At 50.5% G+C, this 115,343-nt stretch carries 70 protein-coding genes and 2 pseudogenes (2 of these 72 cut by a window edge); 46 read left to right on the top strand and 26 right to left on the bottom strand.

Annotated features, from left to right (window positions below; translation table 11 throughout):
- The 7 genes from ACSV5M_RS03365 to ACSV5M_RS03335 form a co-directional block, all read left to right on the top strand.
- Positions 1-232 carry the 3' end of an efflux RND transporter periplasmic adaptor subunit gene (locus tag ACSV5M_RS03365; protein WP_439174169.1) on the top strand. It extends 1,523 nt beyond the left edge of the window, so only the last 232 of its 1,755 coding nucleotides appear in the window; the start codon falls outside the window, past its left edge; the stop codon is at positions 230-232.
- 4 nt (positions 233-236) lie between these two features.
- Entirely contained in the window at positions 237-2,387 is a 2,151-nt protein-coding gene (locus ACSV5M_RS03360; RefSeq protein WP_439174168.1) for an efflux RND transporter periplasmic adaptor subunit, read from the top strand.
- Between the two features lie 73 nt (positions 2,388-2,460).
- Complete coding sequence (locus tag ACSV5M_RS03355; protein ID WP_439174167.1) at positions 2,461-3,336, top strand: efflux RND transporter periplasmic adaptor subunit; 876 nt, start codon at positions 2,461-2,463, stop codon at positions 3,334-3,336.
- A gap of 198 nt (positions 3,337-3,534) precedes the next feature.
- Positions 3,535-9,687 (top strand): putative Ig domain-containing protein, encoded by a 6,153-nt coding sequence (locus tag ACSV5M_RS03350; RefSeq protein ID WP_439174166.1) that lies wholly within the window; start codon positions 3,535-3,537, stop codon positions 9,685-9,687.
- Positions 9,688-9,696: 9 nt separating this feature from the next.
- Positions 9,697-11,223: a diguanylate cyclase gene (locus tag ACSV5M_RS03345; protein ID WP_439174165.1), complete on the top strand. Its 1,527-nt coding sequence runs from the start codon at positions 9,697-9,699 to the stop codon at positions 11,221-11,223.
- Between the two features lie 107 nt (positions 11,224-11,330).
- Positions 11,331-14,060 carry a DUF2339 domain-containing protein gene (locus ACSV5M_RS03340; RefSeq protein ID WP_439174164.1) on the top strand — a complete coding sequence of 910 codons (2,730 nt, stop codon included), beginning with the start codon at positions 11,331-11,333 and terminating at the stop codon, positions 14,058-14,060.
- Positions 14,061-14,066: 6 nt separating this feature from the next.
- Positions 14,067-14,681 carry a DUF6445 family protein gene (locus ACSV5M_RS03335; RefSeq protein WP_439174438.1) on the top strand — a complete coding sequence of 205 codons (615 nt, stop codon included), beginning with the start codon at positions 14,067-14,069 and terminating at the stop codon, positions 14,679-14,681.
- Positions 14,682-14,714: 33 nt separating this feature from the next.
- Here the strand turns inward: ACSV5M_RS03335 and ACSV5M_RS03330 are convergent, their stop codons facing one another.
- From ACSV5M_RS03330 to ACSV5M_RS03320, 3 genes are all read right to left on the bottom strand, one after another.
- Positions 14,715-16,070 carry a multicopper oxidase family protein gene (locus ACSV5M_RS03330; RefSeq protein WP_439174163.1) on the bottom strand — a complete coding sequence of 452 codons (1,356 nt, stop codon included), beginning with the start codon at positions 16,068-16,070 and terminating at the stop codon, positions 14,715-14,717.
- Complete coding sequence (locus ACSV5M_RS03325) at positions 16,033-17,448, bottom strand: TolC family protein (RefSeq protein WP_439174161.1); 1,416 nt, start codon at positions 17,446-17,448, stop codon at positions 16,033-16,035. The genes ACSV5M_RS03330 and ACSV5M_RS03325 overlap by 38 nt, the downstream gene beginning before the upstream one ends.
- A gap of 93 nt (positions 17,449-17,541) precedes the next feature.
- Positions 17,542-17,919 (bottom strand): hypothetical protein, encoded by a 378-nt coding sequence (locus ACSV5M_RS03320; RefSeq protein ID WP_439174160.1) that lies wholly within the window; start codon positions 17,917-17,919, stop codon positions 17,542-17,544.
- Positions 17,920-18,064: 145 nt separating this feature from the next.
- On the opposite strand from ACSV5M_RS03320, the gene ACSV5M_RS03315 reads away from it, so the two are divergent.
- From ACSV5M_RS03315 to ACSV5M_RS03305, 3 genes are all read left to right on the top strand, one after another.
- The gene (locus ACSV5M_RS03315) at positions 18,065-19,042 is read left to right on the top strand and encodes an HPP family protein (RefSeq protein WP_439174159.1); all 978 of its coding nucleotides are present in this window, start codon (positions 18,065-18,067) and stop codon (positions 19,040-19,042) included.
- A 143-nt stretch (positions 19,043-19,185) separates the two neighbouring features.
- A complete protein-coding gene (locus tag ACSV5M_RS03310; protein ID WP_439174157.1) occupies positions 19,186-20,007 on the top strand; it encodes a peptidylprolyl isomerase in 822 nt (273 codons plus the stop codon).
- 36 nt (positions 20,008-20,043) lie between these two features.
- Positions 20,044-20,448, top strand: coding sequence for a hypothetical protein (locus ACSV5M_RS03305; RefSeq protein ID WP_439174156.1), 405 nt, complete (start codon positions 20,044-20,046; stop codon positions 20,446-20,448).
- 74 nt (positions 20,449-20,522) lie between these two features.
- Here the strand turns inward: ACSV5M_RS03305 and ACSV5M_RS03300 are convergent, their stop codons facing one another.
- Positions 20,523-20,942: a Dabb family protein gene (locus tag ACSV5M_RS03300; RefSeq protein ID WP_439174154.1), complete on the bottom strand. Its 420-nt coding sequence runs from the start codon at positions 20,940-20,942 to the stop codon at positions 20,523-20,525.
- A gap of 279 nt (positions 20,943-21,221) precedes the next feature.
- Here ACSV5M_RS03300 and ACSV5M_RS03295 point away from each other — a divergent pair, with 279 nt between their 5' ends.
- The gene (locus tag ACSV5M_RS03295) at positions 21,222-22,229 is read left to right on the top strand and encodes a right-handed parallel beta-helix repeat-containing protein (protein WP_439174153.1); all 1,008 of its coding nucleotides are present in this window, start codon (positions 21,222-21,224) and stop codon (positions 22,227-22,229) included.
- Between the two features lie 9 nt (positions 22,230-22,238).
- Here the strand turns inward: ACSV5M_RS03295 and ACSV5M_RS03290 are convergent, their stop codons facing one another.
- The 16 genes from ACSV5M_RS03290 to tssA form a co-directional block, all read right to left on the bottom strand.
- Positions 22,239-22,925: a response regulator gene (locus ACSV5M_RS03290; RefSeq protein WP_439174151.1), complete on the bottom strand. Its 687-nt coding sequence runs from the start codon at positions 22,923-22,925 to the stop codon at positions 22,239-22,241.
- Entirely contained in the window at positions 22,922-24,442 is a 1,521-nt protein-coding gene (locus ACSV5M_RS03285) for a sensor histidine kinase (protein WP_439174149.1), read from the bottom strand. The genes ACSV5M_RS03290 and ACSV5M_RS03285 overlap by 4 nt, the downstream gene beginning before the upstream one ends.
- A 4-nt stretch (positions 24,443-24,446) precedes the next feature.
- Positions 24,447-25,895: a TrkH family potassium uptake protein gene (locus tag ACSV5M_RS03280; protein WP_439174148.1), complete on the bottom strand. Its 1,449-nt coding sequence runs from the start codon at positions 25,893-25,895 to the stop codon at positions 24,447-24,449.
- Positions 25,896-26,022: 127 nt separating this feature from the next.
- A complete protein-coding gene (locus tag ACSV5M_RS03275) occupies positions 26,023-29,112 on the bottom strand; it encodes a glycoside hydrolase family 15 protein (protein ID WP_439174147.1) in 3,090 nt (1,029 codons plus the stop codon).
- A 321-nt stretch (positions 29,113-29,433) separates the two neighbouring features.
- The gene (locus ACSV5M_RS03270; RefSeq protein WP_439174145.1) at positions 29,434-29,697 is read right to left on the bottom strand and encodes a hypothetical protein; all 264 of its coding nucleotides are present in this window, start codon (positions 29,695-29,697) and stop codon (positions 29,434-29,436) included.
- Positions 29,694-30,299, bottom strand: a complete 606-nt coding sequence (locus tag ACSV5M_RS03265) for a tetratricopeptide repeat protein (protein ID WP_439174143.1) — start codon at positions 30,297-30,299, stop codon at positions 29,694-29,696. Before ACSV5M_RS03265 ends, ACSV5M_RS03270 begins: the two co-directional genes overlap by 4 nt.
- Positions 30,289-33,075: a tetratricopeptide repeat protein gene (locus tag ACSV5M_RS03260; protein WP_439174142.1), complete on the bottom strand. Its 2,787-nt coding sequence runs from the start codon at positions 33,073-33,075 to the stop codon at positions 30,289-30,291. Before ACSV5M_RS03260 ends, ACSV5M_RS03265 begins: the two co-directional genes overlap by 11 nt.
- Entirely contained in the window at positions 33,072-34,406 is a 1,335-nt protein-coding gene (locus tag ACSV5M_RS03255; RefSeq protein WP_439174141.1) for a hypothetical protein, read from the bottom strand. The genes ACSV5M_RS03260 and ACSV5M_RS03255 overlap by 4 nt, the downstream gene beginning before the upstream one ends.
- Before the next feature lie 223 nt (positions 34,407-34,629).
- Entirely contained in the window at positions 34,630-37,317 is a 2,688-nt protein-coding gene (gene tssH / locus ACSV5M_RS03250) for a type VI secretion system ATPase TssH (RefSeq protein WP_439174140.1), read from the bottom strand.
- A gap of 45 nt (positions 37,318-37,362) precedes the next feature.
- Complete coding sequence (tssG, locus tag ACSV5M_RS03245) at positions 37,363-38,499, bottom strand: type VI secretion system baseplate subunit TssG (protein ID WP_439174139.1); 1,137 nt, start codon at positions 38,497-38,499, stop codon at positions 37,363-37,365.
- Complete coding sequence (tssF, locus tag ACSV5M_RS03240) at positions 38,463-40,298, bottom strand: type VI secretion system baseplate subunit TssF (protein ID WP_439174138.1); 1,836 nt, start codon at positions 40,296-40,298, stop codon at positions 38,463-38,465. The genes tssG and tssF overlap by 37 nt, the downstream gene beginning before the upstream one ends.
- Positions 40,291-40,785: a type VI secretion system baseplate subunit TssE gene (gene tssE, locus ACSV5M_RS03235; RefSeq protein WP_439174137.1), complete on the bottom strand. Its 495-nt coding sequence runs from the start codon at positions 40,783-40,785 to the stop codon at positions 40,291-40,293. The genes tssF and tssE overlap by 8 nt, the downstream gene beginning before the upstream one ends.
- Before the next feature lie 13 nt (positions 40,786-40,798).
- Complete coding sequence (tssC, locus tag ACSV5M_RS03230) at positions 40,799-42,322, bottom strand: type VI secretion system contractile sheath large subunit (RefSeq protein ID WP_439174136.1); 1,524 nt, start codon at positions 42,320-42,322, stop codon at positions 40,799-40,801.
- 65 nt (positions 42,323-42,387) lie between these two features.
- Positions 42,388-43,881, bottom strand: a complete 1,494-nt coding sequence (gene tssC, locus ACSV5M_RS03225; protein WP_439174135.1) for a type VI secretion system contractile sheath large subunit — start codon at positions 43,879-43,881, stop codon at positions 42,388-42,390.
- Positions 43,871-44,401, bottom strand: a complete 531-nt coding sequence (gene tssB, locus ACSV5M_RS03220; protein WP_439174133.1) for a type VI secretion system contractile sheath small subunit — start codon at positions 44,399-44,401, stop codon at positions 43,871-43,873. The genes tssC (ACSV5M_RS03225) and tssB overlap by 11 nt, the downstream gene beginning before the upstream one ends.
- A 32-nt stretch (positions 44,402-44,433) precedes the next feature.
- Positions 44,434-45,546, bottom strand: coding sequence for a type VI secretion system protein TssA (gene tssA / locus ACSV5M_RS03215; protein ID WP_439174132.1), 1,113 nt, complete (start codon positions 45,544-45,546; stop codon positions 44,434-44,436).
- Between the two features lie 406 nt (positions 45,547-45,952).
- Between tssA and tagH the strand changes: the two genes are divergently transcribed.
- The 27 genes and pseudogenes from tagH to ACSV5M_RS03080 all read left to right on the top strand — a co-directional run.
- The gene (gene tagH, locus ACSV5M_RS03210; RefSeq protein WP_439174131.1) at positions 45,953-47,530 is read left to right on the top strand and encodes a type VI secretion system-associated FHA domain protein TagH; all 1,578 of its coding nucleotides are present in this window, start codon (positions 45,953-45,955) and stop codon (positions 47,528-47,530) included.
- Positions 47,531-47,563: 33 nt separating this feature from the next.
- Complete coding sequence (tssJ, locus tag ACSV5M_RS03205) at positions 47,564-48,064, top strand: type VI secretion system lipoprotein TssJ (protein ID WP_439174130.1); 501 nt, start codon at positions 47,564-47,566, stop codon at positions 48,062-48,064.
- Positions 48,065-48,103: 39 nt separating this feature from the next.
- Complete coding sequence (tssK, locus tag ACSV5M_RS03200) at positions 48,104-49,438, top strand: type VI secretion system baseplate subunit TssK (protein ID WP_439174129.1); 1,335 nt, start codon at positions 48,104-48,106, stop codon at positions 49,436-49,438.
- 113 nt (positions 49,439-49,551) lie between these two features.
- Positions 49,552-50,454, top strand: a complete 903-nt coding sequence (icmH, locus tag ACSV5M_RS03195) for a type IVB secretion system protein IcmH/DotU (protein ID WP_439174127.1) — start codon at positions 49,552-49,554, stop codon at positions 50,452-50,454.
- Positions 50,455-50,523: 69 nt separating this feature from the next.
- Positions 50,524-54,066: a type VI secretion system membrane subunit TssM gene (gene tssM / locus ACSV5M_RS03190; protein WP_439174126.1), complete on the top strand. Its 3,543-nt coding sequence runs from the start codon at positions 50,524-50,526 to the stop codon at positions 54,064-54,066.
- The gene (gene tagF, locus ACSV5M_RS03185) at positions 54,067-54,795 is read left to right on the top strand and encodes a type VI secretion system-associated protein TagF (protein ID WP_439174125.1); all 729 of its coding nucleotides are present in this window, start codon (positions 54,067-54,069) and stop codon (positions 54,793-54,795) included.
- Positions 54,796-54,827: 32 nt separating this feature from the next.
- Entirely contained in the window at positions 54,828-55,604 is a 777-nt protein-coding gene (locus ACSV5M_RS03180) for a PP2C family protein-serine/threonine phosphatase (RefSeq protein ID WP_439174124.1), read from the top strand.
- A gap of 26 nt (positions 55,605-55,630) precedes the next feature.
- Positions 55,631-58,309: a protein kinase domain-containing protein gene (locus ACSV5M_RS03175; protein ID WP_439174123.1), complete on the top strand. Its 2,679-nt coding sequence runs from the start codon at positions 55,631-55,633 to the stop codon at positions 58,307-58,309.
- A gap of 33 nt (positions 58,310-58,342) precedes the next feature.
- Positions 58,343-58,525 (top strand): hypothetical protein, encoded by a 183-nt coding sequence (locus tag ACSV5M_RS03170; protein WP_439174121.1) that lies wholly within the window; start codon positions 58,343-58,345, stop codon positions 58,523-58,525.
- Positions 58,526-58,599: 74 nt separating this feature from the next.
- Entirely contained in the window at positions 58,600-59,217 is a 618-nt protein-coding gene (locus tag ACSV5M_RS03165) for a MotA/TolQ/ExbB proton channel family protein (protein ID WP_439174120.1), read from the top strand.
- 3 nt (positions 59,218-59,220) lie between these two features.
- Entirely contained in the window at positions 59,221-59,760 is a 540-nt protein-coding gene (locus ACSV5M_RS03160) for an ExbD/TolR family protein (RefSeq protein WP_439174119.1), read from the top strand.
- Entirely contained in the window at positions 59,757-60,248 is a 492-nt protein-coding gene (locus ACSV5M_RS03155) for an ExbD/TolR family protein (RefSeq protein ID WP_439174117.1), read from the top strand. The genes ACSV5M_RS03160 and ACSV5M_RS03155 overlap by 4 nt, the downstream gene beginning before the upstream one ends.
- 41 nt (positions 60,249-60,289) lie before the next feature.
- Positions 60,290-61,258: a TonB family protein gene (locus ACSV5M_RS03150; RefSeq protein WP_439174115.1), complete on the top strand. Its 969-nt coding sequence runs from the start codon at positions 60,290-60,292 to the stop codon at positions 61,256-61,258.
- Between the two features lie 320 nt (positions 61,259-61,578).
- On the top strand, positions 61,579-63,780 hold the full coding sequence (locus ACSV5M_RS03145) for a hypothetical protein (protein ID WP_439174114.1): 2,202 nt from the start codon (positions 61,579-61,581) through the stop codon (positions 63,778-63,780).
- 262 nt (positions 63,781-64,042) lie between these two features.
- Positions 64,043-78,250 (top strand): filamentous hemagglutinin N-terminal domain-containing protein, encoded by a 14,208-nt coding sequence (locus tag ACSV5M_RS03140; RefSeq protein ID WP_439174113.1) that lies wholly within the window; start codon positions 64,043-64,045, stop codon positions 78,248-78,250.
- Between the two features lie 173 nt (positions 78,251-78,423).
- On the top strand, positions 78,424-80,277 hold the full coding sequence (locus ACSV5M_RS03135; protein ID WP_439174112.1) for a ShlB/FhaC/HecB family hemolysin secretion/activation protein: 1,854 nt from the start codon (positions 78,424-78,426) through the stop codon (positions 80,275-80,277).
- A 355-nt stretch (positions 80,278-80,632) separates the two neighbouring features.
- Positions 80,633-81,115: an Hcp family type VI secretion system effector gene (locus ACSV5M_RS03130; protein ID WP_439174111.1), complete on the top strand. Its 483-nt coding sequence runs from the start codon at positions 80,633-80,635 to the stop codon at positions 81,113-81,115.
- A gap of 138 nt (positions 81,116-81,253) precedes the next feature.
- Positions 81,254-83,260, top strand: coding sequence for a type VI secretion system Vgr family protein (locus ACSV5M_RS03125; RefSeq protein ID WP_439174110.1), 2,007 nt, complete (start codon positions 81,254-81,256; stop codon positions 83,258-83,260).
- Positions 83,261-83,269: 9 nt separating this feature from the next.
- Positions 83,270-83,842, top strand: a complete 573-nt coding sequence (locus ACSV5M_RS03120) for a DUF6484 domain-containing protein (protein WP_439174108.1) — start codon at positions 83,270-83,272, stop codon at positions 83,840-83,842.
- Positions 83,843-83,886: 44 nt separating this feature from the next.
- Positions 83,887-84,879 carry a DUF2169 family type VI secretion system accessory protein gene (locus ACSV5M_RS03115; protein ID WP_439174106.1) on the top strand — a complete coding sequence of 331 codons (993 nt, stop codon included), beginning with the start codon at positions 83,887-83,889 and terminating at the stop codon, positions 84,877-84,879.
- An 18-nt stretch (positions 84,880-84,897) separates the two neighbouring features.
- Entirely contained in the window at positions 84,898-85,278 is a 381-nt protein-coding gene (locus ACSV5M_RS03110) for a DUF4150 domain-containing protein (protein ID WP_087465531.1), read from the top strand.
- Positions 85,279-85,300: 22 nt separating this feature from the next.
- Positions 85,301-86,560 carry a TIGR02270 family protein gene (locus tag ACSV5M_RS03105; RefSeq protein ID WP_439174105.1) on the top strand — a complete coding sequence of 420 codons (1,260 nt, stop codon included), beginning with the start codon at positions 85,301-85,303 and terminating at the stop codon, positions 86,558-86,560.
- Positions 86,561-86,568: 8 nt separating this feature from the next.
- Entirely contained in the window at positions 86,569-87,624 is a 1,056-nt protein-coding gene (locus tag ACSV5M_RS03100; protein ID WP_439174103.1) for a hypothetical protein, read from the top strand.
- 12 nt (positions 87,625-87,636) lie between these two features.
- Positions 87,637-88,566 (top strand): hypothetical protein, encoded by a 930-nt coding sequence (locus ACSV5M_RS03095; protein WP_439174102.1) that lies wholly within the window; start codon positions 87,637-87,639, stop codon positions 88,564-88,566.
- Positions 88,566-89,123 (top strand): hypothetical protein, encoded by a 558-nt coding sequence (locus ACSV5M_RS03090; protein ID WP_439174101.1) that lies wholly within the window; start codon positions 88,566-88,568, stop codon positions 89,121-89,123. The genes ACSV5M_RS03095 and ACSV5M_RS03090 overlap by 1 nt, the downstream gene beginning before the upstream one ends.
- Positions 89,124-90,059: 936 nt before the next feature.
- A pseudogene (locus tag ACSV5M_RS03085) lies at positions 90,060-90,443 on the top strand (cellulose binding domain-containing protein); the annotation flags it as partial.
- Positions 90,444-90,470: 27 nt separating this feature from the next.
- Positions 90,471-91,811 (top strand): annotated as a pseudogene (locus tag ACSV5M_RS03080) (endo-1,4-beta-xylanase); the annotation flags it as partial.
- A gap of 106 nt (positions 91,812-91,917) precedes the next feature.
- On the opposite strand, the gene ACSV5M_RS03075 reads toward ACSV5M_RS03080, so the two are convergent.
- Positions 91,918-92,826 (bottom strand): methyltransferase, encoded by a 909-nt coding sequence (locus tag ACSV5M_RS03075; protein WP_439174100.1) that lies wholly within the window; start codon positions 92,824-92,826, stop codon positions 91,918-91,920.
- Between the two features lie 74 nt (positions 92,827-92,900).
- The gene (locus ACSV5M_RS03070) at positions 92,901-93,818 is read right to left on the bottom strand and encodes an iron-containing redox enzyme family protein (protein ID WP_439174099.1); all 918 of its coding nucleotides are present in this window, start codon (positions 93,816-93,818) and stop codon (positions 92,901-92,903) included.
- 520 nt (positions 93,819-94,338) lie between these two features.
- Between ACSV5M_RS03070 and ACSV5M_RS03065 the strand changes: the two genes are divergently transcribed.
- From ACSV5M_RS03065 to ACSV5M_RS03055, 3 genes are all read left to right on the top strand, one after another.
- Entirely contained in the window at positions 94,339-96,111 is a 1,773-nt protein-coding gene (locus ACSV5M_RS03065) for a cellulase family glycosylhydrolase (RefSeq protein ID WP_439174097.1), read from the top strand.
- Between the two features lie 234 nt (positions 96,112-96,345).
- Positions 96,346-97,584: a cellulose binding domain-containing protein gene (locus tag ACSV5M_RS03060; protein ID WP_439174095.1), complete on the top strand. Its 1,239-nt coding sequence runs from the start codon at positions 96,346-96,348 to the stop codon at positions 97,582-97,584.
- Positions 97,585-97,836: 252 nt separating this feature from the next.
- The gene (locus tag ACSV5M_RS03055) at positions 97,837-98,745 is read left to right on the top strand and encodes a carbohydrate-binding protein (protein ID WP_439174094.1); all 909 of its coding nucleotides are present in this window, start codon (positions 97,837-97,839) and stop codon (positions 98,743-98,745) included.
- A 337-nt stretch (positions 98,746-99,082) separates the two neighbouring features.
- Here the strand turns inward: ACSV5M_RS03055 and ACSV5M_RS03050 are convergent, their stop codons facing one another.
- On the bottom strand, positions 99,083-99,358 hold the full coding sequence (locus tag ACSV5M_RS03050; protein ID WP_439174445.1) for a hypothetical protein: 276 nt from the start codon (positions 99,356-99,358) through the stop codon (positions 99,083-99,085).
- On the opposite strand from ACSV5M_RS03050, the gene ACSV5M_RS03045 reads away from it, so the two are divergent.
- From ACSV5M_RS03045 to ACSV5M_RS03025, 5 genes are all read left to right on the top strand, one after another.
- A complete protein-coding gene (locus tag ACSV5M_RS03045; RefSeq protein ID WP_439174437.1) occupies positions 99,261-100,526 on the top strand; it encodes a glycosyl hydrolase in 1,266 nt (421 codons plus the stop codon). The two genes, ACSV5M_RS03050 and ACSV5M_RS03045, sit on opposite strands and share 98 nt — an antisense overlap.
- Positions 100,527-100,586: 60 nt before the next feature.
- Positions 100,587-101,333: an AraC family transcriptional regulator gene (locus ACSV5M_RS03040; RefSeq protein ID WP_439174092.1), complete on the top strand. Its 747-nt coding sequence runs from the start codon at positions 100,587-100,589 to the stop codon at positions 101,331-101,333.
- Positions 101,334-101,532: 199 nt separating this feature from the next.
- Positions 101,533-104,001: a TonB-dependent receptor gene (locus tag ACSV5M_RS03035; RefSeq protein WP_439174090.1), complete on the top strand. Its 2,469-nt coding sequence runs from the start codon at positions 101,533-101,535 to the stop codon at positions 103,999-104,001.
- A gap of 689 nt (positions 104,002-104,690) precedes the next feature.
- Entirely contained in the window at positions 104,691-110,240 is a 5,550-nt protein-coding gene (locus tag ACSV5M_RS03030) for a discoidin domain-containing protein (RefSeq protein WP_439174089.1), read from the top strand.
- Positions 110,241-110,433: 193 nt separating this feature from the next.
- Positions 110,434-112,335: a TonB-dependent receptor plug domain-containing protein gene (locus tag ACSV5M_RS03025; protein ID WP_439174088.1), complete on the top strand. Its 1,902-nt coding sequence runs from the start codon at positions 110,434-110,436 to the stop codon at positions 112,333-112,335.
- Positions 112,336-112,353: 18 nt separating this feature from the next.
- Here the strand turns inward: ACSV5M_RS03025 and ACSV5M_RS03020 are convergent, their stop codons facing one another.
- The 3 genes from ACSV5M_RS03020 to ACSV5M_RS03010 all read right to left on the bottom strand — a co-directional run.
- Positions 112,354-112,944, bottom strand: a complete 591-nt coding sequence (locus tag ACSV5M_RS03020; protein ID WP_439174087.1) for a DUF1566 domain-containing protein — start codon at positions 112,942-112,944, stop codon at positions 112,354-112,356.
- Positions 112,945-113,029: 85 nt separating this feature from the next.
- Positions 113,030-113,998, bottom strand: coding sequence for a tetratricopeptide repeat protein (locus ACSV5M_RS03015; RefSeq protein WP_439174086.1), 969 nt, complete (start codon positions 113,996-113,998; stop codon positions 113,030-113,032).
- Positions 113,999-115,343: the end of an eCIS core domain-containing protein gene (locus tag ACSV5M_RS03010; RefSeq protein ID WP_439174085.1), read on the bottom strand. The gene runs 2,213 nt beyond the window's last position; the window shows 1,345 of its 3,558 coding nt (coding positions 2,214-3,558); its start codon lies off the right edge, out of view; the stop codon is at positions 113,999-114,001.

The raw sequence follows: 115,343 nt of genomic DNA, 5'->3' as shown, positions 1-115,343 counted from the left end.
CACCAGCCTGCCGGGCGATGCCCTGGCTTTCACCCTGACCCATGTCACGCCGGTGAGCGAAGTGCGCGACGGGCGTAACTACTTCCGGGTGGAGGCTTCCCTGAGTGGCGAAGACCTGGCGGTGCGGCCTGGCATGACCGGTTCCGGCCGGATTCTGGTGGGGCGCCGCGCACTGGGCTGGATTTGGTTTCACGATATCTGGCACTGGCTCAGATTGACCCTGTGGTTCTGACGCCATGAGCGAATCCCTTTTATGGCAACGACTTGAACACCTGCGACCGTCCTTGCCGCGGCATATCAATATCCAGCGTCGCCACTATGGCGATGAGCTCTGGTACGTATTGCACGATAAAAGCAACGGCCGATTCCATCGTCTCAGCCCGTCCGCCTATCGCCTGATGGCGCTGATGGATGGTCGCCGCAGCTTGCGGCAGATTTTATCGGCGGCCGAGCAACCGACGCAGGATGAAACCGCCGAGGCGCCACCCACGCGCGGCGAATTGATAGAACTGTTGCAGTACCTGCACGTCGCCGATCTGCTGATATGCGATATCCCGCCCAATACGCGTGAACTCTTTGTCCGCCAGCAACAGAAGTCCCGCCAGGCCTGGATGCGTCTGCTGCTCAACCCGCTGACCTGGCGTGTTCCGCTGGGTAACCCGGACAGATTCCTCACCCGCCTTGTGCCGCTGGGCCGGCTGCTGGCGAGCCCGACCATGGGGATTGTGTGGCTGATCGTGGTGGGTTACGCGCTTTTGCAGGCGGGCAACCACTGGTCGGAGCTGACCCGGGGCCAACTGGACCGCTTGCTGTCGCCCGCCAATTTGCTTTTGCTGTGGCTGACCTATCCGCTGTTAAAGGTTATGCACGAGATAGGCCACGGGTTATTCACCAAGGTATGGGGCGGCGACGTGCACGAATATGGTGTGGTGTTTGTCCTGGCCACACCGCTGCCTTACGTGGATGCAACCGCGGCTACCGCCTTTCCGGAGAAATCCCGGCGACTGATGGTGGGGGCAGCGGGTATGGCGGTAGAGCTATTCCTGGCAGCTGTCGCCTTACTGGTCTGGTTAGCGATAGAACCGGGATTGGTGCGCGATCTGCTATACAACATCATCCTCATTGGCAGTATCTCGACGGTGTTCTTCAACGGTAATCCGCTGATGCGATTCGACGGTTACCACATCCTGTGCGATGCGCTGGATACGCCCAATCTGGCGACGCGGGCTAACCAGCAGATGTCCTACCTACTGCAAACCTGGGGCTATGGCGTACAAGGCCTGCACTCGCCGGCGGCGACACGGCGGGAGGGCGTCGGGCTGGTGCTCTACAGCAGCGCCGCGTTTCTTTACCGTTTGCTGGTGCTGGTGTTTATTATCCTGCTGGTGGCTGAGCACTTTCCCCGGGCTGGCCTGCTGCTGGGCGCTTGGCTGGTGTTTTTCCAACTGTTGTTGCCCCTTGGCAAGCATGTGCGCTTTTTATTCAAGGATCAGGCGCTGGCGCCCATGCGTCGACGTTCAATTGGAGTGACCGTGGGTGCCGTGGTGTTGCTGCTCGCTGGCTTCTTTTATCTGCCGCTTCCCCTGTCTACGCGGGCCGAAGGCGTGCTCTGGCTGCCCGAGAATGCGCAGGTGCGTGCACAGAGCGCCGGCCAGGTGGCGCAGGTGCTGGCCAATGCCGGGGATCCTGTGGCCCCAGGGGAGGTGCTTGTCGAGCTGCACAACCCGCCGCTGCTGGCCGAGCTGGCATTCAAACAGGCTCACCTTGAGGAATATCGCGCGCGCTATCAGCAAGCCTGGAATGAGGATCGCGTGCAGGCGCAACTCTACGCGGAAGACATTCAGGCGATTGAGGCCGAGCTTGAGCATCTGCAACACCGGGTGAACAACCTGGTGATTCGCAGCGCTGTCGAGGGCCGTTTTGCCCTGACGCAACGCCATTCACTGGTGGGCCATTATCTTGAACAAGGCGATGTGATCGGTTTGATTATCCAGGACGAACCAGCGCGCATTCGCGCTGCCTTGACCCAACAGGAGGTCGGTCTGGTGCGTGAATCTACCCGCGCCGTAGAGGTACGCATGACGGCTGAGCCAGGGTTGTTGTTACAAGGTGAGGCGGGCGCAGAGGTACCTGCCGCCACTGTTAACCTGCCCAGCCCGGTATTGGGTGCGGCGGGTGGCGGGCGCCTGCCGGTGGACACCGCCGACAAAGCGGGTACCAAAGCCATGCACATGGTTTTTCTGGTGGACGTACATGTGCCGGGGCTCGCCCGGGGCAACCGTTACGGCGAGCGGGCCCACCTGTTATTCCGTCACCCGGCGGAGCCTTTGGCGGCACGGCTTCAACGTCATCTGCGCCAGCTATTCATTACCCGCATTGACTTGTGATGGCCGGAGAAATTCTGTCGATCCCGCGCGCGTGATCTATAGTAGAACTAAATAAAATGAACCAGAGACGCTTATGCACCTTATCCTCGCCACGCTTTTTCTGACGATTTTCGCCAGCCTTGCGACAGCCCAAACTCCCAGCGGAACTGAATCTACCAGCACAGAACGCAACGGCACAGAATTGAATTGCCGCATTGAACCACACGTGACGGTTAATGTGAGCAGCGCGGCGGAAGGTTTGATCAGTGAGGTGCTGGTTGATAAAAACCATCGCGTTCAACAAGGCGATGTATTGGCGCGCCTGGAGGCCGGGCTTGAGGCTGCCACAGCGGAATTGCGCAAGGTGCAGGCCGAACTGGAAAGTGATGTGGATGCGCAGCAACTCGCCTTTGATTTCAGCCAGCGGGCGCTGACCCGCGTCACTAACCTCTATGAAAAAAAGGCAGCCTCCTTCGCCGAGTTGGATAAAGCCAAGACAGAACACGCCCTGGCTGCGCAGCAATTGCAACAGGCCAATGACCGTAAACGGCAAGCGGCCCTTGAGCATAACCGCGCACTGGCGGATTTGCAGCGGCGCACCATCCGCAGCCCCATCGACGGCATTGTGGTGGACCGCTACAAACAACCTGGTGAACACATCGACTACGAGCCGGTGCTGCAACTGGCACAACTCGATCCGCTGCGCGTTGAAGTATTTGCACCGGCCAGCCTGTATGGCCTGATCAAAGAGGGTATGAAAGCAACGGTGACACCGGAGCTGGCCATTGCCAAAAAATCTTACCTTGCCGAGGTGGTGCTGGTGGATCAGGTCATTGATGCACCGAGCAATACCTTTGGTATTCGCTTGTCTTTCCCCAATCCCGATTACCAATTGCCCAGTGGTTTGAAATGCAGGGTGCGATTTTCCGGGATAAAAAGCCCCGATCATTTGCTTAGCGGTGGATTCTGAACAACAGACTCATAACCATAAAACCCGTTTTCCATTTTGTTAGATAAAAATGGTTTAAGCAGGGAGCAGGGTGACTGTTGATGCCTGGCGCAATAAGCATCCTGTGCGGCTACACTAACAAAGCAGGGAGTGTTGCCGAGGTGTTCACCAGACCCTAAACCTGTATCGAGCATTCGATCACAACAATTACAGCACCCGATGCCCAACCGAAAATCGCCGCGTAACCGCCGTCCTATCATTGAACCCCTGGAGCCGAGATTACTTTTTTCGGCAACGGCGGATATTGCCGTTCTGGACGATGCCAACTCGGACACCGCTTTCCTGATTCACGCTGCCGCCAATACCGACCTGGACGCGATCTATCACACGGCATTGGCCGATACCTCTGCTGACCTTCTCCAGCTTGATGCGCCGCGCGATGCGCCCCAAGCTGTGGTATTTATCGACACACGTGTGGAGGACTATCAAACTCTGCTCGACGACATCTTGCAAAACACATCCACGGAAGAGGTTTCCGTTGTGTTGCTGGATGCCGACAGTGATGGCGTAGGGCAGATTACTGAAGCATTAAAAAATTACGCTGGCATCAGCGCTGTTCATGTGATTTCCCACGGCACCGCCGGCGCGGTGCAATTGGGCAACACACTGCTCAACCAACACAGCCTTAGCCAATACGAGGGTGAGATCGCAGCTTGGGGCAACGCGCTGGGTGAATCAGCGGACCTTTTGTTTTATGGCTGCAACCTTGCCGGCAGTGCTGAAGGTATACAACTGGTCGAACAACTGGCGGCACTGACCCGTGCTGATGTCGCCGCGAGCAATGATTTGACAGGCCACCTGCAACAGGGCGGCGACTGGGAGCTGGAAGTTGTCACCGGCACGATAGAAACAGCACCGCTGTTTAGCGTGAATTTGCAACAACAGTGGCAGGGTGTATTAGCGGATGTGAATCACATCCATGTGGATGATGCCGTCAACGCGCTCTCATTTTCCTCTTCCCACAACGTGGGGCAAAGTTTTGTTTACGACAGCAGCAATCCCACGTATATCGTCAATCAACTCAGCATTCAGTTGATGAAAGATGCGGGCGCAGCGGAACAAACCATTACCGTGCAATTGCTGGATGCCTGGAACGGAACCGTGCTGGGTGTGGATACCAAATCCTCCAATTCCCTGAGCAGCACCGAATTTGAATGGAAGACCTTTGACTTTGGCGATCTGGAACTGGCTGACAATCAAACCTATTTCATCCGCATTTCTTCTGACGTAAACGACGGCCTGGTGATGGTTTCCTACCATCAGGAAGATCGTTACAACAACGCGACCCTGATTGAAAACGGCACGGACAATCCGGACAGCTGGGATCTCGCCTTTAAAGTCACGGACGATGATGGCACAAATACAGCTCCCACCCTGGCCAATCCGATAACCAATCAATCAGCCACCGAGCAGGTTGCGTTTAATTACACCGTTCCTGCGGACACCTTCAGCGACAGCGATGAAGGCGATACCCTGGTGTATACCGCCCAGCTTGCCGGTGGGGGTAACCTGCCGCCCTGGTTAAATTTCGATGCGGCCAACCGCACTTTTTGGGGAATGCCCGATAACGGTGACGTTGGCACAATTACGATTGAAGTCACAGTCACTGATGATCACGGGGCGAGCACGTCAGATAATTTTGATCTGACGATTATCAATACCAATGACGATCCCTTTGTGGCGAATCCTATCGCGGATCAGGCGGCGACCGAAGATGTCACATTCAATTTTACCTTTCCCGCCAACGCCTTTGGCGAAGTCGATCCGGGCGATCAGTTAACCTACACCGCACAATTATCCGGCGGCGGTGCATTGCCCGCGTGGTTGAGTTTTGATTCCGCAACACGCACCTTTAGCGGTACACCTGCGGCCAGTGATGTCGGCACCATCGCTATTGAGGTGACGGCTGACGACGGCAATGGCGGCACGCCGGCAACGGATACCTTTGATCTGGTGATCTACGATGCAAGTGTTGCGGCGGCCACGATTTATGAAACATCCGGTGCGTCCCTCGATACCAATATTCTTTCGCCCGGTCAGAATCTTTATCAAAGTTTTTTCCACAACAGTGGCAATGGCACGTATCTGGTGGATTACATTGCCTTGCAGTTACGCAAGGACCCTGCGGCACAATTGCAGGATATCCATGTGTCTTTGCTCCAGAATATCGGCGATGTCACAGCCATCGCCGAGTACACATTGTCCTCAGCGGATGTAGGGACCACATTAGCCTGGGAAGCTTTTTACGTTAATAACCTGGCACTGACGGATGGCGAAGAATATTTTATTAAAGTGTCCTCCAGCGGCAGCGACGGTTTGATTTCAATCGGGATTCACAATGTCGATATGTATCCCAATGGAATGTTTTATTACGACAGCGGCACACCGGATGCCAGCCGCGATCTGGCCTTTCAGGTAGCCAGTACCGTCAACAATGCACCGATTGTCGCAAGCCCGATTCCAAACCAGAACGCACCGGAAGATGCGCCCTTCAATTTTGTCGTTGATGCGAACACCTTTAGTGATGTTGATGGCGATGGCCTGACTTATTCGGCCACATTAGCCGGCGGTGGTGCATTGCCCGCTTGGCTCAGTTTTGATGCGGCGACGCGAACTTTTTCCGGCACACCAACCAACAGCGATGTGGGCACGGTATCCATCACAATGAATGCGAATGATGGCCAGGGCGGTGTAGCCAGCGACACATTTGACATCGTTATTGCCAACACCAACGATGCGCCGGTCGTTAATAATCCGATCAACGATCAGGTAGCAACGGAAGACAGTGCATTTAATTTCACCTTTCCCGCTAATGCCTTCAGCGATCCGGACATGGGCGACAGTTTGACCTATTCCGCCGAACTGACTGGCGGTGGTGCATTGCCCGCATGGCTTAACTTCGACGCAGCCACCCGCACATTTTCCGGCACACCGGTTAACAATGACGTAGGTACATTCTCCGTTAGCGTCACCGCAGATGATGGTAACGGCGGTACCGCTACCGACATATTTGATATAACTGTTATAACAACGGGCGATACGCATTACGTCGATACCGGCAGCGGCAACAGGGAGATATCGATCTCATCAGTCAATCAGGTAGGGCAAAGTTTTTTATACGATAGCCCCGGTGCAACTTACAACGTTAACGAAATCAGTATTGAATTAGCGAAATATGCGGTTGCCGTTCCGCAAACGATTATTGTAGAAGTGCGCGATGCCTGGAATGGTACCCTGCTGGCATCTGACTCAATTTCGTCCGACGCCATCAGCGCTATTGGTTTTGAATGGCATTCGTTCAGTTTTACCAACCTCGCCCTGAATGACAACCAGAGTTATGTGATCCGGATTCGCACGGATGCAAACGACGATGCGATATTGATTCGTCACCACGATGCCGATTTATTTCCTGGCGGCGCCATGATTCAGAATGGTGTCCCGGACGGTGCCGGTTGGGACCTGGCTTTTAAAGTCAGCCAGGAAGACGGCAGTAATACCGCACCGGTTGTCGATAATCCGCTGCCGGATCACACGGTTAATGAAGACGATAACTTCTCTTATACCGTTCCTGCGAATACCTTCTCCGATGCTGATGTTAACGATACATTAACTTATCGCGCGCAATTGGCTGGCGGCGGCAGCCTGGATTGGCTGGTCTTTAACGAAATTACCCGAACATTCAGCGGCATTCCCCGCAACGACGATATCGGCACGTTGAATGTGGAAGTTATCGCAACCGATAATCACGGCGCATCTGTCGCGGATGTGTTTACCATCACCATTGTTAACACCAACGATGATCCCTTCGTGCGTTTTCCGCTCGCGGACCAGGCGGTTACCGAAAATAACGCGTTCAGTTATACCGTGCCCGCCGATGCGTTCGGTGATGACGACGCCGGTGCTGTATTGACCTATACCACACAACTGGCTGGCGGTGGCGCCTTGCCGTCGTGGTTAACCTTTGATGCAGCCACCCGCACCTTTACCGGCACGCCAGTAGCCGGGGATGTGGGCACACTGGATATTGAAGTCAGTGCCGATGACGGGCAGGGCGGCACACCGGCCAGTGACAGTTTTTCACTGGTCGTTTATGCCGCACCCGCCGATGCGGATATTGTTTACGAATCGTCACCGCCCGCATTGAACGGCACCGGGCTGGCTGACGCGCAGGATGCATACCAAAGTTTTGTGGAGGCCAACGGCAATGGCACCTACGTGGTGGATAATATTTCGGTGCAATTGCGCCGCAATCCCGATGCCGACCAAACACCGCAAACCATCACCGTGTCGGTGCTCGATAGTTTTAATGGCACTGTGCTCGCGAGTAATACGCTATCGTCGACCGAACTCGGCACCGCATTAGCCTGGCATTCATTTGATGTCGACAACCTGGCTTTAACCTACGGTCAAACCTATTTCATCAAAGTCAGCGCTACCGGCAGTAATACTGATCCGCTGGTGTACGTCGGCATCCATGACACAGATGTGTACGGCGGGGGCGAATATCACAATCACAACGGTATTCCCGATCCGGGGCGCGACCTTGCATTTGAAATTTCCGGGATCAACAACGCGCCTGTGGTAAGCAATCCGTTAGTGGATCAAATTGCTACCGAAGATGTGCCGTTTACGTTTGTTATACCGGCGAACAGTTTTACCGATCCGGATGGCGATACGCTGACCTACACTGCACAGTTGGCGGGTGGCGGGGCCTTGCCGCCCTGGTTGAGTTTTGATTCAGCGACGCGCAGCTTCAGTGGAACCGCAACGCATCTCGACACGGGGATGTTATCGATTGAGGTGATTGCCACCGATGCCAATGGCACGTTTACCAGCGACACCTTTGATCTGACCGTTGAGCGAGTCAACAGTGCACCGACCACAACGGGCGTGGCTGACATTACGCGCGATGCCAACAGTGGCAGCGATACGATTGACCTGTTCGGCGCATTTGCCGATGAAGAAGATAGCGACGCGCAATTAACCTTCAGTGTGGTTGGCAATTCCAACAGCGCTTTATTTTCTGCGATAACCTTTGACCCGGTCAGCGGTAACTTACAACTGGATTATCCCGCAGACCAAAGCGGCAGCAGTATGATTACCTTGCGCGCAACAGACCGCGACGGCGACAGTGTTGAAACCAGTTTTACGGTAACCATTGTGCCGCTCAACAGCACACCGACGACCACTGGGCTGGATAACGTATCGGCAACCACTACAACACCGACCGCACAGATTAACCTGAGGGATTTTTTTAACGATGCCGAAGACGGCACCAACTTACTGTATGCCGTGGCGAACAATTCCAATCCGGCCCTGGCGAGTATTGTTGCATTGGACAGCAGTACCGGGACACTGACCTTACAGTTTTCCAACGGCACACCGGGAGAAACAACCCTGACCCTGCGTGCCACAGATACGCAGGGCGCTGCCATTGAAACGTCTTTTATCGTGACGCTTGTCGCACCGGTTGCTGAAAATCCGGTTGAAGAACCTGTTGAAGAGCCTGTGGAGGAACCGGTCAATCCACCGGTTGAAAATCCTGTTGAGCGTCCTGTCGAAAATCCCGTAACACCGGATCAAGAACCGGCTAACCCAACGGTGCCGGTAAACCCGACACCGATACCGCAGGATTCTTCAACGGATGAGCCGGTCACGGGCGCTCCGTCGTCACCACCGCCTGATCAAAGCGGCGCGCCGACTACACCGGATACGCCGATAGTTCCATCAGACGGTGATCGCGACCTTGTTGACGAACCGATCACCAACGACGGTGATACTGTCCTCAGTAATAATTTAGGCGAGCCAGCGGTATTTATTGCACCGGCCGATATTCCGCAAGGTTACGATGAAGATGATCGCAACCGTCCGGCATGGACGGACGCGCGCCGCGAATATGAGGAGCAACAACGCCAGGCAGCCAATCCCTATGCAAGTCTGACCAACTTAATTGCACTGGAAAGCGGTTACCTGAATACCCAGGAATTGATTGAGTTTCATCAGGAAATTGATCGTGCCCGCGCTGATATGACGCGCGTACTTGAGGAAGAACAGCAACAACATGCCATGATTGCGGGCGTGACGCTTTCCATCACCACGGGCATTTTAATCTGGTCCCTGCGCGCCAGCAGTTTGCTGTTAACGCTCTTTTCCATGTTGCCGTTATGGAAAGGCATCGATCCCTTGCCGATTCTGGATGAAGTGAACAAGCGCAAAAAAGAACTGGAGCAACAACGCAAGGACAAAGCCAGGGAAGACCGGCGCGCCGGTGAAGTCGGCTACTTGTTCGATCACAACAACAAAGACAACTAGAGGTTAGCGGTGGGAAAATTTCGTATAACACCCGCAGTAAGATTAAGCATCGGCCTGGTGATTCTTACCTTGTCGATCCTGATTCTCGCGCAAGCCCTCGGGTTGGCGCCGGGCACCGAGCGGCAACAATTAAACGTGCGGCAATCGCTGGCAGAAACCCTGGCCGTGCAAACCATCATGGCGATTAAACGGGGCGACATGCTGTTATTGCAGGCGATGCTGGAGAATGTCATTGAGCGCAACCTGGACGTCAGGTCCATCGGTATTCGCCGCAATGACGAGGGCGTGGTGGCGCAAACGGCGCAACATGAAACCTTGTGGCGCGATGCGTCCGGCGAACATTCAACCCCGACGCACATTCGTTTACCACTGTTGATCAACGGCGAGAAGCGGGGCAATTTTGAAATTACCTTTCATCCACTCACCCATGAAGACAGTCCATTCTTTGGGCTGCCGAGTTTTGTGTTACTGATTATTTTTGTATCGGTGACCGGGTTTATCGGCTTCTGGTTGTACATCAAACGCGCGCTGCATCACCTTGACCCGAGCGCGGTGGTGCCGGCACGGGTGAGGAACGCTTTGAATATTCTGGCGGAAGGCGTACTGATCCTTGATAAGCGCGAGCAGATTGTGCTGGTGAATCACTCACTCGCTGAAAAATTGCAGCGCGATGAAAAAAGTCTCATTGGCCGCAAAGCCAGTTCCCTCGGTTGGCAACAGGACGAGCCGGATAGCACGGCTAGCTTACCCTGGTTGCAGGCGCTGTCGACCGGCCAGAAACAAGTAGGTGTCCGCCTTGAACTGAAAACCCGTGAGCAGGAAAAACAAATCTTCCGCGTGAACGCCGTTCCGATCCTGGATGACAAAGGCAACAGCCAGGGCACTATCGCCAGCTTCGATGATATATCCGAGTTGGAAGCCAAGAATCATCAGCTGGAAGAGATGGTGAAGGCATTGGCTGCGACGCAATTATCGATTGAAAATAAAAACCGCGAGCTTAAATACCTTGCATCGCGCGATCCGCTGACAGATTGCTACAACCGGCGTTCGCTGTTTGATTACTTGGCCGCATCCTTTGATAAAGCGCGCTCAAGCCACGCTGAATATGCTTGCATCATGACGGACATTGATCACTTCAAGCGGGTCAACGATACCCACGGTCATGGTGTGGGCGATGAAGTGATCAAGATGGTTGCCAACACCATCCGCGACGTGATTCGCGAAGGCGATATCCTCGCACGTTTTGGTGGGGAAGAATTTTGCATTATCCTGCCGGGTGCGCCCATCTCCCAGGCCAACCTGATTGCCAATCGTTGTCGTGAAAAAATTGCTGCACAGTTGTGCCAGGGCATCAGGATCACATCCAGCTTTGGTATTTCATCGGTTCGTCTGGGGGCAGAAACGCCCAACGAGTTGATTCACCAGGCTGACGAAGCGCTGTACCACGCCAAGGCGCAAGGGCGCAATCGCGTGAGCAACTGGCAACCGGCGATGCGTATCGTGAATAAAACCGCGGACAATCAGCCGGCACATTGACGCGCCGCACAAACGCCTTGCTGTTCATGGACAAGGGTCCGGTTGCCGATTATTCTGCGCTCTGCATAATGCGATACGCGTTGAATAACGATAACGGAAGCTATTTCATGAACATCACCTTGGTGCTGACGCTGGTTGGAATTATCCTGGGGGCGATCAGCCTGGGTTACGGTGGTTGGTTGGCCGGTGGTGTGATCGGTTATCTGGCCGGCCAACTGAAAACCCTGTCAGACCGGCACAAGCGACTCGAATGTGAGGTCGCGCAGCTCAAACAATCTGCATCATCAGTGCCGGCTGTTATACCGGCCCAAACAACCTCCGCCGTACCAACGGCAACCCAAGAAAAACCGTCGATATCACCATCACCACCGGCAGAAGCCGCTACCCCTGCGGTAGCGGTTATCACAGACAAACCGACCATCCCGGCTCCCCAGACTATTCGCGCACTTGCCCAAACGCGACCACCTACGATGCCGGCAAAACCGGATCCTTTCGATAAGCTGGGGCAGGCGATTCGCCGTTTCTTTACCGAAGGCAATGTCATCGTACGCATCGGTATGGTGGTGATGTTTTTTGGTTTGAGTTTTCTGGTCAAGTACGCCTCCAACCAGGGGCTGCTGCCCCTTGAGCTGCGGCTCACGGCGGTTGCCGCTGTTGCCATCGCCCTGATTGTGCTGGGCTGGAAAACCCGCGCGCGGGTTGGTGGTTATGGGCTGGTGTTACAAGGCGGTGGCGTGGCTGCGCTTTACCTGACGATCTTTGCCGCTGCCAAAATTTATACCTTGATGCCCTCGGCTTTTGCCTTCGCCCTGATGTTTTTGGTGGTGATCTTTGGGGTGTTTTTATCACTGCTACAGAATGCCCAGGTTCTCGCGCTTATGGCCACGGCGGGAGGATTTCTCGCCCCCATTCTTACCTCCGACGGTTCTGGCAACCATATTGCCTTGTTTACGTTTTATTTGATTTTAAATCTCGGCATCCTGGCGGTGGCCTGGTTTAAAACCTGGCGCATGCTGAATTGGATCGGTTTTATCTTTACCTTTGTCATTTCTGTGGTGTGGGGCGTACTGCGTTACGAACCGCAATGGTATTGGTCCACGCAACCTTTCCTGGTGCTGTTCTTTTTGTTGTACCTGGCGCTGTCTATTTTATTTTCACTCAAGCAACCACCCAGGCTGACCGGCCTGGTCGACGGCACACTTATTTTTGGCTTGCCGCTGGCAGCCTTTGGTTTACAAGCTGAACTGCTGCATCACACGGAATATGGATTGGCAGTCAGCGCGCTGGTATTGGCGATAATCTACGGCGTGGTTGCCCGGATGTTATGGATATACCATCGCACAACGCAGCAATTATTGATTGAGTCTTTCACGGCGCTGGCGGTCGGTTTCGCCACCCTTGCGATTCCCCTGGCCATGGGCGCGGCCTGGACATCGGCATCCTGGGCGTTGGAAGCTATCGGCCTGCTCTGGATCGGCTTGCGGCAAGGCCGGTTGTTGCCGCGCCTTGCCGGTTACCTTTTGCATATCCTGGCCGCCCTTGCCTTATTGACGCGGGGAGAATTGACCACCGGTGCAGTGCCGCTTTTGAATGGCGATTTCGTGAATCTCTTCGTCCTGGCCGCATCGGCACTGATGATTGCCTGGCTCCTGGATCGTCATAAACAGACGCTGCGGAAAGATGAACGATACCTGGAACGTATTGCTATGGTGATCGGCTGGTGCTGGTGGCTGATTGCCGGTCTTAACGACCTGACGGCACATATTGATAGCCAACATCTGTTTGCCGCCAGCGTTTTATTTTTTGCGTTATCCACCTTGATGACTTTATTCATTAGTCGCCTGGCGCAGTGGCAATCGTTAACCCATACCGGCTTTTGGTTGCTGCCGTTGACGGCATTGGCTGCCAGTATTTGTCATGCCTGGTCAGTGCTGGAGTCAAGGGTATTCCATCCCACCCAAGGTTTTGGCTGGATGGCGTTGGTGATATTTGCCGTGGTGCAATACCGTTTCCTCTGGCGGAGCAGGGCGGATTCGCGCTCGACCTTGCTCAGCATTTACCATGTAGCCACTGCCTGGGCCTTGTTGTGTTTATTATTCTGGGAAGCCAGTTGGTGGCAGGCGCATTACGGCTGGCAGGACACGGCCGCCGCCGTGTTATGGTTTGCCTGTTTTGCGGCGCCGCTTGCGCTGCTGATCACGATGAATGGAAAACCCGTCTGGCCCTTTAATGACGCCAGCAATGATTACCGCCAGATTATTCCAGCGCCGCTGTTATTTTTATTGCTGCTGTGGTTTATCCGTGTCAGCAGTTTCTCCGGCGCGGTTCCTTTTGCTTATGTACCGTTGTTGAATCCGGTCGACCTGACGCAGTTGGCGGCCATCCTGCTGCTTGGCTGGTCATTCAGAGCCAATCTGGTTAACCTCGGCCAGACCACCGCCGACCTTCGTTACGCGTTGCTCGCCGGTGCCGGTTTTGTGTGGATCAATCTGGTATTGTTGCGCGCCCTGCATCATTACGGTGACGTTGCTTACGAACTTCCGGCGCTGTGGCATTCGGCAATGGTGCAGATGGCGCTGTCAATTTTATGGGTGGTGTGCGCGCTGGTGGTGATGAACCTGTCGCGTCGCCGGCAGGAGCGTCACTGGTGGATTGCCGGGGCCGGATTGTTGGGCCTGGTAGTGATGAAATTATTCACCAAGGATCTCACCGATAGCGGAACACTCGCACGCGTCGTGTCGTTTATGGTGGTGGGCGCGGTGATGTTACTGATCGGTTATCTGTCGCCCATACCGGCGAGAGCGCGTATCAATTCCCCCGATCACCTGTCGCATTAGCGCAATATTGAGGATTTTTTTAATTCGGTGTGCGCGCATACAGATTTTGATGCAGAAAAACAAACCTATTATCCTGGTTTGAGAGCGAGAATCGGTGAAGACTATTGTCGGCTGGTGATCAATACCTTGGGGAAACATTTATTCAAGGTGTTTTCTGTTCCTGTACACCATCGTTTGATTCTGGACGGCGCTTACTATTCACTGGTCGCAACGCCGCCGGAGCAATTATTACCGGCCCAATGTCGGCCCCATTGCGATACCACTCTGCCGAATTACCTGGCGATCATGCAATACCTGTCACCCGGTGAGCACGGCGGCACCGGTTTTTTTAAACATAAACAAACCGGTTTCGAACGCGTTACGGCGGAGCGAAAAGAGCAGTATTCACAATCTGTGATGGCGTTTGACCAGGAGCACGGCAACCCGCCGCAAAGCTACATCACCGCAAGTAATGATCAATTTGAATTGGTGGGCAGTGTGGATTACCGCCCCAACCGCATGATTATTTATCCCGGCAATCTCTTGCATTCCGGCTTGATTAATCCCGCCACCGATATCGATAAAAATCCGCGTACCGGCAGATTGACCGCGAATATTTTTGTTAATTTTTTGCCGCGTTAGCAGGTCGGGGCACGTCCCGTTGCCGCGTATTTGTTACACCGGAATATCCTTCGGTACGGTGTCAACTTTGCGCGCGAGCGTACCCTCCGGCGGCGAGTACCAACCCGGATCGCCATCCAGTTGGTCGCGTACCTTAACCAGCGTAAACATCCCACCCATCTCCAGTTTGCCGTAGCGGCCTTCGCCCATCATCATCGGCAGGGTGTTTTCCGGGCCGGGCATATGGCCCATGTCTGTATGTACCTGATGTTCGGCCATGCCGTGTTCGCCCATGGGCATGTAATCGGGTAGTACTTCTTTAAGCAGCGCGTCCGGTTGTTTTACGCCGAGCATATTCGGTACGCCGTGGCCCATCGCGTTCATGGTGTGGTGGCTCATATGGCAGTGAAAAGCCCAGTCACCGGGAACAGCGGTAAATTCCAGGTCGCGGGTTTGGCCGACGCCGATGATCTCGGTAACTTCCTTGCGCCATTGGTTCTCTGGCCAGCGCCCGCCATCGGAACCGGTCACATCGAACTGCACACCGTGCAGGTGAATCGGGTGATTCCACATTGATAAATTGCCTACCCGAATACGCACACGCTCTCCGGTTTGCGCCACCATGGCGTCAATAAACGGGAATACTTTGCTGTTCATGGTCCACAAATCAAATTCGACCATCACACTGGGGTCGGGACGATACGTGCCCGGGTGTACGGCCCAGTTGTGCAGCAGGATGGCGTAGTCGCGATCCACGGCAGGTTGGGTTGGCGTTTTGGGGTGGATGATAAACATACCCATCATGCCCAGAGCCATCTGTACCATTTCATCGGCGTGGGGATGGTACATATGGGTGCCGTGCTGTTGCAGGGTAAATTCGTACATAAAAGTTTCGCCGGGTTTGATCGGCGGTTGCGTCAAGCCACTGATGCCGTCCATCCCCCAGGGCAGGAGGATGCCGTGCCAGTGCACGCTGGTGTGTTCCGGCAATTTGTTGGTGACATAAATCCGCACCCGGTCACCCTCCACCGCTTCCAGCGTGGGGCCGGGGGTGCTGCCGTTGTAGCCCCAGGCTTTAATGGTCATGCCCGGCGCGAATTCGTGTTCCACTTCTTCAGCAACCAAATGAAATTCCTTGACGCCGTTGTTCAAGCGATAGGGCAAGGTGCGGGCGTTGGGGGTAATCACCGGGCGGTAGCCTTGGGCGGTCATGCCGGGTTTGGCGGTTGCCACGCTGGCCAGCTGCTGTGGTTTTTCAGCAGCCTGATGATGCTGATGATGGCTGTGGTCTTCCGCCGCTGAGGCCGAGCTTGCGCGGGTCAGGCTGCCCATCAGGAGTCCCGCGGCGCTGCCGACCAGTAAGTCGCGTCGATTAATCATGGTGGTGATCTCCGTGGTGATGGTGTTCATCTGGTGTGGCTGGCGTTGGTGTCATTTGATCCGGGGTATCAGCGATTGCCAGGCTCCGTCCAACCGCCAGACTGAGGGCTGTACGCGCTTGCCAGTAGTGTTTGGTCGCCTCGATGCGGTCAGCGGCCAAGTGGATTTCCTGTTGCTTGAGCGCCAATAAATCAAACGGACTGGCGAGCATGAAGTTCACTTCCCGCTGGCTCTCGTCAAGCTGAGATCGAGCGGTTTGTTGCAGGGCAATCACCTCCTCATGAGCCGCGCGGGCGTCGTCGAGTTGACGCAGGGCGAGGGCAATATCGTGTTCAATCTTGCGCAGCAGATGTTCCTCTTGCGCGCGGGCGGCATCCTTTTTTGCGTCCAGGGCCGCGAGCTTTGCCTGGCCCCGGTCGAACAGCGGCAGACCAAACTCCACTTCCGGGCCGGCGTTGACGGCGCCGTCGAATTCCCGTTCTGCATTGATGCCGAGGCTGATATCAGCCCACCGGCTGCGGTTGATGAGCGGGCCTTGGCGAGCAAGCAACGCTTGTTGTTGGCGAACGAGTGCCAGATCCGCCCGGTGTTGCTGCGCCTGGGCCAGCAGGTCGGCAGCAGCAAAGTATTCCGTCGGCATGCCCGGCAGTTGCTCCGGTAGTATCAGTGTTGCTTGCGGCCGCAATCCCAGCAGGTAGGCCAGACGCAAACGAGTGGTGTCCGCCGCCAGGTGGGCTTGCCGGATCTCGCCACTCATCTGCTGCGCCGTGACTTGATGGCGCAGGAATTCAGAGGGCGATAAGTTGCCAGCGGTGCGCATGCGCTGCGCCAGGGTGTAGGCGGCCTCAATGGCTTGCTGGCGCCGTTGCTGAACACGCCACTGTGCCTCGGCCGCGAGGGCGGCAAAGTAGGCCGACTGGAGTTCGTGGATCGCCTCATCCAGACGCCGTTGCAGTTCCAGTTGCCGTTGCGTCAGGGCCACATCGGCCAGGTCCATCCGCAGGGAGCGCGTCAGGAGGTCGAGTAAGGATTGGCTTAAGCCCATATCCAGTTGCCAGCGCCCGCCCCCCTCCGGGCGCAGGGCACCGATGGCGGCGTGCGGGTTGGCGATCAGCCCGGCCTGGGCACGGCGCGCGTTGGCAATACCCAATTCAGCCAACAGCATTTCAATGCGCGGAGCATTCAGCAACATCAATTGCGTGGCTGCGTTGGGCGTGAGCGGTTGGTCCAGTAGTTGGGCAACACGGGTATCGCGTTGCTCGCCGGTCAGTTGTAAATCCGGATGGCGGCTGGCGAGATCCTGGTAGAAACCGGCGGTACCGTCCGGCGGCGGGTTCCAGCTTGTGCAGGCGCCCAAGGTCATAGCGGCTGCCAGCAAGGCAGCACGGGGAATTAAATGCGTGTTCATCATCATTGCCTGTCAGTTCGCCGTCTGCATGCAGTCCGGCTGGAAGATCATGTGAACCTGACGCCTGGCGCCAGTCATCAACAAGGGCGTTGATCAGGCAAATCTGGGTGGGCGACGGGGATTGTCAAGTAAGACGGAATACCAGGGTGGAGTAGGGAAATGCGTGTAGCGGGTGGGCAGGGCGGTTAATGCAGGCAAGCTGTCCGGTAAAAGGACGGCGCTGCCGAAATGGCAGGAGACCTGGCAGTGGTAGCAGGTATCAGTGCTATCGGAACCGGAAGGGTGGTTGTCCTCAGTTTGCTCAGTACCGCCACAACCTTGATGAATATCAGTAGCCTGCTGTTGGGCCGATACTTCGCTGGCGCGATCCAGCCAATGACAGGGCAACCACAAACCTGCCGCCGCTTGCAGCGGTAGCCACAGGCACAAAAGTGCCACGAGCAGGGTGTGAGGTCGCTTGAGGGTTTTCATCGTTATCCCGGATTGAAAAAACCTGCCCATCTTAAACCTTGCCCTCGGGGAAAGGTCAAGCCCCGGGATCTGAAGGATTGCAGATAGTGCTGCCAGCCCTTAGGATGCTGCCCCTTGTTGGTGCGAACTGAGGCGAAAGACCTGGATGATATTGAAATCACTGCTCCACGAATGCCGATTGCTGTTAGGTATTGAGCGCAACACCACCAGTCACGGTGAAAAACTGATCTCGGCATTGGGAGCCGTGCTGGGTATCCTGGCCGTTTACTGGATTACCCGCTGGACCTTTCCTCACGGCTACATGAGTTCGGCCGGCAATTTTTTGATGGTGACCTCAATGGGCGCCAGTGCCGTGCTGCTGTTTGCGGTGCCCCATGGGGCCTTATCGCAGCCTTGGGCCGTATTCGGTGGCCATCTGATCTCCGCGCTGATCGGCGTTACCTGCCACCAGCTGTTTCCCCACCAGACCTGGACCGGCGCTTTGGCGGTCGGTTTGGCCGTTGGTGCTATGCATTATCTGCGCTGTATCCATCCACCTGGTGGCGCCACAGCCCTGGCGGCGGTTATTGGCGGTTCAGAAGTCTATGCGCTTGGTTATCACTATCTGGTGATGCCCATCCTGATCAATGTGCTGGCTATCCTGGCCATGGCGTTGGTATTCAATGGTTTATTCGCCTGGCGCCGCTATCCGGCGCATCTCTCTCGCAAACATAAAGCAGCGGTATCCACCAAACCGGCAGAGCGACAATTCGAGCTGACGCACGAAGATTTTGCAGCGGCTATGCAGGAATTGGATTCTTATGTGGATGTCACGGCGGAAGGCTTGACCGAATTACTGGAGCTGGCCAAACAGCACGCCGAAAAAAATATTACTCACCCGGATGAAGTTATTGCTGGTCACTTTTACAGCAACGGCAAGCTGGGCAACCTGTGGAGTGTGCGGCAGGTGATTGATGCCTCTGCCGAGCAAAAAAGTGCGGCTAAGGATCAGGTGATTTATAAAGTCCTGGCCGGTGCCGGCGCTTACGATACCGGCATTTGCCGGCGCGACGAATTCCGGCAATGGGCCCGCTTTGAAGTCGTACAACAGCAAGGTCGTTGGGTAAAAATTGATGAAGATTAAGGCGTGTTTGTGATGGACAAAGCTGCATAACGCGTTACAAATTACTACAAATTTATTCTGGGGAGACAAAATTTTCCACGCTACCATGCCCGTGTTTTTACCCGCTGATACAGCCCTGCATAACACGAGGTCCAGAACAAATAATGAACAGCAAAATGTTAAACGCGCGCATCAAGCACATATCATTAGCTGGTGTGCTGGCTATCGGCCTGATGAGCGCCACACTGGCCAATGCCACCACCGTGCAATTCCAGACTGTCATGGGTGATTTTGAAGTTAATCTGTTTGACAAAACCACACCCAAAACGGTTGAAAACTTTCTCAAGTATGTTGAGGAAGGTGCATTTGAAAATACCATCATGCATCGCTCGGTACCTGGTTTCATTGTGCAGGGCGGCGGTTTTGAGTATCCCGGCAACTTGCCCCTCAAAGCGGTGACTTCACATCCTGCTGTTGTTAACGAACCCGTCTATTCCAATCGTCGTGGCACCATCGCCATGGCCAAAGTCGGCAATAATCCCAACAGCGCTACCAATCAATGGTTTTTTAACCTTGCGGATAACAGCGGCAACCTGGATCGCCAGAACGGCGGCTTCACTGTCTTCGGCCAGGTCAGTGGTAACGGCATGGCAATTATCGATGCAATGGCAGCCCTGAGTCGCTTCAACAAGGGTGGCGCCTTTAACGAGTTACCCTTGCGTAATTACACCACCAAGGACCACGAAGATGAGGTCAAAGTAACAGACGAGCATTTTGTGATGATCCAGAATGTTGTGGTGCTCGATGAGAGCCCGGACACGGCCGATGGTCTGAATCCTGTGAAAAATACCTCGCGAGATGATGACGACGACAATGACTCCGGTGGTGGCGGTGGTGGTGGTAGCCTCGGCTTTTTGACTATACTACTGCTTGGCTTCCTGGCCGTAGCGCGCAAGATGGTTGTGCGGGGGCGCCAGGTTTCATAACGCAGCTTCGCTAGCGACAAAGGAACAGGAGCAGTAATGATTACGTATTTCTACTGGGCAGTGGTGATCGCCCTGGCAATGGGTATGTTGTGGTTGCTGGGGCGGTTGAATAAATGGAAGGCGGGATTTATTGCCGCGTTGATTATCCTGTTAGTTGGCTGGGCGGCTTATTTTTTCCACTTTGAACAGGTTTTTGTCAAACGCTACGGTGGCGTTATGTCCATCACCGTACCGGATGGCCAGATGCATATCACCGCCACCTGGAAAGATGACAACCTGTGGATCGAGAATTACGATCCCGAAACCAATACGTGCCATTTCAATGAATATTCCAAAGGGAATTTGTTGCAGGGCAAGGTGGTGATCAAAAATTGTAATCCCTTACGTCATCACTCGGGACCTGGCCAACCGGGTGCCGCTGTACCGGTAATCAGTGAATAGAGCGATGGAAAAAAATAAAGCGAGAGGGCTACCCGTCTCGCTTTATTTTTTGGCTTTTTGTTACGCCGAAGAATTTATACCGCGATTGAATCGTATACCACTACCTTGCGCCACAGGTGCGCATGCTCATCAATAAATTTTTGATGCAGCGGGTGCGCCTGGTAAATATTTTGACCTTCCACATCATCAAAACACAGCATCTCTGAAACCTGGTAACTGTTGTCTACCACATCGCGTTTTTCGGTGGACGCCGGTATGCCGACGTGGATCGCCCGTACAGTTTCGATTGCGCCCAAGGCTTTGATACCGGCAATCAGTTTTGCCTGGTCTTCTTTGGAATCCGGATTCTTTAACCAGAAAAATACTTTGTGAATCAGTTTGGGTAATTGCGGTTGTGCGTTGGGTTTTTCTGCCTGGATGTTAAGCGAAGCGGTAGCCGCTACGCCCAGCAGCGCGGTGCCCGCCAGAAATTGTCGACGATTGCTATGTTCCATAGCCTTGACTCCCCTTGATTGTGCAATGGTGATTGATTAGTAATGGATAACGCACCGTAAAATTACAGTGATAGGCCTAACAAGCAATCATTTTTACGGAACATTACGGTTTTGAAACAGGCATCCTGGGGATCTGTTCGCAAATAACCCAAAACGCGGGTTTGACCATTCGCTGGAACATTTTTTTCTATCATCGGCATTTATTCGTCCTGCCGTTTTTTTCCCACTATGCTTAATGCTTACACGAGCAGTGAGAATAAATAAGAGGAGAGTAGCAGCGTGACTAACAACAACCCCAACCGTATGATTCGCTATTCCTGGTTGGTCTTCATCAGTTTTATCAGCGTTATAGGTGCCGCACAAGCGGCAGTCGTTAAAGGCAAACATTGTGCCGCGATTCAGAAAACCATTAATCAATTGCCCTCTGTCGGTGGTGAAGTTCGCATACCGGAGGGGGTTTACCTGTGTCATAAACCCATCGTCATTGACCGCGATAATGTCAGTTTACGGGGGGAAGGGGCCGGTACCTTATTGCGCCTGGCGGATGGAGCCAATGCGCCGGTGGTGGTGATGGGGCAGGCTATCCCCATTCCTGATACCAAGCGCCGCCATATTGTTGTGAGCGATTTGATGATCGACGGTAATCGCCATAACCAGAGCTCAGAGTGTATGGGCGGTCCTTGCAGCGAAGCGTTTCCCTTGCGCAACAACGGCATCTCAATTCGCCATTGTTTTGATTGCCGTGTGGAGCGTGTGACGGTGCACAGTGCCAGCTCCGGTGGTCTCGTTACTGAACTCACCAGCCGCCGGTTGACTATTCGGGATTACACATCTTACAACAACGAATTTGATGGCCTTGCCGGCTATGAAACGGAAGAGAGTTTATTCAGCGGTATTCACCTTTACGATAACCAGGCTGCGGGTTTTTCGTTTGATATCCGTTTCAACAACAATGTCTTCAATGATGTGCTCATTGCCAACAGCGGCAGCGTGGGCATTTTTATGCGCGATTCCTTCGACAACCTGTTCAGCAACGTGCAAATACTCAACAGTAAACAGCACGGCATCTTCCTGGCACAAGTTGATGATGATACGAGTAAACCGGCAGCGGGAAATAGCTTTACCGGGTTGGTGGTTGCGCGGGCGGGCGGTTATGGCGTGGTAGCGAATGATGCCTCCTGCAACAATACCTTACTCACGGGGGCGCAATTGATTGATAACAGCGCCGGGTGTATCTATGAAGCAACCCCGGCATTGGTAGCCAACCTCGGGACGATCTGTCGTTGAGGTTGCAGGTTACTCGGTAATCGGCAGGAATCGATATCCCACGCCCGGCTCGGTTTCAATGTAACGCGGGGCAGTGGGATCATCACCCAGCTTGGTGCGCAAACGGCCGATGAAAATTCGCAGGTAATGGGTATCTTCCACATGGGATTTACCCCAGATTTCTTTCAATAATTGCTGCTGGGTCACGATGTGTCCGGCGTGATTCATCAAAGTTTTGAGCACATCAAACTCCTTGCGCGACAATTTAACCGGCTCGTTATCAACAACGAGTTTTCGCTCCTGCAAATTAATGTACACCCGTTCATCCTGATAGATTGCTGCGGGCATCACTTGCTTGCCATACAGTTTGAGCAGCGAGCGCATACGAGCCAGTAATTCCTGGATACCAAATGGCTTTACCACATAATCATTAGCCCCATTATCCAGCGCGTGAACTTTTTCAGATTCACGGCTGCGCACCGACAATACAATAACTGGCTGCTGGTAAAAATCGCGCAATTGCAGAAGTACATCCTGTCCATCCATGTCAGGTAAACCGAGATCGAGAATCACCAGGTGCGGTGCTTCCAACGCTGCCAGCGCCAGACCTTGCTGCCCGGAGTCAGCCTCAATGACTTCATAGCCCTGGGCGGTCAATCCGATATGAAGAAACCGACGTATTTGCGGTTCATCATCAATAATTAAAATCTTGTTCATGGCGTTTCCTTTGATGTTTCCAAAGGTAATTCTATTCTCACACAGCAACCCCGTCGGGCCTCGTTTTTCATCTCGGGGTTATCATGGATAGTGACCTTGCCGCCATGGGCGGCGATCATTCCCCGGCAGATTGTCAAGCCAAGGCCGCTCCCGGATTTGCGGCGGTCACCTTGTCCGGCGGTGTGGAAACGTCCAAACACTTTCTCTTTTTCGCTGTCATCTATGCCCGGGCCGGCATCGCACACGGTGATGACAAGGTTGTGCGCCTCAGCGACACAATCCAGACGAATTTTTGAATCTTCCGGTGAAAATTTCACGGCGTTATCGAGCAGGTTAAATAACGCTTGTTCAATCAGCGCGGCATGTACATACAGGAGCGGCAAATGCGGGGCAAGTTTGATCGACAGTGTATGTTCCTGCAATAGCGGTGCGATTCGTTTTTTAACCACACTGACAATTTCGGCAACGCTGACCCAATGTCGCTCCAGGCGGAGTTCGCCAAAACCCAGGCGGGTCATGTCCAGTAAATTTTGCGTATAACGATTGAGCCGTTGCGCTTCTTCCAATACCGTGGCCAACAACTCCCGTGTCTGGAATTCGTTTAAATCTTTTCCCATCTCAAGCAGTGTGGATGCAGCACCAATCATGGCCGTCAGTGGTGTACGGAAATCATGGGATACCGAGGACAGTAACGCTGAACGCAGTAGTTCATTCTCTTTCGCTACGCGCTCCTGTGCCAGATCGCCAACCAGCCGGATGCGTTCGAGGGATTGATTAACCTGGCGCTGTAACAGCGTAAAAAAATCACGCTCAAGCAATGTCTCTTGCCATTCAGGGAGCCGGATAAACGCCAGAATCCGTTTACTGTTGTGAAGAAAATATCCCCCTAGCTCCCGCTCCAGACTCACTAACTGATGCAGCGTATCCCGCGACATCCCGGTCTTGAATAACCGGGCGAGTTTTTCTGTCTGCGAATGATCAAGGTGGCTGAACGCTGGTGAGGGTGGTTGTAACGGATCATAGAAGGCGACGTGATAGCGGGCATTCCACGCACCGACGGCATGTTCAAATGCCGCCATCACCTGTTCAACATCGATGGCCCTGGATAAATGTTCAAGCATATCCAGTTCAATGCGGCTCATGGTTTCGCGACGTTGTACCTCCTCGGCATTCAGCTTGAGTTTCGCCGCAAGGTGGCCCACCACTAGCGCAGTCACCAGGAAAAAGAAAACGCTCAGCAAATCTTCGCGATGGGTAATGAGCAGGGAGCCGTAAGGTTCGGTAAAAAAATAATTGAAGGCGAGGAATCCCGACACGGCGCTGATCAAGGTCAGTCGTAACGTAAATTGGGTAGCGATAAAGATAACCACCAATAAATACAGCAGGGTCAGATTCGCTTTTGGCATGACGCTGGTGATAGCAAAGGCCAGGGGAGTGATCAGCCAGGGAAGGAATAACGCTAGGGGCCAACCTGCTTTTCGCAGGCGTGGGCGCATTATTTCGGCGATTATCTTCATGGGATTAATTTTTCCAGAAGGCTTTGGAAAATATGACCAGCAAGGTTAAAAATTCCAGACGACCCAGTAGCATGCCGACAGACAAAGCCCATTTCGCGACATCGCTAAGGGGCTCAAAATTTCCGGCAGGGCCGATGATATTGCCCAGCCCGGGGCCGACGTTGGTCAGGGCCGTAGCGGCGCCGGTAATACTGGTGAGCAGGTCAAGCCCGGTAGCAGCAAGTATGGCAGAGATCACCATCCAGGACAGCGCCATCATTAAAATAAACGCCACAGAAGACGAGATGATTTCCGGACTCACCAGACGATTATTGTAACGGTGGCGGATCACGGCGCGCGGATGAATAGCCGTCATAAATTGAACCCTTACGATGCCCGCCAGCAGCTGCAGGCGAAAGATTTTTAACCCGCCGCTGGTGGAGCCGGAACAGCCACCGATAAAGGTACAAAAGAAAAATACCAGCACCGCCAGCGGTCCCCACAATTGATAATCGGTTGATGCGTAGCCGCAGGTCGTAATGACAGAAACCAGATTAAAAGTCGATGCGGTAATGGCACGAAGGGCTGAGTTTCCTTCATGCCATATCGGTATGGCGAGCACAATGGCCGTTGCAGCGACAATCAACAGCAAGCCGCGCACTTGTGAGTCGTGCAATAAAAGAAACTTGCCATGCATAAACCAGCGCACAAACAAGACAAACGGCATGGCACCAAGCAACATAAAAAGAATGGCAACCCAGTGGCTGGTGAGGTTGGAGAATTGTCCAAAGGAACTATCGGATGTGGAGTAGCCACCCGTAGACACGGTGGTCATTGCGTGGTTAATGGCATTGAACCAGTCCATGCCCGTCAAACGGTAACTCACCATGCACAGCAAGGACAAAACCAGATAACAATAGACCATGGCTTTAATCAGACTATGAGCGCGCGGTGTTGCTTTTTCAGACCAATCTGAGGACTCGGTTTTAAATAGCCGCATACCGCCGACACGCAGGAACGGCAGTACGGCCACCGCCATACCGATCACTCCGATGCCGCCCATCCATTGCAGTAATGATCGCCACAACAACAGGTCGGGTGCCATGTTATCTAACCCCACCAGGACGGTGGAACCGGTGGTGGTAACGCCGGAAACCGATTCAAAAAATGCGTTGGTTAATGTGAGTGGTTGTTGGATCAACAGAAACGGTAAGCAGCCGAAGGCCGAGACGCCCAGCCAGGCCGCCGAGGTGGTCAGGAACACCTGACGTGGCGCAATATTATGAGCTTTGGCATGGCGGCCGAGGAGCAGGGCGCAGATACCGGCACCGCAGGTAATGGCCGCTGAAAAGAAAAATGGTAACTGATCACCAGTATCGTGGATGCTCGCGAGAGCAAGTGGCCACAACATAAAAAATGCCTGGATATTCAGGATGACGCCGAGAATAAGCCACATTGGACCAAAGAGTTTCATATCTGCACGCGTCGGCAAAAAGGAAACTCATGGTACGAAGGCGGTGCATAAAAATGCTGTGTCAGTTATTGGCCGGTGCGTAAATTTTACGTAAACACCATGCATCCTCAGTGGCATAACCCAACCGCTAGTAGGGCTGGGTTATGTCGGCATACACCAGCGTCACATACAAGTTGAAGATGTGTGGTGACTGGCGCATCAGAGCGTCCAGGTCGCGCCCAAACAAAGGATGTTTGTCCTTGTGCTCCGCTGCAAAACGTTTTGCTGCTTTTTCAAGAACTTCGCTGAATACCAGTGGTTGGTTGAAGCGCACTTGCGGATTGTTGATACAAAATTGCGTGTAGGCATACAGGGCTTCCACCACCGCACTTTTATAATACGCCGGGTGAAGTTGGTGGGTCAGGTGATCAATAAGGTGCGCAAAGCTGGCTTCTCCCGGCGTCATGGAACTGCGAATAACTTCGCAATCCAGCACAAAGTCAGCACAGTTGGCATCACCAAAGATAAGTTTGGGGGTAAACATCAGACTATGCCAGATATCGCGCAGGAAGCTATCGTCAAAGTGGGTAATTAGCCCCCGTGCAATACGCCACTCCAGCCAGTCCGTATCTACGGCGTTGGCCATCTTGTCTTGCAGGATATCCTGCTCATGGAAAATCTTGTAAGGCGCAACGTGATTAACGCCTTGGGCAAAAACCCGTTTGCGTGAAATCAGGATGCTTTCCAGCTTGCGCAATAATTTGCAGGGCGATTGCAGACCGAGCCATTCATGCATGGATACATCATCGGCATCGCCTTTATCCATCGAATACAACATGATGAAGTTGCGCAATTGAATGGAGCGCAAGCCATCAAACAGTTTGGGTTCGATACGAATCAGGTAACCAATCGCGGATAACAGCTCCAGTACCAGTGTGCGCTCCAGGGGATCGGGGAAGATGTGTTGTACATTGTCAAAGAAACTTTTATTGGAGAACGATTGATCCACCTTGATCTCGGTGAAATTTTTATCGCCGACAATGATCGACAGGTTGCGTGCAGCGATCAGGGTGAGGCTGTCGGTGAGTTCAATTAATGAATAGTTCAAATGGCCAAAGCACAGGCGTGCAACCAACCAATAATTGCGTTGCTCGGCGCGGCGATAAATTTCCTTGAGAAAATCTTTCACCAGGACGACATGACCATCTTTGGCAATGTTGTCGGTTAATGACAGGTCTTTGGTAAATTGCACCAGGCGGCGATAGGTAATAATTTCACTTTGTTCGTTAAATTCATCGAATATTTTTTTTGCGGGAGCGCGCAAAAACTCGCTGCTGATGTGCACTTCATGTTCATGGGATTTTTGCAGCGATTGAGTACTGACTGAATGAACCTGCAGATGCGGAACACTTAAATGATTAACCCGCGAAGCCCGATAGGCCAGGTTGGCCGACGCATAACCGATGTAATCATGCTTGCTGCGCAACTGCAGTTCTTGCAGGGTCGTAAAGAGTTCTTCCGCGTTGGGAATATGAGCAAGGTGTTGATCAATCAATAAGGTGAAGACCGCCACTTCGGGACTCAGCCAATGCTTGTAGATGTGCGCGATCTCTTCCGTAATCACCTGGCTCATCAGGTGCGCATCGTACATCCGGTAATCTTCCCGCTCACTTTGGATGGAAGACAGGCAGAGGTACACCTTGTTATTTATCTCGTAGGTCTGGGAAGTCGCCAGGCTTTGCAGGCGACGGCGAGGACGACCGGTGAGGCCGAGGGATTTGTTTTCCCCGACATGAGCGTACACTTCGGTTAACGCCGGCGCGGAGGCAACTGCCATCGGCTTGATATCTTGCAAACTTTCGGCGATAACACCGTGACGGGCAAGGTGTTGTTTCACCTCATCATTTTCTGCGAGTACCACCAGCGCAATCTGCGATTTTATAAATTTGGTCGAACGGCGGCGCATCTTTAACGGATCAAGGTCGTCGCTGCGCAACAGACCTTCATCCATCATCAAACCGGTGAGGTATAGGCTTTGGGCCCACACCAGGGGCACATTGTCGTTGGGCAGTCGTTTTTGTGAGCGGGGATTTTTCTTTTCGGCGGCAATATTTTCCGGCGGCACGTAATAAAGTTCGGGTAACAAACCAAAACCGTCGCGAAATACCAGCAAGGATTCCAGTTTCTGGCGGTAATATTTTGCCGTTGTCAGCGTGCCGTCAAACAGTGCGTTGAGGTACAAGTAGGTATAAAACAATGGCCATTCGGATTCGATGTGCTCAAAATTCGCCAGCTCCGAGTGCTCATAATAAATACGCGAACTCTCCTCCAATACCGTTTGGTGACCATCCCATAAGAAACGTTTACAACCATAATTGCCGCCCAGCTTGGTCAGTATGGCGTCGCGGGTTTGGGTGGCGAGCGTTTCTTTCCCGACAGCGAATGCCGGGAATCCGATGATACTCAGCAGTGCGCTATCCGATTCTTTTGACAGGGATTCGCGTGGTAACAGGGAGGCGAGGGTGCTGCGCGCCAAAGCCACGGCGTCGGCAATCACATGGATAGTTGCGCGCTTGTTGGCGTGTTCACCAAATAAATTAAAACCATCCAATGCTTGCAGCGCCGCTTTTGCCATGCCCACGGAGCTGGCATTGATTTCAGTCCGGCCGTTGTTGATCTTGTTGCCGCGTTCCCATATGCCGTAATCTGGAGTGCGATAGGCGCTGGAGATGTAGTACACCAGGTTCTGCACAAAATCCACTTCGTCCGGCGTGCAGACAATTCGCAAGCCGGAACCGGTCATCTGGGCCAGCATCAGCAAGTAAAGTGAAGTCGCATCAATTTGCAGATGGCCCCAGGCATCGTCGGCCACGACCGGTAAACCGCTGGCGGTGTCGTATTTGGCGTGAAGGGCATCGTTGTTGCTCAGGCTGTACTTAAAGGCCTCTACCTTGTTCGCCTGGCGCATCATGGATTGCAACAATCCGCGCATCAATTTGATGGTGGATTGTTCCAGCAAATCACTCTTACTGCTTTCTCCCTGGCGCCGGAACGCAACACTCAATCCCCAGACGCAGATGACCGAATAAACATTGTCACGCACCCAGGCATCTGTGTAGTTGCCGTGGTTGTTGACTGCTGTACTGGCGGGAAGTAACCCGGTGACCGGGTGTTGCCGACTGAGGATGACGGTATCGATTTCGCGATATAACTGTTCTAGTAAATGGGCGTGCTTCATGACAACTCGTAAACCCTGTGTTATCGGATGGCCGGGCCAGTTCCGGGCAACAAAAAATGGCGGCGGTCCTGCTTATACTAGCCCAGCTTAGTCGATACGTTGATGAATCTCTGTGGTTTTAGCAGCAAAATTCACGCCTGAAGATGTGAGTGACAGGCGAGTCCGGACTTTGTTCATTTGCTGAGCGGAAAGAGCCTGTAAGGATGCCATGATGTGGGTTTTTAAATCTGTTACAGCTAGAGACATTGAGCATTAGCGCAGCGGCACAACAATCAGCCAATATTCAGGACAACTGTGCACTGAACCGGTGCGCTGGCTCGTTTATTCGTTGATCTCTGCACCCGGTTGGTCGCGTTGGAGATCTGCGGGTACTACGGGCGTGTATAGCTCACCAAAAAAATTATGGAGAACCAGCTTTTGTTCGGCATCCCGGGTACTTTCCATGTCCTTCCAGGGTACGACGTACAAGATCTGGGGTAACTCCTGATTGCCCTTGATGCGGGTTGTTTCCAGTTCAATGCGGTCCTCGGCTGACCAGGCGGGCAGGGCAAAGATCAAGAGTGCGGCAATCAGGCTGTATTTCATCCTTCACCTCGACGTTTCAGTGTCAATTTCAATTCTTCCACCCAGGCACTGGTGGCTTTGTCTTCGTCCCGGGTCAACGCCAGGTAGCGCTGATAATGTTCCACCGCCTGGCCGATATCCTGATAAAAAATATCGTAGAGCAACGCCAGGTTGTAATGGGCTTCGGAAAAATGCTGGTTGAGTTTTAAGGCGGTACGATAGCTTTTTTCGGCGGCACTGTAGTCCCCTTGGTCGACCGAGATCAACCCTGCGAGATTGTGCGCTTCGGCAATATCGTCATTCAGGTTTTGTACATAGGCAAGGGTTGCTTTGGCATCGTCTGGACGCTGGTCCTGATATTGGGCAATCGCCAGGTTGAGCCAGAGGCCAGGCTGCCCCGGGTGAGCCTGGGTCAGTTTTTTCAGGCTGCTGATGGCTTTTCCTGCGTCGCCTTGCTCGATTCGCGCGAGTGCATCGCGATAATTTTTGGCCTCACCGGGCGTTAGAGCAGTGGGGACTGTGCTTGCAGTGTCCGGGCTTTTCTCCGTCGGAGATTGGGTCGCACAACCCGCCAATGCCAACAGGAACAGGCCTAACACCCAATGTCGCAGGTTAAATTTCATGGCGATAAACTCCCAATTTACCCTTGCGGTCATAGCGTACCGGGAAAAGTGTTACCAGCGCCTTACGACTTTCACTGATCCACTCGCTGCGGGTGCCGTCTTTGGTGCGGGCCAGATTGATCTCATAAAACTCAATGGCTTTTTCTTCGAATGGAAATGCCTGGTCTTCGATCAGGATATTGTATTGCTCCAGCTCTTCACCCTTCAGGTGTTTGGGTCGCTCCGAGTCGAGCAGGGCGCTGGCAAAATGCTGATAAATTTTACCGATGGCATAAGTCGATTCGGTAGTGATATCCGGATGGCTATACACAGATGCCTGACCGTACAAAGCGATAGCATCTTGCATCAATTTTTTCTTAATCCGCAGATTTTCTGTCAGGGGTTCCACCAATCGGCGCCGCTCAAACAATTGGTGTTTTTGTTTGGCCAGATCAAGCGTAATGCGCGACGCAATAAAGTTGGTGCGCTCCGTCTTATTGTTCTTGCTAGCTTGTTTGTCGGCCAGGGCAATTTTTTCCTGCCAGAACACCACTTTATCCTGCTCGCGCGTTTTTTGATAAAGCTGGGTCAATTTGTACATGGCTTCCATGTATTGCGGATAGGGTCGTGTGTAGGTGTTGGCATAAGTGCGGTAGGAGCGAATTGCGGCCTCGTGATTATTTTTGGATTCATACAATTCTGCTGCTTGCCAGAGCGCTGCCATCTTCACGTCCTGATTTTCTTCCTGGGCGGAAATCTGCTCAAAAGCTTGCGCCGCTTTTACGCCATCACCGGCTTTAAGATAAGCCGTTGATAACTGTCGGGTGGCATCTTTATTCAGGGCATGTTTCGGATAAAGTTGCTGGAACTGTTGAATATACGCGATAGCCCCCTGCCATTGTTCATGCTTCATCGATAGTGCAATCGCTTCATACAGGGATGTTGCTGCTATCTCTGATGACGGCACGCGCTGGGCTACACGCGCGTAATCCTGAATACCTTCAGCCAGACGATTTTCTTTTACATTCAGCTCCGCCTGTTGATAGATCGACAAGGCCAGATTATCGCTAACGCGGCGTTGCTGATCCCGCCCCAGCGGTTGGCTGAGCAAATCGGCGAAGATATTCTCGGCTTCCTGGTGATTGGCCATTTTTAGATAAGCCAACCCTTTGAGCAGGTTGGCATCATTAAGCGTGGCGTCAGCGCTACTGTCCGGCAAGGTGTTGGTCAATGCAATAGCGTCCGCGTAACGTTGATGGTTGAAAGCCAGTTCCGCCGCATGCAGCGCAACCTGTTGGTAGCGCGGTTCGGTCTGGTAAAGCTGGGCTGAGGTCAAGGCATATTGGATATGCTTGTCCAGCCAGGCCGGATTACTTTTATCGGCTTCGTATAATTTATCTGATAGCACAATCGTGGCGTAGGCAGCTTCCTTGTTCAGCACGATATCGCCGTCGTAAGCGGCCAACGCAAAATAATGGATGGCATCCTGGTGGCGATGCTCGGCGGTGAGCAATTCAGCATAAAGGGTATAGACTTTATCCTGTTGCGCGTAGGCGGTGTAGTGTTGCAGGTAACGTTGATACCAGGTATTCGCCTGGGCAAAGGCCGCCGGCTTTTTGGATTGCTGATAATCCTCCTGATGCCAGGCGGCGACCTGCAGGATATGATTGCGCAGGGCATCTGCAATTAATTTTTGCTCAGCCGCATTGTTTGCCGTTTGCCAGTAGGCACTGTCGGGTTGGAAACGGTTGTAAACAATTTCCATGGTTTCCTGAAAGCGCACCTTGAATTTGCCCAGCTTCCAGATGTCGATCTGTTGCAAATAGGCTAGCGGCACTTTGGGCGAATTGGGGTTGGCTGCAATAAATTCCTGCAAGGTTTCTGCCGCGTCCGAGTAGCGCTCCTGTTTCAGGTAGATATCACTGATCACCTTATAGGTGTGGTAGAGATACTGGAAATCAGCTTCATCCGAAAAATACTCTTGCAAAATGTCGGTGTTGTCGAGATTGGCAAAGGTTAAGCCAATCGCACGGAAGTATTCATCGAATTGATCTTTTTCGCTGCTGGATAGTGTATCGACATTGCCGAACTGATGATGTTTTAACGCTGCAAGGTAATCATCAGCCGCTTCCAGGTAGAGCGCTTGCTTATAACGCGCCCAACCGCGTTTGAACAGCGAACGTTCGTAAAACACATCGCCTATTGAGGTAAAGATAGCTTCTGTGTAAGCGTCTTCAGCGGTGATGTAATCCCCCTGGATAAAAGCACTCTCACCGATACGGAATTGTGCTTCCGCGTAGTAAGGCGAGGCAGGGTAGGTTGCACATAAACGCTCAAGGGCTGCGAGGGATTCTTCATGGTTGCCAAGCTGGTCATGTGTGCGGGCCAGCTGATACAGCGTTTTGTCGTTGCCTTTGGCATCGGGATATTCACGCAACGAGGTTTGCAGCAGGCTCAGTGTTTTCTCCAACGATTCCCGATAGATACGGTCTTCAGTATCTTCCTGATCCTGCGTGTTTTTTACCAACTCGTTGATACGTTTCATCTCCAGCTCGGCCAGGCGATTAATTGCCGAGAGCCGGGATTTATCATCAGCCGGTGCTGATTGTATGTAGTTGTAATAAGCCTCTTTGATTTCCTCTTCGCTTTTCGGTTTAACGAAGACTTCGTTCTGCGCGACATTTTCGCCCTGGACATCCAGAAGGCGCAGGGTTTCTTCCGGTTGTGGTGTGCTGCAGCCTTGTGAGAGCAGCAGTCCGGATAGCAGGAGTGAGAAATAAGGTGTGTTACGCATCATTCGGAATCAAAAAGTCGGGCCAGGCCAAAACGTGATTGGCTGAGGTAGCTGTCAATAATCGTGTGTTTTTTATCGAGTAACACGCGCACTTGTTCAAGGTATGCCTGATTCACGCGGAGCGCCAGGGCATCAACGGCCTTGGCGGTGTTAGCCGACAAGGGTTGGGATTGCAAAAAATTGAGCAGTTGTTGTCTGCCAGCCAAGGTCTGGATCTCAGGGTGATCACGCAGTTCGATCGTCAGAGACTTTCGCTGCTCGGGAGAGAGTTGGTCCGGCGTGGCAAGGCTTCTGGATAACGTACTGTACAACGCCAGGAGCCGCTCATAATACGTGATAGCTTCGGTATAACTGGCCGATGCGGTTTTATTTTGTTTAAGTTGTACCAGTGAGAACGCGCTCAATAAATAAGATTCCGCTACGGAGATATCGTGTTCATCTTTCTTTTTTAAGTGATTAAACGCGTTGAGCGCACCGATAAAATCCTCCTGGTGCAGTGCCGCGGCGCCGAGCCCCAAAAGTGCACGGTTGGCATAACCACTCTTTAGATGCACATGGCGAAAGCTTTCACGTGCGTCGCGGTAAAAACCATGTTGTAACTGGGAAAAGCCCAACAGTGTATATAAACGGTTGGCCAGCTCATCTTTCGATGGACTGACCTTGAGCGCGTTTTTGATGGCAATGTGGGCATCGGTCCACCAATCCTGACGAATATAGGCTACCGCCGTGTTCAGTTGCGCAATACGGTATTGTTCAGAATCCGGTTTGAGCCGTGCAAAATATTCCACTGCCACGCGATGCTTTTTCTGCTGTTGCAGGGCCGCGCCCAACATAATCTGGGCTTCGTCTGCGTCTGCCTGGGATAAGGCATTGTTGATATCAATGGCTTTTAGTTTCGAATAAACGTCTTGCCATTGTTGTTGGGATGCCAGATAGCGCGCGTATTCAAATGTGAGTCGTGCTTCTGCGTAACCATCCCCACTGCGCGATGCCAAGGCCAGCAGGTCTTTTGCCAATCCGGTGGCCTGGTGCTTAAACAACAACCGCGCCAGTCCGGCGATTTCCTTTTCACCGATATTGTGTTGTAGCACCGGCATATTGGCGGCGATCAGCAGGATTGCCTGGGGACTGTTACCGGACGCATCCGCGCGGGACACCTGGCGGATTAAGCCGTTGATATTTTTTTTATCCATTACCAGTGTAGGATTCTTTGTTGCCAACTCCTGAAGCGCGCGCGTGCTGATGCGCGGATAATCTTCATCCAACGATTCAGGTTGTTGTGCAGAGGACGCCTGAGCCAAGAGCAACCAGCAGACACCCAACAGCAGGGGCATCGCAGAAAACCATGAGAATATATTGCGCTTAAACACCGAAGCTCGATGAGTGCGTGGCGAGAGGGTATCTTGGCGGTGGGTGTTCACGCCGCGTCCGTGGGTGTGAGTGGTTAGCATAAGGGTACAAATAAACAATAGCTGCAAAAAATAGTCATTAACGGTTGCTTGCTTCAAGGTGGCGGACGGCCACCAACAGGAAACCTGCTGGTGGCGTTCAGCCATTTTATTCAATGGTGTAGGTAAAACCGCCTTCTTCCGTTGCGCCGATATGGATCTTGCCGATATCGTCGTTGTTGGCCATACGCGCCAGACACTCCGCCGCGATGGCCGGCAACATGGTACGCGTCAGGATGTTTTCAATATTACGTGCGCCAGTGTCGACCTCCTGGCTGCGCGCGACGATATTCAACAATACATCTTCATCGTAGCTGAATTCCGCATTGTAGTGTTCTTTGACACGCTTCTTGATGCGATTCATGTTGATGACACAAATCTTCATCAGATCTTCATCGCCCAAGGGATAGTAGGGGATGATAGTGGTGCGGCCTAAAAATGCGGGTTTGAAGTAACGCAGCAGTTGCGGACGGAAGTTATCTAACAGGACGTCCGGATCGGGTTTTTCCTCCTGCGCGGCGCACATGGCACGAATGTGTTCTTCGCCAGCGTTGGAGGTCATGATGATAACCGTATTGCGGAAATCGATATCGCGGCCTTCACCATCCTTGATGGTACCCTTGTCGAACAGGTTGTAGAAAATATCCTGCACGCCGGGGTGTGCTTTTTCCATCTCGTCCAGCAACACTACACTGTAAGGTTTGCGTCGAACCGCTTCGGTCAACACACCGCCTTCGCCGTAGCCTACATAACCGGGCGGTGAACCCAGCAACATGGAGACTTTATGTTCTTCTTTAAATTCTGACATGTTGATGACGGTAATATTCTGCTCGCCACCATAGAGAATATCGGCCAAGGCCAATGCCGTTTCGGTTTTGCCCACACCGCTGGAGCCGACCATAAAGAAGACACCGATAGGTTTTCGCGGATCGGTCAAGCCGGCACGTGAGGTGCGAATGCTCTGGGCGATAGCTTCCAGCGCGTGGGGTTGCCCGATAACGCGGTCGCCCATAACGTTCTGCAATTCCAACACCGCTTTGATTTCATTCGAAACCATCTTGCCCACAGGAATACCGGTCCAGTTGGCGACCACCTCGGCAATAGCCTGGCTGTTTACATTGACCTGAATCATCGGCGTTTCGCCTTGCAACTCAGCCAGCTCTTCGCGCAGTGTATTCAGTGAAGCCTTTACCTTTGCCAGTTCGTCATCGCTTAAAGCCTGTGGTGCCTTGGGATCTTTGGCTTTCTCTGCACTCAGGTTGCGCGCGTGAAAATCGTCTTCTATTTGTTTTTGCAGCGCATGTATTTCTTTAACTTTGTCCGCCTCTTTGTGCCACTGCACTTCCTGTTCCTGCAGTTGCGTTTGCAGGCTTTCTTTTTCTGCTATTAATTGTGCAATACGCTCTTCGCAATTACCCAGAGAAGCATTCTCGCGGCCGAGCGACTGGATGGTCGCCTCGCATTGGGTAATGCGACGGCGGGTATCTTCAATGGCAGCGGGTGTGGCACTTTGACTGAGTGCGACACGCGCACACGCGGTGTCCAGTAAGCTAACTGATTTATCGGGCAATTGACGTGCGGTAATGTAACGGCTGGACAGCCGGACTGAATCGACAATCGCTTCATCAATGATGCGCACACGGTGGTGGTTTTGCAGCATCTCGGAGATAGCGCGCATCATATTGATGGCTTTTTCTTCGCTGGGTTCTTCGATTTTTACGACCTGGAAGCGACGGGTCAATGCGGGGTCGCGTTCAAAGTATTTTTTGTATTCTGCCCAGGTAGTTGCAGCGATAGTGCGCAGTTCACCGCGTGCCAGCGCCGGCTTTAACAGGTTTGCCGCATCGCCCTGGCCCTCTTTACCACCGGCTCCGATCAAGGTATGCGCCTCATCAATAAACATAATGATGGGTTCAGGAGAGGCTTTGACTTCAGCAATAACCGACTTCAAACGATTTTCAAATTCACCTTTCACACTGGCGCCGGCTTGCAACAAGCCCAGGTCAAGACTGCGAATGGTGACGTTTTTGAGTTGATCCGGTACATCGCCCGAGGCTATACGCAATGCAAAGCCTTCTACAACAGCGGTTTTACCCACACCGGCTTCACCCGTGAGGATCGGGTTGTTTTGGCGACGGCGAATCAGAATATCAATAATTTGACGCACTTCTTCATCGCGGCCCAACACGGCATCGATCTTGCCGCTCTTGGCTGCCTCTGTCAGGTTAACGGTAAATTTATCCAGTGCGGGTGATTTACTGGGAGCTCCCATGGTCGGTCTATCACCGGAAGAGGTATCACCGACATTAGCGCTTTTGGATTCAGTCGTGGTGCCAACCAGTGCGCGAACCACATCGCGCAGGGATTCCGGTGGAATTTTTTTCAGCTCGCCGGAGGTGGCTTCCGTGGCGCGACGTAAGCCTTCATCAAGCATCAATGCGGCAAGGATATGTGCAGAGGTGGCGTTGCTGTGGCCGTATTCCACAGAAGCCAACATCCAGGCATTTTTTGCGAGGTCAACGATCGTCGGGGACAGGGCTGGGGCGCGGGAATTGCCGGCCTTGATAATGTCCAGCTCACGATTCAGTTGCCGGACCAGGTTGCCTGGATTGACTTCAAATTTTTCCAGGATGGCGAGCAGATCGCTGTCGGGAATTTCGAGTAATTTTAACAACCAGTGTTCGATTTCAACGTTGTAATGCGTGCGCGACAAACACAACCCTGCAGCTCCCTCAAGTGCATTGCGACACGGCTCGTTGAGCTTACCTACCAGAGATTTGAGATCTATGCTGATCATCGTTCTATCCTTACCAATGTTATATGAAGTCGGGTGTGTGCCGGTTTATTTCAAACGGTTGGCCGACACGGTAATTTTTAACGTTTCATTGTTATCCTGGGTGGGTTTGTCGCTGGTGGACAGCCAGGTATTCCAACCGATAATCGGGCTGGGATTTTTGCTCAAGGTAATCTTTTTGGGAATGTCCTTGCGCTTTACCTCAATAATAAAATCGTAATCCCGTTCGATACCCACATACATCCGCACCATATCATTCAGTGCGAGCAGGGCTTTGGTGCCGGGGGCAAAACGGTAAAACTGTTCACGATTCAGCGGCCCGAGGGAAATGCGGATCTTACCCTGTGCGAACCAACCCTTGTGGCCCACCATCGCCGATTGACCCAGGCGCGCGTTTTGGCCCTTGGGCATCAGGCGAGAGGCGAGGCGGGTGCGGATATCCGGAATCAATTCCTGCCACTGCCCGACAAACTCCTGGATCTTAACCGGGATATCAAAATAATCCTGTAACACTTGCCGCAAACCGCTGGCCGTCCGCACCTGCTGGGTCAGCAAGCCGCTGTAAAATAATAACGACTCATCCTTTATTTGCAATCGCCCGGTTAAACCGGGGGTACCCAATCCGATCAAGGACAAAAGTGCCAGGGTGTGGGTATCCCGTGTCTTTTTGGTACCGGGAGCAATTTTCTTTCGTTCGTACTCTATCGGCAGATGGTATTTGGTTCCCGCCTGGTAAAACAAGGAAATCATGCGGTGGTTAAACAGGTCCAGGAAGTGAATCAAAGATTCATCTTTCTGCTTGAGCCGTTGCAGTATTAATTCCGTGTAATGGTAGGGCATGACACCGACACTGCCCGTCAGTCCCATAAAATTGGTGTGCATACGCCATGAAGGTGCGGGCCCGCCGCTCCCGTTACTGGTGTTACGCACAATGGCGTTGATTTCGGCCTCAGGAAATTTAAAGCTGGAGTGGGTTTGCAGGCGAAGCGTTTCTGTGGTCGGCGGTACAAAATTGGCAATAGGGTTTCGCGCACCGAGCATGCGGTTGCCCGGTGTTAGTGCGCGCGATTCCAGCAATGCAGCCCGCTCTAATAAACGCACAGCCTGATAAAAAGAGTAGGCGTGTGGTGAGCGGAGCAATTGCTCAATTACAGCAGGATTTTTTCGCCGGCTCGGGGTGGACATTTCTTGAGATAGCCTTCTTTATTGTTACGCTTTACTAACACACGGGTAAATGAATTGATGGAGCAGTAAAGCCCGAAAAAGTGCTCCAGTACTGACGCAAACAAATAACTACTGCTCCCCGATGACAATGCATCATCAATCACGATTTCAATTTCAATACCGCGACAGAGGGTGGCATGTCCATCAATGTTCAGTGGTGCGCTGACCGGTCGTGCATTGAGTGATTTAATCGATTCGATCAACGCGCGCGTGGCTGACGACTCCTTGAAGTCGTAGAGGCGCAGGATTTCCTTCATCGCTTCTGTCGCGTTCGGGCCACCGGTAATGGATAAATGATTCAGGTTCAGGTGGGAAAGCAATCGCCAACGCGCACCGTCACGCAGCGGTGGCCTGATGGTAGCGGTGGGTTGCGTCAAGCATCGGATACGTTCGCACGGTGGTGCACCATTAACACATTGCAGTTTTGGCTGCTCCAGGTTAAACGGTAACTTTGACGGCAGATCACGATTGCTGCAGGTGGTGTCAATAATCAGGGTCCGATCATCAGGCACATTGGGATTGAACTGCAGGTCCACCAGGTTTAAAAAAACATCGGTACCTTCGTCACGCTCCAGATAATTTAATTTGGCGTGACGCCGTGCCGCAAACCAAAACGCGTGATTATCACTATCCTGGTGTTCATGCTTAAGTCCGTAAAAAGGCAGGTATTCTTTTTTCTCGCCGGAAGAGGTGGAAGCCACGACTTTATCGACTGAGTGTACTTCATAACCCAATGGACGACGGGTATCAGCTACGACCTGATATTCCAGTCGTGTGTGATCGATCTTGATCGGATCGGCGCGGTGATTAAACAGATTGACCACCGGCGTACATCCCATGACAAAGGTGTCGGCAGAAATATTGTGTTCCAGCTCTACATCGGAACTGTTCAGGTAAATGTAAAGATTCAGTTCGTTTGTTGCATCGGCAGGGAGTGTTTCGGCTAAACCCTGGATATCGATGAACATATATTTTTCCGGAAATACGAAAAATTCGGTCAGCAAACGATAGCCAAGGAATGAAGACGGCGGATAGGGAAAAATACCTTCCTCACTACCGAACCCGACAGCCTTGATGACATCTTTGCCGAGATAAACGGGAGTCGTATCTGTTTCAGATGTGGTCAATACCACGTTCTGGCATTCATTCAACAACATCTCATATAAAGGATGAATATGTTGCGATTGGCCCTTGAGATAAAAGCGCAAGCGGTCCGGGCGGAGTTCATGCAGGTTGATATCATTATTAAAGGTTTTCAGTCTTAAGCGCAAAACCCCACCGGCACCGCGTACCGACGATGAGCCCGGCGTGCTGAAAGGGCGGCCAATTAAGTTGGCATCGACCACCGTCAGGGGCAACAGTTCGGTGTTATACACGGTGGAGAAGCGGCAGTTTTCACCCTGGAACTGTTCCGTTTCCAACAAGGTGTTTTTAGGTAACTGATAACTTGCATCCAGTTGTTCGTCATCCGCCACAAATTGCACGATAGCCATGGAAGGAATCGGGCGCTGGTAATGGGGAAATAAAATCGTCAGCAAGGCATCACTGAGTTCAGGAAAATCGTCATCCAGTTTGTGCTGGATACGCGCATTGAGGTAGGCGAAACTTTCAATCAGGCGCGAGACATGCGGATCTTCAATCGTTTCAGAACTGATGCCAAGCCGTCCGGCGATCTTTGGGTGCTCCTTCGCAAATTCGGCACCCATCTGCCGAATAAATGCCAACTCTTTTTCGTAATAGGGGAGTAATTCGTCAGCCATGTTTTGACTCTTCTACGTTAACAGTACGTGAGACCGGGTCCAGCACTGAATCGAACACGACAATCTCAGGTGCCGGATCGGCATAGAGCGTTGCGTCAATCCGGAATCTCAAGGTTCTGTCCGTGTTGTCTTTGTTATCGATATGATTCACTTTTACCGTCTTAAACCGCGGTTCATAATCGCGCAGGATTTTTTCCAGATGACGGGTGAAGTTTCGTTTCTTTTCAGTATCCGCAATATTGACGGTAGCCAGGTCAGGCAAACCATAATTTAATAAGGACAACTCCAGTTGCGTGAATTCCTCCGGTGGTTCAACCATCCGGTATCGGGTATTCAACAGGTTTTCCAAGTCCCGCTTAACACTATTGCGCAGCTCGCGCAAATGCTGGTGACGGTTCTTATCGGCTTCCACTTGAATATGGGGCTCGTCATCCAGCAAGCGATCCAGGATTGACGGGCGTAATTCTTTCTTTTTATCAACGCGCATACATCCTCAGCTCTTAACTGGTTTGAACCAACTCGGTAACCAACTCCAATTCGGATACCATCTGATCCAATTGATAGTGAGGCACCAGGTGAATGACACACACATATTGTCCGGGTTTATCCGGGTGTTCGCTCACCCTGACCGAAGCCTGGCGCAAGGGGTAGCGAGCTTGCTCTTCCCAGTCCAGGTCTTCACGACCGGTGGTGTATTTAAATAACCATTTTGTCAAAAAATGTTCGCATTCATCGGCGGTAATAAAGGAACCGATTTTGTCCCGAATCATCACCTTGATGTAATGTGCGACACGTGAGGCACACAACACGTGCTGCAACATAGCAGAAAGTTTTGCGTTGATTTCTTCGTTGCGGTTGCTGCGCCGGCGCGGTCGCTGCAGTGACTGATTACTGTAAAAGGCGCTGTAAGGCGTATCGTAGCATTGGCACAGCGGGATTAAGCCGAGATCACTCAATTCCCGTTCAAGTGTATCGGTAATTAATATATCGGTGACTGGCTTATAGATAAGATCAGGCGTATCGGTTTCAAAACTGGCAATGGGGAAATTGGTGAGCAAGCCTCCACCAATCTGATCGCGTGGCACGCCGCGAATATGACCAAACCAGCCGACATTCGCAAACTCCCTGATGAGGATGCCGGCGAATGCGTAAGCCGCATTGCCCCAAAGGTAACCGGTTTTTTTACCGTTCTCCGGCTTTTCGTAAAAGAACAGGCCTTTGTAACTGCCGGGTTGCGTACGATAAGGTGTTCTCATCAATACCCGCGGCATGGTCAGGCCGATAAAACGGCTGTCGGGTTTGTCGCGCAGGGCGCGCCATTTAATGTATTCATCCTGGCCAAAGATCGTTTGCAAATCCAGAGGCATTCCGAGCGTAGAAAAGTTATCCAATCCGAATAATTCACTGGATGCTGCTGCGATGAAGGGTGCAAAAGAAGCTGCCGCAATTTCAGCGAGTCCATTTAATGTCGCAATATCATCATGAGGATGCCGGGCAGAGCGCTTGTGGCTTATTTCATAATCGCCGATCAGCACGCCATAGGGTTCACCACCGGGGCTACCGTATTCTTCGCTGTAAATTTTTTGAAACAACTGGCTCTGATCAAAGTCCAGGGCGCGATCAATGTCTTTAACGACCTCGGGCCAGCTGATATCCAGGTAGCGAATCTTGATGTTGCGGCTGCCTTCTGCCTGCACAACCAAATACCAAAGGCCACGCCAGGATGCTTCAAGCTTCTGGAAATCGGGGTGGTGAATCGTTGCATTCAACTGATCATTGATCAGATGATCAATAACAGAAATAGAGCGGTGCAGGGCCAGATGGATGTCATCGGCGGAGTGTATCTGTTGCCGGTCTTCAAATTCGTCTAGCCAGTAACGCAAGGCTTTAAGCGTATCCGGTTCAGCGAGAAATCCATCAAGCGTGGTGATGTAGGCTTCTTGAGAATAGAGTGTGTCGAGGAAACTAACCTGTGTCATAGGGGACGAGGCTGCTGATGCACGTTGGTCGTTGGGTGCTGACACAAAATAATCCGTTTTATTAACAGAAAGAGGGGGAAATCCCCCTCTTTAAGCAGAGTTGACTCCAATTAGCCCGCTTTGGGGATATTGGCAACCAGACGCAGCGATGCAGTCAGTTCTTCCATTTGCAACCAGGGACGCATCCAGGCTACAGCGTTGTAAACGCCAGGCTGACCGGGAACCTCTTTTACTTCAACGCGTGCTTCCGCGAGTGGGTAGCGTGCTTTCATTTCAGCACTGGCGCCTGGGCTGCCGTTGACGTAATTGTTGATCCAACGATTCAACCATTCTTCTGCTTCAGATGCTTCCATGAAGGAACCGATCTTGTCGCGCGCCATAACTTTCAGGAAGTGAGCGATGCGTGAGGTGGCCATGATGTAGGGCAGGCGAGCAGAAATTGCCGCATTAGCCGTCGCATCCGGATCGTCGAATTTTTTCGGACGCTGAGTCGTCTGAGCACCAAAGAATACGGCGTAATCGGTATTCTTGTAGTGACACAGTGGCAGGAATCCGAGTTTGCTCAGCTCAGCTTCGCGACGGTCAGTAATACCGATTTCAGTCGGGCATTTCTGGTCAACGTCACCGTCATCGCTGACGAACACATGGCTGGGCAGACCTTCGACCTTGCCGCCGCCTTCTGCACCGCGAATGCTGGTACACCAACCGTATTCGGCATAGGCCTTGGTCAAGGTGGTGCCTAAAGCGTAGGCGGCGTTCATCCAGCAGTAATCTTCATGATCAGTGGCTGTGTGCTTGCCATCTTCGTTCAGCGCGACTTCTTCGAAGTTAAACGCTTCTACCGGCTTGGTTGCCGAACCGTAAGGCAGGCGCGCCAGAACGCGCGGCATCGCAAGGGTAACGAAGCGAGAATCTTCGCTGTCGCGGAAGCTGCGCCATTGAATATATTCAGCGGAGTCAAAGATTTTTTCCAGGTCGCGTGGCTTGGACAATTCTGTGTAACTGTCGAAGCCAAACATTTGCGGTGCAGCAGCAGAAACAAACGGGCAGAAGCCCGCTGCAGCGACGTTGGACATCTTGGACAGCAGGGAAATGTCATCCGGATGAGAGGAGAATTCGAAATCACCCACCAGAGCCGCATAAGGCTGACCACCTGCGGTGCCGAATTCACTTTCATAAATCTTTTTAAAGATTTGGCTTTGATCAAACTCTACGGCTTTCTCCAGATCCCGGCTCAGTTCTTTCTTGCTGATGTTCAGCATACGAATCTTGAGTTGCGAACTGGTTTCAGAGTTCATGACCAAGTGATTCAGGCCGCGCCATGAGCCTTCGAGTTTCTGGAATTTCTCATTGTGCATCACGGCAGATAATTGCTTGGACATCGCCTTGTCAATCGCGGCGATGGCAGCATTGATGGTGACCGACAGGTTTTTGTCCCACTTGACGGTCCCTTTCATCGCTTCCTTCGTCAGCGTGCGCAAAAGCTCTTCGGTTTCGTCACGTGAGGTCTGCTTGGTAGCGGTAATTGCCTGTTCAAGAAAACTGAGCTCTTTGGCTTCCGCTTCTGCCGCCTGAGAGTCCAATTGTTGTTCATTATTCGCCATCTTTATCACCCTTGTTTTCACTTCCTTCAATACCGAGCTCACTGGACAGTGAGGACAACGCTGCGGTGTTGCTCAATACGTCTTCGAGAATAGATTCCAGGTCTTCGGAACGGTCTGCTTTAGTGAGCAGGTCGCGAAGTTTATTGCGGGTTTCCATGAGTTTCTTGAGCGGCTCAATTTGCTCTACGATTTTGTGCGGCTCAAAATCCTCCATGTTTTTGAAATCAAGGTTGACGGACATTTCGCTACCATCACCTTCCAGCATATTCTCAACTTTCATGCGCAATTGAGGATTAACTTTCGACATGATGTCGTTGAAGTTGTCGCGATCGATTTGTGAAAACTTGCGTTCTTTCAGGGTTTTCTTGCCATCGGCATTATCGCCGGAGTAATCGCCCATAACGCCCATCACAAACGGAATTTCCTTTTCAACGACAGCGCCGTTTGTTTCAAGGTCATAGGTGATATGAACCCTGGGTTTTCTTACGCGTTTTAGTTTGTCGTGTATGCTATCGGACATGATCCCTAATCCTCTTGGCTAGGTATGTTGAGTTAATCTTCATTACTTTTTACGCCAGTAAGCTCACTGTAGCGCTCTCGCGATGAAGAGTCTGGAATGAGCTCAACGATGAGTTCATTGAGCGGCATGTTCCCCCATTTTACAGCCTTTTCAAGGACATAGGAAACGGGGGAGTGAGGTTCTGTCTTGCGGAAGAATTGCGCAATATCCAATAGTTGCTTAAACGCTGCTTCGCGCGAATTGATCGCGCCAACTTTTACCGCTGCGCTTGCCGGTGAACCATTTTGGGGCTGCTCAGTCCCCTCGGGGCTCTCCTCGATGGGAGCTTCTTCAGCTACTGGTAACTTATGTTTGCCGATATGGCTGATGGCGCCGCGGCATTCTTCCAGGATATTGATTATGTTGCGGGTGGGTGGTGCTTCATCGCTGCCGCAATGTGTTTCAAGTAATTGATTGATATTGCGATAGGTGTTGATTGCTTCAGTAACATCATCAAGCAGGTCAACATAAAAGGTCTCGCTGGACCCGCTGACGGCTTTTTCAATGTCATCCAGTGTAAAACCGAGTTTATCGGCCTTGCTGTTGCGCGCGTCCTCACTGGCAGAGCGCTGTATATCAAGGGCTTGTTGATATTGCCAAAAACTGAAAGGGCCGGGGTCCTGTCCTTCAGTAATAGGTACTTTTCTTATGGGAGCGATCAAGACGCCTTCGGCGCCTTCGCCATTAAGTCCGGACAACGGAGCGGTGCGGGTTTCCATTCCATCTTCATCCGGCATGGGATAAAGGTTGTCCCAAAAATTTTCGATCAAGCCGTGGATTAAATGAAAGGCGTCGCGCAGCCCCTGGAAACCGTGTCGACGAATCAATGCTTCTGTGAACCAGCTCGCAATTTCTAAATCTTTACTTTGTTTGGCGAGAATTTCTGGCGCTAATGAAATGATTTTACGCCAGTGCTCGTCGGCTTCAGAGGTATCACCGTCGTGCACACTATTGCGTTCTGCTGCGCGTGCCGCAGATCTTGCCGTTTTGATGCTGTGATAATTCGATGTGGGTGATGAGTCCTGGCGGATATCACTACCCGCAGGCGACTCGCCCTCTATAGGGGCCAGGAGTCTGGCCAAGTCAATGATTTCGGGTGAAGCCATTACATTCCGATCCCTTTAGAAATGCTTATTTTTCAGCACAGAGTGACCTGTTATGGACTGTGCATCAACGCTGTAAAAACACGGGTGTGTTTACTGTCTTCGGGCTATAGTCGCCCGGTTTCTAACCCTGTGAAAACCCTGAGTTATTTTAGTTGGCCAGGATGCCGAACAGGTAAGCTAGCACAATCAGCGCCATAAATTAACAAGTAACATTGTAAATTCATAGTCATTCATATGTTTGGCTTGTAGACGGGGCGGTGGTATGTGGTTTTGACGACGTGATAATATTTGGAATTGCTTTGCGAGGGGTACTATACTGCACCGCTCAGCTTCGGATGTGTCGTTGCAAGCTATTGAAAACCCATATGTTTTAAAAATAGACGGACCGTTTCAGGATGATAGTCGAATGGCTTTACAGATTACATTGGTAAAAACACCGGGGAAGGTTTCTGTATCCAGGACAAATCAAACATTCAATGAGCAGGGAGGTACTCTCGGGCGCTCCGACAGTAACAGCTGGGTGTTGCCCGATCCGGATAAATTCTTATCCTCCTGCCATTGTGAAATCCTGTGTGATGCTGGCCGTTATTACATTCTTGATTTGAGTACTAACGGGACTTTCCTTAACAGTTCTCCCGAACCCTTGGGTAAAGGCGTCAAGGCGCCTTTAAATGACGGCGATTTTTTTGAAATTGGTGACTACCGCTTTTCCGTTAGCCTGGTAGCGGCCCAACCCTTTGCCCCTGAGCCACCGTTTGCAGTAGCGCAAGGCCCGTCCTCTATTGATGATATCTTTGGCTCGCCCCTGCCGACCGGTCAGTCTTTCACTGATCCTTTTGCCAGCTCAGGAGCAATCCCCGACGATTTCTCTCTTGAACCGGACGTTAATTCCGATCCTCTTGCCGCGCTGGATAAAGCCCATGGCAGTTCTGTGCGGCCCGATCCCTTGGGGAGTGATCAATCATTATTTGGAAACAGTACTGGCCACGACCCGCTTTTTTCGGACAGTCATCATTATGCCGGTAGTAGCCAGGTCGATTACTCCCCGGGGCTTGATCAATCAATCCGTTGGCCGGAATCCAATCAGGAAAATCTGATCCCCGAAGATTGGGAGGACGATTTATTAGGCGGTGGTCCCTTATCAACGTCTCCGTTTTCACCGCCTCCACCGACACCGCCAGTGCGGGAAGTGAATCTGGAGCCCGTCGCACCCCGTCCCCAGCCACCGAGACCAACACCAGTCGTTCGGGAAGAGCCTGTGGTTCGGGAAGAAATTGTTGCGCCCCAACCACCGGAGCAAACGCCGATACCTGAACCCGTCGCACCGGCCCCGAAGGTGGCAGTAAAGCAGACGGCTGCGCCTAAGCCTCAGGTGCCGACAGCGCCCTCCTCGGTAGATCATCGTCTGGTGACGGCGATGGGTCTGGATGTCAGCCGCCTCAGCGATGAGCAAATCAACGAGATCAGTGACATGGCCGGCGAGCTGATGCGAGAAATTGTTGACGGCATGATGCAAGTGCTGCGCTCGCGTACCAGTATCAAGAATGAATTTCGCATGAATGTCACCACCATCCAGCCGGTGGAAAATAATCCCCTGAAGTTCTCTGTGGGTGTCGATGATGCACTGGAGAACATGTTTATCAAAAAAACCAATGCTTATAAAAAGCCGGTTGAGGCTTTCCGTGAGGGCTTCCAGGAAATTGCCGAACACCAGATAGCCATGATTGCCGGTATTCGGCATGGGTTTGAGCGCATGATGGAGCGCTTCAATCCCGAAAATCTGGAAAAGAATTTTAACAAGCAAGGCAAGGGTGGGGTAATTCCAGGTATGCAGAAGGCTAAGTATTGGTCCAGCTACGCGGAATATTACGCTGGCTTTGTCGATAACATGGAATCCTCCTTCCAACATTTATTTGGCAGTGATTTTGTCAATGCCTACGAAGACCAGTTACGTAAACTTGCTGCTGCGCGCAAGAAAAAATAAATATTCTGTTCATTTAATTACGGAGAGATTGTTATGTCGTATTTGCGTATGTTGCGGGGCTTCCTGATTGTGGCGCTGGGCTTGCTTGTTTTGTCCGCGTGCAGTTCCTCCAAGAGCCGTGTCGGTGGTGTACTGAACCTTGATACCGATTTGAAGCTGACATTTGAAGTCGATAGCAACATCAACCCTGACGAAAACAAACGTCCTTCACCCGTGTTTGTGCGTTTTTATCAACTCAAGTCGGCTACCTCATTTAATAAGGCGGATTTCATCGATCTTTATGAGCGTGACGAAGAATTGTTGGGGGGCGACATCATCAGCAAGCAGGTGCTTAAACCCATTGCGCCGGGCGAAACACGTACCGAACGATTCGTCCTCGAAAGCGGCGTGAGCCAGATAGCACTTTATGCTGAGTTTTCCCAGTACCGCGGTTCGAACTATAAGGTCATTTTTCCCGTTACTGAAAACAATATCATCAGAAATGCGGTCACCGTGAAGATTTCCGGGACTGATATTTCTATTGTAAAAAAATAATTCAATCCATAAGCCGGGTTTTATCGTAGCGAGATTACTATGTCACTAGACAGCAGAGTGGTTTGGTCTGAAGGAATGTTCCTGAATCCTCAGCATTTTCAGCAGCAGGATCGCTATATAGAGCGCTACATTGACAGCAAGTGCTCTGCTTATGGCGCCTATGGTTGGGGTGTACATGAGTTTGAAGTGGATCAGCAATTGCTGAAACTCGGAAAAATTTCATTATTACATGCCAGTGGCGTTTTTCCTGACGGAACACCCTTTAATTTTCCCGATACAGATGATGCGCCTCCGGTATTGGAGGTGCCTGCCGGTATCCACAATTGCGTGGTGTATCTGGCTGTGCCGGTGCGTCGACCGGGCGCGGTTGATGTGTTGCCCAAAGACAACACCCAGGGGCTTGCCCGTTATTATTCAAACGAAGTGCAAGTGCGTGATGTGACGGTGGAAGGGGGCGATAGCCAGGCCCTGGATATTGCCAAGTTGCGGTTGCGCCTGTTGTTGGAAACGGATGATTTAAGTGGCTATGCCTGCATCGGGTTAATTCGCGTTGCAGAAGCGCGTGACGACAAGGATATCTTGTTGGATGAGCAATATTTCGCTACCTGTCTGGATTGTAAAGCGGTGCCAAGGCTGTCCGGTTTTATTCCGGAGCTGGCAGGCCTATTACACCATCGCGGCGAATCCATTGCAGGTCGGCTGGCTGACGCGCGACGTGGTGGTACTGCAGAAATCGCCGACTACATGTTATTGCAGCTCGTCAATCGTCTTGAGCCCTTTGTTAATCATCTGGCCAATATCAAAGGTTTGCATCCTTTGTCTCTCTATTCTGAATTTATGCAGATGGCCGGCGAATTATCCACCTTCGTAACCAAGACCAAACGGCCATCCACCTTTCCGGTTTACCTCCATGATAATTTGCAGCAGACCTTTACGCCGGTGATGAGCGCATTGCGCGAATGTCTGTCGATGGTTTATGAACAAACGGCCATTGCGCTCAATCTGGTTGAGAAAAAATACGGTATTCGGGTATCGGAAATCGCAGATCGGTCGCTGTTGTCTTCAGCCATGTTTGTCTTGGCTGTGCGCGCCGATGTTAAGGATGATGTGATTCGTTCGCGCCTGCCGGCACAAATCAAGATTGGCCCGGTAGAACGCATTAGACAACTGGTGAATGCGGCCATGCCCGGTATTGTGATTAAACCTTTGCCGGTTGCGCCGAGACAAATTCCGTTTCGTTCTGGCTACACCTATTTTGAGCTGGATCGCCACAGTGAATTCTGGAAAGAGTTACAACAATCCGGTGGTTTTGCATTGCATCTCGGTGGAGATTTCCCCGGGATAGAGATGGAGTTCTGGGCAATACGACAATAGTTTTGTGGCGAGTTTAATCATCTACGGCGCCGAACTTACTCGCCTGTAGAAGCAAGCTTACAAAGCAGAAGCGAACTTAATAGCAGAAGCGAACTTAAAAAAGGGAGCGTGCAATGTCTCCGGACGATTCTGATAAAACCGTTTTTAAACAACCGACCCCGGGGGGGGATCGTACGGTCATGCGACCTACGCCCGGAGGCCGCGGAGCTGGATCGCAAACCAGTGTGCCGCCAGCGCCGAACATTCCACAGCCAGGGCGAGCATCCACAGGTCCTGCACGCATGCCTTCGATGGATGCGGGTGCGGCTTACTTTCGCACGGATCAAGGGTTAAATCCTTTGGTCAATGCCGCTTCTACATTGATCGCCGTTTTTGAAAAAACCCGACAATCTCTGAGTCACCCGGATGTGGGCGGTTTGCATCAGCGGCTGGTAAATGAAATCAAAGCGTTTGAAGCGCGTATTCGTGATCAAGGCGTACGCCAGGAAGTCATTCTGTCGGCTCGTTATCTGATGTGCTCCGTGCTTGATGAAGCGGTCCTTAATACACCCTGGGGGAGCGAGAGCGCCTGGGGACAGCGAACCCTGTTGAGTGTATTTCACGGAGAAACATCCGGCGGGGAAAAGTCATTTCTAATCCTGGATCGCATGCGCCAGACACCCGCCGATAACCTCGATATTCTCGAACTGTTTTATATCTGCCTGAGTTTAGGGTTTGAGGGTAAATATCGCTTGATGAGTCGTGGACGCGATGCGCTGGATCAAATTCGCGAAGAGCTGTTTGCTATTATCCGGCGCCATCGCGGCGAATATGAGCGGGCACTGTCGCCCCACTGGATGGGGCTGGGCAACACCCGCAATCCCTTGACTGAGTACATACCCATGTGGGTTGTTGTTGCTTTGGTGTTGGTTATTTTGTTTTTTGGCTATTCCGGTTTCCGTTATTGGTTGTACGTGTCGGCAACGCCGGTGACGGAAGAGCTAATCAATATTTCGACAGAAAACCAAACACCATAAATTGTACGCCGCGTCGAGGCGCGGTAGCTGGCTGGGGCCGCCACGGAGTATAAAAGAGATCAGGTTTCTATGAAAAAAATTGGACGTTTTTTTACCAATCCCATTGTTATATCGCTCTTCGGCTTGTTGCTGATATCGCTGCTGATATGGTTTGCCGGTCCGCATATTAAATTTGGTGAAACCAACACCGCGCCGCTTGGCAGCGTTGTTGCACGTCTGGTCACGATTATGGTGATCATTGTGTTGTGGGGGTTAAATAATCTGCGCATCCAGCTGCAGAATAACAAAAGCAATCAGTCGCTGGTGGAAGACCTGCAACAAAATAATACGGATTCCCAGGCAAATATTGTGTCCGAACAAGCGTCGGAAGAAATTCACCAGATCAACCAGCGTTTTACCCAGGCGCTTGCCACCCTTAAAAAATTGAAATTTAAAGGCAAAGGCAAAAACAAAGCCTTGTATGAACTGCCCTGGTACATCATTGTGGGCCCGCCAGGTTCCGGTAAAACCACTGCGCTGGTGAATTCAGGGTTGGATTTTCCTTTAGCAGAACAATTCGGCAAAGGTTCTTTGCAAGGCGTGGGCGGAACGCGTAACTGTGATTGGTGGTTTACCAATGAAGCCGTGCTTATCGATACGGCCGGGCGCTACACCACTCAGGACAGTCACCGGGTTGTTGATAGCTCAGCCTGGGAAGGGTTTCTGAATCTCCTCAAACGCAATCGCCGTCGTCGTCCTATTAATGGCGCTATTGTGGCGATCAGCTTACATGACCTGCTGATTCAGACTGAAGAAGAGCGCATCATGCACGCCAAGACAATTCGTATGCGTCTTGATGAACTAATGGAAAAGCTGGAGATACGTTTCCCGATTTATCTGCTCTTTACCAAGTCGGATCTGGTATCGGGCTTCAGTGAGTTCTTTGAAGATCTGGGTAAAGAAGAGCGTGACCAGGTATGGGGTGTTTCACTGCCCAATGCGCCGAAACCGGGCCAGAGCCCGGATTTTAATTTCCTCCACGACGAACTGCGCAAACTGTCCAGCCGTTTATATGATCGCGTGCTGTGGCGGATGCATCAGGAACGCGATGTAAAACGTTGTGCAGCCATCGAAGGTTTTCCCCAACAGATGGAGAACCTGAATACCATCGTCGAATCATTTGTTACACAGACGTTTGTACAAAACCGTTATCAGTTCCAACCCTATTTGCGCGGCGTATATTTCTCCAGCGGCACCCAGGACGGCACACCGATTGATCGTCTGATGACGTCGGTTGCAGCCAACTTTGGTTTTGCGCGCGATGTGGCTCAGTTGCCGACACAACGCGGTAAAAGCTTTTTCATCTCCCGTCTGTTTCGCGAGGTCATCTTTCCCGAGGCGGAACTGGTGGGTGTCAATACACGCTATGAACGTATTATCCGTTGGTCTCAACGGGCAGCCTATGTGGGGCTGGCAGCGCTGACTCTGATCGTTATCCTGGTATGGAGCGGCAGCGTTACACGCAACAAGATGTACATGGCTGAGGTGAATACTTATGTTGATGAATATAAAGAAGAAGAGAAGCGCCTGAGCCGCTGGAATAGTGATATCCGTACGGTATTACCGCCACTCAATGCGTTGGCCAAAGCCAGCATTGTTTACAATCAGGAAAGTCACCCGTGGTTGTCTGGCATGGGGCTTTATGATGGTCGCGTCGATGCCGAGGCGAATCGCAGCTATGAAGTCAAACTCAAGACACTGTTTTTGCCGAAGCTGCTCGAAACCCTCGAGACGGTCTTAAGACAGGGTGATCCCGAAGGCGATTTATACAATACCTTCCGTATCTATGTGATGTTCAACAAGCTTGAACACATGGAGAAACCAATTATCAAGGAATGGTTTGAATCCTATTGGGACAGGGTTTTCCATGGCGAAGGTACCCGCCGGCAAGAATTAAAAGTGCATCTGGATGCTTTGCTGGAGCACGATTTGCAGCCGTCGGCTTTAAACGAACAACTGGTCGCCCAGACACGTGCGTCCTTGCTGCGTGTTCCCGTATCGCAACGGGTTTATAGCCGCATTAAATCCCATTCTGAATACAACCAGCGTGTCGACATGCTGAATTTCTATGGCGAGTCGGTTCGCTCAGCATTCAAGATGGATGAACGCGCGCAAACTGCCTTATCCATTCCCGCGTTGTATACCATCCAGGGTTATAAAAACGTCGACTTCTCTGTCGACTCGCCAGTGGTGGCCGATGTTATTAATGAGCGCTGGATTCTTGCGGATGCAAATGACAAGAACGTCGATTTTGTTAATCAGGACCTCGGTGAAATCAGCGAGCAGGTGAAAGAACATTATCTGGCGGATTACACCAAAATCTGGACCAACGTTTACGACAGCCTGCACATCGCCAACTTCTCTAATCTGCGTGAAGTGAATGATGTCCTAACGAGTATGGTTGATCCGGTGTATTCGCCCTTACTTTCGGTATTGCAGGTGGGTAAAACCAATACGCAGTTAACACCGCCGCTGTTGGAAAACCTGGCTGACAAAACCACTGAAGGTACCAGGACTGATCGGGCTATAGATTACCTGGCAAGCAGGGCCGAAGGCACTGTTGTAGACAAGCGATTCCATGAACTAAACCTGCTGCTGCGCGAGTCATCCCGCGGACCGGCACCGATCAATGCGACCATGCAACGACTTGAACAACTCAAGGAATTTGTTCAGGAAATCACCTTGGCGCCGGACCCGAACCAGAAGTCATTTGAAGTTGCCAAGGCGCGCTTCCAAAGCGGTGCAGCAAATCCTATTACAGCGTTGCGGGCTTATGCTAAATCGACGCCGGAACCGGTGCAGCGCTGGCTTACATCCTTGTCCGACGAAACCTGGCGAATCGTTTTGCAATCTGCTCATCAATATGTCAACGCGGAATGGCGCGCGCGAGTTTACAGTCCCTATGCACAAGGTCTGGCAGGTCGTTATCCACTAAATCGTTCATCGAGTGACGAATTGGCGCTGCTGGATTTCAGTGCCTTCTTTAAACCTCAGGGTACCGTTGACCAGTTCGTCAAAGAATTTATGGAACCGTTTATTGAAACGCGGAGTAATTGGGCCAATCGTTCGGTGGATAATTACAGTATCGGTTTCTCTTCCAGCGCAATTACCCAGTTGCAGCGTGCCGCGAGTATTCGCAATATTTTCTTCCGTCAGAATCCTGAGACACCCAGCATCAGCCTTGAATTGCGTCCGTACACGATGAGTCGCGATGAAGCCATGTTTACTCTGGATCTGGGTGATCAGCGCATTACCTACAACCACGGTCCTAAATTCTGGAAACCGGTGGTCTGGTCTGGCGATAACGATGCGCGTCGTATCCGGGTGATCTTTGAAGACCTGAACGGCTCAATCTATGACCGCGCTTACACTGGCCCCTGGGCCTGGTTCCGTCTGATGGATAACTCTGACATTAAAGCAACTGCGCAATCCAATGTTTATCTGATTACCTTTACCGCGAACAACACCAGCGCTGCTGCGCGCAAGATTGTTTACGAAGGCAAGGCGACCAGTATCCACAATCCGTTTAAAAATGATTTGTTGGGCTCGTTCCGCTGTCCGGAGTCTATTTAAATGAATCAGATGAAACCGGTTGGATTGTTTGGAAAATTACCGGCTCATGGAGATTTTATCTACCGTGATTTGCCCAGCAATTTTATCAACACTTGGGATGCCTGGCTTCAAGGATATGTAGGCAGTTCTCAAGAGCAGATCGGTGAGTCGTGGCTGGATATTTATCTGACGAGCCCCATCTGGCGTTTTGCTTTTTCAGAAGGGGTGATTGACCAATATATCTGGGCTGGCATTATGTTGCCGAGCGTGGATCGAGTAGGGCGTTACTTTCCTTTTTCTATTGCGACGCGTTTACCATCCGGTCTGAATCCTCTGGAGTTAATCAACCAGAATCACTGGTTCGAATCAGTCGAAGACGCAGCATTGAAAGCACTGGAAGGGCAGTTACAAATTGATGATCTGGTGGCAGAAATCAATCGTCATCGCCTGGATCAAACCTGCATTTATACCCCCGTTGTTCCATCAGCGAATAAGTCCGGTTCTGTCATCAAGATGGATTTTGAAGAGCAATCTCCGCATTCCATGTATTCCTGGTTGCTTGATGCCTCGCTGCGTGAGCATTTATCGAGTTATAGCGTGTGGTCTACCCAGGGTTCACAACAGCTGGAGCCTTGCCTGTTCTATGCGCGGGGGCTCCCACAAATGCGTGGTATTGCTGCGATGATGGATGGCCAGTGGGACTTTCGGGGTTGGCACGAACCCTACCGACTTAAACCTGCGCAACAATAATGCACGTGTGCCATTCTCAGCGGAAATAGTGAATGACAGATACAACTTTCAGACGTCCTATTGTATGGAAAAGCTGCGCCCGCACTGATGTGGGTGTCGTGCGTGAAGTCAATGAGGACGCCATCTTCGAAAACCCTGAGATCGGTCTGTGGGCCGTTGCCGATGGTATGGGCGGCCATCAGGTGGGGGATATTGCCAGCAGCAAGATCGTGACGGCGTTAAATACAATAACGGAACAGGACAGTCTGAGCGCTTATGTTGACGCGGTTGAAGATTGCCTGATTGATGTTAACGACAATATGCTGGAATATGCCCAGATCATGTTTGAAGAAGGCACTATGGGCAGCACCCTGGTTGCGCTAATTATCAGGGGAAGAATCGGTGTGTGCTTGTGGGTCGGTGATTCGCGTTTGTATCGTTTTCGCAACCAGCATCTGGTACAAATTTCCCGTGACCATAGTCAATTAGAAGAAATGATTGAGCTGGGATTAATTTCCCGTGAAGACACAGAAAATCATCCGCAGCGCAATGTAATAACCCGTGCGGTTGGCGTAGAAGCCCCTTTGTATGTTGACATCAATGTCTTCACGACCCAGGTGGGCGACACCTTTTTGTTGTGCAGCGATGGCCTTTATACGGCCGTCAGTGAGGACGATATTTATCAGGCGATGTTAATTCGGGACGTTGATCAAAGTGTTGACATGCTGATCAATAAAGCCATTGCCAACGGCGCCCCCGATAATGTGTCTGTTATTGTGGTACAAGGTAATCCCGGTAAGGTTCCCTCTGCGGAAACCACTCAAGGATAGAATGAACGGAACGTGGCTGCATCAAGATGAATAATCCGGGCGATAACGACAAAACACGCATTAAAGCGCCGATTAATCCTGCCACTGACGGTGAGGATAAAACGCGCTTCGCGCCACCCAAAAAGCAGCAACCTGCAACTGGCGATGGCGGAGACAGAACGCAGGTGAAAGTATCACCGGCTGCCAGCGACAATTCAGACAAAACCCGGGTTAAATCCACACCCGCACCGACTGGTGACAGCGGGGATAAAACGCGTATTATCCCCGACAAAAAAATACCGAAAGCAGAAGAACGGCCCGATAAAACGCGTTTTATTCCACCCAAAAGACCCGCACAGTCACCTGCTGCAAAAGCAAAGGAGCAGGATGTTACCCGGGTTGCACCTGAGGCTCTGGTTGAAAACAGTGAGCCCACCAGTGACTACGGCATCATCAAAAATCGCTTCGTCTTTGAGGAGCTGCTCGGTGCCGGTGGTATGGGAGTGGTTTATAAAGCAAAGGATTTATTGAAGGTCGAGGCCCAGGATCGTGATCCCTATGTAGCGATCAAGGTCTTGAGTGACGAGTTTAAAGCCCATCCGGAAGCCTTTATCGCGCTACAACGTGAGTCGCGCAAGACCCAGCGAATCGCTCACCCGAATATCGTAAACGTCCATGATTTTGACCGCGACGGTGATACGGTCTATATGACCATGGAATACCTGGACGGCAAACCTCTGGATAAATTGATCAGCCAGTATCGCTCCATCGGATTGCCTACAGAAGAAGTGTGGAAAATCCTGAATGGTATTTGTTCAGCGCTTATCTACGCTCACGGCCAGAACATTATTCACTCCGACTTCAAACCCGGCAATATCTTTGTGAATACCAAGGGCACTGCCAAGGTTTTTGATTTCGGGATTGCGCGCGCCGTTGCTAAAGCCGAGCATCGTGAAGACAGCCATGACGACCGCACGGTATTTGATGCGGGCAACCTGGGTGCTTTAACGCCGGCCTATGCCAGCCTCGAAATGCTGGAAGGTAAAACCCCGGATGTGCGCGATGATATCTATGCACTGGGTTGTATCGCATACGAATTATTTACCGGTGAACATCCCTACAACCGTGTTCACGCCGACGAAGCAAAACGGCAGAAGCTTAAACCCAAACGTATCCCCGGCCTGACCAAACGGCAATGGCGAGCTATTGAGCGCGCCCTGGCTTTTGATCGAGAGAACCGCACTGAGTCGGTCGAAGCCTTTTGGGAAGAGATTACCCGTAAAGAGGGGCATCTCGGCAAGATTGTGTTCGGTATATTATTGTTGGCTGTAGTTGCCGGAGGCGCTTACTATCAATTTAAACCCATAGAAGAGGCCGGATTATCAGAAGACCAAGTGCGTAATCAGATTGAGCAACAACTGCGCCTTGAGATGAAAATGCAATCGGTAACCGACCTGTATGGCACGGCATTGTTTACGCCCGCCTGGGAAAAGCAATTGTGGGACGAGGTGCAGGAATTGCGGCAATTATTAGGTAAAGAAGATACCTGGCTGGCGGAGCAAGAAGCGAAGCTTTATCAGCTATACCTGAAGCATATTGAACAAGCCCTGACCGAAGGGACGCTTGAGAACGCGCAATTATGGACTGCTAATGCGGGCCGCTATACGCAAGATACAACAGCACTCAAAGCGCTCGAAGAACGTATTGCCAAAGCTCTTGAAGATAAGAAACGCCTTGATGCGGAACGGGAGAAGCAGCAGACATTATTGGCGCAAGAGCAGCAACGCGCAGCCAAAGAAGCGCAGGTTATTGCTGAACGAAAAACCGCATTTGATGTGGCATTGGAGAACGTCAATAAACAACTGGCATGTCGCAGTAATATTGACATGAAAGATTTTGAAATTGCCATTACCAAATTGCAATCACTTGATGCGGGTCGCTATGGTCGGGAAGAGCCGCGGATTACCCTAACACTTGCACAATGTATTGAACGTATCGGCTCATCATTTCCGGAACGTGGCGAAGCAGCAAAAGTACAAGCCATGCGTTTGTTCAGGGGTAATGCGACGATTGCCGGCATCAGGATAGTACCCAAGGATCCGTGCAGCACTTCGCTGGCGGGGCTGGGCGCGCGCGGTATGGGCACAAGTTGTCGCGACCGGATGGCAGGCGTCAGCAACGCACCTGCAATGGTTGTTATCCCCGGAAAAGGCAGTATTAAAACCTTTGCGCTTGGCAAGTATGAAGTCATGATCAATGAATTCAATGAATTTTGCCAGGCAACAAAGGCGTGTCCGGTTGTTTCCGATACAGATCGTAATGTACCCGCGACAAATTTATCTTTGATCAACGTTAATGCTTACCTGAAATGGTTGAGTGATAAATCGGGGCGCCGTTATCGCTTGCCGACATTGGCAGAGTGGCAGTACGCAGCCAAGGCTGGCAACGGACGTGTAGACCCAAATCGAAACTGTAAACTTAACTCGCGCGGCATTCAAAAAGGTAACGCCTTGATCAAGGCGACGATCGGGCAGCAGAATGCCTGGGGAGTGGTTAATTACCTGGGTAATGCACGTGAATGGGTTAATGATCGCGGCACTCACTTTGCGGTGGGTGGTTCGTTTGAAACAGCCATGGAAGAATGTGATTTTAACAGCAGCGTATTACATGATGGACGCGCGGATGCAATAACCGGATTCAGGGTATTGCGCGAGATAGATGGGTAATATCAACCAACAACAGGCACACAGGTAGCGCTTATGCAGGAAACCAAATATGCGGCGGTCATCAAGAATCTGTTTCAGGAATATTACAAACGCAATATTTCTATGGGAGAATACCGCACCCAACGTAAACGCGTCCTGGATCAAATGGACGAAGAATATAACGGTGCAAAAAGTGCAGGGCAAAGCGGCCAGCAGGCGGATGATCAATTATTTTAATTTCGTATCAGGCCGCTCAATGATTTTTAAGACAGCCTCTAAACAAATGGTAGACGCAGATAAAAGGTAAAAGTATGGAACTGGTAAAATTTTTCCAATCCGGCGGGGGGTTTATGTACCCGATTCTTGTGGTGATGGCATTGGGATTGGCGATTGCGCTGGATCGTTTGTTATACCTGTCGCGCACAGCAAAATCTACCACCAAAATCTGGAAGCAAATTAATCCGATGCTGAAAGCCAATGACTTTGGCCGGGCACAACAATCTGTTGCGGACTCCAAAAATCCTCTTGCTCGGGTATTAAGTTATGGTTTTGCACGCTTGAAGCCCAACGTCAAGCGCGAGCAGATCGAATCCGCGATGGAAGAGGGTGTTATGGAAGTTATGCCAGAGCTTGAGGAGCGCACTCATTACCTGGCAACCTTGGCCAACGTGGCAACCTTGTTAGGCTTGCTGGGCACCATCATCGGCTTAATCCAGGCTTTTACGGCGGTTGCCGCCGCTGATCCAGCGGAAAAAGCCGACCTGCTTTCAGCTAGTATTTCGGTCGCTATGAACACCACGGCATTCGGATTGATTGTGGCGATTCCCCTGTTGTTATTGCACTCCTACCTCGCTACGCGTACCAGCAAACTCATCGACACCATTGAGATGGCTGCCGTTAAATGTTCGAACCTGATGGTAGATGAGTAACCCATGAAGTTTCCCCGGCGAAAGCATCTTCAGGAGGCTGTAGAATTAAATATCACAGCGTTCATGAATTTGATGGTTATTCTGGTTCCGTTTCTGTTGATTACCGCCGTCTTTTCACGGATGACGGTGCTGGAACTTAATTTGCCCACCCTGGATGAAGCGCAGGAAAATGCCCAGGAAGAATTAAAGCTGGCACTGCAACTTGTTGTGCGGGAATCCAGTTTCGACATTCAGGATGCGAATTTGGGGCTGATTCGTCGCATTGAACGTAACCCGGCTGGAGAAGACTGGAAAACATTTTCACAAGTATTGATTGAAATTAAATCGCGATTTCCCGACGAGCAAAACATTACCTTATTGTTGGAGCCTGGCGTCAACTATAAGACCATGATAGAAGTGATGGATCATGTCCGTAGTGCGGACGTCGTGCAATTGGCCAGTTTGGAAACGGTTGAGTTATTCCCTGACATTTCCATTGGTGACGCGCCTGCGGTAACCGTCATGGACCCTGAACAATCACCTGCTCAGGAGGCGCAGCCATGAAGATGTCTCGTCGCGCTCGGCGCATGGAGCGCCACCACAAGAAAGCCCGGACGCCGGCACTTAATCTGGTGTCGCTGATGGATATCTTTACCATCCTGGTATTTTTCTTGTTGGTTAGCTCGTCCAATACGCAACAACTACCCAGCAACAAAGATTTGCGTCTACCTGCGTCCAGTTCGCAAACAGTCCCTGATGAAACGCTGGTGATTGCCGTCACCCAGGAAGATGTGCTGGTAAAAGGCGTTAGCGTTGCCAAGGTGGCTGATGTATTAGTGGCCGCAAATGAAATCATACCGGGCCTGAAAGAGGAGCTGGACTTTCTGGCCGGATCGTCCACAACTGACAGTGATCAAGCCCGTCGCGTCACCATCATGGGTGATGAAAATATTTCTTACGACTTGATCCGAAAGATTCTGACTACATGTCAACAGGCCAATTACACGCGTATTGCGTTTGCAGCAGTACAAAAAGCCAAACCCAAGGCGTAGAAAAGGCTTGTTTCAGTGAACAGTAAAAATATGGATTCGGGATGGCAGCAGTAATTACCTACAAACGATTAGCGCTGGATTGGCAGCCTGCAGACAACAATACGCAGAGCTTCAATCGTCTGGCGACAGCAGTTACGGCGGTAATTGTCATCCTGGCAATTGGGCTTTCATTTGTGCCTGTGCCGGAAAAGGAGCGGCGTGCCCGTGTAGAAGTCCCGGATCGCATCGCCAAATTTATCGCTCAACGGGAAAAGCCACCGGTTCCCATTCAGCCACCGCAACCAAAACCGGAACCCAAGCCGCTTCCGAAAGTTGAGCCCAAGCCCACGGTTGAGCGTCAGCGCCCTAGTGAAGTGGAGCGCAAACCCTTGACCGAAACTGAAAAGAAAGCGCGTGAAGTTGCTGAGCAAAGTGGTCTGCTGGCGTTGTCCAGCGAGCTGCATGACCTGATGGATACCACAGAAACCAGTGCACAGGTCGCTGGTAATCTTTCTAATGATTCAGCGGGAGCCAATGCTGTTGCCGGTCATGATGCCAATGTCATTACCGCCGGTGTTGCCGCCGGTGGCGGCGGAGTGGATTCCGGGCGCTACACCGGTCAGGTGGGTGGAACGCAATTATCGGCACGGGAAATTGCCAGCGTCAGAAGCGGATTATTTGCGGAGGATGATGACCAAAATGCAGGTGCCGCACGAAAAGCGGCCACTACACGTTCTGGCAATGGTCGCTCGGAAGAAGACGTCACCATTGTATTCGATAGAAATAAAGGCAGCCTATACTCGCTCTACGAGCGCGAGCGCCGCAAGACACCCGGCCTACAAGGCAAGATTGTCCTTCAGATTACCATCGCCCCCAACGGGGAAGTCACCCATGTCAAGATCGTTTCCAGCGAACTCAATAACCCGGCGCTTGAAGCCAGACTGATCAGCCGGATCAAGATGTTTAAATTCGAAGCCCATGATGTAGACCCGGTAACAGTGACTTATCCCATCGAATTTTTACCTTCATAACTGTAATAAAAAGGGACTTTAATCGTGACTCGGAAGCACATGACTTACGCAAATCGTAGTCGATTTCCTACAGCCAGCCGTGGCGCTAAAGGTTACAGTACCGGCCTGCCACCACTCGCCGACTCTGTGTCAGGAACCTGGCTTTTTGCCGGTGGCAACCTCCTGAAACCGGGTGTTCTGCTTATAAATTGAATAGCAACGTTTAACGCCGTCACACTCATACAATGTGACCGCTGCCACGCTTTGCGTCGCTTGAGGCATGATGATTTCGGCGCCTGCCCAAGCTTTTAAGAAAGCCGTCAAAAGGAGCAATCATCGTCATGACGATCATGCAAATACCGCAGTATTGGAACAAAAACATTCTCATCTTAGGATTGATTGCGGTATTGACCGCCTGTGGCGGAGGCGGGGGCGGTAATGACAATGATCCGACTGATCCACCACCACCGGTTAGTGACACCACGCCGGACAGCTTCACATTTATCACGGTATCTAATGCTGACGTGAATGCTGTTGTGGAATCAAACAGCATCACTGTTGACGGTATTAATGCGGCCGCAGCCATCAGTATCACTGGTGGCGAGTACAAAATTGCCTCTGGTGAGTACACCACGTCAAATAACACGGTCACCGATGGGCAATCCGTAACGGTTAGGCTTACCACCTCAGAAACAGGCAGCACAACCAACCAAGCGACATTAACTATCGGTAACATCAGTGCAACCTTCTCTGTCACTACTCGTCCCGATGATACGACACCGGATACCTTCACTTTTCCTGCCGTCACTGATGCCGCTGTAGAAACGCAGATAATCTCAGAAACTGTCATCATAAGCGGCATCAATACTGCCATTCCTATCAGTATTACCGGTGGCGAATACAGCATCGCTGGTGGTTCCTATACCGCTGCCAACGGCACAATAACCAATGACCAAACCGTCGCTGTCAGGCTAAACAGTTCAGCCGATACCAATACCGAGACACAAGCCGTACTGACAATTGGTGAGCTCTCCGCTCATTTTTCTGTAACCACAGCGCCTGATACCACACCAGCCACCTTCAGTTTCACACCAATCACAGATGCAGCGCTGGGTGCAGCGCTCACTTCAAATCAAATCACTGTCAGCGATATTGATGTGGCTGTACCCATCAGTATCACTAGTGGTGAATATGCCATTGATGATGGTGACTTCACCGCTGTTGAATCTACGGTCAACGCAGGGCAGGAGGTTGTGGTGCGTGCTACTGCATCTGGCAGTCTTAATACATCACGGGTCGCAACTTTGAATATCGGCGGTGTACAAGGCAGTTTTGAGATTACAACGCTAGCGGATACCACGGCGCCTGTTGCTGAATTTATGTTTCCGCCACCGGTTTCTATGACTGACAGTGATTCCATTTTAGTAAGAGGAATTACTACAGACGATTACAGTGAAATTACTAGCGTAACTGTAAATGGGATTGAAGTAGAGACTCTAGATAGCTATGAAACTTGGCAAGTCGAACTTCCTCTATTGATCGGTGAAGATAACAACTTACTTATTCAAACAACCGATTCAGCAGGAAATATATCGATTGATGGGGATGTTAAAGCGATGGTTCGGCAAGGGGTCATTACTGAAGCCTTTCCAGACACTAATAATCAGTTTAGTAGTGTAGTTGGCATTGCGATTGATCGCCCAGCTAACAGGCTTATAACAGTAAGCGGTGATGACCCGGAAGTAATGACGGTTAATCTATTGACCGGAGAGCGTACCCCATTCTTTGAGCCTCAACCGTTCGGCCCTAGTGGTTCTATATGGGGGGTGGCTTTAGACCACGAAACTAATGAATTGTATTTAAAGGACAGTAGTAGGATTCGTGCTATTCCGTTAAATACAGATTCCGTCAGAGATATTAATAATGGAGATTTATCTTATGGGCTAGTACTGTTGTTAGATCGCCTTGATCCGGAATTGAAGGTGATATCAGCAACAAATTGGGGAGGAGAAGTTATTAGCACTAACTCAGCGCTTTCTGAAGTTACCATTATTTCATCCTCTAAAGGCCGAATTCCTGATGCGGAAAATCCGATAGGTACGTCATATGGCATAGCTTTAGATGAATCACATTACCGTTATCTAGTAACGGATGCCGACAATCAGAAGATTATTTCCGTAGATCGATTAAGTGGTGCTAGGAGTATATTCTCAGATAACACCGTTGGGACAGGAGAGCCTTTTGGAGAGATTGGACTAGCTGGTATTACAGGCATAGCTATTGATAAGGAAAATGGACGAGCAATTGTGACGGAAGCGCTCAGCGGCAAAATATTTTCAGTTGATCTTCTCACCGGCAACCGTGCTTTGCTTAGTGGCCCAGATGTTCCTAATACAAGTGTAGAATTGATTGAAAGCTACGGTATAGCTATACATAACCCGTCAAGTTACGTCTTCGTTTCGGATCGCGTATTAAAGGCAATTGTTGCAGTTGATTTAGTCACTGGACACAGAGTAATTTTTTCCAAATCTGAAAACCCTTAATTCATAGGGATGTGCGAGAAGGGATTCTTTATGAAACCGCCCATAATCAATATAAACCCGTCTAATGGTCATCATTTCATGACTGGTTTTATAGAAATTATAGAGGTAAGAGTAGCCAAAGAGCTGGCTGAAAGCTCTTCTGTTTCACATCTACATTTCAAATCAGAAGAGACGGTCCCCCCTGAATAGCTTTTTATTTAATAAACCATATAACCAAAAATTCTACTGCCTTATTTTTTCCGAGAATCAAAAGTCACCTTTTATGAAACCACCTTTTCAAACTCGTAAAGCCCTGTACCTGGCAATAACTGCTGCATCACAACTGATATTGTCTCCTCAGGTATTAGCTGGGCCGGAAGGCGGGCGGGTCGTCGGCGGGCGCGGCTCAATTGATCAGTCAGGTTTGAATACTACCATTCAACAGCAAACTGATCGTATGGCGATTGACTGGGCGAGTTTTAATGTAGCGGCTGATGAGCGGGTGCAGTTTATTCAGCCGTCCTCGTCATCCCTGGCTCTTAATCGGGTACTGAGTCACACAGGTTCGGAGATTCATGGCCGTATTGTGGCTAATGGTCATATCTTGTTGGTGAATCCAAACGGTGTGTTCTTTGGTGAAAATTCACATATCAATGTCGGCGGCATGATTGCCAGTGGGTTAAGCGTAGACCCGGCAGATTTTATGAATGGTGAATTCACTCTGACCGCTCTGGAGGGAAGCGAAGGCAAGGTAATTAACTCTGGAATTATTAACGCGGCAACAGGTGGTTCGCTTTCCCTGATTGGGCAACAGGTAAAAAACGAAGGAATGATTTCGGCAAGGCTGGGAGCGGTAAACCTGACTGCGGGTAAAGAAGCTGTCGTGACCTTCGACCAACAAGGTCTGGTGGGTGTTCGAATTACCAAAGAAGTTCTACAGGATGAGTTAGGCGTTGATATAGCAGTAATCAATAGCGGCGAGATCTCTGCAGAGGGCGGCAGAATTTTGTTAAGTGCCAGCACCAGTCAGGATATTTTTTCCCAGGCGGTGAATCATGGTGAATTGAATTCTGCAAGCAGTGTGGTGGTGCATGAGGACGGAAGTTTCACACTGGGTGCAGGCGCGGATGTGATTAATACCGGCTCGCTTGATGTATCCAGTGATCTTGGCAATGCAGGACAAATTGTAGTTCTCGGGGAAAATGTTACCCACAGTGGTCAGATTTGGGCGAATACGAATACAGGTAACGCCGGGGATATTGAGTTACATAGTGCTGACACAACACGTCTCACAGAGTCTGCAAGTGTATTGGCAGAAGTAGCAACGGCTGGCATTGGTGGCGAGATCAAAATCTTGGGTAATAAAGTAGGGCTGTTTGATGAAACACACGTAAGTGTGTCAGGCGCTCATGGCGGTGGTGAAGTACTGATTGGTGGCGATGAAAGCGGTAGTAACACACGCATTCGTAACGCTGATTTTATTTATCTTGGGCAGGATACGCGCGTTCGTGCTGACGGAATATTAGACAGCCATGGTGGAAAAATTATTACCTTCGCTTCAGATACTGCTCGTATTTATGGTGCATTGAGTGCGCGTGGTGGTGAACTTGGTGGTAATGGTGGGTTTATTGAAACCTCTGGATTAAAAAAAATTGAGATATCACGTGCTCCAGAAGTCATTTCACCAATGGCGCAGAGTGGTCATTGGCTAATTGACCCTTATAGCATTACGATACAGTCAACACCTGGCACGATTAATAATAATGATGATGTTTTTTCTTCAGGTAATGGTAGTACTACACTTTATGTTGAGTTATTAAAAGATGCACTTTCCGATGGTGCAAATGTTATTGTCCAAACAACAGGTATTCAGGGTGACGGAGCTGGTGATGGTGACATAACATTTAACACAGATCTGAGTTATAACTTTTTGGGGGCTGCAACATTAACTTTAGATGCGCACAATAATATAAATTTGAATTCTTTCTCTCTTGAAAGAGCAAGTGGAATTGGATCACAAGGTTCTCTCAACATTGAAATGATATCGCAAAATGGCAGTGTAATATGGGGAACAGGCACAGAAATTTTTACTGGAGGAGGCAGTTTTTTTGCAAGCGGTATTAATTTTGATTTGCCGGTTAGCACAAATATTATTCTTAATACAGGCCATCAGAGGAATAGTTCAAGCGCTGCAATCGGAGGTAATATTGATTTAAATATGACGGGAACGGTATCGCTTGGCTCTCCAATTAGAACTGATGGAGGAAACTTTACTGTTCTCAACTCCTCAAGTTTAGCTAGCAACTTTGGCGGTGCCACATCAATTATCAATACATTTAATAATTTCGGCGGTGGTGATATCACTATCAACTCCACTGGCGATGTGAATTTTGGTGCAGTTGATTTTAGCTATCTTTACACAAATGAGGCTATACGCTCAGGCTCCGTGACCATTGAAGCTGGTGGCAATGTTTATTTGCATGAAGATATTGATTTTAATGACACAGAGATTTTCAATGATACTGATCCCGATAATGGCCAGGATTCCTTTTTAGCCATTACTTCTGCTGGCGACATCAATATCCTCGGTTCAATTACCGATTCCTGGTCAACTGATGAGAGAGATATCTTTGATATAACACTTGACGCTGGTGGCGCTATTGATATTCAGGGTGCCATCGCGACTTCTGGTGGTAATTTCACAATCCTTAATTCAGCTTCTGTGACTACAGGGGATGATGGTGGCGCAAGCATTAGTACGCTAGGTACATACGAGGATGCTACTAGCTTTTACGGCAATGTGACCATTAATTCCACTGGTGCAGTTTCTGTCGGTTCTGCTATTGATACGGCGGGCGGTAGTTTCACCGTCAATTCATCTTCTGAGTTTTCTAATAACTTTAATGATGGAGATGCACTAATCAGTACTGGTGGTGGTGTATTTTTAGTTACGTCCTCTGGTGCAGTTTCTATTGGATCAACCGTCGCGACGAGCGGTGGCGATTTTATGGTGCTCGAATCCGGCTCCTTTAACAGTAATTTAAATAACGCCCTAATTAATACATCCACTTCGTCATCTGCACCTATTGGCGCTGGAGGCGGAGATATCCAAATCAATTCAGATGGCAATATTATTATTGGTTTGATGAATTTTTCTTATGCTGCCTCAACAAACAATAATAATACTGTGCGTGTAGGTTCAGTAACAGCAACAGCGGGTGGAGACATAACACTTGCGAGAACACTTGATTATAACGATACCGGGCCAAGGGATATTGATGCGGAGGGGACTTTACCTACACATGATGAAGAAACCTATATTGATTTTACGGCGAATGGCGATATCAATATTGATGCCTTGGTTTATGATCGTATTGGTGATGCTCGAGATTTACTTGAAGTCAGATTAGCTGCCGATGCGGACAATACCAACACAGGCACATTAAATATTAACGCGGATATATATACATCTGGCGGAAGTTTTTCTGGTTCCGGTTATATCTTTGACTCATCCGGCGCCGTTGTTAATACGGACCATGCTAATAATGGTGAGGGGCTTCAAGAAGCGGCAACATGGTCGGATGGAGGCGATATCACCATAGCAGCCACATCATCCATTACATTAGGAGAAGTCATTACAGATTCAACTTGCCTTGAATCTGCCACCTGTACAGGAAATCTCACTCTCCGGGGCCGTGTAGTTGGTACAGATGCTCCAGGTGTTAGCCAAACCGAAAACTTATCTGTAGCCGGATTGTTTACAGTTAATGTTGGCGCCGGGGACGTTACTTTAACAAACACATATAACAGCTTCACAGGGCCGCTTGTATTTAACAGTGTAGGGACCGTTGAGTTAGTTAACTCAAATCCTGCCGGAACCGTTATTGGACAATCGTCTATTGGAGGTGATTTTACGCTGACCAGTGGCGGTGAAGTTACGCAATTTGATGACACGGTTTCGTTAATAGTAAATGGACAAACCTCGCTCAGCGCAGCCAATAAAAGTATTAATCTTTTCAACGAGGTTAATGACTTCGTCGGTGTGGTTAGTGTTTCTTCTGCGGGCTCGCTAGTACTGTCTGACGGGAATGATTTGTTCATTGGAGATATCAACACCAGTGGCGATTCAACGCGGGCCACGGGAAATATCACCCTCTCGGCAAATGGCAACCTTGACGTCGGCGCTATCACTGCAAATGGTGCAGCAGGTAATACGTCAAATCGCAATGGAGGGGAAGTCACACTCTCTGCCAATAATAATATGACGGTTGCCAGTATCTCGACACTTGGCGCAGGGGGCACGAACAACAACGGGGCTCGAGCAGGTGGGAGTGGTGGTGCCGTATCACTTGCGTCCAATAATGGTTGGATCGAAACAGGAACTATAAATACAAGCGGAGGAGATGGGCACCTATCTGCCGGACCTAATAATAGAAATGGTGGCCAAGCTGGAGGTATCGAAATAACAGCGCTAGCTCTTGGGCAGAGCATAAAATTAAATGAAAACTTAATCGCGCAAGGTGGGCTGGCAGGTAACCCGAATCACCAAAATGGCGCAAGTGCTGATATCAACTTTAATGGTTCAGTCCAATTAGCTAACAACCTCAGCATAAGTGCAGGCGCTAAGGAGGGCGCCTCCGGTAATGTGGCTTTAGGAAACATTATTTTTAACGAAGCACTTAATTCTGACAACAACGCCGCCTGGAATCTTAACCTCATTGCAAACAATATTACGTTTAGACAAGACGTAGGGCTGGTTAATAGATTGGGTACCCTGAATATCAATGCCGTTAACGACGTTAACGCACAATCAGTGGAAGCGGAGCTACGCAGCCTGAACGCGAATACCCTGGTTGCATCAGCAACGGGCTTTTACGCCGGTGATATCAACACTTCCGCAGCGCTTGCCGATACCGCCGGTGGGTCCATTAACATTACTGCTGAAGATATCAGTATCGGCGCCCTGAATTCATCGGGTAATGGAGCCGCTAACGGCGGTTCCATTTCTGTCACAGCCTTGGGTGATAATGCGTCGATTGCGTTGAATGGTGATATTAATGCACAAGCCGGTGATGACAATACGCAAGGTAGTGTTGATATAGAACTGGCATCAGCGGGTTCTATTTTCCTTAATCATACAAATTTTTTTACATCGACGATTAATATCTTGGGCAGCAGCGGTGATGACACCCTGAACGGCTTTGATATTGGTAGCACTTGGACTATCACGAGCGGCAATGCGGGAAACATAGGGGACGGTGATATAGATTCCATTTTCTTTAGCGATATTGAACATCTTGTTGGTGGATCAGAAGTTGATCTTTTTGTGTTAAATGGCGGTAATGTAAAGCAAATTAACGGCGGTGGCTCTGAGGATTCCTTTCAGGCTGATGATCTGCTGAACAGCTGGACGTTGAGCTCGCCCACGTCAGGCACCCTGGAAACTCCTGGCCCGAACGGCTATCTATTGAGTTTTTCTGATGTAGAAAATCTTCGTGGCAACAATCAGATAGATACCTTTATTTTTGCCATGGAGAATGAATACAGCGGTATTGTAGATGCCGTAGGTAGTAACAATATTGTCAGTATCGCTGCTGACATCAACGCAAACATTGAGATTCTTCTCGGCGAGAGCATCAACGGGGTATTAAATGCTGACATCGTGATGGGCAATGGCCAAGGTTCTATTACGGTTCAGGGCGATGCGACGAACATTCACACCTGGCAAATTAATGACCTTGGACAAATCGTTACTGAAGCTGATGGCATCAATGACGGCATGGTATCCAATAATGGTGGCGATAGTATTCGCTTTGTTGACTTCGCCAATTTGATTGGCAGCACAGCGACCGACAACTTCATAGTATCCGAAAGCGCGTCAATTACCGGGACAATTAACGGCGGCTCCGGTTCGGCAATTAACACCTTGTTGAATAACACTTCCAATAGCACCTGGACTCTCACCGGAAGTCGCCAAGGCAATTTGCTGAATGGTTCAGACACTATTGCTGATTTCGCCAATATTCACTCTCTAGTTGGCAGTGGGTCGGACACGCTTATCGGGCGCGACCAAGCCAACGATTGGCAAATCGATATATTAAATGGTGGATCCGTACAAATTAATGGTGGCTCAGCCGATCGCGTTGCATTCTCCGGTATACAAAATATTACCGGTGGAACAAGCAGTGATTATTTTACCTTTTCCAGCAATGGTCTTATTGAAGGAAATATCATTGGTGGTGATGGTACAGATACACTTCTTGCTCGACATACAACAAATACGTGGCTTATCAATGGTGAGAATCGTGGCCAGATAACTGATGAAATTGTCAATCCACTGATACCTTACGCCAAGTTTCAGAACGTTGAAAATCTCATTGGCGGTAACGGAGCTGATACTTTCTTATTCTCCAATAATGGCAGTATTGTTGATGCCGATGGCGGTGATGGAATCGATTCTATTAGCTTTGCAGGTATTGAAAACGTTGCTGTAACTCTGGGTGCAGCAACGATTAATGGTATTCGCGGCATTGAGCAGTTTATTGGTAATGGCGCAACCAGTACCTTAAAAACGGCAAACACGACGGGAACCAATATCTGGACGATCTTTGACTTCGATTCCAGCATTGGTAGTAACCCGGATATAGATGGGTTAGATGACGGTGAGGTCAATCTTGCAGATGGTTCAAGCATAACCTTTATCGACTTCAGTAATCTGGAGGGTGGTGCTGGCACAGATATTTTTACGTTTGATCATGAAAATTCAGGCGCTATAACGGGTAGCATCACCGGTGGTGTTGATGGCGAAAGCACGATTATTGCCAGAAATACAACAAACACCTGGCACTTTTCCGGGGCGGGAAATAGTCTTGGCATCACTACGGGCAACATTTATCTGGCGTATTTTTCCAATATTCAGACCATTCAGGGTGGGAATGGTATAGATACATTCACCATCAACAACACCTTTGCCGGGAATATATATGGCGGTGACGGTAATGATATTTTTAATATCAATGCTTCAGTGAGTGCATTATTTGGCCAGGATGGCGATGACCAATTTAATTTTACCAGTCCAAATAATGCAGGCCGAGCAACGAGGATAGATGGCGGAGCAGGGCAAAATATATTGAACGGCCGTAATAGTTCCACCATATGGCAATTTACAGACGCGGCTAACTATCTGACTTCCGAGGATAATTCTATCTATGTAGAAAGCTTCACTAATATCCAGGCCCTCCAAGGCGGTAGTGCTGTTGATACATTTGTTATTAATAGTGGCTTTGGCGGGGAAATATATGGCGGTGCCGGTAATGATATCTTTGTTATTAATTCTTCATCCAATAATCTGTTTGGTGAAGATGGCAACGATGACTTCATATTTACAAGTACAAATAATGCCGGCAGTGCTGTCGCTATTGATGGCGGCGCTGGAGAAAACAGGCTTTTGGGGCGCCATGTCGCTACCACCTGGAATTTCGGGGCTGATGCCAATAGCCTGAGTATCAGCAATTCAAACACAATCTATGTGACTGGTTTCTCCGGTATTCAACGCGTCCAGGGTGGAAGCGCCGTTGATACCTTTAGTATTAACAGCAGTTATCTGGAAACTATTGCTGGTGGCGGCGGCGCAGATATTTTTTATATTAATGCTTTGGTTAACAATCTATACGGCGAATCAGACAACGATCAATTTATATTTTCAGGTATTGATAATGTCGGTGTTGCTAATGTCCTTGATGGCGGTACCGGCATTGACACCTTGATAGGTCGTGATATAGCAACCATCTGGACATTGGGTGCTAGCAATACATTAGTTTCCGGTGGCAACACCTACGTTAGTGGTATTGTTGCCATCGAAACACTGCAAGGTGGCAGTGCTGAAGATACCTTTCATATCGAGAATAATCTATTTAGCCGCATCCTCGGCGGCAACAACAACGATATCTTCCATATCAATGCCACAGTTAATTCCCTCTTTGGTGAAGCCGGCAATGACCAGTTTATTTTCTCTTCCGCTAATAACGCCGGCAGCGCCGCTACGATAGATGGCGGAAGTGGCAATGACATTTTGGTCGGACGTAATACTGCCAATACCTGGCTTATTGATAATGTCGGCAACCGTTTAAGGGTTACTGGCAGCGGCAGTGACTATGTTCAATCTTTTACCGATATACAGGTATTACGAGGCGGCAATACCGTCGATACCTACGATTTAGATGCCGATTTTGATGGTGACGTTTTTGCTGGTGCAGGTAATGATATTTTCAATATCAATGCCTCGGTTAACCTCCTCTCCGGTGAAGATGGTGATGACAATTTCCTGTTTGATAGTCTCAACAACAATGGCATTGCCACCAGTATCCTGGGTGGCGATGGCGAAAACACGCTGGTAGGGCGCAATAGTGCCAGCATCTGGAATATTGCAGCAAGTAGTCATTCCGTAGGCATTACCAATGGCCCCACCTATGTTGCGTCTTTTGAGGACATTCAGATTCTGCAAGGCGGCAATGCCATCGATGTGTTTAATATCAATACTGCGTTTGACGGCACTATTTCAGGTGGTGATGGCGATGATCTTTTCACTATCAACGCAGTCGCCAATACTCTGCGCGGGGAAGATGGCAATGATCAGTTTATTTTTTCTGCTGTAAGTAATGCAGGCAGCGCTGAACTTATTGTGGGCGGCGACGGGGATGACACCTTGGTTGGGCGTAATGCCACCAATAACTGGAACCTGGCAGCAACGGGTAACAGCCTGGCTGATGCTGCCAACGCAGCGTATGTGATCGCTTTTGAGGATGTGGATATTCTTCAGGGTGGCAGTGCAGTTGATAATTTTCTGATTGATGCTGCATTTGATGGCGAAATCCGCGGTGGTAGTGGCGATGACCTCTTCAGCATTAATGGCGTTGTGAGCGCATTGTTGGGGGAGGCGGGCAATGACCAGTTTGTGTTTTCCAGCCTTGGTAATGATGGCAGCACCAACAGTATTGATGGCGGCGACGGAGAAGACAGATTAATTGCGCGTAACCTCGACAACACTTGGAACCTTTCAAACGGTAATAATCTGGGTGTCAGCGGTGGCGAAGTCTATGTAGCCGACTTCAGCAATATTCAAATACTGCAGGGCGGCAATGCCATTGATCGGTTCGTTATTAACGCCGCATTTACTGGCAGTATTTACGGCGGCGAAGGGCATGATATTTTCACCGTTAATGCGGCGGTGAATTCGTTAGCCGGTGAGGGCGGCGATGATGAATTTTCTTTTATCAGTGCAGCTAATGCGGGCAGCGCAGTCAGCCTCGATGGTGGAACTGGAACCAACCTTTTAAGAGGCAGGAACGAGGATAGCATCTGGACCTTAACAGGAGATTATTCCGGTAGCCTTGCCGAAACCTTAAATGCGACAAATTATGTCACGTTGTTTTCGAACATTCATAATCTGGAAGGTGGAACCGCCGAAGATACATTGGTCGGCCAAAATCAATCAACTCAATGGCAAATAGATAACATCGATGCCGGCCGCTTGGGCTCGCCAGGTACCGACCTAACAACGCACCTCGTATTTAGCAGCATGCAGAATATCGTCGGAGGAGCAAGTCAGGACAACTTTATATTTACCACGTCTGCCAGCGACGTTACCGGTTTGATCGACGGTGGAACCAGCGGAAATAACACGGTCGAGGATATACTTGATCTCAGCTTACTTGGGCAGGCAGTTATTGTAGAGCTTTTTGACAGCAACACGGATAACCTGCACGCGATTAACATGGAGGAGATCATTGCGCCAGTAACGACAGCTGAAAATAATTATCTCTATGGCGCCAGTGATCGAGCCTATATCTGGACCATCGATGGCATCAACTCAGGGAGTGTGGCGCGCGCCGATTCTCCTTCGCTCGAAAGGACGACGCGTTTCCATCATTTTGGTCAGCTGCGCGGCGGTGAGAACAACGACCGTTTTGAGGTTGTCAGCGGCGGCTCTATTGCGGGCACGATTCACGGGGGCGATGGTGACGGTATCGATTTTGCGGATTACTCTAACACGAATGCGCATGTTACCGTCTCGCTTGGAGGCGACGGCTCTCTGGGCGTGACCGGTATTAATGGCATAGAAGGCGTGGTGGGTAACAACGGCGGATCAAGCGATGCACAATTTAACAGTGTTATTGGTATTACCAGCGGCAATAACATCTGGACCATCGGCAGTTTTGATTCAGTAACCGATGGCATCAACGATGGTCAGATTACCATTACCCTGGGGAATGGTTCGACCAACGTTATTTCGTTCGAAAATTTTAATATCCTCAGCGGTGGTTCCGGCAACGACGAGTTTACTTTTTCCCGCGATGGCAACAAAGATGGTGTGTTGTTGGGTTACATCAATGGCGGGGCAGGCAATAATATTTTTAATGCCGCTGTATCCAGCAATAATCCGATCGCGTCTGCGGCGGACCAAACCATACAGATAAAAAATGTGCCGCAGGATTTGACTAACCTTGATGCTTTCACGCCGATCCAGGGCGTTACCCAAGTCTTTGGATTTACCAACATCATCGCGAATGTCAGTACCAACAGTAACTTGATCAGTGCTGATGGCGCCAATGCCTGGGATATCAATGCTAACGGTACCAATCGTCTGACAACGAATGTTACAGAGATAGCCTTCTCCGGTTTCAGTCGTCTGACCGGCGGATCAGCGGTGGATAATTTTTACATTCGCTCGCTGGAAGGGCCCTTGCGGCTGATTGATGGCGGCTCGGATAGCAGCATTGATACCGTTGACTTTTCCCAATTGGATGCAAATACCTCTGTCGTGGTTGGCGTAGGCGAAACCGCATTGGCTGACATGAATATCCTGAGCATTGAGAGCGTTAATGCACACAACCACGCTAACAACGAGTTGGTTAGTGATGCAGGGGCTAACACCTGGCGCATCACTGATGTTGATACAGGTTCATTGAACACACATTTGATGTTTACAGGGTTTGCAAATCTGACCGGTACGACAGGTAACGACAGCTTCATCTTTGTTAATGAGAATGCCAGCCTGTCGGGTGTTATGGATGGTGGGGCAGGTGCCGGTTTTGATACGCTGGATCTCACCGGTGTGAATCGAGACATCAGTTTACAATTGACCGGCAGCGCAACCGTTGACGATGAACTCCGCGCTATCAATCTTGAACAGATTGAAGCGAATAACAATTTTGTAAATACCTTATTGTCTGACAGTACCGACAACCTTTGGTCGATATCAGGCAATAATACTGGCAGTCTCGCTAACGCGAGCGGGGTAATTGAGTTTATCGGTTTCCGAAATCTTATCGGGAATGCAGGTAAAGATCAGTTCGTCTTTTATGAGCAGGGCTCGCTCGATGGATATCTTGATGGCTCGACTCAACCGGCGTCTGGCGAGGACAGTCTTGACTTGAGCAGATTGGGCAGCGTTGATGTGCTGCTGGCCGATTCGGGCCTGGGCTACCGGGGTATCGAGCGGATTATCGGTAACGATCAGAACAGCACGCTCAGAGGGCAAGGCGCAAATACCTGGAACCTTATCGGACAGAACAGCGGCAATATCAATAATACAATTATCTTTGAAGGCTTCACTGCCTTAATCGGCGGTGAAGGAAACGATCAATTCAATTTAACGCAGGGCAGCCTTGCCGGTTCTGTGTCCGGTGGACTCGGCAATGACGCTTTTGTCCTGGGGGATGCCGCTATTGCTGGCGGTATTTATGGCGATGGCGGTAACGATGTGTTGGAAGCAACGGTTACTGCTGGCACCACAAGGACAGTCAATTTCGTTGGGGGAACAGGCAACAATCGCCTGACAGCGACTGGCGGAGGAGCAGGCTTTACTGCACAACATGGTTTTACGTCAACCCAAAACGGGCAATTGCGCTATCTGGATAACACTAGCAACGCTCACACCATCAGCTATTCCGATGTGACGGATATTGTTGATAGCATCATCGCGACCTCGTTGACCATAAACACCACATCTGGGGCCGACACTATCGCTCTGCGCAATCGCGCTTACACCTTTAACGACGTCACATCTGTTGCCTATAACAATAAAAATAATCTGGTGATTGCGGCATCCGCCGGTGATCAGGTTGTTGTTAATGGCACGGTTAATATTCCGCAGCTATTAACCATTCAAGATGCGCAGGTTACCTCCGCGGCGGGTGGCTCGATCGTTGCTGCAGGTTTGCGCCTGGATGGTACGGCCGCCGTCGGCAGCGAAAATAATCGCTTGAATGTCAACATAAATGAATTGTATATCCGATCTACCCATGGGGCTGTTTATCTGAATGAGCAAAACACATTAAATATCAGTGAATTCTCAGCCAATGGCCTTATTGACCTACTGCTCAATGGTGATCTCACATCTTCTATTGCCTTAGCGTCAGCGCGGGGTTTTAACGCAACGTCCACCAATGGCAATGTGATTCTGGATAAAGAAAATGCGCTAAGCGGAACCTTGAACCTTTCTGCCGCGAGTGATATTAACCTCCGCAACCTGACTGCAACCAACCTTGCCGACATTAGCGCGCGGCAGCTCAACATTAATTCAAATGGAGTCATCAACGGCAGTGGTTTCATTGATGTTAATGGACTAACAAGTTTTGTTTCCGGTGGCAACATAAACCTGGCCAACCGTGAACATAACTTTAACTCTGTGCAGATTGGCTCAGCCGCTGGTGTATCGATCAACAACATGGATCTGGTCACGCTGATAGGCGTCGATGCGTCAGGTACGGTCAATATCGATGCGCAAGGCATCAACGCCAATGGTGCCATTGCGGCAAACAACCTGAACCTGAATGGCAATCAAGGCGCTGTCAGTTTGAGCAGTAATATTCAGGCAAATGGTGAAGCCAATATCGCCGGACAAAATCTCTCTGTTGCCGGGGATATTACTGCTTCAGCAATTCAATTAGATGCTCAAGCTGATGCGCTGCTGAATGGAAAGCTCAATACGCTTAATGGCCAAATGATATTGGTAACCGCAAATAACCTGATGCAAAACGGTCTGATTACGGCTGGTACAGATGTACGTGTTACCACGACGGAAAATATGACCCAAAATGCCGATATCCGGGCGAACAACAGGATCGTGTTGAGTGCAGGAACGGATCTACTGATGAACGGATCTTATGCCACCCAGAGCAATATTGTTGAAGTGTTTGCTGGTGGCACCTTGAATATGAACAGGATCAACGCTGAAAATGGTATCAGCGTAACTGGCGGAGTCATTACACAACAAAATAATCTGTCGACCAGTAATGGCGATATCAATATCACAGCCTCAGGCATCACGATGAACTCGGGCACCGCCCTGACCGCGAATACGGGTTCCATCCAGATAAAGTCAGATGCAGATATAACAGCACGAAGCCTGAACGCGGGCACGGATATATCACTGTCGGCCCTTGGCAATGCTCAGATCAACAACGACATCATTGCCAGTACCGGTGCAATAGATATTCAAGGGCGAAATATTAATCTGGCGGGGGATCTTATGGGGCAAGCCGACATTAATATTGTGTCTGCTGCGGGAGGCCTCCAACAACAAGGACTTGTGCAATCACAGCAGGGTAACATCGCCATTGATGTCGCGGGTGATTTGGCAATGGCAGGTAATAGTGAGGCCCGGGCAAGTGGCGATATTATTTATCGCGCAGCGAACCTCGCCATTACCAGGATGGCAACCGCAGCCGGTGCGGTGACGCTGGCCGCACGTGGCGGTGCCGTAACTGACAACAATGGTCAAACCATCAATGTGACAGCGCAACGTCTGGTTGTTGACGCTGAAGCAGGTATAGGGGCTAATGATGTCATTGAAACGCTGGTAAGCGAGTTATCTGTCAGCAATAATCAGGGTGATATCCGTCTGGAGAACGGCAAGGAGGTCAGTGTTGATCGCCTTCGTTCCAACGGCAATATTGTGTTCAGTAATCTCGCCGGCAGCGTCACACTGGATAATACCAGCGGCTTGCTCTTCACTCGCAACGAACCGGATGCACGATTGGCCGGCGGCACCATGAACGGCAACTATGACATCGGCACCTTGACCATTAATGTGGCACAAGGCGATTTGACGGCGGTCAATTCCCCCAATCTCAATAACCCCGACATAGTGGCTCGCAATGCCGCCTTGATTGCACCGACGGGTAACATTGGCAGTCCCGGCCGCCCGTTGGTTATTTATGTGAAAGATTCACTGTTTATCGGTGGTTTGAGAAGTTGGTCGCCTTTATGGGGCTTTGATACCGCACCGCAGTTCGTAGAAAATACGTCGACGATTCAGGGCAACTTGTCTGACTTGCTGGCCTCGGGAAGTGAGCAATTGGTTGCAGTAGAAACGCTGGAAGAAGTGAACCCTGCGATCTTCACCAGTGTGCGCAACTATTTCTATGACGACATCTCGATTCTTCTGCCGCGCGATCAGTTATATTATGATGACGAGTACGAACAATAGTGAATAGCTTGCAGGCTCGTTGTTTTACGAGCCTGTTTTTATGTCTGTTTAACAATAGCAATGTGTGGGTCTGGTTTTACATGTGTCAACAAAAAGCACGTCATTCGGAAGATAGCTCGTTTTTTCCCCGTTTGAAATGGACAATCAAAACAACTGGCAGTCTTTGCGGTGTAATGTTTTTATTCTGGTCTGCCTCCGCCACCGCTGGCTTTCTTGAAATGCCGGATACCACGGAAGTACCGGAATTTGAGCGGGACAGTATGCTGCTCGACATGGATATTCCACCGGTCAGAGAACGTGATCCTGATCCACAGGCAGGGCCGCGGCTCAATGTAAAAGAGTTCCGCATCCAGGGGTTGATCGAATATCCGGAGTTAGGGATTACCCGGGAAAGCATCATTGAGCAGGTGGAGGCGATTCGCTTCGACATGATGGATGAGGGCGAACTGTTGGACTCTGGATACAGTCTTGACGAGCTCAGTGAAGTGTCAGATCTTATCGCCGAAATCGAAAAGGAGACCGAAGGGCGCCACGTGGGCCCATTGGAAGTGCAGCGCCTGGTATTCCTGATCCGCGAACAGCGCCGCCAACGGGGTATCACGCTCGGCATGATTGAAACGGTGGCAAACACCATTACCCGGTATTACAGGGAGCGTGGCTTCATCCTGGCTAAAGCGTATATCCCGCAACAGCATGTCCGCGATGGCGTGGTGACCCTGACGCTGTTATTGGGTGAACTGGGTGAAGTGGCCGTTCAAAACAATAAACGCTACTCCACCAAAACAATCGAGCGTACATTCAAAAGCCTGCTGGCAGAACCGGTGACGAATGATCGTATTGAAGAGAAGCTGTTCCTCACCAATGACCTTCCCGGTCTATCAGCCCAGGGCTACTTTGAACCTGGCTCGCAGGTCGGGGATACCAAGTTAAATGTGAATGTCACGTCCGAGCGTTGGTACGATGCGAATGTTCGGGTGGATAACCATGGCTCTGAGCGCTCTGGCGAATATCGTCTTTACACAGACTTCCTGTTGCACAACCCATTGGGAATCGGCGACCAATTGCATATCGGCGTGTTGGGTTCCTTCGCGCCAGAAAACTCCACCTACGGTTCCATCCGTTACAACACTATCGTTGTGGACCCGAGAATCAAATTTTCCGTGGGCGCCTCCACTAATGACTTCGTCTTGGGAAGCGGGAACGCTGAAACCGAGGGGGCAAGTCTGGATATCGCCGGTAAATCCTCGGTATTCGATACCTCGATCAAGTATCAGCTTAAGCGCAGTAGGGTTAAAAATTACGCGATTGGCCTGGCAGCGTCCCAGATTGAATCAGAGATCAATCTCGGTGAGGTAAACAGCGACTTTCTTGATGATGAAGTCAGGAATATCGAGCTGTTTTACGAATTTGATGTGTTGAAGGAAAAAAGTAGGATTCTGCACCAGGGTAACCTGTCGTTGTTGTCCAGTGATTTTGTCAAAGGCGCTGAGGAACAACAGGAAGAGTCGCCGGTTATCTTTTCTTTCGACTACTCCATGCTGACCTTTATGAAAGTCCCCTTTACTACGGCAGAGAGCAGGGTGGTGCTCAGAGCGTCAGGGCAATTCTCCGGCGTTCCTCTGGCCTCGGTTAATCAATACTCCCTTGCAGGTCCGACGCGAGCACGGGGCTATGTTGTCAATGAATATTACGCCGACGATGCGCTCTACCTGGGGGCCGACTGGATATTCAAGGGATTGTCATTGAACGGGTTTAAGATTGGCGGGGAGCGTTTTGAAAATCTGCTACAGCCCTTCCTCTTTATGGACTACAGTTACGGCCAGGCGCACCCCCTTCAGGAAGGCTCGGATGGTACTGAGGCGCATCTTGGTGACGTTGGAATCGGGTTGAAGTTTAATTACCTGGCGTATCTACGCGGCAACCTGGTATTTGCTGTACCTGTTCATGCAAGCAATAGTGGACTGGAAGATGGCGAAGAGCCGGGTGACGGTATGAATATGTATTTTGATTTCCAGTATGCTTTTTAAAGGGTTTCACTGGCGCAAGTATCATTGTATGTCAATGACTACTGATCGAGCCTAATGTGCTCTGGTTCTCAATTTCTGCCGGTGCAGAAGGGCGCAAATTCATCTGCGATGGAGGTGTAAATTTTTCTGACTATCGTTCATAACGGTTTTTTTTACGGGTTATATCGATTAGGAAAAAGCGCCATCAAAACGTTGTTTGAAAGAAGAAACTGGGCTAGCATTCACACATTGCACCAACTTGCTCAAGTGCATTAATGCTGAATTTAGCTTGTTAATTGGTAATTGATACGATGCCTTTGCGGAGTAGAAATTATCGTAATCTGTGTGGTACTTAAGAAAGGTAAGGAGAAAGTAAATGGCAATTTATGTTGAATATGAAGGCATCAAAGGAAATGTGACTGCTGACGGTTACAAAGACCACATTTCTGTTAATTCCCTTCAGTTCGGTGTTGGTCGCGGTATTTCCATGGAGCCGGGCAATCTGTCCAACCGTGAAGCAACCCGTCCAACCATCAGTGAAGTGACTATGACCAAGCCTGCTGATACTTCAGCAACTGCCTTGTTCAAAGAAGCTGTTACTGGTTCAAGCGGCAAAAAAGTCACCATCAAGTTTGTACAAACCGGTGCTGACAAAGTTATTGAGTTCATGACTTATACCTTGGAAGATGTACTGGTAAGCGGCTACTCTGTTTCTGCAGACGGCGAGAGCGATCCGATTGAGTCTATCTCCCTGAGTTTTTCCAAAATCATGGTCAACTACAATGACTACGATAAGACTAACAAGTCTGCGAATCCACAACGTGTTGGTTACGACTTGACTACTGCCAAGCCGCTGTAAGTTTTATCGCTGTAAAGTAAAGTGCCCTGAAGGCAATGTCTTCAGGGCTCTTTTCTGTCTGAGCTCGCAATTTAACATTGCGGGGCAAGGATGACCCCGACGCTTCCCCTGTGAAGGTCATATTGAGGTTGCTATCCCATGAGTCAACTCACTCAAGAAAATAGACTTATTTCAATCTCTGACTTTTCTTTAGGAAAAGACACATTCCTGCTGACAGGTTTTGAAGGTAACGAATATATCTCCGGCCTGTTTGAATTCACTATCGAAGTCCTGTCCGAATACCTCGAAGTAAACCCCGACCAGATTGTTGGCAAAACTGCCACGGTTACTATCCAGAATGACCAGGAACGCAAGTTCAACGGTTACATAAAATCGTTTACCTTTGGTGAGGTGAAGGCAAATAATCTTCGTCAATATCGCATGGTTATGGTGCCTTGGTTATGGTTTTTATCACAAACCAATGACCACCGAATTTTCCAGGAAAAGAATACCAAAGAAATTGTTTCGCAGATTTTTAATGATCTGGGTTTCTCCGATTTTGATTTTAAAGCTGCAGGTGGCAGCAAACGCGAATATTGTGTTCAGCACAATGAAAGCGATCTGAATTTTATCTCTCGTCTACTTGAAGAAGATGGCATTGCCTATTACTTTGAGCACGATGACAAAAAACATAAATTGATTCTGGTAGACCAGCAAAACGCCTACACAGATGTGGCTGAAACCAACCTTGAATATTCAAAAGGTAACACACCCAATACGCAGATCACTGCCTGGGAGCATATCTACCTGTTCAAGAAGGGTAAGTGGTCTTTAAATGACTACAACTTTAAAGAGCCCAAGAAAGATCTGAATGCAAGCACCAAGACCAAAAGCCAGTTTGCCAAGAATGATGCCTTCGAGCATTACGAATATCCTGGTTTGTATGACACAACCATGGGTGCCGATCTGGTCAAGATCCGTCTTGATGCTGAAGAAGTTGATCGCAACACGGTAAAAGGCGCAAGCGACTGCAGCAGCTTCTTTGCCGGCGGCAAATTCAAGGTTGCCAAGCACGCCACCGGCTCTGAGAAGGGTAGCTATATTCTGGCTAAGGTTTTTCACAAAGCACACGACAACAGTTATTTTTCCGGTGGCGACGGCAGTTCTGATTACACCAACGAATTTATCTGCATTCCCGCCGATGTTCATTTCCGCCCCCAGAATCTCCATAAAAAACCGGTGATGAAAGGACCACAATCTGCTTTGGTTGTAGGGCCCGCTGGTGAAGAGATTTATATTGACGAGCACAATCGCATTAAAGTGCAATTTATCTGGGACCGTGAGGGCAAGAAGGATGAAAATAGCTCCTGTTTCGTGCGCGTGATGCAGGCTTGGGCCGGTAACCAATGGGGTTCTTCTTTTATCCCCCGAATTGGTCATGAGGTGATTGTAAGCTTTTTGGATGGCGACCCGGATCGTCCTTTGGTGACAGGTTCGGTTTACAATGGTTGGAACAAGCCGACTTATCCATCCAAAACCCAGAGCGGCATCAAAACCCGTTCGACCAAAGACGGCACACCGCAGAATTTTAACGAGCTGCGTTTCGAGGACAAAAAAGGTGACGAACAGATTTATCTGCATGCCGAAAAGAACTTTGATACCCAGGTTGAAAACGATCAAACCCTGACTGTCGATCACGACCGTACCAAGACCATCGGCAACGATGAAAACTCTTCAATTGGCAATGATCGTAACAAATCGGTCGGCAACAACCAGACCGAAAGTATCGGCAAGAATAAAACCATTGATGTCGGTGAAAACCATACCGAATCGATTGGCAAAAATATGTCCCTCAGTGTGGGCAAGAATATCAGTATTGATATTGGGGAAAACCATACTGAGACCATTGGCAAGAATATGACGATCTCCGTTGCCAAAGACCTGAGTGAATCTGTCGATGGCAAGTACACCGAAAGTGTCACCAAAGAATACGCTTTAACGGCTAAAACAATTACTCTTCAAGCAGATGATCAGATCACATTGAAAACTGGTTCGGCTTCGATTGTCATGAAGAAGAATGGAGACATTACAATCTCAGGGAAAAACATTAATGTTAAAGGATCTGGGAATGTTGTTCTTAAGGGCAGTAAAGTCACTAATAATTAGTAAACCATCATGACAAAAACGGTGTTGGAAAACTCAGATCAATACGAAGTTTTCGCTGAAGCCCCCACTTCGGCCTTGGCTCCGGGTGAAATAGTCTTGGGTTATTTAAAAGGGATTGATGGAAATGGAAGCCCGTTAGTGGTCTATCCGCAGCTGCCAAATGAAAATCCTATAGCAGCCGTGTCAACTGTTGCAGTAACCCAACTGCACATTGGCCGGCAAGTCGCGCTATTGTTTGCGAAAGGCGACTACCAACAACCGGTGATTATGGGTTTTGTTTATAGTCCGCTGGATGATTTGCTGGAAAGTTTTTCGTTTACTGATGCCGAAGCAGTTTTAAACCAAAACACTTCTGAGACCGCCATCGATACCAATGAGCATGATTCCAAAATTGAGCTTGACACTGTGAAAGTGGATGGTAAAAAAGTTGTTATAGAAGGCAAGGAGGAGGTGGTCCTAAAGTGCGGTGAAGCCAGCATCACCTTGACCAGCAGCGGAAAAATTCTGATTCGAGGAAAGTACCTGCTCAGTCGATCCAGTGGTGTGAATCGTATTCTTGGTGGATCAGTTCAGGTCAATTAGTAGAAACGCTTCAGTGCTGCCAGACTTCCAATACGAGTTGCCTCATGCTACAGCTCAAAAATAACACGCCCTTTTCCGCTGCCATCGCACTCTTTCCTAATGAGCAAGGCATAGAGACTTTATACACGATTGTTAAAGCGTCTTTTCACATTGGGCAAAAGTGGACTTTGTTGGATGAGCAGGCGCCGCCGCAACAGGAAGACATCTTTTGGAGTGATCCCGCTGAATCTAGCCTGCGGCTACCTTCAGACTACCATCCAGGTAAAGCCGCGACGGATGTGATAATGATTGGGCAAGCCTGTGCGCAAGAGCAAAGGCCTGTGAGGCAACTGAATGTTGATTTAAGCGTAGGTACTATCAGTAAAGCTGTGCGTGTTTTTGGTAATCGCGTTTGGGATCGAGGTTCAATTTCATCGCCGGATGTGTTCACAACAATGCCGATTATTTATGAACGCGCCTTCGGTGGCTTGGACATTCTGGATGGGCAAGTACGGGCGGCAGAGCTGCGTAATCCCGTCGGTGTAGGATTCGCGGGAAAACGTGGCATTGACGACATGGATAGTTCCCCGTTGCCTAATATCGAATGCCCTCGGCACCTCATTCAATCATTGAAAGATAACCCGGCTCCTGCTGGCTTTGCCGCCATAGCATCCAACTGGCAACCCAGGGTGACATATGCCGGCACCTACGACGAAGCCTGGATGCAAAATAGGGCTCCGTACCTACCGCTTGATTATAACCAACGCTTTATGAATTCAGCCCATCCTGAACTGATTTACCCGGGATTTCTAAAGGGGGGGGAGCCGGTCCGTATTTCTGGTATGCATCCATCTGGTGAATTATCTTTCAATCTGCCCAATGTTGTTTTGCACAATAAAATTGAGGTGAGCAATCAGGTTGAACCGGGTAATTTTATAATGGAGTCAGTTATTATCGAGCCAAATCAGCTGCGCTTATCTATGGTTTGGAAATCTGCCTTCGTATGCGGAATGAAAGCCAGAAAAATCAATCAAGTATTTGTTGGAATGCAGCGATAATGCATCGGAGGAGGATATATGGCTCAAACGACGTTTGCTAATACCAGGGGAATTGCCCATAAGGGCAGTGGAGGCTTGAGTATTGTTTTTCCTGATGTGTGTAAAACACCAACCCCGGGAGGACCTGTACCTATTCCTTATCCGAACATAGGAAAAGCGTCCGACACCAGTAAAGGCCCTAAATCCGTGACCACAGACAAGAAAATGCCGATGGTTAAAGGCGCACAATATTCACGCAGTAGCGGTGATGAAGCGGGCACTGTCAAAGGCATTATTAGCAGTGATCAAATGGGTGTTTGTGAATTCATGATGTATTCATTTGACGTAAAGTTTGAAGGGAAAAATGTCTGCCGTATGGGCGACCCTTTATTCCACAATAAAAAAAATATTATGGGCTAACAAGACGACAATGAATGCAGTTATGGATGCCCATAATAAACCCCAAGATGCCTATCAGCACATATACGAACAATTTCTGGTTGACGGTGCCTTTTTGTGGCTATTGCGCTCTATTGCCGTCAATCAACCGCACTATAAGCGGCAGGACTTGCTTGAACTCGAACAGCGTATAGATTCCCAGTTAAATGGTTTGATGACTGATCCGGAACAAGCGTGGAAGCTTTGTGAAGCGGCTCTTGTTTCGACAGAAGAACCCGGTGAAGCGTTTACTGCAACAGTGCTTGCATTTCGAAGCCTGGATATTCAGAAGATCCAACGCGCTGTTGAAATCTCCCTTCCGCTTAAAAGCGCTTTTCCCGGCCTGGCATCGGCAATCGCCTGGCTACCTGGCCGGATATGCCATTCCTGGATTAAAAAATTTCTCACCAGTAAGGATCTCAACCACAAATATCTGGCTGTCACAGTGTGTAGCCTTCGACGTGAAGATCCCCGTGAATATCTAACGACAATGTTGGAGCGTGAAGACTGCCTTGCCCATACGAGGCTGTATGCCCGAGCTGTTCGGCTAGTGGGGGAGCTGAAGCGGCGTGATCTTATCCCTGCGCTACATATCGCAATAGAGTCAGACAAGCCGGAAGTTTCATTCTGGGCTAACTGGTCGGCGGTTATCTTGGGCGATAGAGCCCGGTTGCAGAATCTTAAGTCAACGGTGCTTAATGAGGGGATATTTCAAAAAAAAGCCATAGATATTGCATTCAGGGGCTTATCCATTGAAGACGCCAGGCAATGGATCGGGCTGTTGGCGAAGGATAAAAAAAATGCGCGTGAAGTCATTTATGCAACCGCAGTACTAGGTGATCCTCAAGCGATTCCCTGGCTGATTCAGCAAATGCGTATTCCTGAATTTTCACGTGTATCCGGCGAAGCATTTACTACCATAACAGGCATTGAACTTGGAGAGAACGGACTTGCGTTAGAAGAATTACCCGACCTTGATAATCAATTTCTTGATGACGACACAGATGACAATGCAGATTTGGATGTGGATGAGCATCTTCCGTTCCCCGATGTTGATAAAATTGCCGCCGTCTGGCAAAAATACCAGCAACATTTTATATCCGGTAAGCGCTATTTCCTGGGTAAAGCAATCGAGACAGACCACCTGAAGCGTTATTTCCTGGAGGGAACGCAGCGTCATCGCCGTGCGGCTGCAGTAGAGTTGGCGCTACTCCAACCAGATCATTTCCTACCCAACTACAAAGCCAAGGTAATAGCGGATTAAGGGGAAATATGATCTATATAGCCGGTATGGGTATGGTTACATCCGTAGGTGCCAATTCGGCAATGACTACTGCTTCAGTAAAAGCGAATATCAGCGCCTATGCCTTGTCAGATTACGATAATCATGAGGATGACCCCATCACGATGACCCAGGTCCCTGGGGATTTTTTCGATGCTCTTGAGCCTATATTGGAAAATGATATTCGAAGCGACTCTTATCAAGCGCGCATTGCCATGATGGCCATTGCCGCACTCAGAGAGCTCTCACTGGAAGACACAAATACAATCCCGTTCATTTTTGGAATGCCTGAAGGCAACACAGTAAGCTGCAACGCACAGAACGTCGTACACAATATAGCGTTGAATTTTCCTAATTTTTTGGATCAAAATTGGTGTCGCGTTTTATTATCGGGAAGAGCAGCAACGATCGAGGCGATTCAATTGGCTTACGATTATCTATATCGGTCCGATGTGCCCTATGTTCTTATCGGTGGCAGTGACACTTATCATAGTGATGCGCTCATTAATAAGCTGGATCTGGATGGTCGCTTGTTAAGTCCCGGCAATTCAGATGGCTTTGCGCCTGGAGAGGCCGCAGCTTTCTTATTGTTGACTCGTCGTCCAGAGCTGGCTCAGGTGCATAATGGCCAAATTATTGGAATACACAAACCGGCTGTCACGACAGAACCAGGACATTTATACAGCGATAATGCATACCAAGGGGATGGGCTGAGCAGTGCATTTCGCCTCGCACTTGAAAACAGTAATAGCGATAACACTAAAAAAGCGATCAGCTATATCTACAGCAGTATGAATGGCGAAAGTTATTGGGCAAGAGAGTTAGGGGTAGCCTGCATCCGAAACGCTAACGCAATGAGTAAAGAACTGATCGTTATTCACCCGGCAGATTGTTACGGTGATGTGGGAGCCGCGACGGGCAGTTTATTGGTTGCATTAGCTGCTGACAATTTATATCACAATCCGCAGAACCGGCGACATCTTGTTTATTGCTCATCAGATACGGAAAAGAGAAGTGCTGTGGTTGTAGAAGCGGTTAATAGGTAGAGGAGGTGCAAAATGACAGAGCTGGGAGAGAGCGTAGCAGTTTCCGTATCAAAAAAAGCCGAAGAGGGAAAATTGCTTGTTAAGGTACTTGATGCCTGTACAAATGATCCCATTGAGGGCGCCAACGTTACTGTAGGCTCGGATAAAAAAACGTCCAACAGTTCTGGCGAGGCATCTTTTGACAAATTACCAACAGGAACCCTTCCGACAAAGGTAGTAAAACATTTCACAGACGCCGATTATTCAACATTCCTTGTGCATTACCCGAGAGTAATGCGTTCTCACAAAGCCAAATCTACTGCTTTGGACTCGCCTTCTATCAGCGAAGGTGCGGAAACAAAAGCAGATATTCTGCTTGAAGTATACAAAGTCTTAGATGAAATAGTTTTTCATCGGCGCCACATAGATATAGGCGGTGAGGATAAATATGGTCACTGGTGGTCAGTCTTCGCCCCTAATATGAGTTTTGGTTGGTGGCCCAAATATCCGGTTGGACATCACTTGAATCGCCGTAGTACCCCGCCTGAAGAACCTGCTCCCTTACCAAATAACGCTGGCTGGAAGGAAAAGGCTGCTCACATGTTTGCCGTTGCGAGCTATAAAGCGGCATTGGCAATCTTTGACGCGAAAGAGGGGGGAGTAGGGCAGACCCTCCGGGGAGTTGACGGTGAGTTAAACGGCGTAACTGCATTCGGCGGTATCGCGCGTCCCGGTATGTATGTAGACCCTCATGCGGGCGGAGGTGATAGTGGTAACGAGCAATATTCTCCTGTCATTAAAGAATGTACAGATATCTTGTCCATCAGGACGGCCGCAGAAGCATTTTCTACGTCATATTCCGGTGATTGGTCCTGGAGATTTGAAGCGGGAAATCATTGCCATACTTTTCAAAAGGCGCTGATGCGCCATTTAAATTTTGATAAGTACAAAGTCATTAAATAATGAAAGCCGTCATTTGTATACTTGCGCTCTCATTCTTATCTATTCTTGGTTGCAGTGGTGAGGAAATGGAAGGTTTTATTAAAACTCAGAAAAACGAAATTCAATGCCAGGTATATTTCTTTAAAAGCTGGGCGACATACAGTCACCCAGTTAAGCCTGTAGATGCAATGGACTATACGGAATCGATAAAGCGTGGCAAGTTTTATAGGGCCTGGATGTGTGATACCAAGGAAAGCCACTCCTTGTTTACCTTATTTGAAGGAATAGAACTATCCGGGTTTGATCCGCAATTAATCCCCAAGGCAGCTGAGGTAAATTTTTATTCTGCCATGCGCAACCAGCAGGGCGAACCGGTCAAGGGAAAAAAAATTACTCCTGAAAATACACTTTATGAGCAAGATTATTTTATCGCTTATACACAGAACGGCGAAGAACAGATTCAATATGTTAAACAGGCGGTTAAACTCTGCTATGAGTACGTTTATAAAGACTCAGGCGCACTCGATAAAGTAATAATTACTAATGCACTAGGTGAGAAAAATACACTGGAATACTGATGAAAAAGCAGGGCGTTTCAAATTAGAACTAGGGAATATTCCCTCGTTCTAATTTGACTCCATGTATTGCTGTCAACGCTGCTCATTAGAACGCAATTCTTCACGCCGCGTTATAGCTTTCTCATAAGCTTCGAACGCCGCGTCACGATTTTTAAATTGAAAGATATGATTTATTGAACATTCGTTATCTCGCGTAATAATCTTATCGATACGTCCGCCACAAATTTCGCTGAATATGCCATTGAGTGGGCGATTAAGGCATATTGAGGGCTCAAATGATAAATGCAATTTAACATAATATACATTATGCGCACATTGACCGGTGAGGTCATTGGTGAAATTTTCAAAGAAAAACAATCAATTAGCCGCGCATGGATCATGAATCACCATCAATAATGCAAACGCCAATAGTTCATAAAGCACCGGCAACACCAAAACAATGACTCATATGCTGCGCGTGGTCGGCGGCGTCGTATAACCCCGGTTGAATTACACATTCATTTCTTTTTTGGCTATCAATCATACGGAAATATTTTCCGTCATACGGTTTCAATTACATCGCAAGTAACACGATTTAGTTGTAGAAATTTGATGCCAGAATTTACTCTGTGAAAAACAAATTTCTTATAAAAATTTTATTTTGTGTGACGCCTGCGTGAATCATGGCATGACCATAACGACAGATTCGATGAGATTCGTGATGCGATGCGCAATCCAGATAATTAAAAAAAATGAGAGACGCCATACCTTAGTTTCAAATTGACAATATCGTCCCACAGTTGTTTACTCCCCTACGACGCCGGCCGTCGGTGGTACGAAAATAGCGCTTGATAATAGATTCAAATAAGCAGTAGGCCTCGCTATTCACTTTGTTTTTCCGAGTCGAACCTCCGTCGATGTTCAGGCGTTTCAGTGTAAATATCAGCAACACTCCCAATGCCAATAATGATTTCAAACAGGAGTTCGAAAATGACCATCCATTTACCAAGAAACCTGCTCTTTGCAGCAGCTGTACTCACGTCAGCCCATGGGGCGCACGCCCTGACCTCCGGCTCTGCCGAAGCCACACTTGATGTCAATAACAATTGGGGTTCCGGTTATTGCGCCAATGTCACCATTGCCAATAATGGCAGTCAAGCTATTACTTCCTGGACGGTTGGCTTGAACCTTAATGGCACGACCATCAATAACCTTTGGAACGGCAACCTGAGTGGCATTACGGTTACCCCCGCACCTTATAACGCCAATGTTGCGCCGGGCGGCAACACCAGTTTTGGTTTCTGTGCCAACGGTAGCGGGACGCCAGCACTTGCGTCGTTTACCGTTCAGGGCGGCGGCGGTCCAATCAGTAGTTCCAGCAGTTCGAGCAGCGCCGTTAATTCGAGTAGCTCTGTTAGCTCGAGCAGCTCTAGCAGTTCAGTTGCCGGTGGTAACAACAGCATCACCGTGCGCATGAGCGGCGTTACCGGTGACGAGAGTGTCAGCTTGCAGATCGGTGGCCAGACCATTCAGACCTGGACATTGAGCGTCGGCATGCTCGACTACACTGTACAAACCAACGCTACCGGTCAGTTGCGCGTTGCATTTACCAATGACGCTGGTGATCGCGATGTCGAAGTGGATTACATCATCGTCAACGGCATGACCTATCAGGCTGAAGATCAGGAAGATAATACCGGCGCGTGGGACGGAGAATGTGGGGCGGGTTCCTTCTCACAAATGTTGCATTGCAACGGTTCCATCGGTTTTGGTAACCCGTTCGATGGCAGCAACTCATCGTCCAGTTCCAGCAGCACCTCAAGCTCAAGCAGCAGCCAGAACCCCGGTAACCCGAATTTCCCCGATTTCTTTGTGGGTAACATCACCACCAATGGTTCGGTTCGCTCCGACTTCACCCAGTACTGGGATCAAATTACACCGGAAAATGAAGGAAAATGGGGTTCCGTTGAGAGCACTCGCGACCAGTACAACTGGGGTCCGCTGGATGCCATTTACAACTTCGCTCGCGCGAACGGTATTCCTGTCAAAGCGCACACCCTGGTGTGGGGGAGTCAGCGTCCGGGTTGGATTGACGGCTTGAGTGCTGCCGAGCAGCGCGCGGAAATTGAAGAATGGATTCGCGATTACTGCGCACGCTACCCGGATACGGCGATGATTGATGTGGTGAACGAAGCTCTGCCTTCGCACGCGCCGGCAAATTATGCGGCCAATGCGTTTGGCAGTAATTGGATCACTGAGTCTTTCCGGTTAGCGCGCCAGCATTGTCCGAATGCCATTCTGATCTACAACGACTATAACTTCATGACCTGGGATACCGATGCCATCATCGATATGATTCGCCCGGCTGTGAACTCCGGTTATGTCGATGCTCTGGGCCTTCAGGCGCACAGTCTCTACTCTCCGCGCGTCTGGACCGCTCAGGAAATCCAGGCGAAACTGGATCAGATTTCCGAATTGGGCCTGCCGCTGTACATCTCCGAGTATGACATTGAGGCGACGAATGATCAGACTCAGCTACAGTACATGCAGATGCACTTCCCTATCTTCTACAACCACCCCAATGTGGCCGGTATAACCCTCTGGGGTTATGTTGTCGGTGCTACCTGGCGTGAAGGCACTGGCCTGATTCAAAGTAATGGTCAGCAGCGCCCTGCCATGCAGTGGTTGATGGAGTATCTGAACCGCTAAGCGCTTGCAGTATCAATAAGCGTTTTACGCAAACGATCAAGGGAAACGGATTTCCCTTGGTGCTCTTTCCCGATGACTCTCCGCTAATTTGTCTCTCACTCCGGATTTATTTCCGCCGCGTCACAACCAGACCCACGGCTGCAATACGGTGTGCCTCAACATACTCCGGCTGTTCCAGCTCTTCGCTAAAAATATCTGGATCTATCTCTTCATAAAACCAGTGGCAGTTTGCCTCAGCGAGCAAGTGACGCAATTCGGCCATCAATGGATCTGAGCGGCTTGTCATGGCGACGCCGGTGTATAGGAGCAATCGACCTCCAGGTGCCAAACGGCTAATCGCGTGTTGGACGATACGGATACTTAAATGCAGTCCGAGCTGAGCGCCACCATCTCTATAAGCGCGGCCAGCAGTATCCTTTATGTAAGGCGGGTTCGATATGATGAGGTCAAAGTTGTCGTGAACGGTGGTAAAGACATCGCCGTGCACAAAGCGGGCTTCGACAGTTGCGGCGGCAGCATTTGCCCGTGCGTAAGTTATCGCCAGGGGGTTAATGTCATTCAAAGTAAGATCAACAGGACTTCTCGACGCGCGCACGGCGACCACCCCACCCGCCCCGCTGCCGCTACCGATATCCAGGATTCTCACTGGATCGGCGGAGCTGACCACGCAGCTTTGCAACGTCTGCCGAATGAAGCGCGCGAAACGATAGGTATCAGGGCCAAAAAATACAGCGTCAGATTGGGTAGTTGGAAATGCAGAGTGTAAAAATAAATCTTCTCCCAGTGAAGATATTCGCACTTTGCTTTTAAAAAATTCGCCGCAGGGCTGTAGCAGGTCCGCTTCTATCATCAAGCTGCGCAGTAACGGCGACAGTACGTTGATGTCAAATGGCACATTCCAGCCGAAGATGTCCCAGAGCGTGGTGCCCGGCGCCTGATGCTGTGTAAAAAAACGCTGATGAGTGACCGGCGTCACGGTAGTAAATCGATAGCCTTGCGTTGCAAGAGTTCGCAAAAGCTCTACCATTAATTTTTGCGATGGTGAAGCCGGACTTTCATCTCGGGGCTGAATGTTCAATTCACGCTGCGTTAGCAATTGACGACCTTTTTCCTGCTATTCTCCATGTCACTAACGCTCAACCCGAATTCACGGCTATACCGATCAAAGCACAGCTTGCCGCACTGCAATCGCATCAACGCGCCTTCAGCAATGAATTGCGCACAATCGGGATTTTCTGCAACCAGCGGTTGGATAATTTCTCTATTCCAGGCTTGCGAGTGACATACATCCAGTACTGCGTGCAAATCAAAATAGGCACGCGCTCGTCTCGAAAAGCCGACGCGCTTCATACCTTGCGCAACACGTGCAGCTCTTAACGGAGCGGTTAATTCGATAACGCCCAGCGCGCCGAGCGAGTGATACGCGTAGCGACGCGAAGTCGCAAGCCCCAACATGGTATTTGCCAGCGCCAGGGATTCCCACACCGTCGAACCAATAGAAGGCTGCAAACCTAGATTCCGGACCATATATTCAAGCAGCGGGCCGTGCATTGCGCGCGGTTTGCCACGGCCCATTTCATCCCAGTAATTTCTTGCGCATTCGAGTTTTGCCTGCACCGGCAGCTTCACTTGAGTGTATGCCACCAGGTCATCAAACCCCGCCTCGCCTGCCGCTTCCTGCGTTAAAAACCATTTCAATTGATCTGCCGTTGCGGTATTGGCTAACCAATCAAACAATGGATGGTGTTGTCCAGGGCCCCACTCCGCCAAAGATTCAAACCAAGCGACAAATTGATCTGCATCACCTGTTGTTCTCCGCGTAAGTGGTTTTATCGATGCACGTAATGCTTCCAAAAATTTTCCTTCAAGAAGACGATACGCGAAGTCGTTACGTTCATTTTCTTCCCACAGTGGCGAAGGCGTACCTACTGCCAAGCGAATGTTGTTAAACTTAGCGAGACGCGAATGAAAAATAAAAGGATCTTTGTCGATGCTGATAAGTGACATAGGAATTCCTATCGCGCGTTATTATTAAATCTCTAAGGGGTTCAAGCTTCTCAGAAGCCAGTTTATAAATTCGCGCATCGCAGATTTTTTTTCAGTTCGGTTTGACACACTTAGCGCTGACTTGCGTACCGAATTCTTATAAATGGCGTGCTGTAGTGAATAAAAAATTTCTCCAATTAAAACACCAACAAACGAAGCGCAAATATTTTCTTATTCTTTCGTGCCATTAAATATCGCTGTTGGTATCTCTGCTGCCCGCCTATTTACCGTTTTCCGTTCGTCACATCTCATTTTTTTATATATAAAAATAATTCCGTATGTGATTTGTATCCCATTCCTGAACTTTAGTCGCATGATCCAACGCGCTCGTCCTCGTCATCGGCCTCGGGTCGTTACTATATGGTCCCGCAGACTATTTTGGCTGCAGTTCATCCTCAAATGACGTGCTGCGGGTTCATCTCAATCGAAGCGTCTGCTTCCGATGTCCTTAAAAATTTAATAACGATAGGAGAACAACCTGATGAAAACCTCACGATTAAAAGCGCTTGGCCTCGCGGCCTTGCTCAGTACCGGGCTGGCGGCCAGTTCATCAGCTTTGGCTCAGGCTAACTGTGAATATGTAGTAACTAACAGCTGGGGTAGCGGCGCGACGGCCGCTATCGAAATAACTAACAACAGTACTACTGTGATCAATGGCTGGAACGTCAGCTGGTCCTACAATAACAATCGTGTCACCAGCAGCTGGAATGCCAATGTCAGCGGCAGCAACCCCTATTCAGCCAATAATCTAAGCTGGAATGGCAGTATCCAGCCGGGGCAAACGGTTTCCTTCGGCATGCAGGTAAATACCAATGGTGCCGCTGAAACGCCAGCCGTAACCGGCAGTATCTGTGGCAGTAGTCCAGCTTCTTCGGCGTCCAGTTCAAGTAGCTCATCAACGCCGCCAGTGAGCTCCTTATCCAGCGTGCCGGCTTCATCCGTTGCCAGTTCTGCCAGCAGTTGCGCCAGTGCCGGTTCGCAATGCAATTGGTATGGCACCAACTACCCACTTTGCAATACCACGCAAAGCGGCTGGGGTTGGGAAAATAATCAGAGCTGTATCTCACGCAGCACCTGTACCAGCCAACCAGCCCCCTTTGGCATTGTGGGCGGCGCTGCATGTCCGGGTTCGAGTTCATCCTCCAGCGCAACGCCGATCAGCTCCAGTTCATCATCGGCTCCAGGTTCCTCCAGCAGCGCTTCCAGTGTCACCAATCCCGGTGGCATGACCAGTGTTGAATTGACCCAGGTGATGGGTGTGGGTTGGAACCTGGGTAATTCCCTGGATGCGATCGGCGGCGAAACGGCCTGGGGTAATCCGATGGTGACCCAGCAATTAATCAACGCCGTGAAAGCAGCCGGTTTTGATACCTTGCGGGTGCCGGTGGCCTGGAGCAAATTCTCCGATCCAGCCAACTTTGTTATCCAAAGCAGTTGGATGGATCGCGTTGAAGAAGTGGTTAACTACGGCCTGAATGCAGACATGTATGTCATTGTGAACATCCACTGGGACGAGGGTTGGATGCAGCCGACTTATGCGCAGCAAAATTACGTCAACAATCGTTTATCGATTATGTGGGAACAGATTGCTACGCGCTTCCGCGATTACGATGAGCGTTTACTGTTTGCCGGCACTAACGAGGTGATGGTCGAAGGTGATTACGGCACACCAACCGAGGAGTACTACACGGTCCAAAACAGCTTCAACCAAACCTTCGTCGATACCGTGCGCGCTACCGGCGGTGGTAATGCCACGCGTCATCTGGTTGTACAAGGCTTCAACACCAACATCGATCACACGGTAAATTTTGCTGAGATCCCGGTGGATACCGTGGCGAATCGTTTGATGATGGAAGTACATTACTACGATCCTTACAACTTTACGCTGAACGAAAACAGCAGCATCACGCAGTGGGGTGCCATTGCAACGGACCCAAACGCCACCGAGACCTGGGCCAATGAATCCTGGGTTGATGCACAGTTCCAGCGTATGAAGACTAACTTTGTTGATCAGGGCATCGGTGTGATCCTGGGTGAATACGGAGTGATCTCTCGCCCCAATGTGGCCAATCACGAGATTTACCGCACCTACTGGAACGAGTACATCACCGAGTCTGCGGTGAATCATGGCCTGGTTCCGGTTTACTGGGATAACGGTTACGCCGGTAACGCAGGCATGGCGATCTTTGACAGGAGCAACGGCAATCAGCTGTATCCTGCGATTGTTGATGCGATTGTCAGCGCAGTAGAGTAATGCTCCGCTCCCGCATTTAGCGGGAGCTTTTAACATACCGGCCGGCAATGTTATGCGTGATACCCCTCATGCTGATTGGTGGCCGGTTTTCGTTTGGGAATTTCTTTCCTTACAATGGGTCGGTCTTTATGAAAGTGGCCGCCCTGCTCCATCACAATGTGCCGCTGCAATATCCACACTGCATAGATTTCAACGACGACCTAACATAATTTCAACGGTTGAAAGGAGTTTTCTATGCGCTCGGCTACGTCTTTTCTCACGTCTGTCAGCCTGGGGTTATTCTCCTGGCTGGTTAGCTCTGCCAGCTTCGCCCAGGCAAGCTGCGAATACATCATTGCCAATGAATGGAATGATGGTTATACCGCCTCCATACGCGTAACCAATACGCAAACCTCTGCCATTCAGGGGTGGCAAGTGAGCTGGCAATATCAAAGCAATCGCGTCACCAACAGTTGGAATGCACAGGTAAGCGGCAGCAATCCCTACAGTGCCAGCGATATGGGTTGGAATGGCACCATTCAACCCGGACAAAGCGTGGAGTTCGGTTTTCAGGTTAGTAAAAATGGCGGCGCAACAGAACGCCCTGCGGTGACGGGCAGCGTTTGCAGTGGCGGTGGTGCCACGTCTTCCGCGAGTCCGGCATCGAGCTCACCTTCGTCGCAGCCAGCTTCATCATCCAGTGTTGCCAGCAGTGTCAGTTCTGCAAGCTCCAGCATCGGGCCGATTACCGGCGGATGCAGCGGCTATGCGACACGCTTCTGGGATTGCTGTAAACCGCATTGCGGCTGGTCAGGCAATGTGCCAAGTGGAATGGAGCCGATGAAAAGTTGCGGCGCCAATAACCAGGTGCTGTCTGACCTTGATGCGACCAGCAGTTGCGAAGGTGGTAACGCGCACACCTGCTATGGCCTCGCGCCTTTTGCCGTGAATAACACGTTATCTTACGGTTATGCGGCCACGTCCAGCGGTGATGTGTGCGGACGTTGTTATCAGCTGGAATTTACTGGCCAGTCTTACAATGCACCCGGTGATCCTGGCTCGGCGGCCTTAGCGGGAAAAACCATGATCGTGCAGGCAATTAATGTCGGGTACGACGTGGGCGGCGGCCAGTTTGACATCATGGTTCCCGGCGGCGGTGTTGGTGCATTTAATGGCTGCGCAAATCAGTGGGGCGTTTCCAATTCGGAACTGGGTGCGCAATATGGTGGCTTCCTCTCCGCGTGTAAAAGCGAGTTGGGTTACAACGCGACGCGCGAGCAATATAAATCCTGCGTGACCAGTCGTTGTGACAGTGTATTTGGGTCGCGCGGATTAACGGAATTGCAAGCCGGTTGTCGCTGGTATGCGGATTGGTTTGAGGCGGCAGATAATCCTTCCCTGCGCTACCGTGAAGTCTCCTGCCCGGCGGAATTGATTAATACGTCCGGTATGAATCGCAGTAATCTGGGCGGTATCAGTAACAGTTGTAATTAATCGCCGCTACATTTTTGCAGTATTCCGATAGCGTTTATCTTCGGAATACTGCAATCATTCCACCAATATTTATTCACTTGTCACAATATCTCCACTCGAGTTGATGCGTCGAAAGTATCAAAACTCGCAAGATAAGTATCACTTCTGACAACACCCCTGCTCCATCCTTGAAGAGATTTTCAGTAGCAGGCAGGAAGCCAGGCTTCGCTACGCAAAACAAAACTAAAAACAAACTGAATTGAGGTGATTCTCATGTTGAAAAAGGCAATGGTTTGGGCGGGAATGTGTTGTGGCATCTTGTTGTCGCTGCCGAGTCTGGCGGCCGTAAATTGCACCAACTTACCGACCTGGCAAAGTGGTACCGCGTACAACGGTAATACTACGGTGAAACACAATGGCAAGTCCTACACCTCGCAGTGGTGGACGCAAGGCGCCAATCCGGAAACCCATTCCGGCCAATGGCAGGAATGGAAATACAACGACGTATGCAGTGGTGCTACACCAACAAGTTCCAGCAGTTCGTCCTCATCATCCACCCGGGTTTCTTCTTCCTCCAGCAGTGCGACGAACACAGGCGGCTCATGCCCAACATGGAGCGCCGGAACCTTCTACTCAGCGGGGACGGTGGTGAGATACAACGGCGCGTTCTACGTGGCGGAACACGATAATCCCGGCTACAGCCCGACCATCAGTACCTGGTATTGGGACCCGGTTTCATCTTGTCCGGGCGGAAGCAGTTCATCGTCCAGCAGCTCTACCCCAACCAACGATTGCGGTACCGATTGGTATGAAGCACGACTGACGAATTATGAGTCTTATCCGGACCCGGGCAGCATTGAGTGTATTTATTACAACGGTTGCCAATGGGCGGGCTATTTCTATGGCGTGAATGGCAAGCAACCGGAGTCCTGGGTTGCAGCTAATAACATCATCGCGGTGCACATGAAAGACTGGAATTGGCTGGGCCTGAAAACCCTGAATTTGCGTCAGGGAAATCGTCGCATTACCGGTAAAGTCTATGACGCTTGTGCTGATTCGGATTGCAACGGTTGCTGCACCGCCAACCTTGCCGGTGATGGTTTCCTGATTGATATTGAAAAATACACCATGCAACGCTTCGGCTCCGGCGACGGTATTGTGGAGTTCCAGGTTTGTTATTAATGTAAAAACTTTTTTGTAGTGCCCCTCTATATCCCCGCTTCGGCGGGGATTTTTTATTCCCGTTCAACCCGTAAATCATCCGCTTCGTCGCAATTGGCTAACAGGTTTAACTCGCGCACAGAAACCGTCTATCAACTTCGTTTAGTATCCAAGCCCCATAAGGTGCGCGTAATAAAGCGCATAATAAAGAGTCCCTTGCAAGAGGGCATCTGGAGAGCACCGGCGCAGCCGGACAATTACCTGGCATCGCTATCGGACGGTTAATACCGGTCCGATGTAACGTATTTTTAAGGGTAATGTCTATGTCTTTGCTCGCTTCTATCGCCGTTGGCAAACACTATCGCTTTATCCCGGTTTGGATATTTGTCGGCGCGGTATTAAGTGGTTGCGGCGGGTCGTCGTCCGGTGATGATTCCGCAGCTGCCAGTGTATCTTCAGCGGCATCCTCTTCGTCTGTTACTGCGTCGTCATCAATATCCGTTATAGCAATTTCGAGCGCGCCAGCATCTTCGTCGATATCTTCACGTGTTTCGTCCGTTGCCATTTCCAGCAGTCTTTCTTCATCATCCGCATCAAGTGACGCTTCGTCTTTATCATCTTCGTCGGCGGACAATCTTGTAAGCCAAAAGCGCGGGCTGGCGTACGGCTATCATTCTCTGGCGGATTTGTCGGTGATGCAAGGCAAGGTAAGCTGGTGGTACAACTGGGCGGTGACGCCCGAGTTGCCAGTGAGAGATCACTATGAAGACTACGACATGGATTTTGTACCCATGGCCTGGAACGGTGAGTTTAATGAAACCGCGCTACGGGAATTTCTTGATGAGCATCCCAACGTAAAATATTTGCTCGGTTTTAATGAGCCCAATTTTGCCGAACAGGCCAACCTGACGCCCCAGCAAGCAGCGGATTTATGGCCGCAACTGGAAGCCATTGCCGATGACTACAATTTGAAATTAGTCGCACCGGCCGTGAATTACAGCCCTGGTAATGTGGATACTCCCGGTACAGAGGATGACTGGAGTCCCTGGGAATATCTGGATGCATTTTTTGAAGCCTGTGAAGGTTGCCGCGTGGATTACATCGCCGTGCATTGCTACATGAAATACGCCGGCGCGTTTGAATGGTTTATCGGTGAGTTCGAACGTTACGACCGTCCCATTTGGGTAACGGAATGGGCTTCCTGGGATGAGGGCGGCCCGGCCAACGTTGGTGAGCAGATGGATTATCTTGCAAGCACCGTTCGCTGGATGGAAAACAGCCCCAACGTGTATCGCTACTCCTGGTTTATTGGCCGTACCGACGGCGGTCCCTCGGCATTTCCTTATCTTGATATTTTAGCGGGTGATGGACAGCTGAGTCCCTTGGGCGGTTTGTACACGGCCATTCCGGCGAAAAATTATCGTCACACCCTGCCCGGCCGCATTGAAGCCGAAGGTGCGCACAGCCTAACCAACTTCACGCACCGCGCCACGGCGGATACGTCCGGCTATGTCAATCTTGTGGCTGGCGCCAATGCTTCAGCGGAATTCAAGGTGCACGTAACGCAGGCTGGAAATTATCAATTAAACCTACGCGTGGCGAGTGCAGAACCCCAGCGTGAATTGCGCGTACTCCTGAATAATACATCGCTGATGACCCGCAATAATATTCAAACCGGCGGGGAACAAGTGTGGCAAACACTGAGCGCAAATATCATCTTAACCGCTGGCGATCACAGCCTTCTTTTGGAAGTACCTACCGCGAACCTGGCCATAAATTGGTTGGAAGTTTCACCACTGTAAGGGACTGGCGGGATCTACAACAGATCCCGCTCGCTGCTTGATACATAAAGGGACAAAACGATGATACGTGCCGCTTGCCTGGACGACGCCACGCATTTTTACGAAACACAACGCGTCAATCGCCCCTCTGAATTGGTTAATACCTTCACCGACAGTTTTTACTTTGCCAAGGATTTGCTCGGGCGTTTTGTTTACGCCAATCAGCTATTGTTTGATTACTTTGATTTAGCCGATCCTGAAGAAGCTATCGGTAAAACCGACGCGGATTTTTTTCGCGGAGAAATTACCGAGCAGATTCGGTGCGACGACCTCAGTGTCATGAGCGGTCGCCCGATGGTCAATAAATTGGAGCTGATAGAGGATGGGCGAGGCGAAGTACTCTGGCTGGTTACCTCAAAGATTGCCTTGAAAAACCGCGATGGCCAGATCGTGGGCGTGGAAGGTATTAGCCGCTCAGCGCGCCATGCTGAATTGAACATGAAGTCGTATAACGTATTTTATGAATGCGTTAATTACATGCAGAAAAACTTCAGGCAAACCATTTATGTCGACAAACTGGCCGGCATGGCCTGCATGTCGGTGAGTACCTTTGAGCGAAAATTCAAAAAACAATTTGGCTATTCTCCCAAGCAACACATCAAACGTTTACGCATACAGGAAGCCTGCCATTTATTGCGCGCCGGTCTGACCATTCAACAGGCCGCCATGGAAAGCGGTTTCTGTGATCAGAGCTACTTTACCCGTGAATTCCGCGCCATCATGGGAAAAACCCCAAAAAAATTCCAACGCGACATCGCCCTCACCTAACCAACACTCACAGCCAAACCCACACCCGTAGGTCGGATTAGCGCAGCGTAATCCGACACTTTCTATGTAATCGCCACTCTCCAAAACCAATTGCCGAAAACCCACCAAAAATTAACGTAAACGTTACAAACTGCTTTACGCACTCAGGTGTAGTCTGGCTTTCCATTCAAGATAACAATAAACACCTAAAGGGAAGACCATGCTACGTCAAAAAAAACTTTCACTCGTGCTTTCACAACTCATCGCCGCAGCCAGTATTGGCGGATTAATTCACACAGCCAATGCCCAGCCCGGTAAATATGCGCTGGAAGAAGTATTGGTAACCGCGCGTAAAAAAACAGAAAATTTGCAAACCGTGCCGGACACAGTGGCCGTACTTTCCGGCGAAACCGTTGAGCGAGCCAACATCAGCGCAGCGCGCGATATCACGATGCGTATGCCTAACGTCTCTATCGTGGAATCACTAAGCCCTACATCCACATTTATTATCGTGCGCGGCATTTCTTCAGTACGCAACTCAGAGCCTGCCGTTGCGGTCGTTGTCGATGGCGTACAGGTCGGCAGTGCCTCCGAAGTATCACAGTCTTATTACGATGTGGAGCAAATCGAGTTATTAAAAGGCCCGCAAGGCGCGCTCTATGGGCGTAATGCACTGGGCGGTGCGCTGATTATTACGTCCAAAAAACCGGGCGATGATTTTACCGGCAAGGTGAATATCGGCACCGGCAGCGGTGGTTTAAAAGAAGTTTCTGCATCTTTCTCCGGGCCGCTGGCAGATGACTTATTTTTCCGTGTGGCCGGCAACCAACGCACCTTCGATGGCACCATCGAAAACGAATACCTTGAACGCGTACTCGAACGCAACAGCCGTAGTGTAACCGGTGATGCGCCCACAGATTCTTATATGGATTTTGAAGAGAACGAAGATTTCCGTGTTCAATTATTGTGGGAGCTTTCGGAGTTTACCTCGCTGGATTATCGCTATTCAGAAAATAATCTGGAATCCGGGGCCATGTGGTATCGCAATATTTATCGCCTGGAGAGCAATCCTGATGAAACCTATGAGTTTCCGATCAACTCCAACGGTAATCCCGTTGCCATTCGCGGTATCGATAGCCACACCCTGATGTTCAAACACGCATTTGACAGTACGGAATTTTCCTGGATTACCAACCACACCGACACCAACGAACGTTACGGTGTTGCCGGTGAAGTGCGCGGCAATGATCGCACCGGTAATGTTTTGTTTTTCACCCAACCCTTCGTCGAGGAATTTATTGCGCAATTGGATGATCCGGTGGATCAGGCATTTTTCAGTGCGCAGATAGCGGACCAACTGGCCGGTAATTTTGTCGGCAGCGATCAATACTACGACGTGGAAACCTTATCATCGGAAGCGCGTTTTTCAGGCGAACGTGATCGTTTGAGTTATGTGGCTGGCGCGTACGTTTTGTTGACGGATCGCGCTGATACGATTCGCGCAACCTGGGAAACGCCCAGTGGTGCGCCGTTTAATTGCGCACCCGCTTACGCCGGTGGCCCCAGTGTTACGGACTTTACGTGCAACGGTTTAATCAATACGACCCAGAATGAACAGAACAATACCGCCTGGGCATTATTCGCCAGTACGGATTACCAATTGTCCGATGTGTTTACCCTGACCCTGGCAGCGCGCTACGACGAAGACCGGCGCGAAGTCACGCGAATTGATGGTCCCACTGTCGATACTGATGGTGCAGGTGTCGGTGCCTGCGATTCAGATGCCGACCCGGAAAATTGCGCACCGGCCGGTGCAAAACTTGAAGAGACGTTTGACGCATTTCAACCCAAAGCCTCACTGGTTTATACACCGAACGAAGACTGGAGCTTTTATACAACCTATGCACGCGGTTTCCGCAGCGGCGGTTTCAATGCCTCCGGTGCATTACTGACGGACACTTACGATAAAGAAACACTCGATAGCTTCGAATTCGGTTTCAAGACAACATTGCTCGATGGTCGCCTGCGCGCGAGCTCGGCGATTTTTTACCAGGATTATCAAAATGCGCAGCAATTTGAATTCGATGGCAACACCTTTGTGCAAAGTCTTTACAACATTCCGGAAAGTACGATTTACGGTATAGAAGGCACCATTGATCTGGCGGTGACCGAGACCTTGACTGCCGGTGCCGGTTTCGGCTGGATGGATTCTGAAATCGTTGAATTTGATGATGAGATCTTTAACCGAATGGAATCGGAATTGCTGGCACGAACCGCCAACAGCGTAAAACTGCCCGCCGGCACCCGTGAAGCCTTTGATCATCAATTTGAAGGTGAGCACCTGCCCAACTTTGCGCACCAGACCGCCAACCTGTTTTTATTGCACGAATTGTCTTTTGGTCGCGATAAAACCCTGATCACCCGGGTGGATTACAACTACTCCGGTGACCGTTACTGGTGGCTGGATGGCCAGGATGTACAGGAGTCGGTCAATCTGGTGGATTCCAGCATTGCCTTGCAATTGGCGGATAACCTGGAATTCCAGTTGTGGTGCAAGAATTGTTTCGATACGGAATATGATTCTGAATACGCGCCCACTGAAAAAGAGTTGTTTGGTGGCGCGGCAAAAGACGTAGCTTATCGCGCGCGGGGAATTACCTGGGGGGTGAAGGCGAAGTATGATTTTTAGCTAACTGCTTGACCAGTGTCGGATTACGCTGCGCTAATCCGACCTAGGGTTTTGTTGGTGTCCCACTTTTTGTTTGGTGTGGGAAACAAGGGAATAGCACAGCATTTTTATCGCCGCTACACGCCTGTTTTCCTTGCTTCCCACTTTACTTCACTACTGCCAATTCCCACCTTTCGCTCAGCGTTAACTGTTACTGGATGATCGACTAGTACCTCAGTTATAGTCCAGACACTGTTGCCAACCCGGTTATTCCGTGCACAGAAAACATAATTATAAATCGCACACAACAATAATCTGCTGTTGGCTTCAGTCACGCATCAATCAGTTTTTATTTCTCTTTTCGTCAGGTTGCCTCGTGTTGTTATTCGCCAAGCCAGCGCTTGCGATAAAAGGGGCTGCTGTTGCGATAAGCGGGAATGAAATTGTGGGGATTTCGCGGTTATTGGTTGGCGATTGTGATTTCATGAGTAAGTCAGGAAAACGTGCCCAAAAATAAAAACCGCCTGACTTTCACCATGTCGGTTGCTCAACTGACGTTCAAGGATTCGTGTTTTAAAGGATCTGTGACTTACCTCACGAAAAACGGTGGCGGGATGGTGCCCAACCTTTCGTTTCCACCAACAGCCGTGGTGTGTACAAACGCTGCATCCACTTAACAACCCTCCACATAATAACAATGGAGAACATCAATGAACTCTCTGAAAACGCTCTGGCGTGAGCATGGCAATGGTATTCGCCACACACGCTGGTTAATGTCGGTTCTTATTTTCAACCTGCTGGCCGTAACGACGGCATTTGCGCAAGCACCGGTAAGCACAGATTTTCAGCGGCATGTGGTCGCGGAAGGTCTGGACTTGCCGATGGAATTTGAAATTTCAAACGATGGCCGTGCGTTTGTGGTCGGAAAATGCGGCGCGTTTTACGCATGGAATCTCGATGGCGGTGTCGCGTCCCAAACCTCGACGGTACCCAATGTTCGCTGCGAATTTGAAGACGGTTTATTGAGCCTGGCGCTCGATCCAAATTTCACCATCAACGGTTACGTGTATTTTCAATACACCGCACCCGGCAGCCTGACGCGGGTATCGCGTTACCGGGTGAATGCAAACAACACGCTGGATTTGAATTCAGAAAGTATCCTGCTCGAATGGCAGACCGGCGATGAAGCTCACGGGCACATGGGCGGTTCCCTGCAATTTGATAAGGCGGGCAACCTGATTATCACCACCGGCGACAACAAAGCGGCCGGCGGTTATTTCCAGCCAGCGGCTCAGGAAACCTCCGGCAACACCAACGACCTGCGCGGGAAAGTTCTGCGTATCAGGCCCACCCCAGCCGGCGGCTATACGATTCCAGCGGGCAATTTATTTGCCGGCGATGCAACCCGTCGGCCGGAAATTTATGCCATGGGTTTTCGTAACCCCTTCCGCCTTAACATTGACCCACTGACCGGTTATTTGTATGTCGGTGATATCGGCCCGGACGCGTCCGCGGATAGCGCCGAAGGCCCCGGCGGCCTGGATGAGATCAACGAAATTCGCGAAGCAGGCAACTTCGGCTGGCCGTATATCATCGGCTACAACCAGCCCTATGCCGGCTTCAATCCCAACAACATCGTCAACAATTACAACCTCAACACCGGGGCTACTAACCTGCCCCCATCCAAATCGGCACTGTGGACCATTCGCCACCAGGCGACCATGTCTGGTCCGGTGTATCGTTTTGATGAAAGCATTGATCACGATTTTAAATTGCCCGCCTATTACAACGGCAAATTGATCTTCTGGGATTTCAACAGCAGCCGCTTCTTCACCATTGACCTGGCCGCCAACAATAATCCACCCATCGCCGAACCCATGCCGATCAATACCAATGGTTTCCAGGGCGCCATCGATACCGAACTGGACCCGCGCACCCATCAGCTTTATGTATTGCAATGGGGTTCAGGTTGCTGTGATAAAGAGCCCTACGGTGGCGGCGCACTCTATCGCTTTGACCACATCGGTGATCGCGATAACGGCACCAATATTTCAGTTGGCAGTACGGCCACAGCAACCTCTGCTGTCGGCGGCAACCTCGCCGCCTACGCTGTGGATGGTGACCCAACCACGCGCTGGGAAAGTGCGTCTTCCGATCCGCAAACACTCAACATTGAACTGCAACAGGCATCCACCATCGGCAGTATTGTGATCACCTGGGAAAATGCCTACAGCTCCCGTTACGTGATTGAAGGTTCGATGGACGGCACCACCTGGGATGTCCTGGTGAACAACACCGACGGCCACGGCGGAACGGAATTTCATTTGATCGATTCCACCAAAGAGTATCGTTACATTCGTTTGACCGGCACCGAGCGCGGCACGGGCTACGGCCATTCGATTTATGAGTTTGAAATCTTTGCCGGTGGCGAAGAAGAACCGCCGGAAGAGCTGACAGAATTTGCTTACCTGAATATGCCGCACACCCTGGATACGCAATTTACCGGCGTACCGCGCTTGCTGTCGCAAACCGGTGTGTTCAGCAATACCGCCACTATGACACCGAGCGAAAACCTCTTGCCGTTTGAGCCCAACGCCAAACTCTGGTCCGACCGCGCCGACAAGCTGCGCTGGATCTCCATCCCCGCTGACAAAAAGATTAACTGGCATGCGCGGGACAACTGGACCTACCCGCAAGGCACTGTGGCGGTTAAGCATTTCGAATTGCCTTTGAATGCTAACAACCCGGCCCAGACCAAACGCCTGGAAACCCGACTGATCGTGGTACAAGCCGATGGCAATATTTACGGCGTGACTTACAAATGGCGCGCGGACAATAGCGATGCCGATCTGCTGATGGCTGGTGCGACGGAGAATATTAATATCACCGCCGCCGATGGCTCCACCTGGACGCAAACCTGGGCTTACCCCAGCCCGACGGAATGTATTGATTGCCACAATGCAGAATCTGCGAAGATTCTGGGTCTCAGCACACGGCAGTTGAACAAGAACTTCACCTACCCCGGCATAGGTTCACAGAATCAACTTGCTCATTGGAACAATCTGAACCTGTTCAGCCCGGCGTTTACCAACAGCCAGATTGCCGGCTTCGACAAGATGGTCGACATTGCCGATACCAGTGCTTCGCTTGAGCAGCGTGTGAAGTCCTACATCGATGCTAACTGTGCGCACTGCCACGGTGTCGGCAAAGGCGGCTCGCAGTGGGATGCACGCTACAACACGCCGCTGAACCAGATGCAAATCGTTAACTCCAACACCACGGGTATTCGCAACTACCTGAATGACTATGGCATTAATAACGCCAAGGTCGTGGCGGCTGGCGCGCCGGAAGAATCCATCCTCTATATCCGCGACAAGAGCGTCAATCCGAATGACCGCATGCCGCCTATAGGTCGCGCGTTGGAACACGGTGAATATATCCAGGTACTGGAGCAATGGATCGATAGTTTGTCCGGCGATGGACCGGAAGAGCCCATCGCTGAAGAATTGCTTTCGCGCAATAAACCGGTAACGGTCTCCAGCTACGAAGGTGGTTTTGTGGGCAGCAGCGCTGTCGACGGTGTGGCGACAACCCGTTGGGGCAGCGAATTTGAAGATCCGCAATGGATTCGTATCGACCTGGAAGCGGCTTACCGCATAAGCCGTATCGTGCTGAATTGGGAAGCAGCCTACGGCAGCGCTTATGTGATTGAAGGCTCAACCGATGGCAACACCTGGTCCAACATCGTGACCCGGACCAACGGCACCGGCGGTACGGAAACCTTTGACGACTTGTCCGGTACCTACCGTTATATCCGCCTCACCGGCACCCAACGCGCGACGGTGTGGGGTTATTCATTGTTTGAGTTTGAAGTCTGGGGCGGCACTTCCGCACCGGCGCCGACCATCAATGTACTCTCGCCCACTGCCGGGCAGACTTACACGCAAGGTCAGCCCGTCAACCTGCAAGTGGGTATTTCTGATGCTAACTGGTTCAGCAGTGGCGGTAGCTTCCGCTACATCCTGGACAGCAATAATCCGGTGGAAGTAATCAGCGGTACCACCATCAGCCTGGGTGCCCTGGCGGTCGGCCAGCACAGTGTGCAGGTGCAACTGCTGAATGCGTCCGGCGCCTTAACCGGCACCGCCCGAACCGTGCAGTTTGCGGTTAGCCCGGGTGCACCGGCGGAACCTGAGTTGCTATCCGCCGGCAAGACAGTCACTACGTCCGACATCGAGGGCGATTATGTGGGCAGCAATGCCGTGGACGGCAACATGAATACCCGCTGGAGCAGCGCCCACAGCGACAACCAGTTTATCCAGATTGACCTGGGTGAAAGCATGACCATCACCCGCATCCTGCTGGAATGGGAAGGGGCGTACGGCAGCGGCTATCGTATTGAGGTTTCCGATAATGGCAGCAGCTGGACGCAGATCTATAACACCACCACCGGCAACGGCGGTACAGACGATTTAACCGTGAATGGCCAGGGCCGCTATGTACGCCTGACCGGCACCGTTCGCGCAACCCCCTGGGGTTATTCGCTGTGGGAATTCCAGGTTTGGGGTACCGAACCGGGCGGCACCGATCCAACACCGACACCGCAAATCAGCATCACCGCACCGGCAGCGGGCCAGCAGTATCAGCAAGGCACGGCGGTGAGCCTGCAGGTGGCGATCTCCGACAGCGCCTGGTTCACCAACGGTGGTCGTTACCGCTACGCGCTGGATGGCGGCGCTGCGGTGACTGTGACCAATGGCAACCCGGTGAATTTGGGGGCCTTGTCAGTTGGCAACCACAGCGTGCAAGTGACGCTGGTCAACAACCAGGGCCAGGTCGTGGGCACCAGTAGCTCGGCCAGCTTCTCGGTGCGGGAATCCGGCGGCAGCACGCCGGAGACCCCTGCCCCGACCAAACTCATCCCGGTTGACAGCAGTGCATCCACCTCGGTGGGCGGTAACACCGCTGCCGGCGGCTTTGATGGCAATCGCGCGACGCGTTGGGAAAGTGAATCCGCTGACCCGCAATACTTACAGGCCGACATGGGTGAAAGTGTCTACCTGAGCCGCATCCGCCTGGATTGGGAAGGCGCCTATGCGCGGGCCTACAGTATCCAGATCTCTGCAACCGGCAGCAGCTGGCAGACCATCTACGAAACCGATAAGGGCATCGGCGGCGTGGTGGACATTGCGCTGGATGGCCAGCAAGGCCGTTATATCCGCATCTATGGAACCCAACGCGGTACGGGTTACGGTTATTCGCTGTATGACGTGGATATTTATGGTATTCCCGCCGACGCGGGCGTGGCCTTTATCAATGTCGAATCACCCAGTGCCGGCCAAGCCATTGCGGAAGATCAGAATGTCAGCTTGCAGGTCAGCATTAGCGACAGCAGCTGGTTGTCCAGCGGTGGCAGTTACCGCTATTCATTGGACGGCAATGCGCCAGTGACTTTAGCCAGCCTCACGCCGGTGAACCTCGGCATTCTGCCCACGGGCCGCCACACGTTGCGTGTCAGCCTGCTGGATGACGCTGGTAATGAGGTCGGTATTCCGCGCACCCGTGAATTTACGGTCAACTGCGGCGACAACTGCCCTAACGTGCTGGTGTTCTCCAAAACCTCCGGCTTCCGCCATGGTTCTATCGAGGCCGGTAATGCCATGGTGCAAGACATCGCGGATACTTACGGTTTCGATGTCACCTTCAGCGAAGATTCCAGCCTGTTCACCACCGCCAACCTGGCGCAATACAGCACTATCGTATTTATGAATACTACTGGCGATATCTTCAACACCAGCCAGGAAACGGCATTCCGTTCCTATATCGAAAACGGCGGCGGCTTTGTCGGATTGCATTCGGCGGCCGACACCGAACACGACTGGACCTGGTATACCGATACGCTGCTGGGCGGTGCGGAATTTATCCACCACGGTGATGGTATTCCCCAAGCGCGAGTGGAAATTGAGAAGCCCGGTGATGTGCTGGTTAATCACATCGGTAGCGAATGGACCATTGGTGACGAGTGGTATTTCTGGCGAGATAATCCACGTAATGCTGGCAACATTGAAGTGCTCGCCAATCTGGATCGTTCAAGTTACAACTCGAATTATCCGGTGGAAGATCATCCGGTGATCTTCAAAAATACCGTGGGCGCCGGTCGCGCGTTTTACACTGCCATGGGTCACGTGGATGCCAACTTCTCCGATCCCAAAATGATCGAGATGATTCGCAAGGCGATTGAATGGACATCGGCGGATTAATCCGCCGATAGCCTGCAAAAAATCTGAAATTCTCGCAACAATTCGCGCAACTAAGTCACCCCTTCTTTTCTTAACGAAAGAAGGGGTGACCATTCCCTTCAACATCCATTACACTCCACGCCGCTGCAAAAAATTTGTCGCAGCGCGCCATTAATGACTGCAGACACAACCTTAACGAGTGAAGAGACGCACTATGAGATTTTCGCCACTGCTGCCCATCGCCCTGACCATGGCCTCCGCGCCACTGTATGCTCAGCAACCTAATCAGGAACCACTGCAAGAACAAGTCATCGTAACCGGCACCCACAGTCCGCTCGCAGCGACCCAGGTGTCATCCAGTGTCAGTGTGATTGATCGCACGACGATTGCCCAACTCAACAAAACCAACCTCGCCGATGTTTTACAAACGGTGCCCGGCGTACTGGTTGAACGTCAGGGTGGCCCTGGCGGATTAACCGTTGCCTCGATTCGCGGCGGCGAATCCAATTACACCATGGTGATGGTGGATGGTGTTGCCATGAACGATCCGGGTAATACACGCGGCGGTGCATTTGATCTCGGCAACATCAATGTGGATTCTATCGAGCGCATTGAAATTGTGAGCGGCCCACAATCAGCAATTTACGGTGCCGATGCTTTGGCTGGTGTCATCAATATTATTACGCTGCGTCCGCAGGATGGTCATCAACAAACCTTGTCTGCTGCTGGCGGCGATGAAGGTTATCAACACATCGGTTTAGGCGCGTCCGGTAAAACCGACCAATTCGATTATTCATTGCAATTTCGCGCGCGCGACAGCGGCGAGCCGGTGGAAGGCAGTGAAGCGGAAGATAATGAAGCCAACCTGCGTTTAGGTTGGCAACCCAACGACGCGCATTACATTTCTGTGAGCTACCGTTATTTTGATGGCGAGCGCAGCAGTTATCCCGAACAAAGTGGCGGGCCGTTGTTCGCCACATCAACAGAACTGGATTTCACCGATTACACCGATGAAAGCGCTGCACTCACCTGGCAATATCAGGTCACGGAATTCTGGAAAAGCCAACTGCAAGCAACCCGCTATCAACGCGAAGAAGATTACCAATCACCCGGTATCGCACCCTACACGGCTGTGCCCGCCAACGGCGCGCAAACAGAATTCACGCGCGATCAAATGTCCTGGATTAACACCCTCGGACAGCAAGGAAAATTCTGGGCTAACCTCGGCGTAGACCAGCGTAAAGAAGATGGCGACAGTCGCGGTTATCTCGATATCGGCTTCCCCTTCCCCACCGACTTTTCTCTGGAACGCACCACCGACAGCGGCTTTGTTGATCTGAATGCACAAGTTAACGAACGTTTATTATTACAAGGCAGCCTGCGCTACGACGATCCGGAGAATTTCGATAGCCAAACCTCCACCAAAGTTGGTGTACGTTTTGCGCTTACCGACGCTGTCACCCTACGTTCCAGCTTCGGCGAAGGCTATAAATTGCCGAGCTTTTTTGCCTTGGGTCATCCCTTGGTCGGCAACCCCGAGCTGCAACCGGAAAAAGCAGAAAGTTGGGATCTCGGCGTTGAATGGCAAATGAATGATCAATTGTTTAGCAGCCTGAATTATTTCAACAACGCTTACCGCGACGCCATCGACTTCGACAGCGAATTATTTACCAACGTCAACCGCGATCGAGTCGACACCAGCGGCGTTGAATGGCAAGCCCAGTGGCAAAGCATCGATGGCCGCGTCGGTGTACGCACTCATGCGACCTATACGGATATTGATGTGAAAGACAGCGTCTCCATCCTCACCGGCCGTCCACAAGCCCGCGCCGGTGTAACGGTAAACTGGCAAGTGAATGACAGTTGGAACACATCAGTGGATTACCAATGGGTCGACGAACAGTTTGCCAGCAGCCAGCACACCGGCGACACCGTGTTTGAAAAACTGGATGAATACCATCGCGTGGATGCGAATGTGTTCTGGAATATCAACGAGGTGGTGAAAGCGAATTTCACGCTGGAGAATGTGCTGGACGAGGAATATCAAACTGCTGTTGGCTTCCCTGCTCCGGGATTATTGTGGCGAGTGGGTTTGCGTTGGCAATTGGCTAATTAAGTAATGTAAGGATACCGGCTAGCGCGGTACGTCCTGCTTGTTACCGCGAACCAAATGCACCGGCAAAGGATTGCCGCGATAGCCGTTGTAATAATAAGAAACCCCGTTACCGAAATGCACGGTCTGCGCATGCTCCGGATATTTTTCGTAAGCGGAAACTGACCAGTAAGGTGTCTCTTGAGTATTGGAAAAATACGGCTTTATGTCAGAAGACTGCTGCAAGGTGTATAACTGCTTTAACTCATCAATGGTTGGTACGCGCCAATCGGTGAAACCACACAACGCATTTTTGTTAGCCGCTTTTACCAGTGCGTTCCAGTCATCAAAAGCCATGCTCCCGACTTTATCAGCGCCTACCCCACCCCAGCGAAAGGTTTTATCTTTTCCGTGCAGGCTGTCGTCGTCTGTTTTTAATTCCCATACCAAACTGGTTTTATAATCTTGCAGGCAGCGCGGCGTGTTTGACGATGGATCACCTTTCGCATCCAAAGTAACGACAGTCTCTTCCGATGTTTCTTCTGATGTATCGGCGACAAGATAATGGGCCATTGTGATGGCGACCATCCCAGTAATGAAGACGATCTGCTGGGTGCGGTTCATTATTTTCATGATTAATTCCGGTGTGATATTGACCGGAATTAATCATAACCCAACTAAAGCACAGCTTCTATGACGGCCCCCGCAGTAGGAATGATTAATGAATCTCCAGCCTCATAACTTGTCTGGCTTTTTTCGCATAGAGGCCTTGTGCACCGGCAATGTCCCGCAGCAAATCGCTTGCCCGCGCTGGTTCACCGCAAGCTCGTAAAGCAAGGGCCAGGTAAAAGCGAATGCGTTCATTGGTTGCATCCTTGATATAAAGTTGTTCCAATTTTGCCAGGGCCGTGGCGGGGTTATCCAGCGACAACTGCAACACCGCGAGATCTAGTAACGTTTCCTGGTCGCCAGGATAATGGCGTAACAGTTCCGCGAAAACCGCTTCAGCCTCTTGCTTAGCACCCAAGGCAATGTGCACCAGGCCCAAATGACGTAAAGCAATATGGTCGTCCGGTTTGATAGTCAAAGCGCGTTCCAACGCACTTTGACAACTACCGAAATCCTTACGCAAAAAATAACAGACGCCCAACTGTGCCCAGGCATCGACATCAATGGGATAGTTACGCAACACCTGTTGATAGAGCTCAATCGCTTCGTCAAAACGCCTCTGGGCCGCGATTGCCGTTCCCAAACGAACCATGAGGTGTGGTGTATGCGGGCGAATGCCCAAGGCACGCAGCCAACTGTATTCGGCGCGCTGAAAATTACCGGCATGTAAACAGAATCGTCCCAGATTATCCCAGGCCTGTAGGTTTTCTGAGTCGAGATCCACCGCTTTTTCCAGATGCTCCATGCCCTCTTCCGCCGAGCCGAGATTCATCAGTACCTGACCAAGATTACTGTGAGCCATGGACAAGTCCGGTTTTAAATCCAGTGCGGTACGCAAATGCAACAATGCCTCATCCCAGCGCTGGCATTGACCGTAAATAAACCCCAAATTATTGTGCGCTGTGGCATTCGCCGCATCTACCGTCAGCGCAGCCAGGTAAGCAGATTCGGCCGCTTTTAAATTGCCATTTAAATGCGCTTCCACACCGGCTCTGATTTGTTCAATTGCTGTATTCATTTAGGCGATCCTCGCAATAAGTCCACGGAGTAATTGGTTGGTGTCGATATCCGGCACTTCAAATTCCACATCATCAAGAGAAATATCAAAGGGCTCACCTTCTTTATAATGAATCGGTAAGCGAATACCAAAACGGTAATCGGAACCAAAGGTGTAAGACGCAAATTCCCATCGCTCGTCGTACACACTGAAGCCCAACGCGCGCACGCTGACATAGCCACCGATATCAAAGGTGAAACTCGGTTGTGCATGTACCGCCACTTCCGCTTCGATATCCAGGCCTGTAGCCGGTGTCCAGTCCACATGCACACCTGCTTCCGCCGCGCCTTCGATACCGAGTGTGCCGCCAATGTCCAGACCACCGGTTGCACTGGCACCGGTGATACCCAAACCGATGCCCGCGCGCACCGATAAACGTAAGCCGGCATTGGCAGGAATATTGAGATGGGCATCGCCTGTGATATGCGTATCTTCTTCGTGGTCCGGGTTGTAAGTCACGCCCAGGCGTAATTGATCGATCACACCGGGACCGATACCCGCCGTCGCACTCAAGCCCCCACCGATCTCCGCCACAATGCCGGGGAAAATCGGTGCTTGCACGGCGATGTTAAAGATGGATTTATTGATCTCGCGCCGCGCAAAAATTTCCAGCTCATCGGGCAAACCGATTTCACCGGTCACGGTAATTTCCCCGTTTGGAGAAAACTGTACACCGGCGGTTGCTTGCAGCCAGGGGGCGAGCTGCAAGGAAAGCGAACCGCCACCGTAAACAATCAAGGGATTATCCGGCTCGGCGGTTTCTGAAAGTGTTTGGCCATCTTCGCCGACACTGCGGTTCGTGACGCCGGCGTTGACCCGACCGGATAACATACCGCGCGAATAATCTGCTTCAATTTCGGCGGTGAAGGCGCCGTCGTTGTAGCTGACTGTTAATTCCGAGTTGATACCAGGGATAGAGGGAACAGCAGTTCCGGAAGCAGCCACCTTCCAAGTATCCTCTTGTTTATTAAGCGTAACCTCTATATTTCCGGACTCGATTCCGGGAGTATCGGCGTTAAGTTGTAACTCTCCGCCAATGGTAAGTCCTTCTTCCTCCGAGTAACTAATATCCAAACCCGCCTGTTGCACGCCAGGAATATCTGGCTGGATATCTCCCTCCGCAGAAAACTCATTATGTCCAAAGGTGACAGTAAGATTTGCTGATCGGATACCACGAATCTTATCGGGCTGATCTATTCCAATTTCTCCTGATCCTCCGAATGCACCCTCTCGGTACCAGATATTAATCCTTGCTCTATCAAAAAGTTCTGAATCGAAATCAAATTGCCCTGCTGCTGAAAATCCC

The sequence above is a fragment of the Cellvibrio sp. ARAG 10.3 genome (genome assembly GCF_051846955.1).
GTDB lineage: Bacteria > Pseudomonadota > Gammaproteobacteria > Pseudomonadales > Cellvibrionaceae > Cellvibrio.
This window is presented reverse-complemented; position numbering and strand designations above follow the sequence as displayed.

What these genes read in the sequence shown, in the direction of transcription:
- ACSV5M_RS03360 (WP_439174168.1), top strand. Translation starts at nt 237, where the DNA reads ATGAGCGAATCCCTTTTATGGCAACGACTTGAACACCTGCGACCGTCC.
- ACSV5M_RS03355 (WP_439174167.1), top strand. Translation starts at nt 2,461, where the DNA reads ATGCACCTTATCCTCGCCACGCTTTTTCTGACGATTTTCGCCAGCCTT.
- ACSV5M_RS03350 (WP_439174166.1), top strand. Translation starts at nt 3,535, where the DNA reads ATGCCCAACCGAAAATCGCCGCGTAACCGCCGTCCTATCATTGAACCC.
- ACSV5M_RS03340 (WP_439174164.1), top strand. Translation starts at nt 11,331, where the DNA reads ATGAACATCACCTTGGTGCTGACGCTGGTTGGAATTATCCTGGGGGCG.
- ACSV5M_RS03330 (WP_439174163.1), bottom strand. Translation starts at nt 16,070, where the DNA reads ATGAACACCATCACCACGGAGATCACCACCATGATTAATCGACGCGAC.
- ACSV5M_RS03325 (WP_439174161.1), bottom strand. Translation starts at nt 17,448, where the DNA reads ATGAACACGCATTTAATTCCCCGTGCTGCCTTGCTGGCAGCCGCTATG.
- ACSV5M_RS03320 (WP_439174160.1), bottom strand. Translation starts at nt 17,919, where the DNA reads ATGAAAACCCTCAAGCGACCTCACACCCTGCTCGTGGCACTTTTGTGC.
- ACSV5M_RS03315 (WP_439174159.1), top strand. Translation starts at nt 18,065, where the DNA reads ATGATATTGAAATCACTGCTCCACGAATGCCGATTGCTGTTAGGTATT.
- ACSV5M_RS03310 (WP_439174157.1), top strand. Translation starts at nt 19,186, where the DNA reads ATGAACAGCAAAATGTTAAACGCGCGCATCAAGCACATATCATTAGCT.
- ACSV5M_RS03305 (WP_439174156.1), top strand. Translation starts at nt 20,044, where the DNA reads ATGATTACGTATTTCTACTGGGCAGTGGTGATCGCCCTGGCAATGGGT.
- ACSV5M_RS03300 (WP_439174154.1), bottom strand. Translation starts at nt 20,942, where the DNA reads ATGGAACATAGCAATCGTCGACAATTTCTGGCGGGCACCGCGCTGCTG.
- ACSV5M_RS03290 (WP_439174151.1), bottom strand. Translation starts at nt 22,925, where the DNA reads ATGAACAAGATTTTAATTATTGATGATGAACCGCAAATACGTCGGTTT.
- ACSV5M_RS03285 (WP_439174149.1), bottom strand. Translation starts at nt 24,442, where the DNA reads ATGAAGATAATCGCCGAAATAATGCGCCCACGCCTGCGAAAAGCAGGT.
- ACSV5M_RS03280 (WP_439174148.1), bottom strand. Translation starts at nt 25,895, where the DNA reads ATGAAACTCTTTGGTCCAATGTGGCTTATTCTCGGCGTCATCCTGAAT.
- ACSV5M_RS03275 (WP_439174147.1), bottom strand. Translation starts at nt 29,112, where the DNA reads ATGAAGCACGCCCATTTACTAGAACAGTTATATCGCGAAATCGATACC.
- ACSV5M_RS03270 (WP_439174145.1), bottom strand. Translation starts at nt 29,697, where the DNA reads ATGAAATACAGCCTGATTGCCGCACTCTTGATCTTTGCCCTGCCCGCC.
- ACSV5M_RS03265 (WP_439174143.1), bottom strand. Translation starts at nt 30,299, where the DNA reads ATGAAATTTAACCTGCGACATTGGGTGTTAGGCCTGTTCCTGTTGGCA.
- ACSV5M_RS03260 (WP_439174142.1), bottom strand. Translation starts at nt 33,075, where the DNA reads ATGATGCGTAACACACCTTATTTCTCACTCCTGCTATCCGGACTGCTG.
- ACSV5M_RS03255 (WP_439174141.1), bottom strand. Translation starts at nt 34,406, where the DNA reads ATGCCCCTGCTGTTGGGTGTCTGCTGGTTGCTCTTGGCTCAGGCGTCC.
- tssH (WP_439174140.1), bottom strand. Translation starts at nt 37,317, where the DNA reads ATGATCAGCATAGATCTCAAATCTCTGGTAGGTAAGCTCAACGAGCCG.
- tssG (WP_439174139.1), bottom strand. Translation starts at nt 38,499, where the DNA reads ATGTCCACCCCGAGCCGGCGAAAAAATCCTGCTGTAATTGAGCAATTG.
- tssF (WP_439174138.1), bottom strand. Translation starts at nt 40,298, where the DNA reads ATGGCTGACGAATTACTCCCCTATTACGAAAAAGAGTTGGCATTTATT.
- tssE (WP_439174137.1), bottom strand. Translation starts at nt 40,785, where the DNA reads ATGCGCGTTGATAAAAAGAAAGAATTACGCCCGTCAATCCTGGATCGC.
- tssC (WP_439174135.1), bottom strand. Translation starts at nt 43,881, where the DNA reads ATGGCGAATAATGAACAACAATTGGACTCTCAGGCGGCAGAAGCGGAA.
- tssB (WP_439174133.1), bottom strand. Translation starts at nt 44,401, where the DNA reads ATGTCCGATAGCATACACGACAAACTAAAACGCGTAAGAAAACCCAGG.
- tssA (WP_439174132.1), bottom strand. Translation starts at nt 45,546, where the DNA reads ATGGCTTCACCCGAAATCATTGACTTGGCCAGACTCCTGGCCCCTATA.
- tagH (WP_439174131.1), top strand. Translation starts at nt 45,953, where the DNA reads ATGGCTTTACAGATTACATTGGTAAAAACACCGGGGAAGGTTTCTGTA.
- tssJ (WP_439174130.1), top strand. Translation starts at nt 47,564, where the DNA reads ATGTCGTATTTGCGTATGTTGCGGGGCTTCCTGATTGTGGCGCTGGGC.
- tssK (WP_439174129.1), top strand. Translation starts at nt 48,104, where the DNA reads ATGTCACTAGACAGCAGAGTGGTTTGGTCTGAAGGAATGTTCCTGAAT.
- icmH (WP_439174127.1), top strand. Translation starts at nt 49,552, where the DNA reads ATGTCTCCGGACGATTCTGATAAAACCGTTTTTAAACAACCGACCCCG.
- tssM (WP_439174126.1), top strand. Translation starts at nt 50,524, where the DNA reads ATGAAAAAAATTGGACGTTTTTTTACCAATCCCATTGTTATATCGCTC.
- tagF (WP_439174125.1), top strand. Translation starts at nt 54,067, where the DNA reads ATGAATCAGATGAAACCGGTTGGATTGTTTGGAAAATTACCGGCTCAT.
- ACSV5M_RS03180 (WP_439174124.1), top strand. Translation starts at nt 54,828, where the DNA reads ATGACAGATACAACTTTCAGACGTCCTATTGTATGGAAAAGCTGCGCC.
- ACSV5M_RS03175 (WP_439174123.1), top strand. Translation starts at nt 55,631, where the DNA reads ATGAATAATCCGGGCGATAACGACAAAACACGCATTAAAGCGCCGATT.
- ACSV5M_RS03170 (WP_439174121.1), top strand. Translation starts at nt 58,343, where the DNA reads ATGCAGGAAACCAAATATGCGGCGGTCATCAAGAATCTGTTTCAGGAA.
- ACSV5M_RS03165 (WP_439174120.1), top strand. Translation starts at nt 58,600, where the DNA reads ATGGAACTGGTAAAATTTTTCCAATCCGGCGGGGGGTTTATGTACCCG.
- ACSV5M_RS03160 (WP_439174119.1), top strand. Translation starts at nt 59,221, where the DNA reads ATGAAGTTTCCCCGGCGAAAGCATCTTCAGGAGGCTGTAGAATTAAAT.
- ACSV5M_RS03155 (WP_439174117.1), top strand. Translation starts at nt 59,757, where the DNA reads ATGAAGATGTCTCGTCGCGCTCGGCGCATGGAGCGCCACCACAAGAAA.
- ACSV5M_RS03150 (WP_439174115.1), top strand. Translation starts at nt 60,290, where the DNA reads ATGGCAGCAGTAATTACCTACAAACGATTAGCGCTGGATTGGCAGCCT.
- ACSV5M_RS03145 (WP_439174114.1), top strand. Translation starts at nt 61,579, where the DNA reads ATGACGATCATGCAAATACCGCAGTATTGGAACAAAAACATTCTCATC.
- ACSV5M_RS03140 (WP_439174113.1), top strand. Translation starts at nt 64,043, where the DNA reads ATGAAACCACCTTTTCAAACTCGTAAAGCCCTGTACCTGGCAATAACT.
- ACSV5M_RS03135 (WP_439174112.1), top strand. Translation starts at nt 78,424, where the DNA reads ATGTTTTTATTCTGGTCTGCCTCCGCCACCGCTGGCTTTCTTGAAATG.
- ACSV5M_RS03130 (WP_439174111.1), top strand. Translation starts at nt 80,633, where the DNA reads ATGGCAATTTATGTTGAATATGAAGGCATCAAAGGAAATGTGACTGCT.
- ACSV5M_RS03125 (WP_439174110.1), top strand. Translation starts at nt 81,254, where the DNA reads ATGAGTCAACTCACTCAAGAAAATAGACTTATTTCAATCTCTGACTTT.
- ACSV5M_RS03120 (WP_439174108.1), top strand. Translation starts at nt 83,270, where the DNA reads ATGACAAAAACGGTGTTGGAAAACTCAGATCAATACGAAGTTTTCGCT.
- ACSV5M_RS03115 (WP_439174106.1), top strand. Translation starts at nt 83,887, where the DNA reads ATGCTACAGCTCAAAAATAACACGCCCTTTTCCGCTGCCATCGCACTC.
- ACSV5M_RS03110 (WP_087465531.1), top strand. Translation starts at nt 84,898, where the DNA reads ATGGCTCAAACGACGTTTGCTAATACCAGGGGAATTGCCCATAAGGGC.
- ACSV5M_RS03105 (WP_439174105.1), top strand. Translation starts at nt 85,301, where the DNA reads ATGGATGCCCATAATAAACCCCAAGATGCCTATCAGCACATATACGAA.
- ACSV5M_RS03100 (WP_439174103.1), top strand. Translation starts at nt 86,569, where the DNA reads ATGATCTATATAGCCGGTATGGGTATGGTTACATCCGTAGGTGCCAAT.
- ACSV5M_RS03095 (WP_439174102.1), top strand. Translation starts at nt 87,637, where the DNA reads ATGACAGAGCTGGGAGAGAGCGTAGCAGTTTCCGTATCAAAAAAAGCC.
- ACSV5M_RS03090 (WP_439174101.1), top strand. Translation starts at nt 88,566, where the DNA reads ATGAAAGCCGTCATTTGTATACTTGCGCTCTCATTCTTATCTATTCTT.
- ACSV5M_RS03070 (WP_439174099.1), bottom strand. Translation starts at nt 93,818, where the DNA reads ATGTCACTTATCAGCATCGACAAAGATCCTTTTATTTTTCATTCGCGT.
- ACSV5M_RS03065 (WP_439174097.1), top strand. Translation starts at nt 94,339, where the DNA reads ATGAAAACCTCACGATTAAAAGCGCTTGGCCTCGCGGCCTTGCTCAGT.
- ACSV5M_RS03060 (WP_439174095.1), top strand. Translation starts at nt 96,346, where the DNA reads ATGCGCTCGGCTACGTCTTTTCTCACGTCTGTCAGCCTGGGGTTATTC.
- ACSV5M_RS03055 (WP_439174094.1), top strand. Translation starts at nt 97,837, where the DNA reads ATGTTGAAAAAGGCAATGGTTTGGGCGGGAATGTGTTGTGGCATCTTG.
- ACSV5M_RS03040 (WP_439174092.1), top strand. Translation starts at nt 100,587, where the DNA reads ATGATACGTGCCGCTTGCCTGGACGACGCCACGCATTTTTACGAAACA.
- ACSV5M_RS03035 (WP_439174090.1), top strand. Translation starts at nt 101,533, where the DNA reads ATGCTACGTCAAAAAAAACTTTCACTCGTGCTTTCACAACTCATCGCC.
- ACSV5M_RS03030 (WP_439174089.1), top strand. Translation starts at nt 104,691, where the DNA reads ATGAACTCTCTGAAAACGCTCTGGCGTGAGCATGGCAATGGTATTCGC.
- ACSV5M_RS03025 (WP_439174088.1), top strand. Translation starts at nt 110,434, where the DNA reads ATGAGATTTTCGCCACTGCTGCCCATCGCCCTGACCATGGCCTCCGCG.
- ACSV5M_RS03020 (WP_439174087.1), bottom strand. Translation starts at nt 112,944, where the DNA reads ATGAAAATAATGAACCGCACCCAGCAGATCGTCTTCATTACTGGGATG.
- ACSV5M_RS03015 (WP_439174086.1), bottom strand. Translation starts at nt 113,998, where the DNA reads ATGAATACAGCAATTGAACAAATCAGAGCCGGTGTGGAAGCGCATTTA.